Source organism: Afipia sp. MLSD5-FHT05B12 (assembly GCF_058793355.1).
The window spans coordinates 1-115,343 of the sequence record NZ_JBXAFS010000005.1 but is presented as its reverse complement, the minus strand read 5'-3'; the positions used below and the strand labels follow the sequence as shown (position 1 = coordinate 115,343).

At 59.9% G+C, this 115,343-nt stretch carries 101 protein-coding genes, 1 tRNA gene and 3 pseudogenes (1 of these 105 running past the window's edge); 68 read left to right on the top strand and 37 right to left on the bottom strand.

Features of this window, described 5'->3' with window-relative positions:
* The 3 genes in view from AC1Q6J_RS09500 to AC1Q6J_RS09490 are tightly spaced (at most 59 nt apart) and all read left to right on the top strand, a layout consistent with a single transcriptional unit that may run on beyond the window.
* Nucleotides 1–626, top strand: the final stretch of a protein-coding gene (locus AC1Q6J_RS09500; protein WP_492279070.1) for an MFS transporter. 748 nt of this gene lie to the left of the window's left edge; only the last 626 of its 1,374 coding nucleotides appear in the window; its start codon lies beyond the left edge, outside the window; it ends in the stop codon at nt 624–626.
* A 59-nt stretch (nt 627–685) separates the two neighbouring features.
* Nucleotides 686–1,474, top strand: a complete 789-nt coding sequence (locus tag AC1Q6J_RS09495) for an enoyl-CoA hydratase/isomerase family protein (RefSeq protein WP_492279069.1) — start codon at nt 686–688, stop codon at nt 1,472–1,474.
* A 16-nt stretch (nt 1,475–1,490) separates the two neighbouring features.
* Nucleotides 1,491–1,949 carry a carboxymuconolactone decarboxylase family protein gene (locus AC1Q6J_RS09490; protein WP_492279068.1) on the top strand — a complete coding sequence of 153 codons (459 nt, stop codon included), beginning with the start codon at nt 1,491–1,493 and terminating at the stop codon, nt 1,947–1,949.
* Between the two features lie 3 nt (nt 1,950–1,952).
* Here AC1Q6J_RS09490 and AC1Q6J_RS09485 read toward each other — a convergent pair whose 3' ends face one another.
* Nucleotides 1,953–3,077 (bottom strand): acyltransferase family protein, encoded by a 1,125-nt coding sequence (locus AC1Q6J_RS09485; protein ID WP_492279067.1) that lies wholly within the window; start codon nt 3,075–3,077, stop codon nt 1,953–1,955.
* Nucleotides 3,078–3,493: 416 nt separating this feature from the next.
* Between AC1Q6J_RS09485 and AC1Q6J_RS09480 the strand changes: the two genes are divergently transcribed.
* From AC1Q6J_RS09480 to AC1Q6J_RS09450, 7 genes are all read left to right on the top strand, one after another.
* On the top strand, nt 3,494–4,270 hold the full coding sequence (locus tag AC1Q6J_RS09480; protein WP_492279066.1) for a FadR/GntR family transcriptional regulator: 777 nt from the start codon (nt 3,494–3,496) through the stop codon (nt 4,268–4,270).
* A 130-nt stretch (nt 4,271–4,400) separates the two neighbouring features.
* Nucleotides 4,401–5,240 carry an ABC transporter ATP-binding protein gene (locus AC1Q6J_RS09475; protein ID WP_492279065.1) on the top strand — a complete coding sequence of 280 codons (840 nt, stop codon included), beginning with the start codon at nt 4,401–4,403 and terminating at the stop codon, nt 5,238–5,240.
* Nucleotides 5,240–6,118: a branched-chain amino acid ABC transporter permease gene (locus tag AC1Q6J_RS09470; RefSeq protein WP_492279214.1), complete on the top strand. Its 879-nt coding sequence runs from the start codon at nt 5,240–5,242 to the stop codon at nt 6,116–6,118. Before AC1Q6J_RS09475 ends, AC1Q6J_RS09470 begins: the two co-directional genes overlap by 1 nt.
* Nucleotides 6,118–7,158, top strand: a complete 1,041-nt coding sequence (locus AC1Q6J_RS09465; RefSeq protein WP_492279064.1) for a branched-chain amino acid ABC transporter permease — start codon at nt 6,118–6,120, stop codon at nt 7,156–7,158. Before AC1Q6J_RS09470 ends, AC1Q6J_RS09465 begins: the two co-directional genes overlap by 1 nt.
* Before the next feature lie 19 nt (nt 7,159–7,177).
* Entirely contained in the window at nt 7,178–8,356 is a 1,179-nt protein-coding gene (locus tag AC1Q6J_RS09460; RefSeq protein ID WP_492279063.1) for an ABC transporter substrate-binding protein, read from the top strand.
* A gap of 5 nt (nt 8,357–8,361) precedes the next feature.
* Nucleotides 8,362–9,174 (top strand): ABC transporter ATP-binding protein, encoded by an 813-nt coding sequence (locus AC1Q6J_RS09455; RefSeq protein ID WP_492279062.1) that lies wholly within the window; start codon nt 8,362–8,364, stop codon nt 9,172–9,174.
* A 21-nt stretch (nt 9,175–9,195) separates the two neighbouring features.
* Complete coding sequence (locus AC1Q6J_RS09450; protein ID WP_492279061.1) at nt 9,196–10,998, top strand: AMP-dependent synthetase/ligase; 1,803 nt, start codon at nt 9,196–9,198, stop codon at nt 10,996–10,998.
* Nucleotides 10,999–11,019: 21 nt separating this feature from the next.
* Here the strand turns inward: AC1Q6J_RS09450 and AC1Q6J_RS09445 are convergent, their stop codons facing one another.
* Nucleotides 11,020–11,802, bottom strand: a complete 783-nt coding sequence (locus AC1Q6J_RS09445; RefSeq protein ID WP_492279060.1) for a GntR family transcriptional regulator — start codon at nt 11,800–11,802, stop codon at nt 11,020–11,022.
* 393 nt (nt 11,803–12,195) lie between these two features.
* On the opposite strand from AC1Q6J_RS09445, the gene AC1Q6J_RS09440 reads away from it, so the two are divergent.
* From AC1Q6J_RS09440 to AC1Q6J_RS09410, 7 genes are all read left to right on the top strand, one after another.
* Entirely contained in the window at nt 12,196–13,239 is a 1,044-nt protein-coding gene (locus tag AC1Q6J_RS09440) for an ABC transporter ATP-binding protein (RefSeq protein WP_492279059.1), read from the top strand.
* Entirely contained in the window at nt 13,239–14,273 is a 1,035-nt protein-coding gene (locus AC1Q6J_RS09435) for an ABC transporter ATP-binding protein (protein ID WP_492279058.1), read from the top strand. The genes AC1Q6J_RS09440 and AC1Q6J_RS09435 overlap by 1 nt, the downstream gene beginning before the upstream one ends.
* Nucleotides 14,270–15,823, top strand: a complete 1,554-nt coding sequence (locus tag AC1Q6J_RS09430) for an ABC transporter substrate-binding protein (RefSeq protein ID WP_492279057.1) — start codon at nt 14,270–14,272, stop codon at nt 15,821–15,823. Before AC1Q6J_RS09435 ends, AC1Q6J_RS09430 begins: the two co-directional genes overlap by 4 nt.
* A gap of 66 nt (nt 15,824–15,889) precedes the next feature.
* The gene (locus tag AC1Q6J_RS09425) at nt 15,890–16,843 is read left to right on the top strand and encodes an ABC transporter permease (RefSeq protein ID WP_492279056.1); all 954 of its coding nucleotides are present in this window, start codon (nt 15,890–15,892) and stop codon (nt 16,841–16,843) included.
* Between the two features lies 1 nt (nt 16,844).
* Nucleotides 16,845–17,720: an ABC transporter permease gene (locus AC1Q6J_RS09420; RefSeq protein ID WP_492279055.1), complete on the top strand. Its 876-nt coding sequence runs from the start codon at nt 16,845–16,847 to the stop codon at nt 17,718–17,720.
* Between the two features lie 35 nt (nt 17,721–17,755).
* Nucleotides 17,756–19,477 carry an AMP-binding protein gene (locus tag AC1Q6J_RS09415; protein WP_492279054.1) on the top strand — a complete coding sequence of 574 codons (1,722 nt, stop codon included), beginning with the start codon at nt 17,756–17,758 and terminating at the stop codon, nt 19,475–19,477.
* Between the two features lie 79 nt (nt 19,478–19,556).
* A complete protein-coding gene (locus AC1Q6J_RS09410; protein WP_492279053.1) occupies nt 19,557–22,877 on the top strand; it encodes a carboxyl transferase domain-containing protein in 3,321 nt (1,106 codons plus the stop codon).
* Nucleotides 22,878–22,918: 41 nt separating this feature from the next.
* On the opposite strand, the gene AC1Q6J_RS09405 is transcribed toward AC1Q6J_RS09410, so the two are convergent.
* Nucleotides 22,919–24,289 (bottom strand): vWA domain-containing protein, encoded by a 1,371-nt coding sequence (locus AC1Q6J_RS09405; RefSeq protein WP_492279052.1) that lies wholly within the window; start codon nt 24,287–24,289, stop codon nt 22,919–22,921.
* Nucleotides 24,290–24,293: 4 nt separating this feature from the next.
* Nucleotides 24,294–25,241 carry an AAA family ATPase gene (locus AC1Q6J_RS09400; RefSeq protein WP_492279051.1) on the bottom strand — a complete coding sequence of 316 codons (948 nt, stop codon included), beginning with the start codon at nt 25,239–25,241 and terminating at the stop codon, nt 24,294–24,296.
* 271 nt (nt 25,242–25,512) lie between these two features.
* Here AC1Q6J_RS09400 and AC1Q6J_RS09395 point away from each other — a divergent pair, with 271 nt between their 5' ends.
* Nucleotides 25,513–27,135, top strand: coding sequence for an ABC-F family ATP-binding cassette domain-containing protein (locus tag AC1Q6J_RS09395; RefSeq protein WP_492279050.1), 1,623 nt, complete (start codon nt 25,513–25,515; stop codon nt 27,133–27,135).
* Nucleotides 27,136–27,156: 21 nt separating this feature from the next.
* On the opposite strand, the gene AC1Q6J_RS09390 is transcribed toward AC1Q6J_RS09395, so the two are convergent.
* Together AC1Q6J_RS09390 and AC1Q6J_RS09385 are read right to left on the bottom strand one after the other, a co-directional pair.
* A complete protein-coding gene (locus AC1Q6J_RS09390) occupies nt 27,157–28,452 on the bottom strand; it encodes a c-type cytochrome (protein WP_492279213.1) in 1,296 nt (431 codons plus the stop codon).
* Nucleotides 28,453–28,813: 361 nt separating this feature from the next.
* On the bottom strand, nt 28,814–29,707 hold the full coding sequence (locus AC1Q6J_RS09385; RefSeq protein WP_492279049.1) for a substrate-binding domain-containing protein: 894 nt from the start codon (nt 29,705–29,707) through the stop codon (nt 28,814–28,816).
* A gap of 87 nt (nt 29,708–29,794) precedes the next feature.
* Here AC1Q6J_RS09385 and AC1Q6J_RS09380 point away from each other — a divergent pair, with 87 nt between their 5' ends.
* The 5 genes from AC1Q6J_RS09380 to AC1Q6J_RS09360 all read left to right on the top strand — a co-directional run bounded on the left by AC1Q6J_RS09380 (nt 29,795) and on the right by AC1Q6J_RS09360 (nt 35,218).
* Nucleotides 29,795–30,487, top strand: coding sequence for an ABC transporter permease (locus tag AC1Q6J_RS09380; protein WP_492279048.1), 693 nt, complete (start codon nt 29,795–29,797; stop codon nt 30,485–30,487).
* Nucleotides 30,488–30,489: 2 nt separating this feature from the next.
* Entirely contained in the window at nt 30,490–31,212 is a 723-nt protein-coding gene (locus AC1Q6J_RS09375; protein WP_492279047.1) for an energy-coupling factor ABC transporter ATP-binding protein, read from the top strand.
* A gap of 19 nt (nt 31,213–31,231) precedes the next feature.
* Nucleotides 31,232–32,062: an ABC transporter substrate-binding protein gene (locus AC1Q6J_RS09370; RefSeq protein WP_492279046.1), complete on the top strand. Its 831-nt coding sequence runs from the start codon at nt 31,232–31,234 to the stop codon at nt 32,060–32,062.
* Between the two features lie 65 nt (nt 32,063–32,127).
* On the top strand, nt 32,128–33,258 hold the full coding sequence (locus AC1Q6J_RS09365) for a molybdopterin-binding protein (protein WP_492279045.1): 1,131 nt from the start codon (nt 32,128–32,130) through the stop codon (nt 33,256–33,258).
* A gap of 10 nt (nt 33,259–33,268) precedes the next feature.
* Entirely contained in the window at nt 33,269–35,218 is a 1,950-nt protein-coding gene (locus tag AC1Q6J_RS09360) for a molybdopterin biosynthesis protein (RefSeq protein WP_492279044.1), read from the top strand.
* 6 nt (nt 35,219–35,224) lie between these two features.
* On the opposite strand, the gene mobA is transcribed toward AC1Q6J_RS09360, so the two are convergent.
* The 4 genes and pseudogenes from mobA to AC1Q6J_RS09340 form a co-directional block, all read right to left on the bottom strand.
* On the bottom strand, nt 35,225–35,854 hold the full coding sequence (mobA, locus tag AC1Q6J_RS09355) for a molybdenum cofactor guanylyltransferase MobA (RefSeq protein ID WP_492279043.1): 630 nt from the start codon (nt 35,852–35,854) through the stop codon (nt 35,225–35,227).
* Nucleotides 35,847–36,761, bottom strand: a complete 915-nt coding sequence (locus AC1Q6J_RS09350) for a formate dehydrogenase accessory sulfurtransferase FdhD (RefSeq protein ID WP_492279042.1) — start codon at nt 36,759–36,761, stop codon at nt 35,847–35,849. Before AC1Q6J_RS09350 ends, mobA begins: the two co-directional genes overlap by 8 nt.
* Before the next feature lie 3 nt (nt 36,762–36,764).
* Nucleotides 36,765–37,595: pseudogene (locus AC1Q6J_RS09345) on the bottom strand (Mrp/NBP35 family ATP-binding protein); the annotation flags it as partial.
* 60 nt (nt 37,596–37,655) lie between these two features.
* Nucleotides 37,656–39,695: a 4Fe-4S binding protein gene (locus AC1Q6J_RS09340; protein WP_492279041.1), complete on the bottom strand. Its 2,040-nt coding sequence runs from the start codon at nt 39,693–39,695 to the stop codon at nt 37,656–37,658.
* 147 nt (nt 39,696–39,842) lie between these two features.
* Between AC1Q6J_RS09340 and AC1Q6J_RS09335 the strand changes: the two genes are divergently transcribed.
* The 12 genes from AC1Q6J_RS09335 to AC1Q6J_RS09280 all read left to right on the top strand — a co-directional run bounded on the left by AC1Q6J_RS09335 (nt 39,843) and on the right by AC1Q6J_RS09280 (nt 51,144).
* Complete coding sequence (locus tag AC1Q6J_RS09335; protein ID WP_492279040.1) at nt 39,843–40,595, top strand: biotin/lipoate--protein ligase family protein; 753 nt, start codon at nt 39,843–39,845, stop codon at nt 40,593–40,595.
* A 7-nt stretch (nt 40,596–40,602) separates the two neighbouring features.
* A complete protein-coding gene (locus tag AC1Q6J_RS09330) occupies nt 40,603–41,160 on the top strand; it encodes a DUF6505 family protein (protein WP_492279039.1) in 558 nt (185 codons plus the stop codon).
* Nucleotides 41,157–42,176, top strand: coding sequence for a DUF6352 family protein (locus AC1Q6J_RS09325; RefSeq protein WP_492279038.1), 1,020 nt, complete (start codon nt 41,157–41,159; stop codon nt 42,174–42,176). The genes AC1Q6J_RS09330 and AC1Q6J_RS09325 overlap by 4 nt, the downstream gene beginning before the upstream one ends.
* A 25-nt stretch (nt 42,177–42,201) precedes the next feature.
* Complete coding sequence (locus AC1Q6J_RS09320) at nt 42,202–42,711, top strand: DUF3305 domain-containing protein (protein WP_492279037.1); 510 nt, start codon at nt 42,202–42,204, stop codon at nt 42,709–42,711.
* Nucleotides 42,708–43,415: a DUF3306 domain-containing protein gene (locus tag AC1Q6J_RS09315; RefSeq protein ID WP_492279036.1), complete on the top strand. Its 708-nt coding sequence runs from the start codon at nt 42,708–42,710 to the stop codon at nt 43,413–43,415. Before AC1Q6J_RS09320 ends, AC1Q6J_RS09315 begins: the two co-directional genes overlap by 4 nt.
* 112 nt (nt 43,416–43,527) lie before the next feature.
* Nucleotides 43,528–44,316, top strand: coding sequence for a Cro/CI family transcriptional regulator (locus tag AC1Q6J_RS09310; RefSeq protein ID WP_492279035.1), 789 nt, complete (start codon nt 43,528–43,530; stop codon nt 44,314–44,316).
* Nucleotides 44,317–44,358: 42 nt separating this feature from the next.
* Nucleotides 44,359–44,589, top strand: coding sequence for a hypothetical protein (locus AC1Q6J_RS09305; protein WP_492279034.1), 231 nt, complete (start codon nt 44,359–44,361; stop codon nt 44,587–44,589).
* 13 nt (nt 44,590–44,602) lie between these two features.
* Nucleotides 44,603–47,569, top strand: a complete 2,967-nt coding sequence (locus AC1Q6J_RS09300; RefSeq protein ID WP_492279033.1) for a formate dehydrogenase subunit alpha — start codon at nt 44,603–44,605, stop codon at nt 47,567–47,569.
* A 14-nt stretch (nt 47,570–47,583) separates the two neighbouring features.
* Complete coding sequence (fdh3B, locus tag AC1Q6J_RS09295; protein ID WP_006019899.1) at nt 47,584–48,180, top strand: formate dehydrogenase FDH3 subunit beta; 597 nt, start codon at nt 47,584–47,586, stop codon at nt 48,178–48,180.
* A gap of 79 nt (nt 48,181–48,259) precedes the next feature.
* The gene (locus AC1Q6J_RS09290; protein ID WP_492279212.1) at nt 48,260–49,270 is read left to right on the top strand and encodes a formate dehydrogenase subunit gamma; all 1,011 of its coding nucleotides are present in this window, start codon (nt 48,260–48,262) and stop codon (nt 49,268–49,270) included.
* Nucleotides 49,271–49,353: 83 nt separating this feature from the next.
* Nucleotides 49,354–49,881, top strand: coding sequence for a molybdopterin-guanine dinucleotide biosynthesis protein B (gene mobB / locus AC1Q6J_RS09285; RefSeq protein ID WP_492279032.1), 528 nt, complete (start codon nt 49,354–49,356; stop codon nt 49,879–49,881).
* 6 nt (nt 49,882–49,887) lie between these two features.
* On the top strand, nt 49,888–51,144 hold the full coding sequence (locus tag AC1Q6J_RS09280; RefSeq protein WP_492279031.1) for a molybdopterin molybdotransferase MoeA: 1,257 nt from the start codon (nt 49,888–49,890) through the stop codon (nt 51,142–51,144).
* A gap of 4 nt (nt 51,145–51,148) precedes the next feature.
* Here the strand turns inward: AC1Q6J_RS09280 and AC1Q6J_RS09275 are convergent, their stop codons facing one another.
* Nucleotides 51,149–51,304, bottom strand: a complete 156-nt coding sequence (locus AC1Q6J_RS09275) for a hypothetical protein (protein ID WP_492236933.1) — start codon at nt 51,302–51,304, stop codon at nt 51,149–51,151.
* A gap of 198 nt (nt 51,305–51,502) precedes the next feature.
* Here AC1Q6J_RS09275 and AC1Q6J_RS09270 point away from each other — a divergent pair, with 198 nt between their 5' ends.
* The 5 genes from AC1Q6J_RS09270 (at nt 51,503) to dusA (ending at nt 57,944) form a co-directional block, all read left to right on the top strand.
* Nucleotides 51,503–51,742: a sulfurtransferase TusA family protein gene (locus tag AC1Q6J_RS09270; RefSeq protein WP_492279030.1), complete on the top strand. Its 240-nt coding sequence runs from the start codon at nt 51,503–51,505 to the stop codon at nt 51,740–51,742.
* The gene (locus AC1Q6J_RS09265) at nt 51,739–52,119 is read left to right on the top strand and encodes a gamma-butyrobetaine hydroxylase family protein (RefSeq protein ID WP_492279029.1); all 381 of its coding nucleotides are present in this window, start codon (nt 51,739–51,741) and stop codon (nt 52,117–52,119) included. The genes AC1Q6J_RS09270 and AC1Q6J_RS09265 overlap by 4 nt, the downstream gene beginning before the upstream one ends.
* Nucleotides 52,120–52,307: 188 nt before the next feature.
* On the top strand, nt 52,308–54,017 hold the full coding sequence (locus AC1Q6J_RS09260; protein ID WP_492279028.1) for an NADH-ubiquinone oxidoreductase-F iron-sulfur binding region domain-containing protein: 1,710 nt from the start codon (nt 52,308–52,310) through the stop codon (nt 54,015–54,017).
* Nucleotides 54,014–56,779, top strand: coding sequence for a formate dehydrogenase subunit alpha (gene fdhF / locus AC1Q6J_RS09255; protein WP_492279027.1), 2,766 nt, complete (start codon nt 54,014–54,016; stop codon nt 56,777–56,779). Before AC1Q6J_RS09260 ends, fdhF begins: the two co-directional genes overlap by 4 nt.
* A gap of 175 nt (nt 56,780–56,954) precedes the next feature.
* The gene (dusA, locus tag AC1Q6J_RS09250) at nt 56,955–57,944 is read left to right on the top strand and encodes a tRNA dihydrouridine(20/20a) synthase DusA (RefSeq protein ID WP_492279026.1); all 990 of its coding nucleotides are present in this window, start codon (nt 56,955–56,957) and stop codon (nt 57,942–57,944) included.
* Between the two features lie 7 nt (nt 57,945–57,951).
* Here the strand turns inward: dusA and AC1Q6J_RS09245 are convergent, their stop codons facing one another.
* The 4 genes from AC1Q6J_RS09245 to AC1Q6J_RS09230 form a co-directional block, all read right to left on the bottom strand.
* Complete coding sequence (locus tag AC1Q6J_RS09245; RefSeq protein ID WP_492279025.1) at nt 57,952–58,467, bottom strand: TIGR02281 family clan AA aspartic protease; 516 nt, start codon at nt 58,465–58,467, stop codon at nt 57,952–57,954.
* A 16-nt stretch (nt 58,468–58,483) separates the two neighbouring features.
* Nucleotides 58,484–58,696, bottom strand: coding sequence for a DUF1289 domain-containing protein (locus AC1Q6J_RS09240; RefSeq protein WP_492279024.1), 213 nt, complete (start codon nt 58,694–58,696; stop codon nt 58,484–58,486).
* Between the two features lie 42 nt (nt 58,697–58,738).
* Complete coding sequence (locus AC1Q6J_RS09235) at nt 58,739–60,334, bottom strand: sensor histidine kinase (RefSeq protein WP_492279023.1); 1,596 nt, start codon at nt 60,332–60,334, stop codon at nt 58,739–58,741.
* A 237-nt stretch (nt 60,335–60,571) separates the two neighbouring features.
* Nucleotides 60,572–61,489: an NAD(P)-dependent oxidoreductase gene (locus tag AC1Q6J_RS09230; protein WP_492279022.1), complete on the bottom strand. Its 918-nt coding sequence runs from the start codon at nt 61,487–61,489 to the stop codon at nt 60,572–60,574.
* A gap of 121 nt (nt 61,490–61,610) precedes the next feature.
* Here AC1Q6J_RS09230 and AC1Q6J_RS09225 point away from each other — a divergent pair, with 121 nt between their 5' ends.
* From AC1Q6J_RS09225 to AC1Q6J_RS09215, 3 genes are all read left to right on the top strand, one after another.
* Entirely contained in the window at nt 61,611–62,744 is a 1,134-nt protein-coding gene (locus tag AC1Q6J_RS09225) for an Mrp/NBP35 family ATP-binding protein (protein WP_492279021.1), read from the top strand.
* A gap of 165 nt (nt 62,745–62,909) precedes the next feature.
* Entirely contained in the window at nt 62,910–63,998 is a 1,089-nt protein-coding gene (locus tag AC1Q6J_RS09220; RefSeq protein ID WP_492279020.1) for a TRAP transporter substrate-binding protein, read from the top strand.
* 173 nt (nt 63,999–64,171) lie between these two features.
* Nucleotides 64,172–65,260 (top strand): TRAP transporter substrate-binding protein, encoded by a 1,089-nt coding sequence (locus tag AC1Q6J_RS09215; RefSeq protein ID WP_492279019.1) that lies wholly within the window; start codon nt 64,172–64,174, stop codon nt 65,258–65,260.
* A gap of 84 nt (nt 65,261–65,344) precedes the next feature.
* On the opposite strand, the gene AC1Q6J_RS09210 is transcribed toward AC1Q6J_RS09215, so the two are convergent.
* The 5 genes from AC1Q6J_RS09210 to AC1Q6J_RS09190 form a co-directional block, all read right to left on the bottom strand.
* The gene (locus tag AC1Q6J_RS09210) at nt 65,345–67,192 is read right to left on the bottom strand and encodes a TRAP transporter large permease (protein WP_492279018.1); all 1,848 of its coding nucleotides are present in this window, start codon (nt 67,190–67,192) and stop codon (nt 65,345–65,347) included.
* A 40-nt stretch (nt 67,193–67,232) separates the two neighbouring features.
* Nucleotides 67,233–67,829 (bottom strand): TRAP transporter small permease subunit, encoded by a 597-nt coding sequence (locus AC1Q6J_RS09205; RefSeq protein WP_492279017.1) that lies wholly within the window; start codon nt 67,827–67,829, stop codon nt 67,233–67,235.
* Nucleotides 67,830–68,058: 229 nt separating this feature from the next.
* Nucleotides 68,059–69,090, bottom strand: coding sequence for a GTP 3',8-cyclase MoaA (moaA, locus tag AC1Q6J_RS09200; RefSeq protein ID WP_492279016.1), 1,032 nt, complete (start codon nt 69,088–69,090; stop codon nt 68,059–68,061).
* A 147-nt stretch (nt 69,091–69,237) separates the two neighbouring features.
* Nucleotides 69,238–69,690, bottom strand: a complete 453-nt coding sequence (locus AC1Q6J_RS09195) for a peptidase associated/transthyretin-like domain-containing protein (RefSeq protein WP_492279015.1) — start codon at nt 69,688–69,690, stop codon at nt 69,238–69,240.
* A 153-nt stretch (nt 69,691–69,843) separates the two neighbouring features.
* Nucleotides 69,844–70,530, bottom strand: a complete 687-nt coding sequence (locus tag AC1Q6J_RS09190) for an HAD hydrolase-like protein (protein WP_492279014.1) — start codon at nt 70,528–70,530, stop codon at nt 69,844–69,846.
* A 162-nt stretch (nt 70,531–70,692) separates the two neighbouring features.
* On the opposite strand from AC1Q6J_RS09190, the gene rpiA reads away from it, so the two are divergent.
* The 6 genes from rpiA to AC1Q6J_RS09160 all read left to right on the top strand — a co-directional run bounded on the left by rpiA (nt 70,693) and on the right by AC1Q6J_RS09160 (nt 77,050).
* Nucleotides 70,693–71,391, top strand: coding sequence for a ribose-5-phosphate isomerase RpiA (rpiA, locus tag AC1Q6J_RS09185; protein WP_492279013.1), 699 nt, complete (start codon nt 70,693–70,695; stop codon nt 71,389–71,391).
* Between the two features lie 27 nt (nt 71,392–71,418).
* Nucleotides 71,419–71,922, top strand: coding sequence for a DUF2059 domain-containing protein (locus tag AC1Q6J_RS09180; RefSeq protein WP_492279012.1), 504 nt, complete (start codon nt 71,419–71,421; stop codon nt 71,920–71,922).
* Nucleotides 71,923–71,940: 18 nt separating this feature from the next.
* Complete coding sequence (gene gor, locus AC1Q6J_RS09175; RefSeq protein WP_492279011.1) at nt 71,941–73,326, top strand: glutathione-disulfide reductase; 1,386 nt, start codon at nt 71,941–71,943, stop codon at nt 73,324–73,326.
* A gap of 160 nt (nt 73,327–73,486) precedes the next feature.
* A complete protein-coding gene (locus AC1Q6J_RS09170) occupies nt 73,487–74,875 on the top strand; it encodes a class II 3-deoxy-7-phosphoheptulonate synthase (RefSeq protein ID WP_492279010.1) in 1,389 nt (462 codons plus the stop codon).
* A gap of 14 nt (nt 74,876–74,889) precedes the next feature.
* Nucleotides 74,890–75,243: a diacylglycerol kinase gene (locus tag AC1Q6J_RS09165; protein ID WP_492279211.1), complete on the top strand. Its 354-nt coding sequence runs from the start codon at nt 74,890–74,892 to the stop codon at nt 75,241–75,243.
* A 55-nt stretch (nt 75,244–75,298) separates the two neighbouring features.
* Nucleotides 75,299–77,050, top strand: coding sequence for an NAD+ synthase (locus tag AC1Q6J_RS09160; RefSeq protein WP_492279009.1), 1,752 nt, complete (start codon nt 75,299–75,301; stop codon nt 77,048–77,050).
* Nucleotides 77,051–77,057: 7 nt separating this feature from the next.
* Here the strand turns inward: AC1Q6J_RS09160 and AC1Q6J_RS09155 are convergent, their stop codons facing one another.
* Nucleotides 77,058–78,191 carry a DUF2865 domain-containing protein gene (locus tag AC1Q6J_RS09155; RefSeq protein WP_492279008.1) on the bottom strand — a complete coding sequence of 378 codons (1,134 nt, stop codon included), beginning with the start codon at nt 78,189–78,191 and terminating at the stop codon, nt 77,058–77,060.
* A 135-nt stretch (nt 78,192–78,326) separates the two neighbouring features.
* Nucleotides 78,327–78,626: a hypothetical protein gene (locus AC1Q6J_RS09150; RefSeq protein ID WP_492279007.1), complete on the bottom strand. Its 300-nt coding sequence runs from the start codon at nt 78,624–78,626 to the stop codon at nt 78,327–78,329.
* Between the two features lie 450 nt (nt 78,627–79,076).
* Between AC1Q6J_RS09150 and cysS the strand changes: the two genes are divergently transcribed.
* From cysS to AC1Q6J_RS09130, 4 genes are all read left to right on the top strand, one after another.
* Nucleotides 79,077–80,489: a cysteine--tRNA ligase gene (gene cysS, locus AC1Q6J_RS09145; RefSeq protein ID WP_492279006.1), complete on the top strand. Its 1,413-nt coding sequence runs from the start codon at nt 79,077–79,079 to the stop codon at nt 80,487–80,489.
* Nucleotides 80,490–80,603: 114 nt separating this feature from the next.
* Complete coding sequence (locus AC1Q6J_RS09140; protein WP_492279005.1) at nt 80,604–81,128, top strand: GNAT family N-acetyltransferase; 525 nt, start codon at nt 80,604–80,606, stop codon at nt 81,126–81,128.
* Nucleotides 81,125–82,723 carry a citramalate synthase gene (gene cimA, locus AC1Q6J_RS09135; protein ID WP_492279004.1) on the top strand — a complete coding sequence of 533 codons (1,599 nt, stop codon included), beginning with the start codon at nt 81,125–81,127 and terminating at the stop codon, nt 82,721–82,723. The genes AC1Q6J_RS09140 and cimA overlap by 4 nt, the downstream gene beginning before the upstream one ends.
* A 29-nt stretch (nt 82,724–82,752) precedes the next feature.
* Nucleotides 82,753–83,145, top strand: a complete 393-nt coding sequence (locus AC1Q6J_RS09130; RefSeq protein WP_492279003.1) for a VOC family protein — start codon at nt 82,753–82,755, stop codon at nt 83,143–83,145.
* A gap of 6 nt (nt 83,146–83,151) precedes the next feature.
* Here AC1Q6J_RS09130 and AC1Q6J_RS09125 read toward each other — a convergent pair whose 3' ends face one another.
* Nucleotides 83,152–83,757 (bottom strand): LOG family protein, encoded by a 606-nt coding sequence (locus AC1Q6J_RS09125; RefSeq protein WP_492279210.1) that lies wholly within the window; start codon nt 83,755–83,757, stop codon nt 83,152–83,154.
* A 220-nt stretch (nt 83,758–83,977) separates the two neighbouring features.
* Here AC1Q6J_RS09125 and AC1Q6J_RS09120 point away from each other — a divergent pair, with 220 nt between their 5' ends.
* The 10 genes from AC1Q6J_RS09120 to AC1Q6J_RS09075 all read left to right on the top strand — a co-directional run bounded on the left by AC1Q6J_RS09120 (nt 83,978) and on the right by AC1Q6J_RS09075 (nt 96,508).
* Entirely contained in the window at nt 83,978–85,945 is a 1,968-nt protein-coding gene (locus AC1Q6J_RS09120; RefSeq protein WP_492279002.1) for an ABCB family ABC transporter ATP-binding protein/permease, read from the top strand.
* Complete coding sequence (locus tag AC1Q6J_RS09115; RefSeq protein ID WP_492279001.1) at nt 85,923–86,678, top strand: phosphatidylserine decarboxylase; 756 nt, start codon at nt 85,923–85,925, stop codon at nt 86,676–86,678. Before AC1Q6J_RS09120 ends, AC1Q6J_RS09115 begins: the two co-directional genes overlap by 23 nt.
* 231 nt (nt 86,679–86,909) lie before the next feature.
* Nucleotides 86,910–87,791, top strand: a complete 882-nt coding sequence (pssA, locus tag AC1Q6J_RS09110; RefSeq protein ID WP_492279000.1) for a CDP-diacylglycerol--serine O-phosphatidyltransferase — start codon at nt 86,910–86,912, stop codon at nt 87,789–87,791.
* Between the two features lie 228 nt (nt 87,792–88,019).
* Nucleotides 88,020–88,793, top strand: coding sequence for a motility protein A (locus tag AC1Q6J_RS09105; protein ID WP_492278999.1), 774 nt, complete (start codon nt 88,020–88,022; stop codon nt 88,791–88,793).
* A 32-nt stretch (nt 88,794–88,825) separates the two neighbouring features.
* Nucleotides 88,826–89,656, top strand: coding sequence for an OmpA/MotB family protein (locus tag AC1Q6J_RS09100; RefSeq protein WP_492278998.1), 831 nt, complete (start codon nt 88,826–88,828; stop codon nt 89,654–89,656).
* A gap of 154 nt (nt 89,657–89,810) precedes the next feature.
* Nucleotides 89,811–91,712 carry a potassium transporter Kup gene (locus tag AC1Q6J_RS09095; RefSeq protein ID WP_492278997.1) on the top strand — a complete coding sequence of 634 codons (1,902 nt, stop codon included), beginning with the start codon at nt 89,811–89,813 and terminating at the stop codon, nt 91,710–91,712.
* Nucleotides 91,713–91,861: 149 nt separating this feature from the next.
* Nucleotides 91,862–93,784, top strand: a complete 1,923-nt coding sequence (locus AC1Q6J_RS09090) for a potassium transporter Kup (RefSeq protein WP_492278996.1) — start codon at nt 91,862–91,864, stop codon at nt 93,782–93,784.
* A gap of 111 nt (nt 93,785–93,895) precedes the next feature.
* Nucleotides 93,896–94,228, top strand: a complete 333-nt coding sequence (locus tag AC1Q6J_RS09085) for a rhodanese-like domain-containing protein (protein ID WP_492278995.1) — start codon at nt 93,896–93,898, stop codon at nt 94,226–94,228.
* Nucleotides 94,189–95,385 (top strand): aminotransferase, encoded by a 1,197-nt coding sequence (locus AC1Q6J_RS09080; RefSeq protein ID WP_492278994.1) that lies wholly within the window; start codon nt 94,189–94,191, stop codon nt 95,383–95,385. The genes AC1Q6J_RS09085 and AC1Q6J_RS09080 overlap by 40 nt, the downstream gene beginning before the upstream one ends.
* Before the next feature lie 37 nt (nt 95,386–95,422).
* On the top strand, nt 95,423–96,508 hold the full coding sequence (locus AC1Q6J_RS09075) for a polyamine ABC transporter substrate-binding protein (protein ID WP_492279209.1): 1,086 nt from the start codon (nt 95,423–95,425) through the stop codon (nt 96,506–96,508).
* Here the strand turns inward: AC1Q6J_RS09075 and AC1Q6J_RS09070 are convergent, their stop codons facing one another.
* From AC1Q6J_RS09070 to AC1Q6J_RS09040, 7 genes are all read right to left on the bottom strand, one after another.
* Entirely contained in the window at nt 96,509–97,441 is a 933-nt protein-coding gene (locus tag AC1Q6J_RS09070) for a lipid A biosynthesis lauroyl acyltransferase (RefSeq protein ID WP_492278993.1), read from the bottom strand. It abuts the gene before it with no gap.
* Nucleotides 97,441–98,463, bottom strand: a complete 1,023-nt coding sequence (locus AC1Q6J_RS09065; protein ID WP_492278992.1) for a zinc-binding dehydrogenase — start codon at nt 98,461–98,463, stop codon at nt 97,441–97,443. The genes AC1Q6J_RS09070 and AC1Q6J_RS09065 overlap by 1 nt, the downstream gene beginning before the upstream one ends.
* A 99-nt stretch (nt 98,464–98,562) precedes the next feature.
* Nucleotides 98,563–99,843, bottom strand: coding sequence for a beta-ketoacyl-ACP synthase (locus AC1Q6J_RS09060; protein ID WP_492278991.1), 1,281 nt, complete (start codon nt 99,841–99,843; stop codon nt 98,563–98,565).
* Between the two features lie 17 nt (nt 99,844–99,860).
* Nucleotides 99,861–101,060: a beta-ketoacyl-ACP synthase gene (locus tag AC1Q6J_RS09055; RefSeq protein WP_492278990.1), complete on the bottom strand. Its 1,200-nt coding sequence runs from the start codon at nt 101,058–101,060 to the stop codon at nt 99,861–99,863.
* Nucleotides 101,053–101,526, bottom strand: coding sequence for a 3-hydroxyacyl-ACP dehydratase FabZ family protein (locus tag AC1Q6J_RS09050; RefSeq protein WP_492278989.1), 474 nt, complete (start codon nt 101,524–101,526; stop codon nt 101,053–101,055). Before AC1Q6J_RS09050 ends, AC1Q6J_RS09055 begins: the two co-directional genes overlap by 8 nt.
* 11 nt (nt 101,527–101,537) lie before the next feature.
* Nucleotides 101,538–101,819 (bottom strand): acyl carrier protein, encoded by a 282-nt coding sequence (locus tag AC1Q6J_RS09045; protein WP_002711294.1) that lies wholly within the window; start codon nt 101,817–101,819, stop codon nt 101,538–101,540.
* Between the two features lie 161 nt (nt 101,820–101,980).
* Nucleotides 101,981–102,295: a hypothetical protein gene (locus AC1Q6J_RS09040; protein WP_492278988.1), complete on the bottom strand. Its 315-nt coding sequence runs from the start codon at nt 102,293–102,295 to the stop codon at nt 101,981–101,983.
* Nucleotides 102,296–102,461: 166 nt separating this feature from the next.
* Here AC1Q6J_RS09040 and AC1Q6J_RS09035 point away from each other — a divergent pair.
* Nucleotides 102,462–102,632: pseudogene (locus tag AC1Q6J_RS09035) on the top strand (ParB-like protein); the annotation flags it as partial.
* Nucleotides 102,633–102,664: 32 nt separating this feature from the next.
* Here AC1Q6J_RS09035 and AC1Q6J_RS09030 read toward each other — a convergent pair.
* From AC1Q6J_RS09030 to AC1Q6J_RS09020, 3 genes and pseudogenes are all read right to left on the bottom strand, one after another.
* On the bottom strand, nt 102,665–103,129 hold the full coding sequence (locus AC1Q6J_RS09030; protein WP_492278987.1) for an MgtC/SapB family protein: 465 nt from the start codon (nt 103,127–103,129) through the stop codon (nt 102,665–102,667).
* A gap of 26 nt (nt 103,130–103,155) precedes the next feature.
* Nucleotides 103,156–103,275, bottom strand: a pseudogene (locus AC1Q6J_RS09025) (peroxidase-related enzyme); the annotation flags it as partial.
* Nucleotides 103,276–103,386: 111 nt separating this feature from the next.
* Nucleotides 103,387–105,147, bottom strand: coding sequence for an ATP-binding protein (locus AC1Q6J_RS09020; protein ID WP_492278986.1), 1,761 nt, complete (start codon nt 105,145–105,147; stop codon nt 103,387–103,389).
* 434 nt (nt 105,148–105,581) lie between these two features.
* Here AC1Q6J_RS09020 and AC1Q6J_RS09015 point away from each other — a divergent pair.
* Nucleotides 105,582–105,655: transfer RNA gene (locus tag AC1Q6J_RS09015), tRNA-Gln, on the top strand.
* Nucleotides 105,656–106,237: 582 nt separating this feature from the next.
* Here AC1Q6J_RS09015 and AC1Q6J_RS09010 read toward each other — a convergent pair.
* Genes AC1Q6J_RS09010 through AC1Q6J_RS08995 form a run of 4 tightly spaced genes read right to left on the bottom strand, consistent with a single transcriptional unit; the run spans nt 106,238 to nt 109,282 of the window.
* Nucleotides 106,238–107,158, bottom strand: a complete 921-nt coding sequence (locus AC1Q6J_RS09010) for an aldo/keto reductase (protein WP_492278985.1) — start codon at nt 107,156–107,158, stop codon at nt 106,238–106,240.
* Nucleotides 107,155–107,745 (bottom strand): AAA family ATPase, encoded by a 591-nt coding sequence (locus AC1Q6J_RS09005; protein ID WP_492278984.1) that lies wholly within the window; start codon nt 107,743–107,745, stop codon nt 107,155–107,157. The genes AC1Q6J_RS09010 and AC1Q6J_RS09005 overlap by 4 nt, the downstream gene beginning before the upstream one ends.
* Nucleotides 107,742–108,296 (bottom strand): 3'-5' exonuclease, encoded by a 555-nt coding sequence (locus tag AC1Q6J_RS09000; protein ID WP_492278983.1) that lies wholly within the window; start codon nt 108,294–108,296, stop codon nt 107,742–107,744. The genes AC1Q6J_RS09005 and AC1Q6J_RS09000 overlap by 4 nt, the downstream gene beginning before the upstream one ends.
* A 26-nt stretch (nt 108,297–108,322) precedes the next feature.
* Nucleotides 108,323–109,282 (bottom strand): radical SAM protein, encoded by a 960-nt coding sequence (locus AC1Q6J_RS08995; protein ID WP_492278982.1) that lies wholly within the window; start codon nt 109,280–109,282, stop codon nt 108,323–108,325.
* A 276-nt stretch (nt 109,283–109,558) separates the two neighbouring features.
* Between AC1Q6J_RS08995 and AC1Q6J_RS08990 the strand changes: the two genes are divergently transcribed.
* The 3 genes from AC1Q6J_RS08990 to AC1Q6J_RS08980 all read left to right on the top strand — a co-directional run bounded on the left by AC1Q6J_RS08990 (nt 109,559) and on the right by AC1Q6J_RS08980 (nt 115,057).
* The gene (locus AC1Q6J_RS08990; protein ID WP_492278981.1) at nt 109,559–110,563 is read left to right on the top strand and encodes a YiiX/YebB-like N1pC/P60 family cysteine hydrolase; all 1,005 of its coding nucleotides are present in this window, start codon (nt 109,559–109,561) and stop codon (nt 110,561–110,563) included.
* 625 nt (nt 110,564–111,188) lie between these two features.
* A complete protein-coding gene (locus AC1Q6J_RS08985) occupies nt 111,189–114,278 on the top strand; it encodes an HsdM family class I SAM-dependent methyltransferase (protein WP_492278980.1) in 3,090 nt (1,029 codons plus the stop codon).
* Nucleotides 114,275–115,057, top strand: a complete 783-nt coding sequence (locus tag AC1Q6J_RS08980; RefSeq protein ID WP_492278979.1) for a hypothetical protein — start codon at nt 114,275–114,277, stop codon at nt 115,055–115,057. Before AC1Q6J_RS08985 ends, AC1Q6J_RS08980 begins: the two co-directional genes overlap by 4 nt.
* Nucleotides 115,058–115,343 lie beyond the last annotated feature (286 nt).

Here is a 115,343-nt window from a genome sequence, read left to right as displayed (position 1 = left end):
CGTGGCTGCTGCGCAGGCAGGCGGATCATCCGGCTCCAATGCTGCCGATCGATCTGTTTCGCAGGCCGATGTTCTCATTGTCGGTTGCGACCGCGGTGTGTTCGTTCGCCGTGCAGGGGCTCGCCTTCGTATCGCTGCCGTTCTACTTCGAGGACGTGCTTCATCGCACCCAGGTCGAGACCGGCTTCTTCATGACGCCGTGGTCCGTCGTGGTTGGCATCATGGCGCCCATCGCAGGGCGTCTGTCGGATCGGCATCCCGCTGGCCTGCTGGGCGGATTGGGGCTCCTCATACTCGGGATCGGAATGGCGCTGTTGGCGATGCTGCCGGCGTCACCGAGCGTCGCCGATATTGTCTGGCGCATGGCGATCTGTGGCTGCGGGTTCGGCTTCTTCCAGTCCCCGAATATGAAGGCCATCATGAGCAGCGCACCGGCCGGGCGCAGCGGCGGGGCAAGCGGTATCGTCGCGACCGCGCGCCTGATCGGGCAGACTCTGGGGGCGGCATTGGCTGCGCTGTGTTTCGCACTTGCCGGCCATCAGGGCGCGACTTTCGCGCTGGCGCTGGGCGCCGGTTTCGGCGCGCTCGGCTGCATCATGAGTTTCCTGCGCCTCACTGTGCGTTGACGCTCCGAAATTTCCGGCTTACCGATTGTTCAAAGAAACAATCGTTAAGGGAGATGTCAGTGTCGGATCAGCCGGTGCTTCTGAAAGTCGACGGACCAATCGCGCGTATCGTTTTCAATCGTCCCAAGGTCTTGAACGCGCTGAGCGTCGAGGCCGCGGATGCCTTTCTCGCGGCCTGCAAGAGTGTCGCCGCGGACAAGGGAAATCGCGTTGTCATTATTGCGGGCGAGGGCCGCGCCTTCATGGCTGGCGGCGACATCTCCGCGTTTCAGGGGCCGGCAGATGAAGTACGCAGACATGTCCCGACCATCATGGAGCCGCTGCACGAAGGTCTCGAAATTCTGGCGGGGCTGCCGCAGCCGGTGATCGCCAGTCTGCACGGCCCTGTCGCGGGCGCCGGCATGAGCATTGCGCTTTCGACGGATCTCGCGATTGCCGCGGACACCGCGATTTTCACACTGGCCTATTCCAAGCTCGGTACGAGCCCCGACGGGTCGTCGTCATGGTCACTGCCGCGGCTTGTCGGACTGCGCAAGGCGATGGAAATCGCGCTGCTGTCGGACGTTTACGATGCCGCTGAAGCGCTGCGGCTCGGTCTCGTCAACCGCGTGGTGCCTGCGGCTGATCTGGCCAGCGAGACCGACAAGCTGGCGCGCCGTCTCGCCGAGGGGCCGACATTCGCTTATGGGCAAGCCAAGGCGCTGCTGCGCGGCTCGCTCGACAATTCTCTGCACGATCAAATGGAGGCCGAGGCGAAGGCGTTTGGTGCGTGCATCGGCACGAAGGATTTTGCTGAAGGCGTTAGCGCGTTTCTCGCCAAGCGGCAGCCGACGTTCACCGGCAAGTGAGTTTGGGAGGGAATTGATGAAACAGAGACTGGCACCCTACAAAATCGCACCCGACCTCATGAAGGCGATGGGAGCGCTTGAAGCCGCCGTGAAGGCGAGCGGGCTCGAGCACTCGCTGATCGAACTGGTCAAGACCCGTGCGTCGCAGATCAACGGCTGTGCGTTCTGCATTCATATGCACACCAAGGATGCGCGCGCGGCGGGGGAAACCGAGGAACGGCTCTATCTGCTGAACGCCTGGCGTGAATCGCCGCTGTATACCGATCGCGAACGAGCAGCGCTTGCCTGGACTGAATCCGTGACGCTGATCTCACAGACCAATGTTCCTGACGATGTCTATGAACAGGTTCGCGGAAGTTTTTCGGACGAGGAGATCGTCAAGCTGACCATGCTGGTGGCGACCATCAACGCGTGGAACCGGATCGCTGTCAGCTTCAGATTTATTCACCCGGTGAAGTCGGCGGCTGTCGCCTAACCGCTACGCCGCTGGCGATGCCGCCGCCGCAGGCTTCTGCGGCGGACCGATCAGCAGCTTCGTCAGCCAGCGCCGGCTCGGATTCTCAACCATTGCGTAGGATACGCGGCCCACGGCAAGCACCAGCAGCGAAATCGCCGCCACCAGCAAAAGCTGCGGCACAAGGCCGATGGTCTTGGAGACCTGTGAGATGAGGATCATCCCCACGGCGTAGTGGTAGAGATAGATCGAGTAGCTGCACTCGCCGATCCAGACCAGTGGGCGGATTTCAAAAATTCGCATCGACGTCGGCTTTGTCGCCAGGAACCAGAACAGTGTCAGAAAAAACAGCGCGGCGGTGCTGGCGATGACCGGATCTCGGCCGATGACGGCGTAGTTGGTGCTGATCCGCGCGATCAGCACATACACGACGGCGAGCATCACAAGCGCCGTGCCTTTCGCAAGCCGCTCCTTATAAAGCTCATAGAACACCGCGCCGGCCGCGAACCACGGCATGTAGTCGGGAATGAACAGCGCATCGTAGACGCCGTTGTATCCTGGCATTGCACGCCGCAGCAGCGCGCGGGCGATGTAGATGATGAGCGTGAAGGCGACGAGATTACGCGCCAGTTTCTCCCGCGAGAACAGCCAGAACAGAATCACAGCGATCATGTAGAACCGGATCTCGACCACCAGCGACCAGTAGACGCCGGTGACGAAGTCCGCCTTCGGAAACCATCCGGACCACAGCGAGGTCGGTGTCAGCGTCAATGATGGCAGGAAGTTCGGCCAGAACTGACGGCGGGTGAGGGCGAACGGTGCGTCGGACCAGTTCAGCAGAAAGAATGTGAGAATCGCAGAGACAATCAGCGCGGGCCAGATGCGGACGAATCTGCGGATCACGAAATCGAGTGCCGATCGCGATGATTCCAGCGTCATTGCGATGACAAAGCCCGAGATGATGAAGAACAACTCGACGCCCATGTAGCCGTATTTGAAGATCGGGACGTTGCTGAATGTCTCGCCGTAGGGATACAGCGTCGATTTATAGTAGAATGACTCAAGGTGATAAAAATAATGAAAGCCCATCACCAGCAGGATCGCCACGCCGCGCAAGCCGTCCAGGGCTCGGAGTCGTTGGCTGACCATGGGTTATCTGCTCTGCTGATCGGCGACGACGCAATGCGCCGGCAGTTTCCATCTTTGCCGCGCGTTCTGTCCTTGATTGTGTTGACGTTGCCAGCTTTGTCAATTTGCGCAGGTGCAAAGGTGCCAACCGGGCTCTGACTTGCCGCTTCAATTTCCGCGGAGGCAGATCGCAGCGCGCTTGCTCGTTTTGCAGCGGGCGCTGTGAAGCCCGGACGCCACATTCAGCAGCAACTGCAATGGGATTGAGTAATCCGATCCATGCATTCCAGCGCGCATTTCATTTGTCGGACAAGGTGACAAACGAAGCGCGTCACGAAATAATTTGCGCAATGCAGCATGAATTATGCTGTTTAAAGGCCATTGACGGCCTCGCATAGTCGCCCTAGCAATTGTCCGACAAACAACATTGAGCGTTCATGTCGTCGACGTCACCCAATTTCAAGCGCATCGAGGTCGCGCCCGCCTATCAAAAGGTGGCGGACGCAATCGAGCGTGAAATCGTCAACGGCCGGATCAAGCCCGATGACCCGATCGGCACTGAGTCCGAACTCGTTCAGCAATTCGGCGTCAATCGCTCGACGGTTCGTGAAGGGATCAGGGTTCTCGAGGAGAGCGGATTGATCCGGCGGGATTCAAGCCGTCGTCTGTATGCGTGCTTGCCGCGTTACAACAAGCTGGCAAGCCGGTTGAGCCGCGCGCTGGTGCTGCACGAAGTCACGTTCCGGGAATTGTTCGAGACCGCGATGATCCTCGAGGTTGCCGCCATCGAATACGCGGTGGACCACGCAACCGACGAGGACATTACAGAGGTTGCTCTCAATATCGCGAAAACCGAGCAGGCCGTCGCCAATCCGGCGGCGTTTGCCGAGCTGGACGCCGAATTTCATATTCTGATTGCAAAAGCATCGCACAACCGGGTGCTGCAACTCGCGCGCGAGCCGGCCGGTCTTTTGTTCTTTCCGACCACCGAAATGGTTGTGCGCAATGTCGCCGAAGGTATGCCGCGCCTCATCGCCGCGCATCATCATCTGCTCGACGCGATCCGAAAGCGCGACAAGCAAGAGGGTATGATCTGGATGCGGCGGCATGTCGAAGACTGGCGGCGCGGCTTTGAGCGGGCCGGCAACTCGCTCGATCGGCCGGTTGAGCGGATGTACATGGAACACGCGCTGCTGGCGCAACAGAAACGATGAGAGAATGACATAAGAAGAGGTCGCCAAAAGAGCGCAAAAGCGCCGGGCAAATCAAAGGGGAGGTCATGGTGACAGAGTTGGGGAATCCGGTGCGTCCGGATATCGATGGACTGATCGCGCGGAGCGCGGCATGACGGCGCGGAACAGCGATCTACTGTCGTCCGCCGAGTTGAACGTCAGCAATCTGTCGCTAGCTTTCGGCGGCCTGAAGGCGCTGACGAATGTGTCATTTTCAGTCGCGCCGGGATCGATCACGGCGGTGATCGGGCCAAACGGCGCGGGCAAAACTTCCCTGTTCAACTGCATCTCGGGCTTCTACCGGCCGTCCACCGGCATCATTGCGTTCGGCGGCGAGGATATCAGCAAATTGCATCCGCCGGCGCGGGCCAGGCTCGGCCTGGCGCGCACGTTCCAGAACATCGCGCTGTTCCGTGGCATGACCGTGCTCGACAACATCAAGCTCGGCCGCCACGCCCACATGGAGACGAACGTGTTCGACGCGCTCTGGTATTTCGGCCGGGCGAAGCGCGAAGAACTTGAACTGCGTTCCGAGATCGAGCGGCGGGTTCTCGACTTCCTTGAGATGGAGCATATCCGCGATCAGCCGGTGGCGTCGTTGTCCTACGGTCTGCGCAAGCGCGTCGAACTGGCGCGTGCGCTCGCCATGCGCCCTCGCATCCTGATGCTCGACGAGCCGGTCGCGGGCATGAACCGCGAAGAGACCGAGGATATGGCTCGCTTCATCCTTGACGTGAAAGAGGAGTGGGGCGTCACCATCCTGATGGTTGAACACGATATGGGCCTGGTGATGGACATTTCGGACCACGTCGTCGTGCTGAATTTCGGACAGGTGATCGCAGCCGGCAAGCCGGCGGAGATTCAGAATAATCCCGATGTTATCTCTGCCTATCTGGGCTCGGGCGATGTAGGTGAACTGTCGCGGCGCATCGCGGGCGAGAAGGCAGCGTGATGGATTGGCTCTTTCTCATCGAGATCGTGCTTTCGGGTCTCGGATCGGGTGCGTTGCTGGCGCTGACTGGCATCGCCTTCGTGCTGATCTACAAGGCCACCAAGGTGTTGAACCTTGCTGTCGGTGAAATGCTGATGCTGTGCGGATATTTCTTCTTCGGAATGACAGCAGCACTGGCGCTTCCGGTCTGGCTCGCGGTCATTCTGACATTGATTGGCGGAGGCATTCTCGGCGGCGTCATCGAGCGTATTCTGATCCGGCCGATGCTGGGCGAGAGCCCGATCTCGGTGTTCATGGTGACGGTCGGCCTGAGCTCTGTTCTGATCGGGTTCGTTGAATTCGTCTGGGGAAGCGATCCTGCGACGCTGCCAAACTTCTTGCCATCGAAGCCGGTGTTCATCGGCAGTGCGTATGTCTCGCCGAAAATCGCCGTGAGTTTTGCCGTGGCGACGGTCCTGATTGCGGCGTTTCTCGTGGTCTTTCGGACGTGGCGGGGCGGCGTCGCACTGCGCGCCACGGCTACCGATCAGGGGGCGGCATTCTCTTGCGGCATCAACGTCCCGGCCGTTTTCTCAGTCTCGTGGATCGTCGCGGGCATAGCGGCCGCAGGCTCAGGCATTCTGATCGGGTCGATCGGCGGCATCTCGCCGACCATGGGTGTGTTCGGCCTGTCGGTGCTGGTCGCTGTCATCGTCGGTGGCCTCGATTCCATCGCCGGAGCGCTCGTCGCGGGTCTGGCAATCGGCGTTGTCGAGGCGCTGGTCGGCACTTATCTGGGCGGCGAGTTCAAGCTGCTCGTTACTTTCATCATTCTCGTGGTCGCTTTGATGATCCGTCCTTATGGATTATTCGGCACCGTTGAAATTGAGCGACTCTGATGCGTATCGGCGCCGTCCATCAAACCTACGCTCAGGCAGAAGCGCTGTTCGACACCAGCGTGCAGAGGTTCATGCTGCTCGTGCTGTTCGCGGGGCTGGTCCTGTTTCCGTTCTTCGCCGATCAGTACTGGATGTATCTCGCTTGTCTCGTCCTGATCCACATCGTCAGCACGACCGGGCTCAACATTCTCACCGGCTATACCGGCCTTGTCAGTCTGGGACAGGCGGCCTTCATGTCGGTCGGCGCCTATACGGTGGCTATTCTGGAAATACGGGTCGGCACGCCGTTCATCATCAATCTCGTCGTTGCGGGATTTGTAGCGGCCGGCGTCGGCATGGTTGTCGGCATTCCAAGTCTGCGGGTGAAGGGACTTTACCTCGCGATCGCCACCATCGCCGCGTCTTTCATCCTGCACTTCCTGTTTGCCAACGGGCCCGCCATTCTCGGCGGAACGCAGGGGCTCAGCATGCCGCCAGCGCGGCTGTTCGGGTACGATCTCGCACGTCCGTTCCAGTTGTACTGGCTGTTCATGCCGCTCACGGCGCTGTCGGTGCTTGCGGCGGCCAATCTGTTCCGGACCCGCATCGGCCGCGCTTTTATCGCGATCCGCGATCGCGATATTTCGGCGGAAGTGCTGGGCATTCCGCTGCTGAAGTACAAGCTGCTCTCGTTTGCATTGTCGTCGTTCTATGCGGGCGTCGCCGGCGGGATGTGGGCTTACTTCTTCCGCGTGGTCACCCCGGAAAGCTTCCCGCTGATCTATTCGGTGTTTTTCCTCGCTGCTGTCATTGTCGGCGGGATGGGCACCATTCTCGGCGCGATTCTCGGCGCGATCTTCATGACCATGGTGCCGGAATTCCTGAAGATCGCGGTTTCCTACATGACTTTCATTCCGAATGCGGTGGCGCAACTGTCACCGATCCGGACCATCGTTTTCGGCTTGCTCATCATCGGGTTCCTGCTGTTCGAGCCGCAGGGCCTTGCCGAAATCTGGCGCCGCGTGCGGCGCTTCTTTCATCTGTGGCCGTTCAAAAAATAATATGCAGGGAGAAACAACAATGAGTATCTTTCCAACGCGGCGGAAGCTGCTGTCATACGCAGCCGCCGGCTGTCTCGCTTTAGGCCTTAACGCTCCAGCACGCGCCGCCGACGACATCGTGATCGGTGCCTCGATGCCGATGACGGGTGTGTTCGCCTTCGCCGGGATCGCGCTGAACAACGCTTTCCAGGATTATGTGAAGATCGTGAACGATGCCGGCGGCATCAATGGCCGCAAGATCAAGTATGTGTCCGAGGACACCGGCTACAAGGTCGACACATCGGTGGCGGTGTTCAATCGCATCACCAGTCAGGAGAAGGTGAATCTCTATTACGGAGACTCGACGGCTTTCTCGAAAACGATCAATGCCGAACTTAACCGTCGCGGTGATATCGTTCTTGCCGGTGCATCCTTCGCAACTGAACTGAACGATCCGAAGAACTTCCAGTACCAGTTCATCGCCGGTCCCGACTATTCGGAGATGATCGGCATCCTGCTGGAATACATCGCCAAGACGAAGCCGGGTGCGAAAATCGCTCTGGTCAACTCTGATACGGAGTTTGGACGCGATCCGATTGCTCCGACGGAGAAGCGGGCGGCGGCACTCGGCCTGAAGATCGTGGAGAAGATCGCGACCCCGCCGACCAGCGTTGATGTCTCGACCGAGGTGCTCAAGCTGCGCCGCGCCGATCCGGACTACACCATCTTCCACGGTTACATCCTGGCACCGTTGCCGGAATTCATGACCCAGGCGAAGCAACTCGGCCTCAAGACCAAGTTCATGGGCACGTTCTGGTCGATGGACAATGCGATCTGGGCGAAATCGGCAGATGTTGCCGATGGCTTCATGGGCGTGATGCCGTATCGCTATTATTTCGACACGGAAGGCAAGTCGCCGATGCTGGAAAAGATCCGGCAGATTCGCCCGGAATATCAGTCGACCGGCTACATGCAGGGCTTTTTGACCGCGATGCTGATGACCGAAGCCGCCAAGCGCACGCTTGACGCGAAGAAAGACCTCACCGCGGCCAACATGAAAGCCTCGCTGAATTCGATCAAGGACTTCGATACCGGCGGCATCATCGGCGTGCCGATCTCGATTCCCGGCAACACCGTTCCTGTCGGCCGCGTCTATCAGTACGACGGCGCAAACAAGACCATGAAGCCGGTCTCCGACTGGATCAAGATCGCAAAGTAACGACAATGGCCGCGGAAGCGCTTCTCTCAGTGAACAATATCGAGGTCGTCTATAACAAGACGGTCCAGGTACTCCGCGGCTTGTCGTTGAAAGTCGACAAGGGAGCGGTGGTCGCGTTGCTTGGCTCCAACGGCGCCGGCAAGTCGACCACGCTCAAGGCCGTCTCCAATCTTCTTGAACTGGAAGACGGCAAGGTTACGACCGGCGAAATCCTGTTCAAGGGCGACGTCATCTCGCGCTTTGCTCCGCATCAACTGGCGCGGAGCGGCCTTTTCCATGTGATGGAAGGACGCAGGATTTTCGAAGACCTGACGGTCGAGGAAAATCTCACCGCTGCGACCTACGCCATGACGGGGCGGGCAGGCGGAAAGACGCCGTTCGATCTGGTCTACACTTATTTCCCACGCCTGTTCGAGCGGCGCACCGGGCGCGCCGGATATCTGTCAGGAGGCGAGCAGCAGATGCTGGCCATCGGGCGCGCGCTCATCGCCCAACCCGAACTGATGCTGCTCGACGAGCCATCGCTGGGCCTGTCGCCGAAACTGGTGGAAGAGATTTTCACCATCATCGCCCGCATCAATCGCGAGCAAGGTGTCTCGATGTTGCTGGTCGAGCAGAATGCGGCGGTCGCCTTTGCTGTTTCGACCTACGGCTACATCATGGAGTCGGGGAAGATCGTGACCGACGGGCCGACAGAACAATTGATCCGCGATCAGGACGTTCGTGAATTCTATCTGGGCGTCGGCGCGGCCAACGCCGAGACCAAGGGTTTTCGCGGCATCAAGCACTACAAGCGCCGCAAGCGCTGGCTGTCCTGATCCAGGCGATGTGAGGCGGACATGACCGACAGATTTCCCCAGATGACGTTACCGCAGGCGCTACGTGAGAACGCGCGCCGCCATCCCGATCGCATCGCGATCAGGCAGAAGGAATACGGAATCTGGAATCCGTGTACGTGGAAGGACTATTACGCCCGTGCTTGCCATGTCGGGCTCGGCTTCCGTGCGCTGGGCCTGAGCGCAGGCGGGCACGTTGCCATTCTGTCCGAGAACCGGATCGAATGGGTGCTTGCACAACTCGGTGCGAATATCGTCGACGGAGTTGCCGTCGGCGTTTATCCGACCAGTCCGGCCAACGAAGTCGCCTATGTGCTGGCGCATTCCGAATCCGAGATCATTGTGTGCGAGGATCAGGAGCAGGTCGACAAGGTTCTGGAGCGGCGCGACGAATTGCCGAGGCTGCGGAGTATCATCGTCCTCGAAACCAAGGGCATCAGGGACTATCCGCCGGATCAGGTCATGTCGTTCGACGCACTCGAAGCGTTGGGCGTCGACTTCGAGGCAAGTCACGCCGGACCAACAGACAGCACCGTGGACGGGCAGCAGCTCTCGCAAATCGGATTGGTGATCTACACCTCCGGCTCGACCGGGAAGCCGAAAGGCGCGATGCTCAGCTACAAGAACATCCGGGCGCAGGCGATCGCCTCAGTGGACCGGCTGAATCTCGATGCGTCGGAGAGTCTTCTGTCCTATCTGCCGCTGTGTCACGTGGCGGAGCAGATGACGACGGTGATGGTGCCGGTTTATCTCGGCTCACTGGTCAATTTCGGAGAATCGATCCGAACCGTGCAGGAGGATCTGCGGGAGGTCGCGCCGAGCATGTTTCTCGGCGTGCCGCGCATCTGGGAGAAGCTTCACTCGTCGATCCACATCAAGCTGCTTGAAGCAGGGCGCATTCGGCGCGCGATGTTCGACTGGGCTTATGCCGCATGTGAGCCGTTTGCCGAAAAGAATTCAACGGACAGAACTCTTGCGGAGAGGATCAAGTTTGCGTTCTCGTACTGGCTGATCTTCCGCGCCTTGCAGAATTTCATCGGCCTGCGGAAAACACGCGTTGCGATGACCGGCGCTGCGCCGATCTCCGGCTCGATCGTCCATTTCTTTCGCACGCTCGGGGTGCCGCTCATTGAAGTGTATGGACTTACGGAAAGCTCGGGGATTGCGCTGGCTCAGGTGCTTGCCGACAAGCGCGTGGGGACGGTCGGAAGCGGCATCGACCGGATGGAGGCGAGGCTCGGCGACTCCAACGAGCTTCTCATCCGCGGCGACACGGTGTTTGCGGGGTATTACCGCAATGAGGAAGCAACCAGGGTCGCGATCCGCGATGGCTGGCTGCACACCGGCGATGTTGCGGAGTTTACGGATGGTCACTTCCGCATCGTTGACCGCCTCAAGGACATCATGATCACAGCTGGCGGCAAGAACCTCAGCCCGTCCGAGATCGAAAACACCGTCAAGTCAAGTCCGTTCATCAAGGAGTGCATCGTTATCGGCGAAGCCCGCAAATTCGTCTCGGCCTTAGTTCAGATCGACTACGATCTCGCGGGGAAATGGGCCGAGGAAAAAGCCATTGCTTATACGAACTTCAAGAATTTGACCGAGAACGCGAGCTTGCGAGAGCTGATTCAGTCAGAGATCGACAGCGCCAACGCGAAACTCGCGCAGGTCTCGCAGATCCGTCGCTTCTATCTGCTTACCAAGGAACTGGACCACGACGACGACGAAGTCACGGCGACCATGAAGGTTCGCCGGGCAAACGTACAAAAAAAATACGAGACCGAAATCGAGAGTCTTTATCGATAGAGTGGCTTCGCCGCCCGATCTTCAATCTGCCTGTGCGAGCTCGCCGCTGGCCGGTCGTCCAGACTGTGAGAGCGCGCTCAGATCGAGCGACTCTCCGCGCAACTGAGACAGGGATTCCAGCGCCCGGTCGCGATCTTCCTCAAGCAGCTTTCCATGGCTCGCTGCCGCTGCGTCGGGGTCTCGGCGTTTGATGGACTCGAGGGTCGACGTCATCAGGTCGGTAGCCAAACGCCGCAAGTTGCGCGTCTGATAGTCGAGCGGGGCTTTCCAGATCGTTGCCCACACGGTCTGATTGGCGAGGTCGGTCAGAAGTTCGACCAGAAGCTCGTTGCCGGAGCCGCGCGCGACGGTCTTGACCGCGCGCGTGGTGACACGCGCGAACGCCACCGGATCGCCGGTCTCGACCAATTCTTCCAGTTCTGCGCAGCGCCGTGCGAGCGTCTCGACATAGCTCTCGATTGGCGCAGTCGCCATCGCGCGCACCGCCAGCATCGACAGAGCCATGCGGACGTTGAACAGATCGGCGATTGACTTCAGCGATAACGGCCTCACGTAGGCGCCGCGGCGTGGCAGCAGCTCGACGAGACGGCGGCGTTCGAGAATGCGAATAGCCTCGCGGATCGGGCCGCGGCTGACACCGAAATCTCGCGCGAGATCGAGTTCGACCAGGCGTTCCCCAGCCTTGCGGCGGCCGGCAACTATCTCGACACCGAGTTCTTCGGCGACCTGGTCTGGAATTGTTCGCGGCGCGAACTTTCTCTCGAAATCGCTGTCGCCCGTTGCCTTCTGAAGAGACGCGGCCATGGCTTTTGCTCCTGGTCAGGCGTTTTGCAGATCGAACGCCTCCCGTCCAATTTACCGCTAAAGTCAATTGTTGACAATTGACAACCGATGACTTTGTATGGTGCCACGTCACTCCGGAAGGCGGGCAACAGCTCGTTTGACGGGAAATCGCCTTGCTTGAGTACGAATTCGACCAGCTCGGGCAAAACAAGAGCGGACGATCGCCGTCTCCGGCAGCAAGACCGGGCAAGGCAGCTAGGGAGCAGAGTGATGAAGGCGCCGCGTGCGACGTTAATTCTTCAAGGCCTGGCTACAGGACAGTTCCGTCACGTTGGCCGGGACGCTCCAGCCGGTGCCGTGCCGCTGCTCTTGAAGTCTCGCTCAATCCTGCCGCTCGTTTGACGTGGCCGCCTGATGGTCACCGTGACGGACTTGTCCGCTCCCACGACAATGCGTTTGCAGTCTGCGCTCGCGCCCCGGTTGCTCGACGTGCGCGGTCTTTCGCTATCCTTCATGACGGGGGATGGCGAGTTGCCGATCACCAAGAATGTGAATTTCTCGATCGCGCCGGGCGAGCGCGTCGGCATTGTCGGCGAGAGTGGCTGTGGCAAGACGGTGACGGGGCTCTCGCTGCTGCGGTTGCTGCCGCCGCAATCCGCGCGTGTGAAGGGTGAAATCCTGTTTGAAGGCGTCGATCTGGCGGGGCTCTCGCCGCGGCGGATGCGGGCCGTGCGCGGTCGCGACATTGCGATGATCTTTCAGGAACCGATGAGCGCGCTCGACCCGGTCTTCACCGTGGGCGATCAGATCAGCGAGGCCTATCGCGCGCATTTTCCTGTCAGCCGTGCGGAAGGACGCGAACGTGCCATTGCCGCTCTCGCGGAAGTTGGCATTCCCGCGCCGGAGCGGCGTTGCGACGAGTATCCGCACCAGCTGTCCGGCGGCATGCGCCAGCGCGTGATGATCGCGATGGCGCTGATCTGCAAGCCGAAGCTATTGATCGCGGACGAGCCGACCACCGCGCTCGACGTCACGGTGCAGGCCCAGATCACCGATCTCTTGCGCTCCTTGAGCGAGCGGACCGGGACCGCGCTCATTTTCATCACCCACGATCTCGGTGTGGTCGCCGAAATCTGCACCCGCATGATCACCATGTATGCAGGAGAGGTTGTGGAAGACGCGCCGGTCGACGATGCGCTGATGCGGCCGCGCCATCCCTACACGTCAGGACTTCTGCGCTCATTGCCTGGTCTCAGTCAGCGCCGTGGCGTGCTGCCGTCGATTCCGGGCCGCGTTCCATCGCCAAACGGCATGCCCGCAGGTTGCCGTTTTCGTCCGCGCTGTACCCATGCCGCGGCTGGCTGCGAGCGCGAGCAGCCGATGGTCGATGTCGAGCCCGGGCGCCGCGCGCGCTGCTGGCGGTCGCCCGATCTGATCTTGCCGGGAGCGGTGAATTGATGACCGCGGCAAAAAGCATTCTGGCGGTGCGCGGTCTGCGCATCCTGTTTCCGACCCGCGATGGCCGTGACACGGTGAAGGCGATCGACGGAATGGATTTTGAGGTCCGCGCCGGCGAGACCTTCGGGGTGATCGGTGAATCAGGGTCGGGCAAGACGACGCTGGGCCGCGCGCTGGTGTCGCTGATTGCGCCGACTCACGGACATATCCTGCATGACGGAACCGATCCGGCGTCACTCAGTACCAGCCAGTTCAGGAAACACCGGCGTGACTATCAGATCATCTTTCAGGACCCGAACGCGGCGCTCAATCCGCGCATGACCATCATCGACAGCGTGATCGAACCGCTGGAGGTGATGCGTGAAGGCAACGATGCGTCGCGCCGCAAGCGCGGGGTTGAGGCGCTCGAGCGGGTAGGGCTCTCGCCCGATACCGCCCGCCGGTATCCGCACCAGCTCTCCGGCGGCCAGAAGCAGCGTGTCAACATTGCCCGCGTTCTGACGCTGCGCCCCAAGGTCATCGTGTGCGACGAAGTCGTGGCTGCGCTCGACGTATCGATCCGTGGTGACGTGCTGAATCTCTTCACCGACTTGCAGCGCGAATTCGGGCTGACCTACGTTTTTATCACCCACGACATTTCCGTCGTCTCTCATGTTTCCGATCGCGTCGCCGTGACCTATCTCGGCAAGCTGATGGAGCTTGGCCCGACCGAAGATGTCATTGAGCAGCCGCTTCATCCTTATACGCGGGCGCTGTTGTCGGCGGAGCCGATCCCGCTCCCGTCCACAATGCGGGTCGACAAGCGGATCATTCTTGAGGGGGAAATCCCAAGTCCTGTCGCGCCGCCCTCGGGCTGCCGGTTTCGCACCCGCTGTCCATCGGTGCAGCTGCGCTGCTCAGCCGAAGTCCCGGGGTGGCGTGAATTAAACCCGGGGCACGCGGTTGCCTGCCATTTCGCCACGCCTGACGGGCCACCACCGAGCAATCAAGAAAGCGCCAACAGCGCCATAACAAGCGGAAGGAAACGAGAATGAGGAAGTTCGATCGCAAGATAGGCGCATTGCACCGGCGCGAGATGCTGGCGTTGATGGGTGGTGCCGCTGCTGCAGGCGCATTCGGATTGCCGGCTTCCGCGCAGGGGCAAAAGAAGGGCGGCATCCTGAAGGTTGCGGCTCCGGCAAATCCGTCCTCGCTCGATCCGGCCACGGGCGGCGCGGGATCGGACCACAGCATTCTCTGGACCATGTACGACACGCTGGTTGAATGGGATTACGAGACGCTCAAGCCGAAGCCAGGTCTTGCCAAATGGACATACCCGGATCCCAAGACCCTCGTGTTCGATATCCAGAGCGGCATCAAATTCCACGACGGCACGCCGCTCGATGCGGAAGCCGTCAAGTTCAACATCGACCGCGCCCGCGGGGACCAGCGCTCGAATGTGAAGGCAGATCTCACCAGTGTTGCTTCGGTTGAAGTGACCGGCCCCTTGCAGGTGACGCTGAAGCTCAAGAATCCGGATAGCGCATTGCCGGCGATCTTTTCCGATCGCGCTGGCATGATGGTTTCGCCGACCAACATCAAGGCGCTCGGGAACGACACCGACCGCAAGCCGGTGGGCGCTGGTCCGTGGAAATTCGTTCGGTGGGCCGACAACGAAATTATTGTTGTGACGCGCAACGAGAATTACTGGCGTCCCGGACGGCCATATCTCGACGGCATTGAGTTCAACATCATTCCGGAGCTCGCGACCGGGCTCCGCTCGGTGGTTGCGGGCCAGAACGATATGTCGTTCGCGCTGCCAGCACGCCTCAAGCCGGTCATCGATCGCGCCAAGAATCTGACGACTGTGACGTCGCCGACGCTGTACTGCGTGCAGCTCTACATCAATCATGGCCGCGCGCCGCTCGACAACGTCAAGGTGCGGCAGGCGATCAATTTCGCACTGGACCGCGATGCCTTCGTCAAGGCGACGATGAATGGCCTTGGCGAACCGGCCAGAATGACACTACCAACCACGCACTGGGCCTACGACAAATCCCTTGCCAATCTCTATCCGCACGATCCTGACAAGGCACGCAAGCTGCTGGCGGAAGCAGGCTTCAAGGATGGCCTCGAATTGACTATTGGCGGCTATGTGGATCAAGACTCGGTTCGTCGCGGCGAAGTGATTCAGGATCAGCTTGGCAAGGCCGGCATTCGGCTTAAGTTCACGCGCGGCACCATCGCCGAAATCAGCGCGCAGTTTTTCGCGACGGAGAAGAAGTTCGACCTGCTGGTGTCGGCATGGACGGGGCGGCCTGACCCGAGCATGACCTATGCGCTCGGTTTCGACAAGGGCGCTTACTACAACGCCAGCCGTCTCGCGACACCCGAACTGTCCGCGTTGATTCAGGAAAGCCGCGAAAGCGAAGACCTGACCAAGCGGGCCGCCGTGTTCGCGAAGATTCAGCGCCTCACAATGGAGAATGCGTTGTCCGCTCCGCTCGCATTCCAGTTTGAACTCGACGCGCTGTCCGAGAAGGTCAAAGGCTTCAAGCCGAACCTGCTTGGCAAGCCGAAGTTCGAAAACATCTCGCTTGGATAACGCCAAACCCGGTGCCGCGCGATGAGCGCGGCGCCGGGCCATCGACTGATAGGGCCTGCTTTGTTCATGATCACCGCCGCAAAATTCAGCATTATTGGCCGCCGTCTGCTTCAGACGGTGCCGGTCATTGTGCTGTCGACATTTATTGTGTTCGGCCTGCTCAAGCTGGTGCCGGGCGATGTCGCGGTGACGCTGGCAGGGGACAATGCGTCGGAGCAACGGATCACCGAAATTCGCGAAATCTACGGTCTCGACCGGCCGTTCTTCGTCCAATACGGCACGTGGCTCTGGAAGGCCGCCCATGGTGATCTTTCCAACTCGCTGGTTTCGAGCGAGGCGGTGCTTACCTCGATCAAGCGTTGCCTTCCGCACACGCTCCTGATCGTGGCTCTGGCGCTACTGCTGGCACTGATCGTCGGAATCCCGCTCGGCATCGCGGCAGCCAGCAGACCGGGCTCGTGGATCGACAGTTTCGTCATGGCCATCGCATCGCTTGGCGTGGCTGTGCCGAACTTCTGGCTGGGCATGTTGCTGGTGGCCTTCTTCGCGCTGGAAATGAATTGGTTTCCGGCCACCGGGGCGGTGGCGTTCTCGCAGGACCCATGGGGTGCGTTACGTCACGCCATACTGCCAGCAGTCGCACTCGCCTCGGGCGGCATGGCCGAGGTCGCACGGCAGTTGCGGTCATCGCTGGTCGAAATCCTGTCCTCGCAGCAGGTGCGCACGCTGCACGCCAAGGGCCTTCCGCCGTCGTCGATCCTGTGGCGGCACGGACTGAAGAATGTCAGCGTCAATCTTCTGACCGTGGTCAGTTTGCTCGCCAATCGCATGCTCGCGGCGACGGTCGTTGTGGAGGCTGTGTTTGCCATTCCCGGAATGGGCAGCCTCATCGTTAACGCTGCGATGAACCGGGATTTTCCGGTGGTGCAGGGCGTGGTGTTCGCGATGGTGTTGATCGTGGTCACGCTCAACTTGCTGACCGACATTCTCTACAGCGTTCTCGATCCAAGGATTTCCTGAGATGGCGGACACAGTTGTCATCGCGGAACGCAGGCCAAACCGGTTCGCCGGTTTCGGCCGCTGGTTCCGTTCCGATTTGCGGGGGGCCTTAAGTCTTTCGTTTCTGGTGATCCTCATCCTGATTTCGATCCTGGGGCCGTGGATATCTCCTTACTCGCCGACACAGCAGGATCTCGATGCCGCGCTGTCGCCGATGACGGCGAAGCATTGGCTCGGCGCCGATGATCTCGGCCGCGATACGCTGAGCCGGCTGATCTACGGCGGCATGGCGTCGCTCTATGCAAGTTTTCTGGCGGTCGCCATCGCTGTTGCGATCGGCGTTCCGGTCGGCGTGCTGGCTGGCTACCTCGGCGGATGGGTCGATGAGGGGATTAGCCGCGTCGTCGATAGCTTTCTGTCGTTTCCCGCCATCGTGCTTGCGATCGCGGTGACCGGCGCACTCGGCATCGGCCTGACCAATGGCATGATTTCCGTCGGCATTGTGTTTGCGCCTCAATTGGCGCGGCTGGTGCGTGCGCGGACCCTGGTGGTGCGCAACGAACTCTATGTCGACGCGGCGCGTTGTTTCGGCGTGACCACCGGCCGCATTCTGTGGCGTCACGTTCTGCCGAACGCGATCCAGCCGGTGATCGTGCAGGTCACGCTGCTGCTGGCAGCCGCGCTGCTCGCCGAAGCGAGTCTCAGCTTTCTCGGCCTCGGCATTCAGCCGCCGGACCCGAGCTGGGGCGCGATGCTGGCGCGCGCCTACCAGAATATGGAGATCGCGCCCGAGCAGATGTATCCGCCGGGACTCGCGATTTTGTTCACGGCACTCGCGTTCAACGCACTGGGCGAATCGATGCGCGTTGCGCTCGATCCGACCATGAAGCGCCGCTGATGGTTGGTTTCTGAAAAATAAGAAGGAAGACGGGAATGGCCGCGCGCCTCAGTGAAAAAGAATACATGGAGCAGTTGCACGCCCTGTGGAAAAAGACGTGGCCCAAAGGGATCGCGCGAACGCCGCAGTATCCGCACGGCGAGGTCGCACTCACCGAGTATCTGCGCGCTTGGGCGAAGCAGCGGCCACAGCGGCCCGCAGTCATCTTCTACGGTCATGTGACGACCTATGCCGATCTCGACCAGCAAAGCGATCGTTTCGCGGCATTGTTGCAGGCGAAGGGCGTGCGCAAGGGCGATCGCGTTGCTGTGTTCCTTCCGAATTGTCCACAGTTTCACATCGTATTTTTCGGCATCCTTAAGCTTGGCGCCATCCACGTGCCGGTCAGTCCGCTGTCGCGGGCTTTCGAGCTTGCCTATGAACTGAACGACACCGATGCCGAGGTCATTGTCGCGCTGGACCAGCTCGCGGCGACGGTCGATCAGGTGAGGGGGGAGACCAAGCTGCGCGAGGTCATCGTGACGAGCTTCGCCGACGTTGTTCCCGCCAAGCCGAGCATTCCGGCGCCGGATTCGACTACAATTCCGCGTCTCGAAATCAAGGGCGCTACCGATCTGCTGCCCGCTCTTGCAGCGATGCCTGCGCCTGTCCCGCTGCCGCCTGCCAATCTCAATGACATCGCGGCGCTCAATTACACCGGTGGCACCACCGGCATGCCGAAAGGTTGCGTCCACACACAGGGCGACATGGTTTATACGGCCGCGGCCAATCATGGCATTTCGGTCGCTGCCGACGAGAACAGTATCTTTCTGTCGTTCTTCCCGGAATTCTGGATCGCGGGCGAGAACTTCGGATTGATTTTCCCGCTGTTTACCGGCGCGACGCTGGTGTTGCTGGCGCGGTGGGATGCGGTGAGTACGCTCGCGGCCATCGACAAGTATAAGGTGAACGTCACAGCCATGCCGGTCGATGGCGCGGTCGAGTTGATGGATCATCCGCGATTCAAGGAATTCGATCTGTCGTCGCTCACCCAGGTGCGCGTGGTCTCGTTCGTCAAGAAGCTTAATCCTGACTACCGCAAGCGCTGGAAGGATCTCACGGGGACAATCCTGACAGAGGCGGCGTATGGAATGACCGAGACCCATACGTCGAACACCTTTACCGCAGGATTTCAGGATGGCGACTTCGATCTGATCTCGCAGCCGATCTTCGTCGGGCTTCCGGTGCCGGGTGCCGAGTTCAAGATCACAGATTTCGAGACCGGCGAACTTGTTCCGTTCGGAAGCGAAGGAGAAATTCGCGTTCGCACGCCGTCGCTGCTCAAGGGCTATTGGAACAAGCCCGAAGCAACGGCAGAATCGCTGGTCGATGGCTGGCTGCGCACCGGCGATATCGGAAGCATCGACAAGGACGGATTCCTGCATTTCCTCGGCCGCCGCAAGGAGATGCTGAAGGTCAAGGGGATGAGCGTGTTTCCGCCGGAGATCGAAGCGCTGCTCGGACAGCATCCGGCTGTGCTGGGATCGGGTGTCGTGGGACGTGACGATCCCGACAAGGGGCAGGTGCCGGTGGCATTCATTCAACTCAAGCTCGAAGCCATCGGAGCAACCAAGCCGGAAGACATTCGTGCGTGGTGCGCGGAGCGGATGGCCGTCTACAAGGTGCCGGAGGTGCGGATCATCGAGGCGTTGCCGATGACCGCGACCGGCAAGGTCAAGAAGCAGGAACTTGACGTGAAGGCGTCCGCCGCTTCGTGAGTTAATCGCTGAATTTTATCCGGTGTGGTGTCACGAATGCCCCGCGCCGGGATGACGTTGTTTCGTGACGGAGAGAGTTATGTCATTTCGCAAGCTGCTGATCGCCAACCGTGGCGAGATCGCCATTCGTATCGCGCGCGCCGCCGCAGACGCCGGGCTCGCAACGGTTGCGATCTATCCAGCTGACGACGCGTTGTCGCTTCATGTCCGTGCGGTGGACAAGGCCTGCGAAATTCCCGGACGCGGCGCGCGCGCCTATCTCGATATTGAAGGCGTGATCTCGGCGGCAAAGTCCACCGGCTGCGACGCGTTGCATCCTGGTTACGGGTTTCTCAGCGAGAACGCCGTGCTGGCGAGGCGGTGTGCCGAAGAAGGAATTGTGTTCGTTGGGCCGTCGCCCGAGGCGCTCGATTTGTTCGGCGACAAGGTTGCGGCAAAGGCATTGGCGAAGCGCTGTAACGTGCCGGTGATCGAGGGCACCGTCGGGCCGACCACGCTGGAGGAGGCGAAAGCCTTCTTCGCATCGCTCGGCAAGGGCGGCGCGGTCATGGTCAAGGCGATGGCTGGTGGTGGTGGCCGAGGCATGCGCGCCGTCGAGAAGGCGTCCGATCTTGAGGAGGCCTACGCGCGTTGCCAGTCCGAGGCGAAAGCGGCATTCGGCAGCGACGGTGTTTATGTCGAGCGGCTCATTCGGAAAGCACGCCATATCGAAGTGCAGATTATCGGTGATCGGCATGGCGCGATCAGCCATCTGTGGGAGCGCGAATGCACCATTCAGCGCCGTAATCAGAAGCTGATCGAGGTCGCGCCAAGTCCTTCTCTCAGCGATAGTCTTCGCGCGCGTATCGTTGAGGCGGCAAAACAACTGGCCTCAGCGGCGAACTACGACAGTCTCGGCACCTTCGAGTTTCTGGTGGATGGGGAAGCCGGCGAGGGCGATGGGGCCTTTGCGTTCATCGAGGCCAATCCGCGGCTTCAGGTCGAGCATACAGTCACGGAAGAAGTACTCGGCGTCGATCTCGTGAAATCGCAGCTGGCAGTCGCGGACGGCGCGACGCTGGATTCGCTCAGGCTCGCACAGTCCGCTATCCCGGCGCCGCGCGGCTTTGCGATCCAATCGCGCATCAACATGGAAGTCATGGACGAGAGCGGAGCGACAAAGCCGACCGGCGGCGTACTCGCGGTGTTCGAACCGCCATCTGGTCCGGGTGTGCGCGTGGATACTTTCGGTTATGCGGGCTACAAGACGAGCGCTGCCTTTGACTCGCTACTGGCCAAGGTGATCGTTCATACGCCGTCGGCGCGCTGGCCGGATGCGGTTGCGAAGGCTGCGCGCGCTCTGCGCGAGTTCCGTATCGACGGTGTTGCGACCAATATCCCGTTTATTCAGGCGTTGTTGGCAAATCCCGATTTCGTCGCTAACCGGATCAGCACGAACTTTGTCGACACCAATGTCGCCGCGCTTGTTGGCGCTGCTAAGGAAGCCGCACCGCCACTGTTCTTTGCAAGCACTGGAGAAGCTAAGGCAGGTGCAACAGAAAAGCGCAGCGAAGGTGCGGCGAGCGGACCGGCGGGATCCGTCGCGATAGGCGCGCCGCTGCAAGGCACCGTGGTTGCTATCCCGGTGGCCGAGGGCGATGTGGTTCATCCCGGTCAGCAACTCGCAATCATCGAATCCATGAAAATGGAGCATCTGGTGACTGCCCAGCAAGGCGGGAAGATCACCAGGGTTATCGCCGCCGACGGCGTCACGCTGATGCAGGGCGAAGTCATTCTTTATATCGAACCGCAGGAAATGGCTGGGCATGAGGTGGTGGAGGAGGCCGAGATTGATCTCGACTTCATTCGGTCCGATCTCGCCGAAATGATCGCTCGCCAGGGCAATACGCTGGATGAAAACCGGCCGCAGTCGGTCGAGCGCCGCCGTAAGACGAATCAGAGGACAGCGCGGGAGAATATCGCCCAGCTTGTCGACGAGGGATCGTTCATCGAGTACGGCTCGCTCGCAATCGCGGGCCAGCGCCGCCGGCGCGCGCTCGATGATCTGATCAAGAATACGCCGGCCGACGGCCTCGTTACCGGCGTTGCGACAGTTAATGCGACGAAGCTCGGCGAGCAGGATGCACGCTGCATGGTGATCTCCTACGATTACACCGTGCTGGCCGGCACCCAGGGCCACATGAATCACAAGAAGACCGATCGCATGCTGAGCCTTGCCGAGCAATGGCGCATGCCGCTGGTGTTTTATGCCGAGGGTGGCGGCGGCCGGCCCGGCGATACCGATCGGCTCGGCATGACCGGCCTCGACGGGCCGTCCTTTGTGCAGTTCGCGCGTCTGTCCGGGCTCGTGCCGGTGGTCGGCGTGGTTTCGGGTTACTGCTTTGCGGGCAACGCTGCGATGCTTGGCTGTTGTGATGTCATCATCGCCACGGAGAATGCGTCGATCGGCATGGGCGGACCGGCGATGATCGAAGGCGGCGGCCTCGGCGTCTATCATCCGGCGGAAGTGGGACCGGTCTCGTTCCAGTCGCCGAACGGTGTCGTCGACATCCTGGTTGCGGACGAAGAGGCCGCGACGACTGCCGCGCAGAAGTACCTGTCGTATTTTCAGGGCACGCTTGCCGACTGGAAAGCATCGGACCAGCGTCTGCTGCGCCGCGCGATTCCCGAAAACCGTCTGCGGGTCTATGATATCCGATCTGTCATCGATTTGATTGCAGACGAAGACTCGGTGCTTGAGATCCGGCGTGATTTCGGCGTCGGCATGATCACGGCGTTCATCCGCATTGAGGGCAAGCCTTTCGGCCTGATTGCGAACAATCCCAAGCATCTCGGCGGCGCTATCGATGCCGACGCGGGTGACAAGGCAGCGCGCTTCCTGCAACTTTGCGATGCGTTTGACATTCCAATCGTGTCACTTTGCGACACGCCAGGATTCATGGTCGGGCCGGAGGCGGAGAAAACCGCAATCGTTCGTCACGTGGCGCGCATGTTTGTGACCGGCGCGAGTCTCACGGTTCCGCTGTTCGGCATCGTGCTGCGCAAGGGTTATGGTCTTGGGGCGCAGTCGATGATCGGCGGCGGTTTCCACGCGTCGTTCTTCACAGCGGCGTGGCCGACCGGCGAATTCGGCGGCATGGGGCTGGAAGGTTATGTCCGGCTCGGATTCCGCAAGGAGATGGAAGCGATTCCCGATCCGGTCGAGCGGGAGAAATACTACAAGGCCAAAGTTGCCGAACTGTACGCCAACGGTAAGGCTGTCTCGATCGCTTCTGTGTTTGAGATCGACAACGTGATCGATCCGGCGGAAACGCGTAGCTGGATCATGGCAGGGCTGCGCTCAGTGCCGAAGCCGACCAAGCGCGAGCATCGCAAGCGGCCGTGTGTCGATACCTGGTAAGGCGAGAGCCCTGTCCTAGGGCAGGGCTGTCAATTCATGTCCTACTGATAAGACGCAACGATATCGGAGATGGCGCGTTCGAGTTGCCGTGCCGTCGCGCACTGGCGAACGACGCTGCAATACGTTGCGTATCGCGGCATCTCGGAATCGCCCATGCCCCAGATCATGCGGCCTTCCGGATTGAGCCATACAAGCCGCTTCGATCTCTCCGAGATGCGGCGAAGGATATCCGCACGCGGATTGAGATTGTTCGTTCGCGCATCGCCGAGTACGATGACCGTTGTCTGAGGTGTTACGTGACGCATCCATTTGGATTCAAAGTCCGATAGTGATTTTTCGTAATCGGACGATCCAAAGCCGACCAGCGACATGATGTCCGACATGGCGGCCTCAGGCGTTTTCGAATCCAGAATCTCGCTGACCTCAACCAGATGACCTGAGAACGCGAACGACCGCACGTCGGAGACGACTTCGTGCAGGCTGTAAATTAGCAGCAGGAAGAAATCGGACACCCTGGCGACGGATCCGCTCACGTCACAAATAGCAACGATCTTCGGCCTGTCGCGATGGCGGCGCTTCCATGTCGTCAGGAACGGGACGCCACCCCATGCAGCATTGCGCCGGATGGTCCGGCGCACGTCGAGGTGCCCGCGCCGCTGGCGCTTGCGGGGCCTGCTGTAGCGTTCGCGAAGCCGCCGCGCCATGACGCGGATGAGCGCACGCATCTGTTCGGCCTGCCGCCGGTCGAGCTGGGAGAGGGATGCATTCTTCAGGATTTCGTTGCGCAGATTTTCGGTTTCTTCGCGTCCGTAAAGCAGCAGCGCCTGCGAGACCCGGTCGCGAACATTTTCACGCAGCGCCTCGGTCGCGACAGCCAGCCGCTCGGCTTCTGAAGGATTGGTCTGGGCCAATTGCTCCAGATCGTCGCGCAGTTGCTGAATGCCGAGCAGATCGAGAATCCTGCTGGAAAAGATGCCGCGCTGGGTGAAAAAACGGATGTCGGACAGGGAAGCGGCGCTGGCAGCATTGGAAATAGCTGCTTCCATCTCGGCGCGATCTTGCGAAAGAAGTGTTTGTGCCAGTTGGCCGAGACCTGCAGACGGTGCGCCGCTTGCGGATTCGGCCTGTCCAGACTCTGAACCATCTTGCTGTTCACTTGAAGCGCTCGGATCGCTGTCGGCTAGGGGTTGATTCAGCTCGGGATGATCGAAGAACAAATCGAAGCAGTCGCTGAGCAGCCGCTTTTCCTCCTGGCTCTTGGCAAGCGTGACGAGGAAGGTATCGCGTAGAACGGACCGGTCGTAAAAGCCGATATCGGCCACAGCCCTCATCGCATCCATACTCTCGGACGGCGAGATGCGAACACCGGCGCCGCGAGCTGCACGGAAGAAGCGATGAAGGTTTTCCCTCATTTATTTATCCGAAGACATTTTGACGGCCAGCTTTGGCCACGAAAGCGCTGACTTGCGGCAGCGTGGTCTCGATGTCTGCCTCATATTTCAAGAGAACATTCAGCGTCTCCTTGACGGTTTCGCTGTCGAGTTCCGACGATTCCAGGAGGACGAGGACACGTGCCCAGTCGATGGTCTCGCTGACTGAAGGCAGCTTTTTCAGGTCGAGCGTGCGGACTTCGTTGATAAACCCAACGATCTGCTTGCGTAGCGATTGCGAGATGCCCGGGACGTGGCTTTCGATGATGCGCTCTTCAAGCTTTTGATCCGGGAACCCGATGTGAAGATGAAGGCAGCGTCGCTTGAGTGCGTCGCCAAGATCACGTTCACCGTTGGATGTCAGAATGACGGTCGGCGGCACGATTGCGGAGATTGTCCCGAGTTCCGGAATGCTGATCTGGAAATCAGACAAAATCTCCAGAAGAAGAGCCTCGAACTCAGCGTCGGCCTTGTCGATTTCGTCGATGAGCAGTACGCAGCCATTGGTCTGTTGCAGCGCCTGTAACAGAGGGCGTGGCTCCACGAACTCACGGGAGAAGAAGACATCGCCAAAATCGTGCAGGCGGCTCAGGGCGGCGGGAAGCGTTTCTGCCCCGCCGAGAACTTCGCCGACCTTGTCTTTCAGGATCTGCGTATAGAGAAGCTGCTTGGCGTATTTCCACTCGTAAAGCGCCTTTGCTTCGTCGAGGCCCTCGTAGCACTGCAAACGGATCATCGAGAGATTGCGCGAGGCAGCGATCGCCTTGGCGAGCTCGGTTTTGCCGACGCCGGCGGGACCCTCGACGAGGATGGGCTTTTCAATCCGCTGCGCGAGATAGACCGCAGTCGCAATCTGGCGGCTGGCGATATAGCCGGCCGAAGCGAGGCTTTTTTCGACTGCTTCGATTGAAGCTGTCGGCAGATGGTCAGTCACGGTCGTTAACTCCGGCTATTGTTGGATCACCCTAAACCGGAGGCAGCCAGCCAGCGAGGGCGTTTGAGTGCATTGCTACGATGCCGCGCGGCCGGCGTCCATATTGCCGGAGAAACTCTGAATAAGACATTGATGTAGAAGAGTTATTTGCTAGATGCGAAACTGCGTATTTTTGAGGTCGCATTCGCGTGGTCTGGCGGTGATACGCACCCTTCCGTGGCCGCGCCACATGGCATAAGACGGCGCAACTCTCTCCCTGACTCGTGTGCAAATGATCCGTCTCGACAATATCAGCAAGCAGAATGGCCATCAGATTCTCTTCATCGAAGCCTCCGCAGCGCTTCAGAGGGGCGAGAAGGTGGGGCTCGTCGGTCCCAACGGATCAGGCAAGACGACACTGTTCCGGATGATCACTGGTCAGGAACTTCCCGACGAGGGCCAGGTCGCCGTCGATCGCGGTGTGACCATCGGCTACTTCAGTCAGGACGTCGGAGAGATGTCGGGCCGCAGTGCCGTGTCCGAGGTCATGGACGGCGCGGGGCCAGTAAGCTCCGTGGCCGCCGAATTGAAGGAACTCGAGGCCGCCATGGCGGATCCGGACCGGGCGGACGAGATGGACGCCATTATCGAGCGCTATGGAGAGGTGCAGCACCGCTTCGAGGAACTGGATGGCTATGCCCTGGAGGGACGCGCGCGTGAAGTCCTCGCCGGCCTGAGCTTCAGTCAGGAAATGATGGACGGCGACGTCGGCGCGCTTTCCGGCGGCTGGAAAATGCGCGTGGCGCTCGCCCGCATCCTGCTCATGCGCCCCGATGCCATGCTGCTCGACGAACCGAGCAACCATCTGGATCTCGAGAGCCTCATCTGGCTGGAAGAATTCCTCAAGGGCTATGAGGGTATGCTGCTGATGACCTCGCACGACCGCGAGTTCATGAACCGCATCGTCGGCAAGGTGGTGGAAATCGATGCCGGTTCGCTGACGTCGTATTCGGGCAACTACGAATTCTACGAGCAGCAGCGTGCGCTCAGCGAGAAGCAGCAGCAGGCGCAGTTCGAGCGGCAGCAGGCGATGCTGGCCAAGGAAATCAAGTTCATCGAGCGATTCAAGGCGCGTGCCTCGCACGCCGCGCAGGTACAGAGCCGCGTGAAGAAGCTGGACAAGATCGAACGGGTGGAGCCGCCCAAGCGTCGCCAGACCGTGGCGTTCGAGTTTCTGCCGGCGCCGCGCTCTGGCGAAGATGTCGTGAGCTTGAAGAATGTACACAAGGGTTACGGCAGCCGCAGCATTTATGAAGGGCTGGATTTCTCCGTGCGGCGCAGGGAGCGCTGGTGCGTCATGGGCATCAATGGCGCGGGCAAGTCCACGCTGTTGAAACTGGTGGCAGGCTCCACGGAGCCGGATAATGGAATGGTGAACCTGGGTGGCAGCGTGAAGATGGGTTACTTCGCGCAGCACGCCATGGATCTGCTCGATGGCGAACGCACCGTGTTCGAGGAACTGGAGTATTCGTTTCCTCAGGCCGGGCAGGGTTCGCTGCGTGCGCTGGCCGGGTGCTTCGGTTTCTCGGGCGATGACGTCGAGAAGAAATGCCGGGTGCTGTCAGGCGGAGAAAAAGCGCGGCTGGTGATGGCAAAGATGCTGTTCGATCCGCCGAACTTTCTGGTGCTGGACGAGCCGACGAACCACCTCGACATGGCGACCAAGGAAATGCTCATCGAAGCACTGTCGCAGTATGAAGGCACCATGCTGTTCGTGTCGCACGACAGGCATTTCCTGGCGGCATTATCCAATCGGGTGCTCGAGCTGACGCCGGAGGGTATACATCAGTATGGTGGCGGCTACACGGAATACGTGGCGCGAACCGGCCATGAGGCGCCCGGCCTGCGAAGCTGAACCAAGGCAAAACTGTCCGGCCTACTTCTTCGTTGCACGCGCCAGGAACTGCACTAGCGCATTGCGGTCTTCTGGCGATCCGATCAGTTGCTCCGGCATTTTCGTGCCCGGCGTATAGGCCGCCGGGCCGACCTCGAAAAGTTTCGAGACTGTTTCCGGCGTCCAGACGATATCGAGTTTCTTCAGCGGTTCGGAGAAATTGTAGCCCGGTAGCGTTGCGATCTTGCGTCCGAAAATTCCCGAGAGCGTCGGACCGGCCTTGTTGGCCTGATCCGGCGTGAGCGTGTGACACGCCACGCAGGCCCGAAAAATTTCAGCGCCACGGTCACCTGCGAAGGCGGTAAGTGGATCATTCGGGTTTTCCTGAATCGTCGCTCCGATCGGTTCCCCGGTGTGCGCGTTCCAGCGCCGGATTACACTGTCGGTGCCGCCGGTCAGAAGTGTGCTGTTGTCCGGCGTGAACGCCACCGACCACACTGGAAGTCCCGGTCCGACAAGCCTGCGGGCAAGCGCGCGCGCCTTGCGATCGACCATCGCAACCGAGCCCCGGACATCCGCGGCCGCGAGCAATGCACCGTCCTTCGATGCGGCCATTGCAATCACCGGGATCGGTCCCGCGGCAGCTTCGCCATCCGGCTTTCCCGCGCCGGTGAGGAAATAGATTTTCCCGTCTGCGCCTGCGGTGGCGATCTCGCCGTCACCGGACACGATCACCGCATTCAGCGGCGTGGGCAGGGCAACAATAGATGGCGAAGCGGTGTTGTCGAGCGGCCAGATACGAACCGTCAGGTCGTAGCTGACACTGACGAGAGACTTCCCATCGGGACTGAACGCGACTCCGTTGACGTTCTGCGTATGACCTTCGAGCACGCGCGCTGTACCACTAGCGAGCGGCCAGAGCCGCACGGTATGATCCCAGGCAGCTGAAGCGAGGGTTGCGCCGTCGGGTGACAGTGCAAGTGCTGCAATCGGTGCAGTGTGTCCCTCGAGTACGCTGTCAGGCTGCTGTTTGCCCGGAGTCCAGATCGCAATGCGGCCGTCGGCGCCTGCGGTTGCTGCGCGGCCATCCCTGAGGAAGGCGGTTGCATTGACGGCATCGGCGTGAAATCGCAGAACCTGTTCGGCTGCATCGCGGTCGAGCGACCAGCGAATTGCGCTGCCGTCGAAGCTTCCCGAGAGCAGCGTTTGTCCGTCGGATGAAATCGCAAGCGCCCGAACCGGGCCGCCGTGGCCGCGTAACTGCGCGATGGCAGGTGACGCGATTAATGCTGCGGTGAGTACACCGACCGCGAGCAATGGGCGAAACCGGTACCCTATGTTGCGATACTCAATGTCTCGCACGGCGGCTCCCTCTGAATACCTACATCTCCGAAGGGTAGCGAAGCATGAAAGCTATGCCCAATAAAGGCATCGCGGCAGTGCGCTGCGCCGGTCACGACGGAACAATAGCGGTACCGGGGCGTTTGCCTCGTTCGGATGCGATATTTTCTGCTCGCTGGAGCCTCGAGATGATTGATCGCTTCACCGCAACGATTCTTGTGAGCGTACTCACAACGGTGCCTGTCTTCGTACAAACGGCGGCGCCGTCAGCTGGCAAACTGTTCAGAGCGACGGCAAGCCGATGAAGGTAAGCCCGGATTGTCTGCCGGACACCAAAACGAAATAGCGATCCAAGCCGTCACGCAAAAAAGCGAACCACCCCGGCAGGAGCGACGTCGTAGCCGGTCAGGTCGGTTGCACGTTGTCGAATCCGCTTTTTTGCAATGAACCCCATTAACGCCTGCAACGCTGGCTTGAAGTAAGAGCGCTGCCTCATCATCAGATCAAAATTTTCCCAGAGCAGCGGCACGAAATCGAGTCCCGCTGCTTTGGCCGCGGCCCGCGTCGCAATGCCGCAATCGGCCTCGCCAGCGCGGATGGCAGCTGCGAGATCGGGACCGGTCAAACACGGTGGATCGAGGCGGCGGAGATTTTTCGGTTTCGCGCCTTGCTGCTTCAAGAGTACATCCAGCAGCATTTGAGCTCCCGCACCCGGCTGCCGAACGGCCATGATCGCCTCGCGCGCGAGTACGTCGGCGAGTCCCGTGAGGTTTTTCGGATTTCCCGGCTGGAGCAAGAGGCCCTGCTCGCGTCGTACAAAGCCGATCAGTACTGCATCGTGCAAGCCGGCCATGGCGCGCACCGCGGTAACATTGGCATCTTCGCCTGAGCCGTTCACTTCATTGTCGGTGTGAAAATGAATCGCGGCGGCGATGGCTTCACCGCGTAAAACGCGTCCGATGCCGCTTTCGGTCCCTTCAACGAGGCTCGCAAGGCCGGAGCCGGATTCGCGCAGGCACCATTCGAGCAATGCATCCTGGCTTCCGCCAACGATGAGGGGCGGGTCGGAGGTGATCATTCCGGCCGGTCGCGCCAAGCCTGACAGCATCCAGCGATCAAGCTCTTCACGCGGGAAAAGCCACTTGCCCGTAACCTTGGTGCAGGGGATCGCGCCCTCGGCGACCAGCTCATAGAGCTTCCGTTCGCCGAGTCGAAGGTAATCTGCTGCCTCATTGGTCGTCAGCATATCCATTCTGCATTTATATGCATAATCCTGCATATTTTCAATTCATTGACACTGTCGAAAAATATGCGGGACTCCGCATGGGGAGGAGATGCAATGCTGGACGGGCTCAGTGCCTGGCAACTGATCGTGAGCGGCGATTCAACGCTGATTGCCATCGTCAAACTATCGCTGGCTGTCAGCCTTTCGGCGGTCGTACTCGCGGCCAGCGTTGGCCTGCCGCTTGGAGCCTTCCTGGCGCTCGCGCGCTTTCCGGGACGTAGCGCCATTGTCGTCCTCCTCAATGCCTTTATGGGGTTGCCGCCGGTCGTCGTCGGTCTTGCCGTCTATCTTCTTCTCTCGCGTTCCGGGCCGCTTGGCGATCTCGGCATCCTGTTCACGCCGTCGGCCATGGTGATTGCGCAGGGAATATTGATCGTACCGATCATTGCGGCGCTGGCACGCCAGACCATCGAAGACCTTTGGGCCGAGTATCGCGATGAACTGTCGGCGATGGACGTCGGTTCGCTTGGCCGCATGACGACGCTGCTGTGGGATGCGCGTTTCAGTCTGCTGACCGCATTGCTCGCCGGTTTCGGCCGGGCGGCGGCAGAGGTCGGTGCCGTCATGATCGTCGGCGGCAACATTGAGGGTTTCACCCGGACCATGACCACGGCGATTGCACTTGAGACATCGAAGGGGAATCTGCCGCTCGCGTTGGGGCTTGGCTTGATTCTCGTCGCTCTTGTTTTTGCGATCAATGCCGCCGCATGGGGCGCGCGTATCTGGTCCGAACGGCAGGCGGGGTGAGCATGCGGGCGCCGGTTACCGATCTTCCCGTCGTTCTCGATCGTGTCTCCGTTCGCGCTGGCGCGACGACAATTATCGATTGTTTGAGTCTGACGCTCGCATCCGGTGCGCCAACAGTGGTGGTAGGGCCGAACGGAGCGGGCAAGAGTACGCTGCTGCGGCTCTGCATGGGGCTCTCGGTACAGACCGAAGGCGCGATCACCTGGGGCGGACGCCCAGACATCAAGCCAACACGGCGCGCGTTCGTATTCCAGCGTCCGGTGATGTTGCGCCGGACCGCCGCCGCCAACATCGCGTATGGACTGACCCACGCGAACTACCCGCGCGAGAAGGTCGCTGCGCGCACAGTGGAATTGCTCGAACGCGTCGGTCTCGCTGAACTCGCCATGCGTCCCGCCCGTCGTCTGTCCGGCGGGGAACAGCAGCGGCTCGCCCTGGCGCGGGCGCTGGCGCGAGACCCCGAATTGCTTCTGCTCGACGAGCCGACCGCCAATCTTGATCCGGCGGCAACACGCAGCGTCGAGGAAATTATCCGTGCTGCCGCGCAATCCGGGATCAAGATTGTCATGGCATCGCACGATCTGGGCCAGGTGCGACGGCTTGCCGGCGATGTTGTTTTCATGGTGCGCGGCGCCGTTCGCGAACAGACGCCTGCCGAAAACTTCCTCAAAAACCCGGCGACGCCGGAAGCGGTGGCTTTCGTGCGCGGCGATCTCGTCGTTTGAACACTCATAAGGACACGTCATGACACATCGATATGCCTACGCTCTGGTCGCCTTGCTGCTTACGGCAGTATTGGCGACGCCAATCTCTGCCCAGGACAAATCCATCGTCGTAGCCTCGACGACATCGACCCAGGATTCCGGCCTGTTCGGGTACATCTTGCCCCTGTTCAAAGCCAAGACCGGCATCGAGGTGAAGGTGATTGCGCAGGGCACCGGGCAGGCGCTCGATACCGCGCGTCGCGGCGACGCCGATGTCGTTTTCGTGCATGCCAAATCGCAGGAAGAAAAGTTCGTCAGCGAGGGGCAGGGCGTGAAGCGTTTCGATGTCATGTATAACGACTTTGTCCTGATTGGCCCTAAAACTGATCCCGCGGGTGTCAAAGGCAAGGAAGTCGTCGTTGCGCTGAAAACCATTCAGGAAAAGGCCGCGCCGTTCGTTTCGCGCGGCGACAAGTCCGGCACGCACTCGGCTGAGCTTGCCTTGTGGAAGCAGGCCGGGATCAATCTCGAAACCGCCAAGGGTCCATGGTACCGCGAGATAGGTCAGGGCATGGGCGCCGCGCTCAACACTGCGGGCGCGATGAATGCCTATGTCATTTCCGATCGCGGCACCTGGCTGTCGTTCAAGAATCCCGGCGATCTCGCAATCGTGGTCGAAGGCGACAGGCGGCTTTTCAACCAGTATGGTGTCATCCTCGTGAACCCTGAAAAACATCCCGCGGTGAAAAAGGACCTTGGCCAGAGCTTCATTGATTGGCTGATTTCAGCCGAGGGTCAATCAGCCATCGCCGCCTACCAGGTCAACGGCAAGCAGCTGTTCTTCCCCAATGCCGAAAAGAAGGCGTCCTGACGAGCCCGTGCGAACCGGTCCATCCGGCGGTTGCTAAGCCGCCGCCAGATGGTCCACCATCAGGCATGATTCAGACACAGCGTTTGACGGCGGCGCTCACGCCGCTCGATGTTGCACTTGGGTTGCTGTGCAGCGACCTGAAACCTGTCGATGCCATTGAAGTGTCGCTGGCAGAGGCAATCGGCCGTGTCGCAGCCGAGACTCCTCCGCTGAAAGCGGCGTTGCCCGCCTTCAACGTGGCAGCGACAGACGGATGGGCGCTGCGCGCGCACGACATCGTGGGCGCATCGTCCTATTCGCCGCTTCAGCTTGCGAAATCGCCGCGCTGGGTCGAGGCCGGCGAGCGTCTGCCGGACGATTGCGATTGCGTGCTGGATGCCGACCTTGTCGAGCAGGCCGGGCCGTTGTTTCAGGTTCAGGCAGAAGCCGTTCCCGGTCAGGGAATCCGCCGTGCCGGGGATGACATCGCCGCGGGGCGTTCGATTGTCGAAGTGGGTCGGCCTGTCGGCGCGTTCGATGTGCTCGCTGCTCGTGCGGCGAGACTTGAGCGCGTGACGGTTCGATCTCCGCAAGTTCGCGTGATCGATGTGCGTGCCGCCGACGGCAGCACGGCGTCGTCGCAGTTTATTTCCGATTTCGCGAGGGCCGTTGGCGCTCGGGTGACGATGTTGCAAACAAGTGGACGCGATGCCGCGTCGATAGCTGCCGCTATGAGGGCGGGGGCGTGCGATTTGCTGGTGACCGTCGGCGGCACGGGGGGAGGCCGCACGGATGCGACAATTCACGCCATCAAGGAATGCGGTGCGCTGTTGGCACATGGACTTACGTTACAGCCAGGACGCACAGCGGCTGTCGGAAAGATCGGCGCGACGCCCGTGGTGACGGTGCCCGGTCTACCCGATCAGGCGTTGGGCGCTTGTCTCGCGCTGGTTCAGCCGGTGCTGGACGTGCTGACAGTACGAATGCCGCGGCAGGAAATCATTCGCCCCCTTGCGCGGAAGATTTCTTCAGCTATCGGTGTGGCAGAAATCGCGTTGCTGAAAATGTCGGATGAGGCATGGATGCCGCTTGCGACAGGACAGCTTTCGCTCGATGTCATCGCTCGCGCCGACGCCTGGCTTGCCGTGCCGGGAAACAGCGAGGGCTATGCCGCCGGAACGTCGGTAGGTGCGCTTGTCCTTCGCAAAATGTCATGAGTTTAGTGAAATGAACAAGTCGGACCCAACTTCGAGTCGCGATCGCGCGGGTCAGGATCAGTTTCTTACGATCCTCTCGCGTGAGGAGGCGTTTGCGCGATTTGAAGCTGCGCTTTTTCCTCGCGACCTGGCGGTTGAGGAGCGCGCGCTTTCTGATGCGCTCGGTCTGGCTTTGGCGAGGGATGTCGTGGCGGCAATGGATGTGCCGCCGTTTGATCGTTCCAACGTTGATGGATTTGCCATTCGTTCCGCCGATCTGGCGGCTGCGGGCGAGGCATCGCCCGTCCAGCTTCAGTTGAACAACGAGACAATTGCCTGCGGCACAGCGCCGGCATTGCCGGTGGTGCAGGGTTCGGCAACGCCGATTGCCACGGGCGGCCCAATTCCACGCGGCGCGGATGCCGTGGTGATGATCGAGCATACACAGCCGTTGCGCGATGACGCGATCGAAATACGGCGTGCTGTTTCTCCGGGACAATTCGTTTCCTATGCAGGCTCGGATATCGCGCGGGGTGAGATTTTGCTGCGCGCGGGCACGCTGGTCGGCTCGCGTGAAATCGGCATGCTCGCCGCATCGGGTATCGCGCGCGTTCCGATGACGAAGAAGCCGCGCGTTGCGATCATTTCAACCGGCGACGAACTCGTTCAACCCGGTCTGCCGCTGCGTCCGGCTGCGATCTACGACACCAACGGTGCGATTGTCGCGGCTGCGGTGTCCGAAAATGGCGGCGAGGCTGTGTTTCTCGGCGCGTTCCCGGACGAGGAGGATAAGCTCGAAGCTGCGATGCGCGAGGCGCTGGCAACCAGCGACATGCTTCTTCTGTCCGGCGGCACATCGAAAGGCGAGGGTGACATTTCCCATCGCATCGTCGCGCGACTCGGCAAACCAGGCATCGTCGCGCATGGCGTTGCGCTGAAGCCGGGAAAGCCGCTGTGCCTCGCGGTGTGCGATGGCAAGCCTGTCGTTATCCTGCCGGGGTTTCCCACGTCGGCAATGTTCACGTTTCATGACATGATCGTGCCGGTGTTGCGCCGCCTCGCGGGATTGCCGCCGCGCAACGATGCGCGCGTGATGGCGAAAGTGCCGGTACGCGTTGCATCGGAGCTTGGCCGCACCGAATTCGTCATGGTGTCGCTGGTGGAAGGCGACGATGGATTGATCGCCTATCCGTCGGGCAAGGGCTCCGGCGCGATCACGTCGTTCGCGCAGGCCGACGGATTTCTGAAGATCGATGCACTCGCGGACCAGATGCCGGCAGGAACCGACACCGAGGTGACGCTGCTCACGCCACATGTCGGTGTGCCTGATCTGGTGATCGTCGGCAGCCATTGCACAGGGCTCGATGTTGTCACCGCGCCGCTGGCGCGCGCCGGACTGTCCGTTCGGTCGATCTCGGTGGGAAGCCTCGGTGGACTTGCCGCAGCCCGCCGCGGCGAATGTGATCTCGCGCCGATGCATCTCTTTGACGAGAAGACCGATACTTACAACACGCCGTTCCTTATCCCGGGTCTTGAACTCGTGCCGGGTTATCGGCGTATGCAAGGAATCGTGTTCCGTGCAGGCGACAAGCGTTTCGAGGGTCTGAATGCCGAGGATGCTGTACGTGCGGCGCTGAAAGATTCCTCATGTCTGATGGTCAACCGCAATCGGGGCGCGGGGACGCGCATTCTGATCGACCGTTTGCTCGGAGATGCGAGGCCCGACGGCTACTGGAATCAGCCGCGCTCGCACAATGCGGTCGCGGCTGCCGTGGCGCAGAACCGCGCCGACTGGGGCATGACCATCGCACCGGTCGCGCGTGCGGCTGGACTGGGCTTCATTCCGTTCGCCGAAGAGCACTACGACTTCGCGCTTGTGACTGCGCGAAGACAGCGCCCTGCTGTGCAGGCTTTTCTGGATTCGCTGACGTCATCGGAAACGCGGGCGGCGCTGGAGCATGCTGGCTTCCGTCCGGCATAATCCGGATCAGGCGTCATCGAACGCTGCAAGTTGCTCGGCCTCTGCGACGTCTTCGACGGTGTTGGCGTTGAAGAACGGATCGATCGGCTTGTCCGGCCACGTCACTGTCGCCAGTTTGTAGCGGGCGGTCCAGCGATCGATCTTGCGCATGTCTTCCATCACCAGCGCGTGCCTCAGTTCACCACGCAGCGTGACGCTCCAGAGTCCGATTACCGGATGGGTTTGCTCGCCGGAGGCTGCGACCGCGAGCTGCGCACCTTCCTCGATGCGGGCACGTTGCAATCGTACAACCAGATCGCGCGGCAAAAATGGGCAGTCCGTTGCCGCGCTGAGTACCCATTCAACATCCGGCCTGTGTGCCGCCGCCCAGTCGAGCGCTGTCAGGATGCCGGCGAGTGGGCCCGCAAATCCTTCGACAGTGTCTGCAACGACAGGAAGCCCGAATGCAGCGAACCGCGCAGGATCGCCGTTCGCATTGAGAATGAGTCCGTCGCATTGCGGCGCGAGCCGCGCGATCACACGTTCGAGGATGGTACGGCCGCCGATGGTTTTCATCGGCTTGTCGCCGCCGCCCATGCGACGCGCCAGTCCGCCTGCAAGGAGAACACCGAGTGTCGATGGCCGGTCCTCAGTCATCGTCGCTGCCCTTGCGCCGATGCCGCGCGGATTCCTCGGCGACGAATTCCAGGCTTTGGTCGAAGACGATCCGTTCCTGTCCCGAAAGCGCGATGAATCGCTTGCCCTTGGTCCGGCCGATCAGTGTCAAACCCACTTGCCGTGCAAGTTCGACACCCCACGCCGTGAACCCGGAGCGTGACACCAGAATGGGAATGCCCATTCGCACTGTCTTGATCACCATTTCGGAGGTGAGGCGCCCGGTGGTGTACATGATCTTGTCGGCGACATGGACCTTGTGCCGCCAGGCCCAGCCGGCAATCTTGTCGACTGCATTATGCCGCCCAACGTCTTCCATGTAACAGATCGGTTCGCCTTCCTTGCAGAGCACGCAGCCATGGATGGCGCCGGCTTCAAGATAGAGCGAGGGCGCGGTGTTGATGGCGTGGGTCATTTGATAGAGCCACGACGTCCGTAGCTCTGCCTCGGGCAGGACTGCGCCTTCTATGGCCTCCATCAGATCGCCGAATGCTGTGCCCTGTGCGCAGCCGGAGGTGAGCGTTTTTTTCCTCAGCTTCTCTTCAAAATTGGTGCCGCGCTCGGTGTAGACAACGACGACCTGGAGATCGTCGTCGTAGACCACTTCGGTCACGACATCGTCGAGCTTCAGCATGTTCTGGTTGAGGAGATAGCCGAGTGCGAGATATTCGGGATAGTCGTTTATCGTCATCATGGTGACGATCTCCTGCGAGTTCAGGTAGAGGGTCAGCGGCCGCTCGACGGGTACGCTGATCTCGATGGGAGCGCCAGTCTGGTCGATCCCCATGACGCGCTCGGTGAGGCGCGAATTCTTCGGATCCGGCATCACGCGCGGTGCAGACTCATCTTCTCTTGCAAGGTTCGGTATGGCCTGAATTGTTTCCGTCATGGCTCACTCGATCACGATACGCGGCGCGGGTCTGGCCGCGGTGCCGGTGGTGATGGATGTCCAGAGCTGGCGCGCGATGCCGATATAATGCTTCGCATGAACGCCGTCAGGATCGGTGGCGACGATCGGACGGCCGTCATCGGATGTTTGACGTATAGCCATATCCAGCGGAATTTCGCCGAGAAAGGGGATGCCGCGTTTTTCCGCGTCAAGCCGCGCTCCGCCATGGCCGAAGATCGGCGTGACATGGTTACAGGCCGGGCAGCAGAAGCTCGCCATGTTCTCGATCAGACCCAAGATCGGGATGTTGACCTTCCTGAACATCTCAATACCGCGACGTGCGTCGATCAAAGCGATATCTTGTGGCGTCGAGACGATAACCGCGCCCGCCAGCGGCGTCTGCTGCGCCATCGTAAGTTGTGCGTCGCCGGTGCCTGGCGGCAGATCGACGACGAGAATATCGAGATCATTCCATGCGACCTCGCGAAGCATCTGCGTGACGGCCGAAATCACCATCGGCCCGCGCCAGACCATGGCGTTGTCTTCCTCGACCAGAAATCCGATCGACATTACCTTGACGCCGAAACGCTCCAGCGGTTCAAGCATGCGCGGGCCAAGCATGCGCGGTTTGCCCCGCAGGCCGAACAGCTTCTGCTGTGACGGGCCGTAGATGTCCGCATCGAGAATGCCGACTTTCAGTCCTAGCGCCGCGAACCCGAGTGCGAGATTGCACGAGGTCGTCGATTTGCCGACGCCGCCCTTGCCGGAGGCCACGGCAATGACGTGCTTCACGCCTGGAATGCCCGCGGCCTTCGATGTCGCGGCTGGGTTCGGGGTGGTATGGCTAACTGACAAATTCGATCTCCCGACCGGTTGCGTTCACGGCGCGCCGGTTCATTGCGATCCGAAGGGATCGTTCTTTTTGGTTTCCCGTGCGTGCAGATAATCCTCGGTGGACATCACGGGCGGTCGTTGGGGTGCGGCGTGCGGATCGAAGCTCTCGTTGACGACGGCCTCCACCCGGCAATCCGCGCACATCTTGATGACATCGAGCCGCCGCGCGTTGGCGCCCTCGAACATCCAGTGCTTCTCCTGCAACTTCGATAGCACGCGCTCGATCGAGCTCCTGGTGCCGAACGGCGCGCCGCAAGCGATGCAATGGAAGGGTTCTTCTTCCTTCAGCACGCGCAGCGGTGCATTCCACGCCTGGAAATCGAATCGCGGTTCCAGCGTGATCACATTCTCAGGACAGGTAGCTTCGCAAAGTCCGCACTGAACGCAAAGGCTTTCGGTGAAACGCAGCATAGCCCGGTCGGGATTGTCGGAGAGCGCGTTTGTCGGGCAGGCGGTGACGCAGGCGTGGCAGAGCGTGCAGCCCTCGACATTCAACTGAACGGTGCCGAATGGTGCGCCGGCCGCGAGCGGAACGACATCAACTGGAGAAGGTGCGGCGAGATGCAGTTCCCGGAACATGGTTTCCAGCACGCCGCGTTTGGCGCCGCGCGGAACAAAACTCGCCGGATTCGATGAAGAAACTCCGGGCGGCATGGCCTCGAGCATTGCGCGCAACTGATCGGGATCGTCGGTTTCCAGAACGCGGACGAGGCCTTCGCCGAAGCCAAGCGCAGCGGCGATCATCCCTGACATATCGGCGGTGCGGCGCAGTCCGGCCGTTTCGTGCCGGGGCTGCGCGCGCAACAGGAGGGCGACGCCTGTGCCGCCATAGGCGAAGACCGCTGCGAGGGATTCCGGTCCGAGCTGCGTGACTTCGTTGACGCGAACCGGAAGCACGTTGGCCGGCAGGCCGTCACCGAACCGCGCCAGCGCATCGATCAACGGCTCGCCATGGTCGCCGTCGTGAAAGAGCACCACCGCCTGTTCGCCGCCCGCCTTGCGATAGGTTTGCAGCAACGCGCGCAGGCGGCGCATCAATGCATCGGCGCTCGGCAGCGCATAGGATGCGGCGCCAGTCGGGCAGACCGAAGCGCAAGAGCCGCAGCCGGCGCATACGTTGGGATCGATCGCGACGGCATTTCCATTCGGCGTGATCGCGCCAGTTGGGCACAGATCGAGGCAGCGGGTGCAGCCGGTAATGTTCGAACGCGAATGCGCGCAGAGCGATTCCTCGAAATGAATGAAACGCGGTTTGTCAAAGGTACCGACGAGGTTGCCGGCGTCCGCAATCGCCCTCTCGACAGCGGCGCGGTCGCGCGGGTCGGCACGCAGATAACCGGGCCGCAATTCATGCGCCGGAAACAGCGGCAGGCCGCCGCTGAGATCGAGAATCAGGTCACAGGTCGACATTGCGCCATCGCGCGAAGCGCCGAACACGAGCTTGCTCCGCGAGGAGGGCGCCGGCAAAGCGTAGTCGTCGATGGCGAGCTCAAAATTTCCGAGATATCCGCGCGCATTGCGGACCGTACCTTTCAGCACGGGAAATTCGTTGACCGCACGCGGCGTGATATCGCCGGGTTTAGTGAGAATGACGGTAATGTCGAGGCGCTCGGTGAGGCGCCTGGCCGCGTCGATGGCAACGTCGTCATGGCCATAGATCAGCGCGACGCCGCCGCTTTCCAGCGTGACCATCGAAATCGGAGGCATTTCTTCCGAGGCTGCGGCAATCAGCGCCGCGGCTTTCGGGCCAGCCGCCGCTGCATCCTTCGACCATCCGCCGGTTTCGCGAATGTTGACGAAGGTGAGGGGGACGTCGGGAAATTCCTCGGCGACCTCCTTGAAGAGCGGTGCTTCCTGCGTACACGCTACCGTGATCGCTTCGCCTTCCGCGAGCGCCACCTTGAACTGGGCGAGGTCCAGACCGCAGAGCTGGTTGGCCTGTGTCATGTGCGCCGCACACCCGCGCCCGATTGCCTGCGCATCGAGTGGCATGGTCTTTTCGCAACTGCAAACCAGAAGGCGGGGCTTTGCGCTGTTCATGATCTGCAACCTTGACCCTTGGCGTCTGCTCAGAGTGGCTATTTCAACCATATGGTGCCGCGGTAACGGCTCGCGCAAGCACCCCGCCGCCTTGACCGGGATAGCATAGACTGCCCAAATACAAAGAGCTTAGGGAAATTTTCTACGATGATGGTTTCGCGCGCGCCGCAAGCGGAACAACCGCTCGATCTGCCTCCGGGCTATACGCTCGTATCGCTTCGCGAGTATGGCGATGCGTTTGCGCACGGTTGCAACATCGCCGCCGAAGCTGGCGCAGGAACACTGGTCTGGGTCCGGCGCTACGATCTGGTTGAGTTCGCCGTCGTGCTTGAGCCGGACGAGTCGCTGGCGTCGGCGCGCCGGGCGTTCTTTGCCGGGATGAATGCGATAGGGGACGCTATTGCGGTGCATTGCCCGCCGGAGCGGGAGGTGCAGTTCACCTGGCCGGATACGATTCTGTTCGACGGCGGCGTGCTGGGTGGCGGGCGGCTTGGCTGGCCAAAGACCTGTCGCGAGGATGAAGTTCCGGACTGGCTGGTGTTTGGCGTCATCCTGCGCGCCGCAGACATGGCACATGTCGAGGAAACCGTTGCGGCGGGCGGCGTTGCCCTGCTCAACGAAGGGTTCGAGATGGTCGAGACCGAGGCGATCATCGGAAGTTTCGCCCGCCATCTCATGGCGGCGTTCGATCGGTGGAACGAGCGAGGTTTCGAGCCGATTGCGCGCGATTATCTGGAGCGGCTTACAAAGCAGGCGGCCGGCCAGCGGCGCGGGATTGACGTCAACGGCGATCTGCTCGTCAGTGCGGCGAAGGGGCCACCGGAGCGCCACAACCTGCTCGACGGGCTGGCCAGGGTCGCATGGTATGATCCAGAATACCGCGCCCCGAAACTTGGGTGAGGCGGACATGCTGAAACTGCCGCGCACCATCAGGCTCGATCCCTCGGACACATTTGTGTTCGATCATGCAGCTGAGCCCGGCGAATGGGCGGTATCCGGCGCGTTCGTGTTCTGCGACAGCGATCCGGTGACCCTCGGCCAGAAACAGCGGGTCGCTCTGAGATCTGGTTTTCTCGGAATCGAGAGTCTCGGCTGGTCTACGCTTGCGGTCGTGACCGAGGCATCCGAGGGCGAGCGGCTCGCTATGATCGAACGGCTGGCAACGCAACTATTGGCGAAGTTTGGCGCGCCGAATATTGAGGCCGCGCGCGCTGCTGCTGAGGAGGAAGTCGCATTCGCAGCTTCGCTGTGTGATCACCCGCCACAAACATTGCTGGCGGTCGCCAGAAGCGTCGAGAACGGAGAAATTCGCGAACGTTTCCGGACGTTGAAGCCGCGCGCGGCCGAACCGGGCGGGGATCGATTGCACACCCATGCGCGCGCCTTTACCTTTCATGAGGTCGAAGGCGACGAACCGGCCGAGGAAGTCGATCTTCTTGGGCTTACAAAGACGGATCGGACATGAGAGAATTCTGGGTTGCTTCAGGCCATCATCTGACGCGCCGAGCCGATCATGGCGGGCTGATCGCGACGCCGGAACTGATCATGGCGTACCTGGCGCGGCCGGAACTGATGCCGCCCGACGATGCCTGCGACGCCGAGCGGGATCTGCATGCGAGCCTGCTGGCGGACCCGCTTCGTCCGGTATCCCAGACCGACATTGCCGCGCTCGCCGACGCTGACGCGCGCGAGAACTGGACGTTCATGACGGCGTTTCGCGATCGGCTGATGGCGGCGCCTTCGCTTGAGGCCGTGTATGTGGCGCTGGCACGCAAAGGCGCCGGCGATTTGCCGCCGATCTTTCTCTCGCAACTGTGTCATCTGATCCTGCGCAACGCGCTTGAAGGTTGCGACGATCCGTATGTGTTGCGCGCGGCCGAATTGTTCTATCGGAGCCAGAAAGCCACGATTCACGATGGCGCGCTGTTGCTTGCCGACGCCGAAATCGTTGAGGCCCAGCATCATGCACAGCATGATCTTCATACCTCTCCGCTGACCGCCATGCTCCAACCGCAGGCCTTTGGCGAGATGGATGTTATGGATGATGAGAATGCCTGGACCTATTGGTCTCGATCCGACGCGCACGCGATGGTTATGAATTTTGGCGGCAATCCGAAAGCGCGCGATGCGCTCTGCCGGGTGATAGAACGATGGATATCCCATCTTCTGGGTATTGCTGTGAAAGTGGAATCTGTCGGGTCTATCGAGGACCGCGACTGGCGGTGGTTCGTCGGGCTCGACAGCGAAGGAACCCGGATCGGAAATGCGCTCTGGAATGGAGATACGCCCGGCGCAGATGCCGCCGAACGGATCGTTGCGCTGATGCGCATGACGTTCGAAGATGCGCGTTTCGTGGATGAACGCGTCGGCAACAAGCCCGTCTATCTCATTCTGGCGATGGGCGCGGACAAGGTGGTGCGCCTGAAGCCGCAGAATCTTATCGCGGGCTTGCCGCTTACGTCAGCGGCGAATGTTGCCTGACTAACCAGTAACGGGAGGTCCAGATATGACCGAAGCGTCCCGTGAAGTCGGCGTAGTGCTCCGCCGTCGCACCATCGACAATCCTTGGATCGACCACATGTGGTCGCCCGTCTCGATTCTCGAGACGGTGCCTGCCACCGCGCCCTGGACGGTCTTGTCGCAAGAAGCCGATACGACACTGTATTATGCTGGCGCCGCATTCATCGATCTGTTCAGTGCTGACACGGCCAGCTACCGCGACAATCTTGTCGAGGGGGCGCCGCAAATATGGGTCGCGCTGCGGCACCAGGACGGTGGACCTGAACTCGAACTGACCAAGGTCACCGCCGATCCGACCGAGGGTGAGGCGATGTTCGAAAGCGGCACCGATGTTATCGGTACTGTACCGATGCCACCGGAGATTGCGACATGGATCGCGGCCTTTGTCGATGAATTCCACGTTGAGCAGGTGTTCCACAAGCGCAAACGCGATCAGGCAAATGTCGACCGCAGGCGCGGCAGCGATCCATCCGGCGGGCGGAAGGACAGCGCATGAGTCAAGACGAGAAAGATAACGAGAAGAGTTTTCTCTCACGATGGTCGCGGCGCAAGCAGGATGCGAAGCAGTCAGAGGTCGGCGGTACGGCTGAAGGATCGGCCGAAGACGCCGAAGTTTCTCCCGCGCCAGTTGTTGAAGGTGATGCCGACGAACAGTTCGATCTCTCAAGCCTGCCGAAACTGGAAGAGATCACGGAAACCACCGACATAACCGGATTCCTGCGCAAGGGTGTGCCCGAAAGTTTGCGGAATGCCGCCTTGCGGAAGTCCTGGGCACTGGACCCTGCGGTTCGCAACTACGTCAACCCGGCGCTGGACTATGCATATGACTGGAACACGCCGGGCGGTGTGCCGGGAAACAGCGAGATCGCGGCCGGCACTGATATCGCGAAAATGGTTTTGCAGATTATAGGCGGCGAATCGTCCAGTACTCCGCGAGCGTCGGATGCCCTGCCGCATAGTGACGCAGCCGCCGCCGCGAGCGACGATTCCGGTATTGATGCGCCGCAAAATTCGGAAGCAGATCTGCCGCTCCAGCAGGTCAGATTGTCCGACGTGTCCACGATCACAACGTCCGTTGCCACTGATTTCAAGCAAACAGAGCAGGCTCGGATCGAAAGCGGACAAGCCGTCGACGAAAACAAATCTAGTGCGTCGCAACATCAGGTGCGGCGACATGGTTCTGCAAAACCAAGGATTTAGACAAAAGTTTTTGAGGCATAGGACGAACCTATGGTACTAATTGGAACTAGAATAATTCTAGCTAATCAGATGCCTGATTTGAAGGCACGGGTGGGGGAACTCGGTTCGTACCATGCGGGACTCAGGATTAGAGCAGGCAATCAAGGCAGCAGGCGGCGTCGCCTCCCTGGCGAGAGCCATTGGAATTGCACAGCCTTCGGTTTCGGCATGGTCGCGTATTCCGGCTGAGAGAGTTCTCGCCGTTGAGTCTTTGACACAGGTCCCCCGTTTCGTTCTCCGCCCCGACCTCTATGGATCAGCCGGGGATCATATGGCAGCGAAATCAGACATCGACGAAATCGACCAGCTTCGCGCTGTGGAGTATGGCTTGCTGTCGTTGCTGCTGGGCAAGGCGCCGACCGCGGACACGTTGTCCAAGGTCGCGATGCTCAAAGGCGACGCGTCCGATCTCGGCATGGCGCATATCGAACTCGCAGCAGCGGCGACGGAGTTTGACGAGCGCGAGATCGCCAAGGAATTTTTCGATCTGTTCATCGGACTGGGGCGAGGGGAGCTGCTGCCCTATGCCTCGTATTATCTCACAGGCTTCCTGCACGAGCGGCCGCTCGCACGCGTCCGTGAAGATTTCGATGTCCTGGGAATCGAGCGCGCTGGATCGGCGCGTGAGCCGGAAGATCACATCGCAATTCTGCTTGAGGTCATGGCCGGTCTTGCGCGCGGCGATTTCGGCACTGACTTCGCGGAGCAGGCACGGTTCTTCGATCGGCATCTGAAGCCATGGGCTGCGCGGATGTTTGCCGATCTCGAAATTTCGCAATCCGTTAAGTTCTATCGCGCAGTCGGGCGCGTCGGCCGCATCTTCATGGAATTGGAAGCAGAGGCTTTCACGTTGTCTGAGTGACGTGAAAACCGAATTGAAAAAATTGACTGGAAGGAGACCGCGATGAGCAAGCCGTCCAACAGCAAGGCATCTCCAGACAAGCCGCAGGATGCGAAGGGCTTGGATCGTCGCCGGTTCTTCATGGTGGGCGGATCGGCTGTCGCTGCCGCCGCTACTGCTGTTCCGCTGGCAACCGAGGCGGAAGCTGACGAGTCGCAGGCCGAGCGCGTCAAGGCTCGCTACAAAGCGGATTCGCCGGACGTCAGAAACTACTATCGCGTCAACCGTTATTGATGGAAGCACGCACATGTTGATCAAGAGAAAAGAAGGAACCGCCGGCCGCGCGCGCTTGCAGGGCGTTGCCGCGGGCCTCGCATCCGGCGTTCTCGATCGCCGAGCTTTCCTGCGCCGCTCAGGCCTCGTCGCGGGTGCTGGCGCGGCTATTGGATTGATGCCGCTCGGATCGGTGCGCAAGGCGCAGGCCGGGCCGAAGATCGTCGGTGCGCCGACGGAAATCAAAAAGAACGTCTGCACACATTGTTCGGTCGGATGCACGGTTATCGCCGAAGTGCAGAACGGCGTTTGGGTCGGTCAGGAGCCGGCTTGGGACAGTCCGATCAATCGTGGATCGCATTGCGCCAAGGGCGCGTCGGTGCGCGAGCTGGTCCACGGCGACCGCCGGCTGAAGTATCCGATGAAACTGGTCAACGGCGAATGGCAGAAGATCGAGTGGGATCAGGCCATCAACGAGATCGGCGACAAGATGCTCGAGATTCGCGCCAAATCCGGCGCTGACTCGGTTTATCTGCTCGGTTCGGCGAAGTTCTCCAATGAAGGCGGTTATCTGTACCGCAAGTTCGCGGCGTTCTGGGGTACCAATTCGATCGACCACCAGGCGCGCATTTGTCACTCGACCACGGTTGCGGGTGTTGCAAACACCTGGGGCTACGGCGCAATGACAAACTCTTACAACGATATTCGCAACTCGAAGACCATCGTCTTCATGGGATCGAATGCCGCTGAAGCGCATCCTGTTTCACTTCAGCACATTTTGACAGGAAAGGAGATCAACCGCGCCAACGTCTTCGTACTCGATCCGCGCTTCACGCGCACAGCCGCGCACGCGACCGAGTATGTGAGATTCCGCGGCGGTACCGACATCGCGGTGATCTGGGGCATGCTGCATCACATCTTCAATAACGGCTGGGAAGACAAGCAGTTCATCGCCCAGCGCGTTTACGGCATGGACCAGATCCGCGCGGAAGTTGCGAAATGGACGCCTGAGGAAGTCGAGCGTGTCACCGGCATTCCCGGCGAGCAGCTGAAGAAGGTCGCTGAAACATTTGCCAAACAGAAGCCATCCACGTTCATCTGGTGTATGGGCGGCACGCAGCACACGGTCGGCACCGCCAATGTTCGCGCCTATTGCAATCTTTTGCTCGCGACCGGCAATGTCGGAGTATTTGGAGGAGGAGCCAACATCTTCCGTGGCCACTGCAACGTGCAGGGCGCGACGGATATCGGCCTCGATATCACTTCGCTGCCGCTTTACTACGGCCTGGTCGAGGGCGCGTGGAAGCACTGGAGCCGTGTCTGGGAGGTCGATTACAACTACCTCCAATCGCGCTTTGACGAAGTGCCGGCGAAAGCCGGGCGTCCCGCCCGCACCCGCAAGCAGAATATGGAGCTGCCGGGCATTCCGTGGACTCGCTGGTTCGATGCCACTCTTGCCAATCCCGACGACGTCGATCAGCGCGACAGCGTGAAGGGCGTGGTCATCATGGGTCACGGCGGGAATACCATCCCGCGTATGACGGAAATGGTGAAGGGGCTTGAGAAGCTCGAACTGCTGGTGGTCGCCGATCCGCATCCCACGACTTTTGCCGCGATTTCCAACCGCAAGAACGGTACCTATTTGCTGCCGGCTTGTACCCAGTTCGAGACATCTGGTTCGCGCACGGCGTCCAACCGTTCCCTTCAGTGGGGCGAGCAGATCGTCAAGCCGATCTTCGAGTCGAAGGATGATTACGAGATTATCTATCGGCTTTCGAAGAAGCTTGGCTTCGCCGATCTGATGTTCAAAAACATCAAGGTGGAGAACAATCGTCCGGTCCCTGAGGACCTTCTGCGCGAAATCAATCGCGGCGGTTTCTCGACCGGCTATTCCGGCCAGTCGCCCGAGCGGCTGAAGGCGCACATGAGGAATCAGGGCAAGTTCGACCTGGTAACATTGCGCGCCAAGGCGGATGAGCCTGAAGTCGGAGGGGATTACTACGGTTTGCCGTGGCCGTGCTGGGGCACGCCGCAGATCAAGCATCCTGGCACTCATACGCTTTACAACACCAACCTTCATGCCAAGGATGGCGGCGGCACGTTCCGTGCGCGCTTTGGTGTGGTGTACGAAGAGAAACAGGCCGACGGTTCGGTGAAGAGCGTCAACCTTCTCGCAGAAGGTTCCTACAGCAAGGGCTCGGAGCTGACTGATGGTTACCCGGAGTTTACCTACGGCGTATTGAAGAAGCTCGGCTGGGACAAGGATCTCACCGAGGCTGAACTCGCCACCATCAACAAGATCGGCGGCAACAATCCGGACGGTGTGGGCTGGGCGGTCGATCTGTCCGGCGGCATCATTCGCGTCACGCTGGAGCATGGCGTGATGGCTTACGGCAACGGCAAGGCTCGCGCAGTGGCGTGGAATTTGCCGGACCCGGTGCCGGTCCATCGCGAACCCATCTACACGGCGCGGCCTGAGCTGGTCGCGAAGTATCCGACGCGGCCTGACGGACGTCAGTTCCGTATGGCCAACCTCGGCTTCTCGATTCAGAAAGCGGCGGTGGACAAGGGACTTGCCAAGCAATTCCCGATCATCCTCACCTCCGGACGTCTCGTGGAATACGAAGGTGGCGGCGAGGAAACGAGATCCAACCGCTGGCTTGCTGAATTGCAGCAGGACATGTTCGTCGAAGTCAACACATCCGATGCCGCCGAGCGCGGCATCAAGGACGGCGGATGGGTCTGGGTGTTCGGTCCGGAAAACGGCTCGAAGGCGCGCGTCAAGGCGCTCGTCACCGATCGTGTCGGCAAGGGCGTCGCGTTTATGCCCTTCCACTTCTCCGGCTGGTTCCAGGGCGTGGATCAGCGCGACAAGTATCCCAAGGGAGCTGATCCGATTGTACTCGGCGAAAGCGCAAACACGATCACGTCCTACGGCTACGACCCGGTCACTGGTATGCACGAGGGCAAAGTGACCCTGTGCCAGATCCAAACGGCGTGAGAGGAGAATAGAAGATGGCTCGCGTCAAATTCCTTTGTGATGCCGACCGTTGCATCGAGTGCAACGCCTGCGTGACCGCCTGCAAGAACGAGCATGAAGTGCCTTGGGGCATCAACCGTCGCCGTGTCGTCACCATCAACGACGGCAAGCCCGGCGAGCGCTCCGTGTCCATGGCTTGCATGCATTGCACCGACGCGCCTTGCGCGGCGGTCTGCCCGGTGTCGTGCTTCTACACGACGGCAGACGGTGTGGTGCTTCACTCGAAGGACCTCTGCATCGGTTGCGGGTATTGCTTCTACGCGTGTCCGTTCGGCGCGCCTCAGTATCCGAAGGTCGGGAACTTCGGCTCGCGCGGTAAAATGGACAAATGCACTTACTGTGCGGGCGGTCCGGAAGCTGACAACTCGCCGGCCGAGTATGCCAAATACGGCGCCAACCGGCTTGCCCAAGGCAAGCTGCCGATCTGCGCTGAGATGTGCTCGACCAAATCGCTGCTCGCCGGCGATGGCGCCATCATTGCCGAGATCTACAAGGAGCGCGTGATGAAGCGCGGCTACGGATCGGGCATGTGGGGCTGGAAGACAGCCTACAGCGATTCTCCGACAGGCTAGGCGGCGTTGCTGAAGGCCTTTCAGCGGCCCTCAGCAGCGTTCGAAGTTGCTCTTGATTGAAAACTGGAAGGTCGTGCCGATGTCGATCTCGCTCTCAACCCTCAAGGCCATATGTACCGCCGTCGCGCTGCTGTTTGTGCTGGCGCAGCCAGCCGCCGCACAACTGTCCTTCAAGCCCACCGCCGATGCTGTGCATGAAGACCAGCTTCTCAAGGCGCTGAAGGAAGGCGACAAGATCACGGGGCGGATCACCATTCCCGATCCCATGGCGTCGAGCTTGATTCAACCAGCCGGAAAGGACTGGCGCGATTTCCAGCGCCACAAGCTTCCGATCATTGGCGGCGTCGCCATCATTGGCATGCTTGCGTTGCTCATCGTCTTTCTCATGGTCCGCGGCCGCATTCGTGTGGAGCGCGGCTTTTCCGGTATCAAGATTCTTCGCTTTGCGAGCTTCGAGCGATTTACACATTGGCTAACGGCGAGTTGCTTTATCATTCTGGCGTTGTCGGGTCTGAATATTAGCTTCGGCCGCGTGCTGATCCTTCCTGTATTCGGTGCGGAAGCATTTTCCACGCTGACTGCGTGGGGCAAGGTCGCGCACAACTATCTCGCATTTCCGTTCATGTTTGGCCTCGTGATTATGTTCCTGATCTGGGTCAAGGATAACATTCCCGGAAAGCTTGATCTCATGTGGATCGGGAAGGGCGGGGGTCTCCTCAAGAGCGGCGAACACCCGCCGGCCAAGCGCTTCAATGCTGGCCAGAAGGGCATGTTCTGGATCGTGATTATCGGCGGCGCGCTGATGTCACTGTCGGGCTGGTTCCTGCTGTTCCCCTACATCCCGGCGAACGTCACTACGCTGCAGTTCTGGACCGTGATCCACGCTGTGATTGCGATGCTGTTTATCGCAGCGATGCTTGCGCATATCTACATCGGTACGGTCGGGATGGAAGGCGCGTTCGACGCCATGGGCACCGGCGAGGTGGACCTCAACTGGGCCAAAGAGCATCACTCGCTCTGGGTCGAAGAGGAGCAGACCAGGGGCCGGGCCCCCGACACTGGCGACCCGCGGGCCATGCCGGCCGAATAATTCCATCTATCGATAAAGCGCATACCTATATAAAGGACTGTCCGGCGCGGCTGGGCGGTCCTTTTTAAGTTTCGGAGCAGGGTATGAAGGTGATTGGTCTTTCGGGGTGGAGCGGCGCAGGTAAAACGACCCTGCTGACCCGCTTGATTCCACACCTTATCTCTGAGGGCTTGCGTGTCTCGACGGTGAAACATGCCCACAGCAATTTTGACGTCGATATTCCCGGTAAAGACTCTTGGCAGCACCGGCAGGCAGGAGCGACCGAAGTGCTGATTTCCTCGGGGCGGCGCTGGGCATTGATGCACGAGCTGCGGGGCGCGCCGGAACCGCCTTTGGCCGAGTTGCTGGCAAAGATGTCACGCGTGGATTTGCTGATCGTCGAAGGCTTCAAGGCTGACCGGCACCCCAAGATCGAAGTGCATCGCGCCGCGAATGGCAAGCCGCTGATGTTTCCCGAAGACCCGACCATCGTCGGCATCGCGGCCGATATCGCGGTGAATACGGTTCTGCCGTCCGCGCTTCTCGATGACATTCCGGCTATCTCACGCATCATACGGGCGGCCGCTGTGCGGATCGAGGACGTGCTTGCCCACGAGGCCGCGGGAGCCTGATCGTCGATGGCACAACTCTCGGACGATTGCTTCGCGTTTGGCGGCCCGATGATGTCGGTCGATGAGGCTGTCTCGATGATCGCAAGCCGCGTCAAGGCTGTAACGGATGTGGAATGGGTCGATCTGACTGAAGCAGACGACCGAATTCTCAGCGCCGACATCAGAGCGCCGCTGGCGCTGCCGCCGTTCACCAATTCCGCCGTTGATGGATATGCCGTGCGCAGCGCCGATTTGCCGCGCGACAAGGAGAAATCGTTTCCGGTGTCCGGCCGCATCCAGGCGGGATCATTAGCTCCAGGCGCAATCGCAGCGGGCGAAGCAATCCGCATTTTCACCGGCGCGCCGATGCCTGCGGGCGCTGATACTGTGTTCATGCAAGAAGATGTGCGCTTGGACGGGGCGGGCAAAGTGATACTGCCGCCGGGTCTCAAGGCCGGGGCAAACGTGCGCCCGGTGGGCGAGGATATTGCCGAAGGTCATGCGGCGTTGCCGGCCGGTCGCCGGTTGCGGCCGCAAGATATTGCCCTCATCGCCGCATTTGGATTGACGCGCATCGAGGTCCGGCGGCGGCTGCGGATCGCCGTGTTCTCGACCGGCAACGAAGTGGTCTCGCCCGGAGCGCCGCGCGCGGCCGCGCAACTGTTCGATTCCAACCGCTTCATGCTGACGGTGTTGCTGAAGCGGCTCGGTTGCGAGGTCAGTGATCTCGGCATTTTGCGCGACGATCGCGTCTCCCTTGCGGCGGCGTTGAAAGACGCCTCAACGCGTCACGACCTGATCCTCACATCGGGGGGCGTGTCCACCGGGGAGGAAGATCACGTCAAGGCCGCCGTCGAGAGCGGCGGTACGCTGGTGCTGTGGCGGATGGCGATCAAACCGGGGCGTCCGGTGGCGATGGGAGTCATCGGCGGCACACCGTTTATCGGATTGCCGGGGAATCCGGTGGCGAGCTTTGTGACTTTTATCTACATCGTTCGTCCGACGGTTCTTGCACTTGCTGGTACTGCACAGAAGAATCCTGTGCCGATACCCGTGCGCTCCGCTTTTGCCTACGCCAAGAAAATCGGACGCCGCGAGTATGTCCGGGTCAACCTGCGTAAAGCTGCTGACGGTGTTCTGGAGGCGGTGAAATTTCCGCGTGAAGGCGCGGGCCTTCTGTCCTCGCTGGTAGATACTAATGGTCTCGTTCAGCTCGGCGAAGAGGTCACGTCAATAAAGCCCGGCCAGATGGTCGGCTTTCTGGATTACGCGAGTCTGTATTAAGCGATCAGCTTGGCCCAATCAGATTGTGGCCGGGATCACCGACGCGGGCTCCGCTGGTCGTGAACGCGACATAGCCGGGCTCCTGAAACTTGTTGAGGAGCATCGATACCGCGGCGGCGGAGAGTCCTGCGAAAACCAATGCGACGATAAAGATTTTCATGACGTTTCCCCAGCAAATCATTTGTTCCAACTATATTTTGTGCTCCGGAACCGGGCAAAAGCAAGCTGCCTGTTGTCGCGCTTTCGCCGCACGTCGGGTTCAAGGAAATGTGCCATAGAAACTCGCCGAAAATGATGCACTGCAAGAGGCAACGGTCGTCATCGTTGACGTGCGATTGAGCCTCCGCCATTGAGAAGCATGACCATGACCAAGCTCGATCTGACAGGGCTCAAATGCCCGCTGCCGGTGTTAAAGACGCGGAAGGCGCTAAGGGCCCTGACCGCAGGCGACCGGCTGGAGGTGCATTGTACTGATCCGCTCTCTGTCATCGATATTCCCAACCTGATCCGGGAAACCGGCGATCGCGTTGAGATCATTGAACGCGCCGAAAAGCGCATCGTGTTCATGATCGAAAAGACGGATGGGGCAGTGGCTTGAGCGGCACCACTACCGCCTGGCCGGTGGAAATCCGGCTTGCCAAGGACAAGCGCTCGCTGAGCATTGCGTTCGACGATGGCAAAACCTTCAGCCTGCCTGCCGAACTGCTCCGTGTGACCAGTCCATCCGCGGAAGTGCAGGGCCATTCCGAGGCGGAGCGGAAAACTGTCGGCGGCAAGCGCAACGTTGCCATTCTTTCCGTCGATCCCGTCGGAAACTATGCGGTGCGAATCGGTTTTGACGACATGCACAACACCGGAATCTACTCCTGGGCCTTTCTGCACGATCTCGGGGCCAACGCTGACCAGCGCCTCCAAAGCTATCTCGACGATCTCGCCGCCAAAGGCCTGAATCGCGACAAACCCGGCGTCCGTTAGCCTCGGTAGCGTTCGCGAGGCTGGTCTCGGAGGGTACTCTTGGGCCGATCTTTCACTGGAACTCCGCTTCATATTGCAACGAGCCGCCGCAATCGGCTGTCTTGGTATAAGCGATTGGAATAATTCTTGGCATACTGAATGCCAGAAGCTATCGTTCGGGCTCGAAACACCAAAAATGAGATACTCGAATGAGCCATAGCGCCCAAAAAGTTCAGCCATTCGATCATCCTGGCGAGGGCAGGCGGCGGGCCAAGGCGACCCCGAAGGGCCGGCAGATCGATCCGGCGGCCGCGCATGAGATCGAGCTTCTGCTCGGCGACCGCCCGCGGCGGCGCGATTTGTTGATCGAACACCTCCATCTCATTCAGGACAAGTACCATCAGATTTCCGCAGCGCATCTTGCGGCTCTCGCGGATGAGATGAAGCTGGCCTTCGCCGAAGTGTTTGAGACCGCGACCTTCTACGCGCATTTCGACGTGGTCAAAGAAGGCCAGCCCGATCTTCCGCCGCTGACGATCCGGGTTTGCGATTCTCTCACATGCGCGATGATGGGCGCGGAGATGCTGCTGAGCGAGTTGAAGAACAGCGTCGGGCCCGGCGTGCGCGTCGTGCGTGCGCCGTGCGTCGGCCGCTGCGACACCGCGCCGGCCGCGGAAGTGGGACATCATTTCGTCGACCACGCGAGCGTCGAGAGCGTACTGGCCGCAGCGAAAAGCGGCGACACCCATGCGCATCTGCCGAAGTACGTCGATTACGACGCTTATGTCGCCAAGGGTGGCTACGCGCTGCTCACAAAGTTGCGCTCCGGCGCGATGACGAAAGAAGATTTGCTGAAGGCGCTGGATGACGCCTCGCTGCGCGGACTTGGCGGAGCGGGCTTTCCGACCGGGCGAAAATGGCGCGCGGTGCTGGGCGAGCCGGGGCCGCGCCTGATGGCGATCAACGGCGACGAAGGCGAACCGGGGACATTCAAGGATCGCTACTATCTCGAAACCGATCCGCATCGCTTTATCGAAGGCATGCTGATCGGCGCGCATGTCGTCGAAGCGCCTGATGTCTACATCTATCTGCGCGACGAGTATCCGGCGTCACGTGAGATCGTCGAACGCGAAATCGGGAAGTTGCCGCCGGGCGGCCCAAAGCTGCATCTGCGCCGCGGCGCCGGCGCGTACATCTGCGGCGAAGAATCCGCGCTGCTCGAGAGCATCGAAGGCAAGCGCGGGTTGCCGCGCCACAAACCTCCGTATCCATTCCAGGTCGGCCTGTTCGGCCTGCCCACCTTGATCAACAATATCGAGACGCTGTGGTGGGTGCGGGACGTCGTGGAGAAGGGTGCGGACTGGTGGAAGTCGCAGGGCCGTAACGAACGTCAGGGCCTGCGCAGCTATTCCGTCTCGGGCCGCGTGAAGAATCCCGGCATGAAGCTCGCGCCGGCGGGCGTGACGGTGCGTGAACTGATCGATGAGTTTTGCGGCGGCATGGCCGACGGCCATACATTCCATGCCTATCTGCCGGGCGGTGCGTCGGGCGGCATTCTGCCGGCGTCCATGGATAACATTCCGCTGGATTTCGGCACGTTGGAAAAATACGGCTGCTTCATCGGCTCCGCAGCGGTGGTCATCCTGTCCGACAAGGACGAGGTGAAGGACGCAGCGCTGAACCTGATGCGCTTTTTCGAGGATGAGAGTTGCGGGCAATGCACGCCGTGCCGCGTCGGCACACAAAAGGCCGCGGCGCTGATGGAACAGCGCGTCTGGAACCGTGACCTGCTCGATGAATTGAGCCAGGCGATGCGCGATGCATCGATTTGCGGTCTGGGGCAGGCGGCCTCTAATCCGCTGACCACGGTCATCAAGTATTTTCCCGAGGAATTCGCGCCCAAGGAAGCCGCAGAATGACCAAGATTCAATTCGAACTCGACGGGAAAATGGTCGAGGCGCAGCCGGGCGAGTCGATCTGGCAGGTGGCCAAACGCGAAGGCACCGAAATTCCGCATCTGTGTTATTCGCCGGAGCCGGACTACCGCGCCGACGGCAATTGCCGCGCCTGCATGGTGGAGATCGAGGGCGAACGCGTGCTGGCGGCCTCCTGCAAGCGCATGCCCAACGTCGGCATGAAGGTGAAGTCCGCGAGCGCGCGCGCTGTCTCCGCCCGCAAGATGGTGATGGAGCTTCTGGTCGCCGACCAGCCGGCGCGCGAAACATCGCACGATCCCGATTCCAAATTCTGGAATTGGGCCGACAAGGTCGAGGTCACAGAAAGCCGCTTCCCTGCCGCGGAACGCTGGTCGAGCGATACCAGCCATCCGGCGATGAGCGTCAATCTGGATGCCTGCATACAATGCGGACTTTGCGTGCGCGCCTGCCGCGAGGTTCAGGTCAACGACGTGATCGGCATGGCTTACCGCAATCATGATGCCAAGATTGTGTTCGACTTCGACGATCCAATGGGCGAGTCCACCTGCGTTGCATGCGGCGAATGCGTCCAAGCTTGCCCAACCGGGGCGCTGATGCCCTCGGCATATCTCGACGCCAGCCAGACCCGCACGGTTTATCCGGACAAGAGAGTCGATTCTCTTTGTCCGTTCTGCGGTGTCGGTTGTCAGGTCACGTATGAAGTCAAGGACGAGAGGATTGTCTATGCCGAGGGGCGAGATGGTCCGGCCAATCACAATCGCCTCTGCGTCAAGGGCCGCTTCGGCTTCGACTACATTCATCATCCGCATCGCATCACCAAGCCGCTGGTGCGGCTACCGAACGCCAGGAAGGATGCCGGTGATCAAGTCGATCCGGCCAATCCGTTCACGCATTTCCGTGAGGCGTCATGGGAAGAGGCGCTCGATATCGCAGCAAAAGGTCTGGTCAAGATTCGTGATACCAAGGGCGTCAAGGCGCTGGCCGGCTTTGGATCGGCTAAGGGCTCAAACGAGGAAGCCTATCTATTCCAGAAGCTGGTGCGCACTGGCTTCGGTTCGAACAACGTCGATCATTGTACGCGGCTGTGCCACGCCTCGTCGGTTGCAGCCCTGATGGAAGGTTTGAATTCGGGCGCGGTGTCGGCGCCGTTTGCGGCAGCGGCGGATGCCGAAGTCATCATCGTGATCGGCGCCAATCCGACGGTCAATCATCCAGTCGCAGCGACCTTCATCAAGAATGCGGTGAAGAAGGGCGCCAAGCTGATCGTGATGGATCCGCGCCGGCAAACGCTGTCGCGCCATGCCACGAAACATCTGCAGTTCAAGCCCGGCAGCGATGTCGCGATGCTTAACGCGATGCTGCACACCATCATCACCGAAGGGTTGACCGACGACCAGTATATCGCTGGTTACACCGAGGGATTCGACGATCTCAAGGAGAAGATCAAGGAATTCCCACCGGAGAAGATGGAGCCGATCTGCGGGATACCCGCCGAGACGCTGCGCGAGGTTGCGCGGATGTATGCGACGGCAAAATCGTCGCTCATCTTCTGGGGCATGGGCATCAGCCAGCACATTCATGGCACCGACAATGCGCGCTGCCTGATCGCGCTGGCGCTGACGACGGGACAGGTCGGACGTCCAGGTACTGGCCTGCATCCGCTCCGCGGGCAGAACAATGTGCAGGGCGCCTCGGACGCAGGTCTGATCCCGATGTTCCTGCCGGACTATCAGCCGGTCGGGCGCACTGATCTGCGCGACCCGTTCGAGCATCTGTGGCGGCACGAGATCGATCCGGTGCGTGGGCTGACCGTTGTCGAAATCATGGATGCGATCCACGCCGGTGACATTACCGGCATGTATATCGAGGGTGAGAATCCCGCGATGTCGGATCCGGATTTGCAGCATGCGCGTCAGGCGCTGGCCATGCTCGATCATCTGGTGGTCCAGGACCTGTTTGTCACCGAGACCGCGTTCCATGCCGACGTGATCTTGCCGGCGTCGGCGTTTGCCGAGAAGGTAGGCTCGTTCACCAATACGGATCGCCGCGTGCAGATCGCGCGACAGGTGGTCAAGCCGCCCGGTGACGCGCGTCAGGATTTGTGGATCATTCAGGAGATCGCAAAGCGCATGGGACTGGACTGGAATTACAGCGGTCCGGCCGATGTATTCACCGAGATGACGCAGTTGATGCCGTCGCTGAAGAATATCACCTGGGAGCGTCTGGAGCGCGAAGGTGCGGTGACCTATCCGGTCGACGATCCTTTCAAGCCGGGCAACGAGATCATCTTCACCACCGGCTTCCCAACCGAGAGCGGGCGCGGCAAGATCGTGCCCGCGCGCGTCACGTCTCCCGACGAGATACCGGACGAAGACTATCCGATGGTGCTCTCCACAGGCCGTGTGCTCGAACACTGGCACACCGGTTCGATGACGCGCCGATCCGGTGTACTCGACAGTATCGAACCAGAGGCTGTTGCCTTCATGTCGCCGAAGGATATGCGGCGGCTGAGCGTGTGGCCGGGGGATTTCATCAAGCTGGAAACGCGCCGCGGTGCCGTCGAGGTCAAGGTCCGTTCCGACCGCGACGTGCCGGAGAACATGGTGTTCATGCCGTTCTGTTACGCCGAAGCGGCTGCGAACCTTCTGACCAATCCGGCGCTTGATCCGTTCGGTAAAATTCCAGAGTTCAAGTTCTGCGCCGTGCGGGCAGAACGGATTGAGGTCCGCACCGCCGCCGAGTGAACCATCTCACTCACCGAACAACGATCGACGCACAGCCGGCCTAGGCGCGCGCCGGACGCAATGCTATTTGTTTGTCGCTAGCTTTGGTTGGTCCCCGATCGTGCGCTGGCGCAACGGGCTGCTGCCGGCGAAATCACCAGATGGCGATGTAGTCATAAAATATAAAGAAAACAATATGTTAGTGGCACGCTTCTCCGTGGCCCCGATGATGGATTGGACTGACCGGCACTGCCGCGTGTTCCATCGTCTGCTAACGCGGCGTGCCCGGCTCTACACCGAGATGCTGACCACGAGCGCCATTATTCATGGAGACCGCCAGCGCCTGCTGGGGTTCGACGCCAGCGAGCATCCCGTCGCGCTTCAGCTCGGCGGATCGAACCCGCGCGATCTCGCGGAAGCCGCGCGGATCGGTGAGGGCTTCGGTTATGACGAAATCAACATGAACGTCGGTTGTCCGTCTGATCGCGTGAAGGGCGGAAATTTCGGTGCATGCCTGATGGCGGAGCCGCAACTCGTCGCGGAATGCGTTGCCGCCATGAAGCAGGCCGTGAGAATTCCGGTCACGGTGAAGTGCCGCATCGGCATTGACGATCAGGATCCTGAAGTTGCTTTGGATACGCTGAGCCGTGCCGTGATCGCGGCAGGCGCGGATGCGCTGGTCGTTCACGCGCGAAAGGCGTGGCTCGATGGATTGTCGCCGAAGGAGAACCGCGACATCCCACCGCTTGACTATGACCGGGTCTATCGCCTGAAGACGGCGCTGCCAAACGTGCCGGTCATCATCAATGGCGGCATCGCTACGATCGCAGCCGCGAAGCAGCATCTCGATCATGTCGATGGCGCGATGCTTGGACGTGCGGCTTATCAAGAACCTTGGCGGCTGCTGAGTGTCGATCCCGAGCTATTCGGGGACGCCGCGCCGCACGCAACGATGCATGATGCCATTGAAGCGCTGATGCCTTATATCGAGAGCGAACTTGCTGCCGGGATGCGGTTGCATTCGGTCACGCGACATCTGGTTGGCGCATTTCATGGTGTGCCAGGCGCGCGGGCATTTCGTCGTTATCTTGCGGAGGTCTGCACCAAGCCGGGAGCAGGAACGGCGTCGCTGCGCGAGGCGCTCAAGATTGTCGAGCCGCGTTCCGCAGCACTGATCGCGGCCTGAGATTGAACTACGGGTAACCGCGCAGCATCAGCTTGTCTGGCCGGACTTCCCAGCTTTCCAGCCGGTTGAGAAAGCTCATGCCGAGCAGGTTGGCTTTCATCTGGCCGCGCGGCACCACCAGCGCCGGCACCGAGCGTTCCACCAGTTTGCCGACCGATAGACGATCGAGGGTCAGGCGCGCCGCGCGCACGCGCCCGCCGGCGGTCTCGACGTCCACACTGTAGTCCAGCAGCTCCAGCGGCAGACCGGCGGCCTTCGCGGTTTCATAGGTCAACACCACCGAAGTCGCGCCGGTATCGATCACCATCGGTGTGCTGAATCCATTAATCTTTGCACGCAGGGAAAATTCGCCGCTGTCGCTGCGGGCAATTTCCACAGCGCGTGCCGGCTTGGCATTCAAGGTTTGATCCGTGGCACGGATCAAGGCACCCTTCATGCTCGCGAATGCAACGGGATGCGACATCGACAGCAGAAAGCCGACAGACGAGACCACCACAGCGAGGATTGTAAGGGCGCGTATCATACGGCACCTGCCGTGTTCAGGGATTGGCCTGACGCTCGGGTCGCGGTGCCGGAATCTCCAGCCCGGCCTCCAGCATGCGTTGATGCAGCGTTGCCATGATGTTGAGCCGCTCGCTGTTGCCCATTTTGTGCCAGCGCGCGATCTCGGGCAGGGTACGCCCGCAGCCAAGGCAGAGCTTGCTCTTCGGATCGATGAAGCAGACGGCGATGCAAGGCGTTTCTTGTTTCATGAATTATACTGATGGACATTTTCATCGCTCGCGCAAGATGTTCTACAAACCGGTTCCTGCATTCATGATCGGCTTGTAACGCGGACGGCTTCTGTCCCCAGTCATTCCTTCTGGCGACCTGTCGGGCTGGAGCGGCGGGGAATCCTCACGCATCGGCGCTAGCGCCGTCATCACCCGCTCCGGCGGATAGGTGACGATCACTTCGGTGCCCACCCGCAGGGTCGATTTGAGCGTGAACGTGCCGCCATGCATGTCGATCAGGCTCTTGGCGATCGGAAGGCCCAATCCCGCGCCTTGCTCGGCGGATTTGATCGAGTTCGATCCCTGGCCGAATGAGGCTAGAACGACCGGAATCTCGTCCTCGGCTATGCCGGAGCCGGTATCCTTGACGCTCAGATACTGACCGCCGGACGCGGTCCAGCCGACCTTGAGCCAGATTTCGCCGCCAGGCGGCGTAAATTTGATCGAGTTCGACAACAGGTTGAGCACGACCTGACGCGTGGCGCGTTCGTCGCCCCACAGCTTCGGCATGTCCTGCTCGAAAACTTCATGAATTGTGATACCGCGGCTCGATGCACGCAGCTTCAGCAGGTGATGACAATCCGCGACAACATGCACCAGCGAGACAGGCTCTTCATTGAGTTCGTAGCGCCCGGCCTCGATGCGCGACAGATCGAGAATTTCGTTGATGAGATTCAGCAGGTGGACGCCGGAGTTGTGAATGTCGGACGAGTAGTCCTTGTAAACCTCGACGGCATGCGGCCCGAAAATCTCGCTCTTCATGACTTCGGAAAATCCGAGAATGGCGTTGAGCGGAGTGCGCAATTCGTGGCTCATCTGGGCCAGAAAGCGCGACTTCGAAACGTTGGCGGATTCTGCCCGGTAGCGAGCCTCGTCAGAGATGGCTTTGGCCTGTTCGAGTTCGCCGATCAGCGCATCTTTCTCGGCGCGGGCCTCCAGCGTTGCAAGCGTCGTCGAGTGCAGACGATGGGCGAGCAGGGCGAAATAGCCTTCTGCCGTAACCGCGAGTGCTGCAAGGATGTAATCGTCGAAGGTCCCGCGAAGGATGAAATTCACCGCGATCGCAGCCGATACCGGGACTGTTGCCGCGAAAGCGGCGATCGGCAGGCTTGCTGCCAACATGCTCGACACAGCAATGACCAGCAGCATCACGAACAGCATCAGCGTGTTGGACACGACATCGATGCCTGATGGATGGATCAGGACAAGGGTCCAGGCCAATCCGTAAATCAGATCCAGTCCCACAAAGCGCATGCGCCACTTGCGCGTGATCGCGGGCGACGAGGACGTAACGGCAAGAAACTTTGAGCAGAAGCGAATGACGATGCCGTGGATCGCGAGGATTCCCGCGGTCCAGATCACGGCGGCTACGGCTGGAATCCAGAAACTCGCCAGGATGCCCGTGGACACCACGAGGAGGATGACGACCAGCGAGGCCGAGATGCGCGTCTGCGCATATTGTCGCAACAATTCATGATCGAAGGCCGGTCGCGTTCCGCTGGTCGACGTCAGACGGTCACGGGCCTCGCGCACGCGCTGCGAGGCCGCCCGGCGGCTGCGCGCCGGTGTTTCCGCCGATGTCGCGGAGAGTTCTTTTTTGTCGGCGGACTCACTCATTTTTACGCGACAAACCCTGAGCAATTACGAGTGCTGCGCCGGCCCATGCGCGCGCACTGCTGCCCGCTATTTCTGGCGCTAAATCATTAAGAGGTGGCTTAAAGGTCCATTTAATCGGGTTAAGAAAGTATGAATTTCGATATTGCGGGTGGTCTGTCCATACCTGTCGAAATTGAAAAGAAGAAAGGCGGCACGGGATACCGCGCCGCCTTGTTTATCGCGTCAGGTGGACGATTGTTACCGCTGCAGCCGCGCCAGCAGGCTCGACGTATCCCAGCGCTTGCCGCCCATTTTCTCGACCTCAGCATAGAAATTATCGACCAGCGCGGTCACCGGCAGGCTTGCGCCGTTGCGGCGGGCTTCCGCCAGACAGATCGAGAGATCTTTACGCATCCATTCAACAGCGAAGCCGAAATCGAATTTGCCTTCGTTCATGGTCTTGTAGCGGTTTTCCATCTGCCAGGATTGTGCGGCGCCCTTCGAGATCGTGTCGATCACCGCCTCAACGTCCAACCCGGCTTTCTTTGCGAAATGAATTCCTTCCGATAACCCCTCGACCAGACCTGCTATGCAAATCTGGTTGACCATCTTGGTGAGCTGGCCGGAGCCGGCGGGGCCGAGCAATTTGCACATTCGGGCGTATGACGCGATCACAGGCTCGGCCTGTTTGTAGGAGGCTTCAGCGCCGCCACACATGACCGTCAGCACGCCGTTTTCCGCGCCGGCCTGGCCACCTGAAACTGGCGCGTCGATGAACTGGAAGCCGCCCTTGGTGGCCTCGGCATCAAGTTGCCGGGCGACCTCGGCCGACGCCGTGGTGTGATCGACAAAAACGGCACCGGACTTCATGCCCGAGAACGCTCCGTCGGCACCGATGGTCACTGCGCGCAGGTCGTCATCATTGCCGACACAGGCCATCACGAAATCCTGACCTTCGGCGGCCGCCTTCGGTGTCGCGGCGGCGCGGCCACCGAATTTGTCGGCCCAAGCCTTCGATTTGGCGGCGGTGCGATTGTACACGGTCACCTCATGGCCGCCCTTGGCGGCGAGATGTCCAGCCATAGGGAATCCCATGACGCCGAGGCCGAGAAATGCGACTTTTGCCATATCTTGCTCTTTGGATTGCTGGTGTCTTTTGGCCGGATTTCCCGGCATGGGGGATGGCGACAGCTATGCGAATGATGGACGGCCTTGCAAGGCCGTTGACGGCACAGGTGACGCGCGTATGAAGGCCACAAGCGGCGGCCCCCCGGGGGGTGAAGCCGGGAGATGTGTTGTGGCAGTCGACAAAGCCCAGGTTCTTGCAGTGCTTCGCGCCGTGGCATCGCCGCGTGGCATGCCGCTCGCCGATGCCAAGGTGCTCTCCGAAATTATGGCCTCGGACGGCAAGGTTTTCTTTTCGATCAATGTCGACGCCAGTGAGGCGCGGGCATGGGAAGACGTTCGCGCCAAGGCTGAGGCTGCGGTGCGGGCGATTCCGGGTGTCACGACCGCAATGGTCGCTTTGACCGCCGAACGGAAACCCGGCGCTGCCGCAGCTTCAGCGCCACACCAGCATTCGCATGGCGTAAAATCCGTTGCACAACATCGGCCTCAAGGTGCGCCGACGGATTCTCCGATGGGTAAGCAGGCGGCGATTCCCGGCATTGGCTCCATTATTGCGGTGGCGTCCGGCAAGGGCGGTGTCGGTAAATCGACCACGGCGCTGAATCTTGCCCTGGCACTGCGCGATCTCGGTCTACGGGTGGGGTTGCTCGATGCCGATATCTACGGCCCGTCGGTTCCGCGACTGACCGGCGTTCGCGAAAAGCCCACGTTGAACGATGCCAAGAAAATGATCCCGATCGTCCGCTTTGGGCTGCCGCTGATGTCGATCGGTTTTCTGGTCGAGGAAGACACAGCGATGGTCTGGCGCGGGCCTATGGTCATGTCCGCGATCCGGCAGATGCTGTGGGACGTCGCTTGGGGTGAACTTGACGTTCTGGTGGTGGACATGCCGCCGGGGACGGGAGACGCGCAATTGACTCTGGCCCAGCAGGTGCCGCTGCGGGGCGTCGTGATTGTTTCGACACCTCAGGACCTCGCCTTGATCGATGCCCGGAGGGGCATAGCCATGTTCAACAAGGTCAACGTCCCGACACTCGGCATCGTTGAGAACATGAGCTACTTCCAGTGCCCGGAATGCGGCACGCGTTCCGATATTTTTGGACATGGCGGCGCACGCCACGAGGCTGAACGGCTCAAAGTGCCGTTTTTGGGCGAAATCCCACTGCATCTGACGATCCGCACCTCCTCGGATGCGGGCACGCCAGTGGTGAACAGCGAGCCGGACGGCGTCCACGCGGCGATCTATCGCGCTATCGGCACGGAGATAAAAAAGCAGCTCGCCGGCGCAGCGGTGTCCGCCTGACGTCCTCAGAAAGCCTCAGTTTACTCGATTCGAGACCGCATTCGACTTTCGTTTAATCCACGTCGGATGGGGTGTTCCTGCGTTTTCCGCAAATCGACTTCCGTGCTAGAGACCGCCCCCAGAGGGATTTCAAAAAGAAACGCCCCGCCAAAAAGGAGATGCCTAATGAAGCGTCGTGATTTCTTGAAAGTAACTGCTGCTGGAGCTGCTGCCACTGCGGTTGCTTCGCCGGCCATCGCCCAGTCGTCGCCCGAAGTTAAGTGGCGTCTGACATCCAGCTTCCCGAAATCGCTGGATACCATTTACGGCGGCGCCGAGCAGCTCTCGAAGTACGTCGCAGAAATGACCGACAACAAGTTCCAGATTCAAGTGTTCGCGGCAGGCGAGGTTGTTCCAGGCTTGCAGGCTCTTGACGCGACCTCCAACGGCACGGTCGAAATGTGCCACACAGTATCCTACTACTATGTCGGCAAAGACCCGACCTTCGCGATTTTCGCATCGGTGCCGTTCGGCCTCAATACACGCATGCAGAATTCGTGGCTCGATCAGGGTGGCGGCAACGAGCTCGCGAACGAATTCTACAAGAAGTATGGTGTTATCGGCATGCCTTGCGGCAACACCGGCACGCAGATGGGCGGCTGGTTCCGCAAGGAGATCAAGACCGTCGCCGATCTTCAGGGCTTGAAGATGCGCATCGGCGGCATCGCCGGTCAGGTGCTGGCCAAGGTCGGTGTCGTTCCGCAGCAGCTCGCGGGCGGCGATATCTATCCGTCGCTGGAAAAGGGCACCATCGACGCTGCCGAATGGGTCGGTCCGTATGACGACGAAAAGCTCGGTTTCAACAAGGTTGCGAAGTTCTACTACTATCCGGGATTCTGGGAAGGCGGACCGACGGTCCACGCTTTCACCAACCTCGAGAAGTTCAACGCGCTGCCGAAGAGCTATCAGGCCATTCTGACCAACGCAGCATCCCACACCAACGCCTGGATGCCCGCACGGTACGACATGCAGAATCCGGGAGCACTTAAGCGCCTGGTGGCCAGCGGTACGCAGCTTCGTCCGTTCACCAACGAAGTGCTGGATGCCTGTCTGAAGGCGACCAACGAGCTCTGGGCTGAAATCTCCGCCAAGAACGCCGACTTCAAGAAGGCGATCGATGCGATGCAGGCCTACCGGTCGGACCAGTATCTGTGGTGGCAGGTTGCCGAATACACCAACGACAGCTTCATGATCCGGTCGCGCACCCGCGGCTGATTTCGTTCGGTCGAAGCAGTCTGAATCAGCCCGGCCTCCGCAAGGAGGCCGGGTTTTTATTTTGCGGTGCGGTCGAAATCGGCATGGATATTAGGAACAAGTTGCTCCATGCTCTGTCTCCAAGCCCCGGAAAGAAGGGCAAAAATCGCATAAATCACATTCAGGGAGTCATCATGAAACGTCGCGAGTTTATCAAAGTCGCAGGTATCGGCGCAGCCGGCGCTGCGATCGCTTCACCCGCCATCGCCCAGTCGTCGCCTGAAATCAAATGGCGTCTGACGTCCAGCTTTCCGAAATCGCTCGATACGATTTACGGCGCCTCCGAGGTGTTTTCGAAGGCCGTCGCGGAAGCTACCGACAACAAATTCCAGATTCAGGTCTTCGCTGCGGGCGAAATCGTCCCGGGCCTGCAAGCGCTCGATGCCGCGTCCAACGGCACCGTGGAGATGGCGCATACGGCGACCTATTACTACATCGGAAAGGATCCAACATTCGCATTCGGGACCGCGGTGCCGTTCGGGTTGAACAGCCGCATGCAAACGGCCTGGTTGCAGGTCGGCGGCGGCTCCGAACTCTTCAACGAGTTTCTGAAGCCGTACAACGTTGTCGCGCTTTTGGCTGGAAACACAGGCTGTCAGATGGGCGGCTGGTTCCGGAAGGAGCTCAAGGGTCCGGCGGATCTCAGCGGCCTGAAGATGCGGATCGGCGGTTTCGCCGGAAAGGTCCTGACCAAGCTCGGCGTGGTGCCGCAGCAGGTCGCGGGCGGCGACATCTATCCGTCGCTGGAGAAGGGCACCATTGACGCTGCCGAGTGGGTCGGTCCTTACGACGACGAGAAGCTCGGCTTCCAGAAAGTCGCGAAATACTACTACTATCCGGGTTGGTGGGAAGGCGGGCCTTCGCTGCACAACCTCGTCAATCTTGCGAAGTGGGAATCGCTACCGGCGGGCTACAAGTCGATTCTCAAGACGGCATCGACGCTGGCCAACGAGACGATGCAGGCGCGTTACGACGCCTACAATCCGCCCGCACTGAAGCGGCTGGTGGCAAGTGGAACGCAATTGCGTCCGTTCGCAGCGTCGATCATGGACGCCTCGCTCAAGGCCGCGAACGAAGTCTATGCGGAAACGTCAGCAACCAATCCAAACTTCAAGAAGCTTTACGAGGCGATGGCCGCTTTCCGCAACGACCAGTACACGTGGTGGCAGGTCGCGGAATACGGCTTCGACAGCTTCCAGATCCGGTCGCGCACGCGAACCTGATCCTCTCGGCCATCCATCAAGAGAAAATCCCAGCCTTCGCAAGAAGGCTGGGATTTTTGTTGAAAGCATGCAGGCCTTGCAGACTTACTTGCTACCGGCCGGTGGACCGAAGTCGAGCGCCGGCATTTCCTGCTGCTGAATCTGGATATCGATCTTGTTAGGGTCGATGGTGGACAGGGTGCCTTTGTAGTGCATCACCATCGCCGGGAAGGCGATCACGAGGCCCACCATGATGACCTGGATGATCACGAACGGCACCGATCCCCAGTAGATTTGCGCGGTTGTCACAGGCTCCATTCGCTTGCCGTTGACGCGATCCGTGTAGGCCTCCTTCGGGGCCACGGAGCGGAGATAGAACAGCGCGAAGCCGAACGGCGGATGCATGAACGAGGTTTGCATATTGACGCCGAGGATGACGCCGAACCAGATCAGGTCGATGCCGAGCTTTTCTGCTGCGGGGCCGAGCAGGGGGATGACGATGAACGCCAACTCGAAGAAGTCGAGGAAGAATGCCAGCACGAACACAAAGGCATTGACGAAGATCAGGAAGCCTGTCTGGCCGCCGGGCAACGAGACCAGCAATTCTTCCACCCAGCGGTGTCCGTCGACACCGTAGAAGGTGAGGGAGAATACACGCGCGCCGACAAGAATAAAGATAACAAAGGCAGAGAGCTTTGCGGTGGATTCTGCAGCCTGTCGTGTCAGGTCGAAATTCAGACGCCGTTTCATCATCGCGAGGATCATCGCGCCGGCGGCGCCCATCGCGCCACCTTCGGTCGGGGTCGCGACGCCGATAAAGATTGTACCAAGCACAAGGAAGATCAGGCCGAGCGGCGGCACCATCACGAACACAACCTGTTCGGCGAGTTTCGAAAGCAGCTTGAGGCCGGAGATGCGGTTGATCACGGCCAGCACGAAAGACATCGCCACCACGATCGACATCGTGAGAACGACATAGTCTGCACCAGCTTTCACTTCGGTGAAGCGCATGATTTCGAGTGCGATCGCTGTGGCGCCGATCAGCACCAAGAACAGCGACAGAGTCATTGTGCGGATGATGCCAATGAATGGTTTGAAGAACAGCCCGGTCAGAATGATGAACCAGAAGCCGTGAAGTATCAGCGGATTTTCCAAAATCTTGTTGAAGACCGGCGCGGTCCAGTCGAACAATCCGAGTTTCACCACAAAGAAATAAGCGGTTGCGGCGGCAGAGATAGCCGCCAGCGGCAGGATGATCGGATGCTTTGCAGTTTCAGGCTCGCGCAGGGTCTGCGCCTCCAGCGGCAGGCCAGGCGTGGCTTGCGGGAAGAACGTCGCAACCAGAAAAACGTACGTGGCGTAAAGGATCGACAGGACGATACCTGGAATGAATGCGCCTTCGTACATGTCGCCGACCGAACGTCCGAGCTGGTCGGCCATCACGATCAGCACCAGCGAGGGCGGAATGATTTGCGCCAGCGTGCCTGAAGCTGCAATTACGCCGGTAGCGACGCGACGGTCATAACCGTAACGCAGCATGATCGGCAGCGAGATCAGGCCCATCGAGATCACGGAAGCGGCCACGACGCCGGTGGTGGCGGCCAGCAACGCACCGACGAAAATCACCGCATAGGCGATGCCGCCGCGGATGCTGCCGAACAATTGCCCTATGGTTTCGAGCAAGTCCTCGGCCATGCCGGATCGTTCGAGGATCAGCCCCATGAATGTGAAGAAGGGAATCGCCAGCAGCGTCTCGTTGTTCATGACGCCATAGACGCGTTCCGGGAGCGCCTGCAGGAAGTCGGGGCGGAATAGCCCGAGTTCGATGCCAATGAATGCGAACAACAGCCCGTTGGCTGCGAGAGAGAACGCGACCGGATACCCCAGAAGCAGGAACATCACCAGTGACGCGAACATGATCGGCGCCATGTAGTGGATGAACATAGCCGCCATCAGAACTCTCTCTCGTTGTGTGCTGTGACGGCGACGCCGGTCATGGTTTTTCGGGGGTAATGGCCTGAGCCAGTTTCAGGGCTTCAAGCTCGGCAATCTCGTGCGCGCTAAGTGCGTGCGCGTTAGGATCAGGCAGTAGCCCCTTCATCACGGCGGCGCGCTTGATAATTTCCGAAACAGCCTGAACGAGCAGCAGTGCAAGGCCGATCATGATCAGGGACTTCGCGGGCCATTGCGGGAGGCCGCCGGCGCTGAACGATTGTTCGTTCTGGTTGAAGGAAACGAGGAAGAACGGCACCGAGGTCCAGATCAGGATGATGCAGAACGGCACGAGGAAGAAGACGTGGCCGATCATGTCGATCCAGCTTCGGACCTTGAGGGGCAGGCCGTGATTTATGATGTCAATCTTGATGTGCTCACCATTGAGCAATGTCCACGGCGCGCAAAGCAGGAACACGGCGCTGAACAGCACCCACTGCAATTCGAGATAGGCGTTCGACGACACGTCGAACACCTTTCGGACGACGGCGTTGGTTGCCGAAATGATCACAGCGATCACGACCAGCCACGACACCCAGCGGCCGACAAACGTCGTGAACGCGTCGATCGCGCGACTCAACTTGAGAAGCGATTGCAAACCCCATCCTCCCGAATATGCCCCTGCGTTACTTGGCTCTGCCGGGACCGAGGAGGTGACGGCATGCCGGCTTTTCCAGCCGAGGCGCATAGAACTGCACGACCAAATCAGCGTGTCATGCCGCCGTCAATTGGAAGTTTGTTAATTCCAAGGCGGAATCTGGAGACGTCGTGGGGTAAGGGAAATTTGTGCCAAACAAATTCACGAGCCGGGAAATATTCGGAGCCGGTTAGCCGCCGGTCACACTCATGTGCCGGCTGACGCTTGGCCGATTGTGGCGGCGGTCGATGATAAAATCGTGGCCCTTCGGCTTGAGCCCGATGGCGCGGTCGATCGTGGCCGCGAGGAGGGCGTCGTCGCTGGATGCCCGGAGCGGTTTGCGTAAATCGGAGGCGTCTTCGTGGCCGAGGCAGGTGTGGAGGGTGCCGGTGCAGGTGATACGGACCCGGTTGCAGGATTCGCAGAAATTATGGGTCATCGGGGTAATGAAGCCGAGCCTCCCGCCGGTCTCGGAGACGCGAACGTAACGTGCTGGACCGCCGGTGTCGTCGGGAAGGTCGGTCAGCGTATATTGGGCGGCCAAGCGGGCACGGAGCAGCGACAGCGGCAGGTACTGGTCGATCCTGCCTTCGCCGATGTCGCCCATCGGCATGACCTCGATCAGGGTGAGGTCCATGTCCTTGCCGTGCGCCCACTCCATCAGCGTGGGGATCTCGTCCTCGTTCATGCCTTTGAGCGCCACGGCGTTGATCTTGACCTTAAGGCCGACAGACCTAGCTGCCTCGATGCCGCGCAGCACCTTGTCGAGGTCGCCCCAGCGCGTGATGGCGCGGAATTTCGCGGCGTCGAGCGTGTCCAGCGAGACGTTGATGCGCCGCACGCCGTTGTCCTTGAGGTCGGCGGCGAATTTCTCGAGCAGAGAACCGTTTGTCGTCAGCGTCAGTTCATTGAGTGCGCCGCTGTCGAGATGGCGCGAGAGGGATCGAACGAGCGACATCACATTGCGCCGAACCAGCGGTTCGCCGCCCGTCAGACGGAGCTTGCGAACGCCCTTGGCGATAAATGCTGAACACAGCCGGTCCAATTCCTCCAGCGTGAGCAGGTCGGATTTCGGCAGGAACGTCATGTCTTCGGACATGCAGTAGAAGCAACGCAGGTCACAACGGTCGGTCACCGAAACGCGCAAATAGCTGATCGATCGCCCGAAGGGATCGGTCATTGCGGAGGAGGTGGCCAAGGAACTTGGAAAGGGTCCGCTCATTCAGCGCGCCATGCATATCGCTTTACCCAGCCGGTCGCACCGGCCGTGGTATCCCACCCAATCTAGGCATGATGAGGCGCGCTTACAAATGAATCTAGCTGGGTCAGGCAGTAATCTAGCTGGCCAGACAGCGCTGGAGGAACAACGTCAGCGGGCTGGCGGCGGCGGAAAAGGCGAGTCCTCTGCCGGCGCGGCTGCTGCCGGGGCGGGACGCGGCTTTTTGGCTTTTGGGGCTGCTTTGGGTGCCACGCGGGCGCCCTTCTTGGTGGGAAGCGCGGGCTGGAGTTCCGCGTAAACCGGATTGGGATCGACGGCGACGCTACCCGGGCTGCTTGGATCCCTGATGATCTGCACCGGGACCGTTTCCGGCTGGTACTTGGGCAACGAGAAGGTCACAGAGAGATTCTCGGCGGCAACGACCGAAAGCGAGCAGGGGGTCTTGCAGGTTTCACCGCTGGAAGCGCGCGCTTCAGCGCCGACAGGCAGCGATTCAAGCTGAATCGTTGCGCTCGGCGGCGTCGATTTGAACATGTCGGGCATGGAGAATGATGAACAGCCCGCCAGGCCAAGACCCGCCGCGACGACAACAATGATACGCATGGTGCATCCGTCATGTGATGCGGTGCTAGCCGCATAGTCCCCGCGCGGACCTTAGAAGTGTCGATCCGCACGTGCAACGGGTCGCATCGCAATCGTTAAGAGAAGGTTAACGCCGTTACAGAATCTGCCAAAACTGGAAAATACGTATATTTATCAGCGCATTGCCGATGGAGTTAGCAGGTTTTCGACGGCTCGCGGGAGTTCCCGCATATGACCGATGACGATGTCGGGGTTCAGTTCCGCGATGGGAATCTCGGTATAGCCAAATTCGACCCCAATCACCGGAATCCCGGCCCGGCGCGCGACCCCGACATCTGGGCCGGAATCGCCGACCATGATTGATCTGGAAACGTCCCCGCCGGCCTGCGCGATGGTCTGGCGCAGGATGGTGGGATCCGGCTTTGCCACACCGAATGTATCGGCTCCGCAAATCGCGGCAAACCGCGCCGTCATATCCAACTCGGCAAGCAATAGCCGTGAGAGCCCCTCCAGTTTGTTGGTGCAGACCGCGAACCTGAAACCGCGCCCCTCCAGTTCGTCGAGGGCTGCATAAAGGCCTTCAAACGGCTTGGAAGCATCGGCGATGTGGTCCTTGTAGTAGGCGATGAAGTCGGCGGTCAGCCGGTCGATATCGGCAACGCTCATGGCGCGGCCATCGAGTTCGAGCCCCCGCTCAATCAGCTTTCGCGCACCGGCGCCGATCATGGTACGCGCGGATGCAACCGGCACGAGCGGCAGTCCTTCGCGCTGAAGTACGAAATTCAGCGCGCCGACGAGATCAGGGGCGGTATCGACGAGAGTGCCGTCGAGATCGAAGACAATGAGGGGAGTGGCGGTCATGACGGATCGCTAGCGGGCGGGGCCGGATCATGCAAGGCCTGCGGTGGGATTGGTATTATGCCTGCCTTTTTTGGCAGTTTTTCCGCCCAAAGGCCGTATCCACCGCTGCGCAAACCGCGCTATATGCCTCGCGTTCCACGGGAACGGAACGTCGAGGGTGCGATGTCGATGGACGATCTGAAGAGGCAGGCAGCAGCGCGCGCGGTCGAGCAGGTGCGGGACGGCATGAAGCTTGGACTCGGCACGGGCTCTACGGCCAAGCATTTCGTGGAGCTTCTTGGCGAGCGCGTAAAGGCGGGTCTGAAGATCGTCGGCGTCCCAACATCGGAAGCGACGCGTGCTGACGCTGAGCGCTGCGGTGTGCCGCTGACAACGCTGGAAGAGGTTGACCGGCTCGATCTGACCGTGGACGGCGCAGACGAAATCGACCCCAATCTCGAGCTTATCAAAGGGGGTGGCGGAGCCTTGCTGCGCGAAAAGATCGTTGCGGCGGCTTCCGACCGGATGATTGTGATCGCAGACGAGTCCAAATGGGTCCCGACGCTGGGGCGTTTCCCGCTTCCGATCGAAGTCATCCCGTTCGGCCTCGGCGCAACCCGCCGGGCTATCGAAACCGTCTTTGCGGAAAATGGGGTTTCCGGGCAACTGGATGTCCGCAAGGCCAAGGATGGCCATGCTTTCGTCACCGATGGCGGCCACTGGATTATCGATGCCCATCTTGGGCGGATACCGGATTCCCCCAGATTGGCGGCAGCATTGAATTCGATTCCTGGCGTGGTGGAGCATGGCTTGTTCATCGGTCTTGCGCGGACAGCTGTGCTCGCAGGCCCTCAGGGTATTCGCGTTGTTGAACGGCGCTAGTGTGGTGCGCAATTGAGGAGAATTGATATGAGGAAGTTTTCGAACGTTCTGCTCGCGGCAGGCGCAGTGCTGGGCCTGATGCTCGGCAGCGCGGTGGCGCAGGCTCCAAAGCCGTCCCCCGCCGCCATCGGTTATGCCAAGGAAATCCTGACGTCGAAGAATGTCAGCGCGATCTATCAAGGCGCCGTTCCCGGTCTCGTGCAGCGGACCAAGGACGTGCTGTTGCAGTCGAATCTGAACTACCAGAAGGACCTCAACGAGGTTGCCGTTCAGGTCGCGAAGGATCTCGCCGGCCGCGAAAAGGAAATCGGTGAGGAAATGGCGCGGATTTACGCCGGTGCGTTCACCGAGCAGGAGCTGAAGGAGCTCGCCGCGTTCTACAAATCGCCGCTTGGCGTCAAGGTGATCGCGCAGGAGCCCGTGGCATTCAACGCCGCGCGTCAATATATGGATCAGTGGGCGCAGAAGTTCGGCGAAGAAATCAATGGCAAGTTTCGTGCTGAAATGAAGAAGCGCGGCAAGGATATCTAGGTACGATCGGAAATTCAGATGGCGGACATGGATGCTGATCTGTTCGTGATTGGCGGTGGCTCCGGCGGCGTACGCGCCGCCCGGATCGCTGCGGGTTACGGTGCAAGCGTCCTGGTCGCCGAGGAATACCGGATGGGCGGCACCTGCGTGATCCGCGGCTGCGTACCCAAGAAGCTGATGGTTTACGCGTCCCACGTCAGCCATGAACTTGAAGATGCCGCGGGTTTCGGCTGGATTATTCCGCCCGCGACCTTCGACTGGCCGACCTTGATTGCCAACAAGGACAAGGAAATTGCCAGGCTAGAGGCGGCCTACACGTTCAACGTCGAGAAGGCTGGCGCCAAAATCCTAAAGGCGCGTGCGACGTTCGAGGATGCGCATACGCTGCGCCTGTCGACCGGCGAAACTGTTGGAGCGAAATATGTTCTGATCGCCACCGGCGGCGCGCCAAATCACGGCGAAGCCATCCCGGGCATCGAGCATGTGATTTCGTCCAACGAGGTGTTCCACCTTCCGAAATTTCCGAAGCGGATTGTGATTCAGGGCGGCGGCTATATTGCGCTGGAATTCGCCTGCATCTTCGCCGGGCTTGGCGCGGACGTCACCGTCATCTATCGCGGCGAAAATATCTTGCGCGGCTTCGATGATGATGTGCGAAAGCACGTTCGCAGCGAAATGGAAAAATCCGGCATCACGGTGCTGACGGGCTGCATCGTCACCAAGGTCGACAAGCACGGTGAAGCTTTTACGGCGCATCTATCGAACGGATCGAGCATCGCATCCGATCAGGTGATGTTCGCGGTCGGGCGGCACCCGAATGTCAAAGGTCTCGGGCTTGAGAAGGCTGGTGTTGAGCTGAACCCTATCAACGGCGGTGTTGCCGTTGATGGTTTTTCGCAGACTAACGTACCGCACATCTATGCGGTCGGTGATGTCACGCATCGTATCAACCTGACGCCGGTTGCCATCCGCGAGGGGCATGCCTTCGCAGACACGGTGTTCGGCAAGCGGCCGACACGCGTCGATCATGCCGATATTCCAACGGCGGTCTTCACGCAGCCTGAGGTCGGCACGGTGGGACTGAACGAGGCAGAGGCGCGGGCGCAGTATACACATGTCGACATTTACAAGACCGACTTCCGGTCGCTGAAATCGACAATGTCGGGAAGTGAATCGCGGATCATGATGAAGCTGATCGTCGACGCCTCGACCGATCGGATTCTGGGCTGCCATATCGTAGGGCCGGAGGCAGGGGAACTGATCCAGGTCGTTGGCATCGCCGTCAAGATGAAGGCGACCAAGGCCGATTTCGACGCGACAATGGCGGTCCATCCGACGGCAGCCGAAGAGCTCGTGACCCTGCGCATACCCAGCGCCCGGCACGTCCGTCAGGCGGCGGAATAGTTATCTCCGCCCGGCCGTAGCACTACGCTGAGCCGAAAAGAGTCGCTCAGCGGGGGCAAGCCCTTGAGACATCATGCTGATTTGCATCTGGCAAGATCGGGACCATCTGTGTATAACCCGGCACTATCATAAGATTGCCGTTTCCTGAGGAGTTTCAGTCATGTCCGAGCGGTGGACGCCCGACAGCTGGCGCAAGAAGCCAGTCATGCAAGTGCCAGACTATCCCGATGCGAAGGCATTGGCTGACGTCGAGGCGCAGCTTGCAACGTTTCCACCGCTGGTTTTTGCAGGTGAAGCGCGCAACCTGAAGAAGGCGTTGGCCCGTGTCGCGGCCGGAGAAGCCTTCCTGTTGCAGGGCGGGGACTGCGCCGAGAGCTTTGCCGAACATGGCGCGAACAACATCCGCGATTTCTTCCGCGTGCTGCTGCAGATGGCGGTGGTGCTGACCTATGCCGGCGCGCTGCCGGTGGTGAAGGTTGGCCGCATCGCCGGACAGTTCGCCAAGCCGCGCTCGTCGCCCATGGAGAAAGTGAACGGCGTTGAATTGCCGAGCTATCGCGGCGATATCGTCAACGACATTGCCTTCACCCCGGAAGCGCGCACACCTGATCCGCAGCGCCAGTTGATGGCGTACCGGCAGTCGGCGGCGACGCTCAATCTGTTGCGCGCATTTGCAACGGGCGGCTTCGCAAACCTGGGCAGCGTGCATCAGTGGATGCTCGGCTTCCTGAAGGATTCGCCGCAGTCGCGCCGTTACAAGGAACTGGCTGATCGGATTTCCGAGGCGCTGAATTTCATGCGCGCGTGCGGTCTGGATCTCGAGAGCCATCCGGAACTGCGAGCCACTGATTTCTACACCAGTCACGAAGCGCTGCTGCTCGGCTACGAGCAGGCCTTTACGCGCGTCGATTCCACGACGGGCGACTGGTACGCCACCACGGGTCACATGATCTGGATCGGCGATCGCACCCGTCAGCTCGATCATGGCCACATCGAATACTTCCGCGGCATCAAGAATCCGATCGGCCTGAAGTGTGGTCCGTCGTTGAAGCCGGATGAGTTGATCAAGTTGATTGACGTTCTGAATCCGGACAATGAGCCAGGCCGGCTGACGCTGATCAATCGCTTCGGTTCGGACAAGGTCGATGCGCATTTGCCACAACTGATCCGCGCCGTGCAGCGGGAGGGGCGTTCTGTGGTTTGGTCGTGCGATCCGATGCACGGCAACACCATCACATCGACGTCCGGGTACAAGACCCGGCCCTTCGACCGCGTGCTGTCGGAGGTGAAGTCGTTCTTCACCATCCATGCAGCCGAAGGCACGCACGCCGGCGGTGTCCATCTGGAAATGACCGGACAGGACGTCACAGAATGCATCGGCGGCGCTCGCGCGATCACCGACGAGGATCTCAACGACCGTTATCACACGGTCTGCGATCCGCGCCTGAACGCCGAGCAGTCGATCGATATGGCCTTTCTGATTGCCGAACTGCTCAAGCAGGATCGCTCTGGCAAAGCGAAGCCGATGCCGGCCGTTGCGGGTTTCTGATGCTCCGTAAGGTGCTGTCGCGGATGTGGAGCGCCACGATCAACAGCCGGAACGGACTGGCGTTTGCCTTCCGTTCCGAGCAGGCCTTCCGTGAAGAGGTCGTCGCACTTGTCATCGCTGTGCCGCTGGCTTTCCTGGTCGGTGTTTCGCCGGAACGTAAGATCCAGCTGATCTGCATCGTGTTGCTGCTGATGGTGGTCGAATTGTTGAATACGGCCATCGAGAAACTGGCCGATCGCCTGACGACGGACCACGACAAGCAAATCGGCCGCGTCAAGGACATGGGGTCGGCGGCTGTCGGTGTCACATTGCTGATAGCGGGAGCGACATGGCTGTTCGCCATCGCCGAGCGCATAGGTCTCATCTGATTTATGCTCATATTGAGCAATTGCAGATATCGCGCCGGCCGGGCTAAAAGCGGTTATGACCAAATCCCAGCTCACGATCACGCTCGCTCAGCTCAACCCCGTCGTCGGTGACGTCGCCGGCAACGCTGCCAAGGCTCGCGCGGCCCGTCTGCGCGCCATAGCCGACGGTGCCGATTTGCTGGTGCTGTCCGAGCTGTTTATCGCGGGCTACCCGCCTGAAGACCTCGTCCTGAAGCCGGCCTTTCAGGCCGCATGCCGTGCCGAAATCGAAGCGCTGGCGCGGGAAACGTCCGATGGCGGTCCCGCGGTCTTGATCGGAACGCCCTGGGTCGAGGACGGCAAGCTCTACAACGCCTGCGCGCTGCTCGACGAGGGGCGTATCGCGGCGCTGCGCTTTAAGGCTAACTTGCCGAACTACGGCGTGTTCGACGAGAAGCGCGTCTTCGCGCGCGGACCAGCCGCAGGGCCGGTGACGATCCGCGGCGTGCGGGTCGGCGTTCCCATCTGTGAAGATACATGGATGGAAGAGTCAGGAGACTACGAGAACGTCGTCGAATGCCTCGTGGAAACCGGCGCGGAAATCCTGATCGTGCCGAACGGCTCGCCCTATACACGCGAGAAAAACGACATGCGCCTGTCGGTGTCCGTCGCGCGCGTGGCCGAAAGCGGGCTGCCGCTTATCTATCTCAATCAGGTCGGCGGCCAGGACGAACTGGTGTTCGATGGTTCATCCTTTGCATTGAACGCTGATCGCTCGCTGGCGTTCCAGTTGCCGGGCTTCGTTGAAAACATCACCACAGTGCGCTGGACGAAGGGCGAGGGCGGCTGGAGTTGCAAGGGGCCAGTGACGCCGGTGTTCGATGGCGACAAGGGGGACTATGCCGCCTGCGTGCTGGGCTTGCGTGATTACGTTGGCAAGACTGGTTTCCCGGGTGTGCTTCTCGGCGTATCGGGCGGCATCGATTCCGCGCTTTGCGCAGCCATCGCGGTGGATGCGCTCGGCGCGGACAAGGTGCGTGGCGTTATGCTTCCGTTCCGATTTACGGCACAGGAATCCCTCGACGATGCCGCGAAACTCGCCAAAGCGCTCGGCATCAAATACGAAGTGCTGCCGATCGCGCCTGCCGTGCATGGCTTCGAGGAAATTCTGAAGCCGACATTCGCCGGTCGTGAACGCGACGTTACCGAGGAAAATCTTCAGGCGCGCACGCGCGGCGTGCTGCTGATGGCGATTTCCAACAAGTTCGGCGCCATGCTGGTGACCACCGGCAACAAGTCGGAAATGTCGGTGGGGTATGCCACGCTCTATGGTGACATGAATGGCGGCTACAATCCGATCAAGGATATCTACAAGACCGAGGTGTTCCGGCTTTCGACATTGCGCAATTCATGGAAGCCCGAGGGCGCGCTCGGCCCGTCCGGCGAAGTCATCCCGCCGAACATCATCACGCGCCCGCCGACGGCGGAATTGCGCGAGAACCAGACCGACCAGGACTCGCTCCCGCCTTACGACGTGCTGGACGGAATTCTGGAGCGGCTGGTCGAGCGTGAGGAACCATTGGCGTCGATCGTTGCCGAGGGCTTCGACCGCGACACCGTTTCGCGTATCGATCGGCTGCTGAATATTGCCGAATACAAGCGCCGCCAGGCCGCGCCGGGTGTGAAGGTGACGCGCAAGAATTTCGGCCGTGATCGCCGCTACCCGATCGTCAACAAGTTTCGCGATAACGGAAAAGCGCCAGCCGCTCCTGATCATTCGCTGGTGACGCGATCGAGCCGCGGTTCGGCGGAAGCGTTCGAGGGCTAACCGAACCTTAGCGCGCCGGAATAAAGGTCGGGCCTACCGACCGGATCGGCTTGTCGCCAGAAGCAGAAGGTGTTTCGGGTGCCGTTCCAGTTGGCAGCGGTTGAGTGTTCGTCGGCGTTGCGACGGTGCCTGCCTTCTTTTGCGCCGAAGCTGGAGCGCCTTTTTGCGGCTGCGACATACGCTTGGAGCTTTCATCAGTCACGATGATGTCGCCCTGCTGGGCAGCGGCCGCCTTGTCGTCGATATTCTTCAGGGCGTCGGACCACGTTTGGCCCACGGCCTTGCAACTGCACGATTTGTCGAACGCCTGACGATATTTGAACGCGTTCGGCGATTGCGAGTAAGGCTGGCCGTTGATCGACACCGCCTGATTCATGTCTTCGCCGGGATTGCGATAGGTGAACAACGTCGCGTCCGAGGCGGGGCACAGGGCCTTGCAGGTGCGCTCGTCGTCCGCGAAACGGCTGGGCACCGTGGCGAACGAGATCGGGAAATAGAACCCGTCGCAGCTTCGCGCGCAAACCGTGCGATAGGTGCCCGACGCAGCGCCATTGTCCATCGGCACACCAGCGTTGTTGTTATTGTTGCCGCCGAACAGATTGTCGAGGAAACCGCCGCCGCCGCTGTTGCGCAGTTGAGCTGCGTATTGCGGGCCGCAATTGTTCTGGGCGAGCGCCATCAGCACGGAGCGGCGCTGGTTCTCACGTTCCGAGCCGCCAAACCCGCCGCCGCGCAGCCGTTCAAGATTGCCGGTGATCTGGTCGAGATTCGACCGCATCTGCTGAATGCGCGTGTTGATCGGCCCGCACTGCGCGGAGGGACCCGTGAACAGCGAGAAAAATCCCGAACTGTCACAGCCCTGGCGCTTGGCCTGATCCTGTACGCGCTCCAGTTCGGCCTGCTGCCGGCTCTGGGCTTCCACATAACGCTGAATCTGGTCTGCTTTGGCGTTGTCGCCGCCGCCGCCATCGATGGCCGATAATTGCCCCACCAGCCGCTGGCAGACGGGGTTCGCGGCGCCAGGCTGGCCAGCAGGAGGGGGCGGCAACCCTTGTTGCGCCATCGCGCCATGGGTTAACAGCGCCGCGCTCACAAGCGCAGAGGCAGCAAAGGTCCATCGCAAGAACGCAGAATTCGGCAAGCTGTCACGATCCGGCTAACTGACCGCGGCGCGGCCGACGGGCTCACATACAAGCTTCCGGCGGCAAGGTCACGTCGATTCAGGGGCACAGATAAGGCAGAGAATCGTGACGAAAAGAAGCCTCGGAACCGTGCTTTAACGCTGGCAGGTGATGGCGACGAACTCGCCGTTGCCGGTGGCCCCGCCCGTGGAGGCTGGAATGGCGCCGGTCACCTCATCGGGATCGACGCGGCGGTAACCGGTGGCCTGCGCAAAGTCCCGTGACTGGCAATAGGCCCGCGCGGCCGGAGCCCCGCATTTTTCGCCCTTGGCGAGGCATTCGTCGACGCCGTAGCCGTCCGATTGATTGGCGACGATGAAAATACGGCTATCGGCGCGCGTCTCGGTCGCGGCAATCAGACATACGCAGGCAGTCAGCGTGAGCAGGAATCGCATGGTGGCACCGGTTCGGGAGAAGCACAGGCACCTCCATCAATAAGCCCGAACGGTTAAGAATGATTAAGGGCGGCGATTCCGTGGCAATTGGGGCCGTGGACGCCGAAATCCATGAGGTGTGACCTTGACGCGATCCCCCCGGCTGGACCATTGTGCGGCACATGAACGGCTCTCTCTCCATTTTCGGCATCTGCCGCGAGATTATTAGCTAGCGATTCGCTGGCTGGAGCCGTCTTTTCTCAACCGAGATCATGGGACGACCCGGCCACTGGTGTGGTGGTTCGCAAGTCCGCATCTTTTTGCAGCTTACTCGTTTGCGGACTTGCGAACCAAAACCACACCAGAATCATGACTCTGGTGTCTTTTGAATTCGCTCGTTCGCTACGGACGGTGCTGTGAAACGAGGCGAACGAGCGAATTCAGGACCTCAGGCAAGGGATAGTGTTTTCCATGGAGCTGAAGCTCTACGACACGCTGACGAAGGAGAAGCGCGTTTTCACGCCGCTCGATCCTGACAACGTGCGCATGTACGTGTGCGGACCGACGGTCTATGACTTCGCGCATATCGGCAACGCGCGTCCGGTGATCGTGTTCGACGTGCTGTTTCGGCTGCTGCGGCGCATCTACGGCGAAAAGCATGTCACCTACGTCCGCAACATCACCGATGTCGATGACAAAATCAACGATCGCGCCGCGCGGGATTTTCCCGGCCTGCCGCTGAACGAGGCGATCCGCAAGGTCACCGAGGAGACGGAGAAGCAGTTTCACGCCGACGTCGATGCGCTCGGTTGCCTGCGGCCAACCGTCGAGCCACGCGCGACCGAACATATCGCCGAGATGCGCGAGATCATCGAAAAGCTGATCGCGGGTGGCAATGCCTATGCCGAACAGGATCACGTCCTGTTCAAGGTGGCGTCCGATCCGAATTATGGCAAGCTCGCGCGGCGCTCTTTGGACGAAATGCTCGCCGGTGCGCGCGTCGACGTCGCTCCCTATAAGCACGATGCGATGGACTTCGTGCTGTGGAAGCCCTCCAAGCCTGGCGAACCGTCGTGGCCATCGCCGGGTGGCATCACAGCGCAGGGGCGCCCGGGCTGGCATATCGAATGCTCGGCGATGTCATGGAAGCATCTCGGCGAGCAGTTCGACATTCACGGCGGCGGCATCGATCTCGTGTTTCCGCATCACGAGAACGAACTGGCGCAATCGTGCTGCGCATTTCACAAAGAGCGCATGGCCAATGTCTGGATGCACAACGGCTTCCTTCAGGTCGAAGGCGAGAAGATGTCGAAAAGCCTCGGCAACTTCGTCACGATCAGGGAGTTGCTGACAGGCTGGCGCGGCCGTTCATGGCCCGGCGACGCATTGCGGTTTGCGATGATGCAGACGCAATATCGCTCACCGATCGATTGGTCATTGGCTGCGTGTGACAATGCATTCAATACGCTGAAGGATTTTTTCAGCGTAGCAGCACCTCCGGCCTCAAGAGAACCTCCCGCTTCAGTTATCGAAGCCCTGGCTGACGATCTGAACATACCCAGGGCGATCGCGGAATTGCATGCCTTGCGCAAGCAGGTTCGCGATCCGGGAGATGAAGCTGCAACCGCACTGGGTAACGCGCTTGCGTTTCTCGGCCTCGATGCTGCGCGGTTCGTGGCATGGGTTGCCAAAGCCGATGCCAGCGCTGTTTCCAAAGCGGGCAATGTCGATGATCTGATTGCGGATCGTGCAGCTGCGCGTGCGCGAAGGGATTTCAAGGAATCCGACCGCATCCGCGACGAACTCGCCGCCCGAGGCATTGTGTTGAAGGACGGCAAGGATGCCGATGGCAAGCCTGTGACCACATGGGAGATTGCACGATGACAAAGCCGGACACGCCTTTTCCAAAGCACTGGCGCTATTACATCGTGTTGAAATGGGTAGTGATCGTGGCAGCCGTCGTGATCGCGCTCAAGCTGTTTGGAGCTTTTTGATCCAATGGGAAAGGCGCTTCCCAAGGTCGGCCTGCGGCCGTTTCTTTCCGAGGACACTCCGGTGCTCGCGGCGATCTTCGTCGCCAGCATCGATGAACTGGCCGAGGAAGATTATTCGGACGCGCAGCGTGAGGCCTGGGCCAGCGCCGCCGAGGACGAAAGCAAATTCGGCAAGCGTATTGCGGGCCAGTTGACGCTGGTGGCAACCATCGAAAGTTCGCCGGTGGGCTTTGCCTCGCTGAAGGGCAAGGACCATCTCGATTTGCTCTACGTGCATCCGGGCTTTGCGCGGCAGGGCGTCGCCACGGCGCTTTGCGATGCGCTGGAGAAACTTGCCGGCGCACGCGGCGCGACTGCGTTGACGGTTGAAGCCAGCGATACCGCGGAGCCTTTTTTTGCCAGCCGCGGCTATACGAGCCAGCAGCGCAGCACGGTAACCGTCGGCGGCGAATGGCTGGCAAATACCACAATGAAGAAATCACTGAGCGGCGACGCGCCGCGAGGCGAGATGCCGGGAAGACCATTATGAGCCGTGAACGCCTCTATCTGTTCGACACAACGCTGCGCGATGGCGCGCAGACCAACGGCGTTGATTTCACGCTGCACGACAAGCAGATCATCGCAAATATGCTCGACGATCTCGGCATCGATTATATCGAGGGCGGTTATCCGGGTGCGAACCCGTCGGATACGGAGTTCTTTTCCGCCAAGCCGAACTTCGATCATGCAAAGTTCACCGCCTTCGGCATGACGCGCCGTCCGGGCCGTTCGGTGTCGAACGACCCCGGCATCGCGGGATTGCTTGAAGCGAAAGCCGACGCGATCTGCTTTGTTGCAAAATCGTCCGAATATCAGGTGCGGGTGGCGCTTGAGACCACCAACGAGGAAAATCTTGCCTCGATCCGCGACAGCGTGAGCGCGGCGAAGGCGGCCGGTCGGGAGGTCATGCTCGACTGCGAACACTTCTTTGACGGCTACAAGGAGAACCCGCAGTTCGCGCTGGCCTGCGCCAAGGCGGCATATGATTCAGGCGCGCGCTGGGTGGTGCTGTGTGACACAAACGGCGGCACGATGCCAAACGAGATTGAGGCCATCGTCGGCGACGTTGTGAAGCACATTCCCGGCGATCATGTCGGCATCCATACCCATAATGACACCGAGCAGGCAGTCGCGAATACGCTCGCCGCGGTGCGCGCGGGCGCGCGGCAGATTCAAGGCACGCTCAACGGGCTGGGGGAGCGCTGCGGCAATGCCAATCTCTGCTCGCTGATCCCGACGTTGAAGCTGAAGAAGGAATTTGCCGACAAGTTCGAAATCGGCGTTTCGCAAGAGAAACTCACGACGCTGGTGCATGCTTCTCGCGCCCTTGACGATATTCTCAACCGCGCGCCGGATCGTCACGCGCCATATGTCGGGGAAAGCGCATTCGTCACCAAGACGGGCATCCACGCGTCGGCGGTTCTCAAAGACCCGCAGACCTACGAGCACATCGCGCCGGAGGCTGTCGGTAACCACCGCAAGGTTCTGGTCTCCGATCAGGCCGGCCGTTCCAACGTCATCGCGGAGCTGGAGAGGGCCGGTATTCCGTTCGATAAAAACGATCCCAAGCTGACTCGTCTGGTTGAGGAGATGAAGGAGAAGGAAGCGGCGGGCTATGCCTATGAGTCCGCGGATGCTTCTTTCGATCTGCTGGCGCGCCGAACGCTCGGCAAGGTGCCGGATTATTTCAAGGTTGTGCAGTTCGATGTGAACGTCGAGCAGCGCTACAATGCGTTGGGTCAGCACGTCACTGTGGCGATGGCGGTGGTGAAGGTCGATGTCGCCGGAGAAATGCTGATCTCGGCGGCGGAAGGTAATGGCCCGGTCAATGCGCTCGACGTCGCGCTGCGCAAGGACCTTGGCAAGTATCAAAAATATATCGAAGGCCTGAAGCTGGTCGATTATCGCGTGCGTATCCTCAATGGCGGCACGGGGGCGATCACCCGCGTGCTGATCGAGAGCGAGGACGAGGCGGGCGAACGCTGGACCACGGTGGGCGTATCGCCCAATATCATCGATGCTTCGTTTCAGGCGCTGATGGATTCGGTGATTTACAAGCTGGTGAAGTCCGGCGCACCTGCGTAAACGCGTTCCGGCGGAAGGAGAAAGCGCCGATGCTCGATCATGTTTCGGTAGGCGTTTCCGATCTTGAACGGGCTGCGCGCTTCTATGGAGCTGCGCTCGGGCCGCTCGGCCTGACAAAACTGGTCGTGCGTTCTGCGACGATCGGGTTCGGAAAAAGCTATCCCGAATTCTGGATCAATCTGCGTCCGAACATGACGCGTGTATCGCCGGACAGTGGTACGCACATTTGTCTCCGCGCAAGGACAACAAACGAGGTTGAGGCGTTTTATGCCGCGGCTCTGGGGGCAGGCGGCACAGACGATGGACCGCCCGGCGTGCGTCCGCATGATCGCGTCAAATACTTCGCCGCGTTTGTTGCCGATCCGGACGGAAACCGTATTGAGGCGGTAACATTCCTGAAAGACGATCAGCCGTCGGCTTGAAGGAGGCTATAGCCGGCTCGCGACCTGGTCGTCCATCAGCTTGGCCGCTTCGGAAACCTGCGCGGCGGCTTTATGAAGCGTGGGGAGAATGTCCTCGACGTGATCGGCGGTCAAAATATCGACCCACAGGTTGGCGCGGATGAATTCCGTCTGCTTCATGTGATCAATCAGTACGAGCAGGGGATTCCAGAACCCCTCGATGTTCGCGAGCAGGATCGGCTTGCTGTGGCGGCCGAGCTGCGACCACGTCATCTGCTCGACCAGTTCTTCCAGTGTACCGACGCCGCCGGGGAGCGCGACGAACGCATCGGAGTGCTCAAACATCAGTTGTTTGCGCTCGTGCATATCTTTGGTGACGATGAGCTCCTGCGCGTCTTTCAGGACATGCTCCCGTTTCGTCAGGAAGGTTGGGATGATGCCGGTGACCTTGCCACCGTGGTCGAGTGCGCCGGCCGCAACAGCGCCCATCAGGCCGATAGAGCCGCCGCCATAGACCAAGCCGACGCGGTTTTCGGCAAGGGTCTTGCCGAAGGCTGTGGCCGCTTTGACGAATTCGGGATTGGTACCGGGGCCGGAACCGCAATAAACGCAGACATTCTTGATAGTATTCATATTATGCGATGTGGCATCGCATTGCGACATCGTCAAGACGCGCATCTTGCGGCGCACAGCCGATTGTTTCTCGAATCGCGATTTTAAAGGAAAAGAACCGCTTGGCGGGGTGCGAAAGGCGCCGGAACGCTCTATATGTTGCGTATGACTCCACCATGTGACATTGCGGCATGCGCCGCTTCCGGCCGCGTCCGGCAGCCCCAGGGCGGCCGACACTAAAATGGCCGACCTCTATCCCGCCGGCCCTGCAGAGGCGCTGAACAACGCCCAGCCACCCGCCGATATGAATGCCGAGAAAGCCACGCTGTTCGGAACGCTGGCGCATCTGTGGCCGTATATCTGGCCGGGCGACCGCGCCGATCTGAAGATGCGCGTCGTCTGGTCGATGGTGTTGTTGCTCATCGCCAAAGCCGCGACGCTGTTTGTCCCCTTCACCTTCAAGTGGGCTGTCGATGCACTGACCGGCGCCGATACTGCACCCGTACAGTCGTCGAACTGGGCGCTATGGCTGATCGCTTCGCCGCTCATCATGACACTTAGCTATGGCGCCATCCGCATTGTCATGATGGTGCTGACGCAGTGGCGTGACGGCCTCTTTGCCAAGGTGGCGATGCATGCGGTACGCAAACTGGCGTTTCTCACCTTCGTGCATATGCACGAACTGTCGCTGCGCTTTCATCTGGAACGCAAGACCGGTGGCTTGACCCGAGTGCTGGAGCGCGGCCGCACCGGCATCGAGACCATGGTGCGCATGGTCATCCTTCAACTTGCGCCGACCATTGTCGAACTGGCTTTGATGATGGGCGTGCTGTTGTGGCAGTTCGACTGGCGCTACGTGCTTGTGACGTTCGTCACCGTCGTCGTGTACATGCTCTACACTTACTACGCGACCGAATGGCGAATCGAGATTCGTCGCCGGATGAACGATTCCGATACCGAAGCCAACACCAAAGCGATCGATTCGCTGCTGAACTACGAGACGGTGAAATACTTCAGCGCCGAGGAGCGTGAAGCGCGGCGCTACGACAAATCCATGGAGCGCTATGAGCGCGCCAGCGTTCACACCTACACGTCGCTTGCGGTGCTGAATACGGGCCAGGCGGTGATCTTCACGTTCGGTCTCACAGCGACCATGCTGATGTGCGCTGTCGGGATTCGCAACGGCACCAATACTGTCGGCGATTTCGTCATGATCAATGCCATGATGATCCAGCTTTATCAGCCGCTGAATTTCATGGGCATGGTGTATCGCGAAATCAAACAAGCGATCATCGACATCGAAAAGATGTTCGGCGTGCTGTCTCGCAATCCGGAAGTGAAGGATGTGCCGGGTGCAACGCCGCTGCAGATTTCAGCTGGTACCGTTCGCTTCGAAGACGTTCGGTTCTCGTATGATCAGGAACGACCGATCCTGAAAGGGCTCTCGTTCGAGGTGCCCGCTGGCAAGACCGTTGCCATTGTTGGTCCGTCGGGTGCGGGAAAATCGACGATCTCCCGGTTATTATTCCGGTTGTACGATGTCAGCGGCGGCAAGATCACAATCGATGGTCAGAACATTCGCGACATCACGCAGTCGTCGCTGCGCGCGTCGATCGGCATGGTGCCGCAGGACACCGTGCTATTCAACGACACTATCCGCTACAACATCCGCTATGGCCGGTGGGATGCGAGCGATGCCGAGGTAGAAGCAGCCGCGATGATGGCGCAGATCGACGGTTTCATCCGCCTGTCGCCGGACGGCTATGAGACCGAGGTCGGCGAGCGTGGGCTGAAACTCTCCGGCGGCGAGAAGCAGCGGGTTGCGATTGCGCGCACGATCCTGAAGGGGCCGCCGATTCTTGTGCTCGACGAGGCGACATCGGCTCTCGACAGCCATACCGAGCGTGAAATCCAGGATCAGCTGGAGAAGGTCGCGCGCGGCCGAACGTCGCTGGTGATCGCGCACCGGTTGTCGACCATCGTCGGCGCGGACGAAATTATCGTGCTGGATCAGGGCCGGATTTCCGAGCGCGGGACCCACGCGCAGCTTCTGGCGGCAAATGGCCTTTACGCCAGCATGTGGAACAGGCAACGTGAGGCCCAGGAAGCGCGGGAAAAGCTGGCCATGATGGCCGACGAGAACATCGCGCCCAATCGCGCGCCGCCACCGGTCGACGATCCGCTGGTTGCGCCGGAAGCCGCAGAATAGTTTTAGGTCTCATTCAACGCAGGTTCTTGAACGCATGTCCGTCGTTAAGTCCATTCGCGACCAGATTCCGCCGATCCATCCGGAAGGCTATCCATTCATCGGGGCTTTTGCCTTCGCCAGCCTGATCCTGTTCTGGATCTGGACGCCGCTGGGCTGGATCGGATCCGCTTTGACGGTCTGGTGTGCGCTGTTCTTTCGCGACCCGGTACGGGTGACGCCGGTGCGCGAAGGCATCGTGGTGTCGCCGGCTGATGGCCGCGTCTCGATGGTGGTGCAAGCCGTGCCGCCAGCTGAACTTGGTCTCGGCGACAAGCCTTTGCCACGCATCTCGATCTTCATGAGCGTGTTCAACTGCCACGTAAATCGCAGCCCGGTGGCCGGACGGATTGATCGCATCGCTTACCGCCCCGGAAAATTCCTCAACGCCGATCTCGACAAGGCGAGCGAGGACAACGAGCGCAACTCGCTGGTGATTTCGACGCCGGCTGGCCGTATCGGGGTCATCCAGATTGCCGGGCTGGTGGCCCGGCGCATCGTGTCGTTCGTGAAGGAAGGCCAGGTACTCGGGGCGGGCGAGCGCTTCGGGCTCATCCGGTTCGGTTCGCGGCTCGACGTGTTCCTGCCCGAAGGCGCCAAGGCGCTGGTATCGGAAGGCCAGACGGCCATTGCGGGTGAAACCGTGCTGGCCGATTTCAAGCTCGGCGACGGCGGACGCAGCTACCGGGTGGATTAACCAAGCCCGCGATCACCAGTGGGGTGGTTCGCAAGTCCGCAATATCTTCTCAACACGTCCTTTTGCGGATTTGCGGACCAAAACCACACTAGAATCATGATTCCAGTGTCCTTTTGAATCCGAAGTTCGCTCCGGAGCGTGCCGCAAAATGAGGTGAACTTCGGATTCAGGACACTAGCAGGCTTTTCGCCACAATGGCGAAGCTGGTAGGGGATTGCTATATAAGGGCTTATGGACATGCCTCCTGACCCTAGAACGCCTGATCTGCGCCGCCGCCGGTTTCGCCAGATTCCGATCCGGATGCTTGTGCCCAACGTCATTACGTTGCTGGCGATCTGTGCGGGGCTGACCGCGATCCGGCTGTCGATCGAAGGCCGCAACGAACTGGCGCTCGCAGCGATCGTGTTCGCAGCGGTACTCGACGGCATCGATGGCCGCGTGGCGCGCATGATCAAGGGCCAGTCCCGTTTCGGTGCGGAACTGGACAGCCTCGCGGACTTCGTCAATTTCGGCGTTGCGCCGGCGCTCATCCTGTATTTCTGGCAGTTGCATGATTTGAAGAACGTCGGCTGGATCGCGGCGATGATCTTTGCGATCAGCGGAGGCCTGCGGCTGGCCCGTTTCAATGCCACCATGGACGATCCGAACAAGCCGGCCTTTGCCGGAAACTACTTCACTGGCGTTCCGGCGCCGCTGGGCGCGCTTTGCGTCTTGTTACCGATGTACCTCGTGTTCATCGGCGCGCCGCAACTACCGGCTCCGATCACGGCGCTGTTCACGCTGTCAATCGCATTCCTGATGGTGTCGCGGCTGCCGGTATTCTCGGGCAAGATGATCGGCGGCAGGATCGCTCCAGACATGGTTCTGCCGGTTGTCGTGCTCGTGGTGTTGTTCATCGCCGTTCTGATCAGCTATCCGTGGCATCTCCTGACAGGCGGCTCGCTGATTTATCTGTTCAGTCTTCCGCTTGGGTGGGCATCCTACCGCGCCCACGAGCGCCGCGCGCGCGCGGCCGCAACAGTGAGCGAGCCGAGCTATTCAAGCCCTGCAACAGCGGATTTCAATGCCGTCATCGATCCTGTTAAGGATGACCGGCCGCCACGGCTGAACTGACCGCCAACCGCCTTGGCGCGCCCTTATGGTTAATTATCTCCTGCGATTTTTAGCCATGGCTTCCGTACCGATGCCCGCTGTTTGAGACGGTTTCTGCCGCATTCACTGCAATCTTGCCGCGCTCCGGCATCAATTCGATAACCTTTACCCGACCTTAATTGCCCCGACGCTAGTGTCCCAATGCGCGCTCAGAACGGGCCGCGCTGTATTGTTGCGTCGGAGTTTGAAATGGATATCGCCACCGGGGCCGGGTTGCTCGCTGGTATTGCCGTTCTCGTCACCTTGATCTTGATGGGCGGCGATTTCCGAATTTTCTACGACATTCACGCCATCATCATCATCGGAGGCGGTTCGTTTGCCGCCACGCTGATCCGTTTCCCCTTCGTCGCGATAGTCCACGGCATGCCGATGGGCCTGAAATATGCGTTCACGATGCGGCAAACGACGTCGCGCGAACTGGTCGACGAACTTGCGCAGATCGCAGAGGTGGCTCGCAAGCAGGGACCCGTGGGACTTGAGAAAGTCGAAACCGATGACCCGTTTCTTGCCAAAGGCATCCGGTATGTCGCCGACGGCTATGATATGGATTTCATCCGCGACAACCTCGAGCGCGACCGCGACAACTTTCTGATGCATCTCGATGAGGGGCAGAAGATCTATCGTGCCATCGGTGATTGCGCCCCGGCCTTCGGCATGATCGGCACCCTGATCGGCATGGTACAGATGTTTTCCAATATGTCCGATCCGTCGAAGCTGGGTCCCTTCATGGCGGTGGCGCTGCTGGCGACGTTGTACGGTGCGCTGGTGGCAAACCTGTTTTGTCTCCCGATCGCCGACAAGCTGCACGTCAAACTGACCGACGAGGATACCAATCGCACCCTGATCATCGATGGCATCCTGATGATCCGCGATGCCAAGTCACCGACACTGGTCCGCGAAATGCTGCTGGCTTACCTGCCCGAAAAGCATCGCCATGAAGAGGGCGAGCCGGTTCCGGCTTGACCTTTCGCGCTTGATGTAAGGCAGCTCAGTCCATGGCCAAGAAAAAGAAGGGTGCAGCACACGCAGGAGGGCACGGCTGGTTCGTGACCTTCGCCGATCTCATGGCGCTGCTCATGAGTTTCTTCGTGATGCTCGTGGCTTTCTCCACACAGGATCAGCAGAAGCTGAAAATCGTCGCCGGTTCGATGCGGGATGCGTTCGGCGTTCAGAACGCATCGCGTTTCTCGGGTCTCATCGAGTCCGATGGCTTGCCGACGCGCCCCAAGATGCGGAACGTTGCACATATCCCGCCGGAAGAGGCGTCCAACAATCCAACGCCAGATCAGGAAGACAAGAACAAGACAGCCGGCGCGCGCATGAAGACCGACCGCGAATTTGCGCTCGCCTCCGCGTCACTTCGCCAGGCGCTACAGGACCTGCCGGAGATTTCCGAACTATCCAAGCATATCATGTTCGAGGAAACCAAGCAGGGGCTCAACCTCGAGATCGTCGATCAGGATGGCCGATCAATGTTCGCTGACGGTTCCAAGCAACCGCTGGAGCGGACGCGGCGTCTGCTTCAAAAGCTGGCCGCGCCGCTCAAGGCGACGCCGCTGCGCGTCGCCATTGTCGGTCACACCTCGGCAGGCTTCCTGCCGTCGCGTTCTGGCTATGACGGCTTTGACCTGTCTGCGGATCGTGCGAACGTCGTGCGCCAGATCCTCGAGCAGGAGGGCTTGCCGGCCTCCCACGTGTTCTCCGTTTCGGGCAAGGCCGACACCCAGCCGCTGTTTCCGGACGATCCCTCGCTGGCCGCAAACCGGCGTGTGACGATTACGTTGATGCGAGAAGATCCACCACTCCCGCCTAATCTGAAGCCCTGACTTGGGTGTATTATTATACCTCTAGCTCCTGTTTCCAGGTTCCCTGTCGATGCGTCGCAGTAGACATCGGATGGCAGTGCTATAAGAAGCGCCACTCAAAAGTGATCACCGGCTTGCCGGGATCAAAAGACACCGTCAGGGCGTTTCTTCGATCATGGCTGCCAGCGATACATCCGCCGATACGCCCCAAGAGGTACCGGTAAGAACCGGGTTTTGGGCCCTCACTCTCGGCAGCATCGGGGTGGTGTTCGGCGATATCGGTACATCGCCTTTGTATGCCTTCCGCGAGGCCGTCCACAACGCGACCAACGGCGGTCCCGTCTCGCGTGAGATCGTTCTCGGCGTCCTGTCGCTGATTCTCTGGTCGCTCATCGTTGTCGTCACCGTCAAATATGTGCTGCTGCTGCTGCGCGCCGACAACAATGGCGAAGGCGGAACACTGTCGCTGATGGCGCTCGGCCAGCGAGCGCTGGGGCGGCGCAGTTGGCTCCTCCTCGCGCTCGGCGTGATCGGGGGATCGATGTTCCTCGGCGATGCGATGATCACGCCGGCTATTTCCGTCCTTTCCGCAGTCGAAGGTTTGAAGATCGCCGCACCGGCGCTTGAGCACTATGTCGTTCCGCTGGCGATCTTAATTCTCGTTTGTTTGTTCGCTGTACAAAGTCGCGGAACCGCGCTGGTTGCCAGCGCTTTCGGCCCCGTCATGATTCTCTGGTTTCTGACGCTTGGTGTGATGGGATTGATGCATATCAGCGACGATCCGGGCATCGTCCATGCCATCAATCCGATTTTTGCCGTGCAGTTCTTGCTGACACACGGTGTGATCGGTCTGGTGATTCTCGGCGCGGTGTTTCTCGCCGTTACGGGCGGTGAGGCGCTGTATGCCGACCTGGGTCACTTCGGCCGCAAACCGATCCAGACGGCGTGGTTCTATTTCGTGTTGCCGTGCCTGTTGCTGAATTACTTCGGGCAGGGCGCTTTGGTTCTGTCGCATCCCGCTGCAATCGAAAACCCGTTCTATCGCATGGTGCCGGAAAAATTCCTGGTGCCACTGATCTGCCTTGCGACGGCGGCGACCGTCATCGCCAGTCAGGCAGTAATTACCGGTGCATTCTCGCTGGTACGTCAGGCCATTCAGCTCGGTCTGCTTCCACGGTTTGAGGTTCGCTATACCTCTGAAGCACACGCCGGGCAGATCTATCTGCCGCGGGTCAATGTGATGCTGTTGATCGGTGTGTTGCTCCTTGTCGGACTGTTCCGCACCTCAAGCGGTCTGGCATCGGCGTACGGCATCGCAGTGTCCACCACGATGGTTTGCGACGGCCTCATGTGTTTCGTCGTGATCTGGAAGCTTTGGAATTGGCGCGCCGCGACTGCGGCCGCGCTGATCGTCCCTCTGGTGGTCGTCGATCTGACGTTCCTGACTGCGAACCTTCTGAAGCTGCTTCAGGGCGCGTGGGTGCCGGTGCTGTTCGGAATTCTGATGGCGGGTCTGATCTGGACATGGCGCCGTGGCACCGTGATCCTCATCAACAAGACCCGTCGCACGGAAGTGCCGCTGGCCGATCTCATCAAGAGTCTCGAAAAGCGGCCGCCCCACATCGTGAAGGGCACCGCCGTTTTTCTCACCAGCGATCCTGCATACGTTCCGACTGCGTTGCTGCACAACCTCAAGCACAACAAAGTTCTCCACGAACACAATGTCATACTGACCATCCACACCGCCGAGATGCCGCGCGTCGACGTGGCTGATCGCGTGCGAATGGAAAACATCAGCGAAAAGTTCTCGACGGTCCGGCTCACCTTCGGCTTCATGGAATCGCCGAACGTGCCAAAGGCCCTTGCGATTGCCCGCAAGCTCGGCTGGCAGTTCGATATCATGTCGACGTCGTTTTTCGTTTCCCGGCGTTCGCTGAAACCCTCCGCGCAATCCGGCATGCCGCTTTGGCAGGACCACCTGTTCATCGCCATGAGCCGATCCGCAAACGACGCCACCGACTATTTCCAGATCCCGACCGGACGCGTGGTGGAGGTTGGTACTCAGGTAACCATCTGATCGATTTGGCAGATTCGGGGCTATTTGCTACTAATCCATGTGATTATCGCATGTCAGAGGCGCGAAAACAGGCTAACGTATGCGTTCGGCGCGGGCGTATAGGCCTGCTGCGTTGCATTGTGCAGTGAACAATTGAGGCGCTTTCTTCGATGGCCGATACGATAACAACCGCGGTGGAAACACCGGCGGCAAATGGGCATGGTGAGACGCATTCCACCGCGTCCTTCAAGGGGTTGATGCTTGGAAGTATCGGCGTTGTCTACGGCGATATCGGCACTAGCCCGCTGTACGCGTTTCGCGAAGCCGTGACCGCTGCTGGTGCAACGACGACAAGCGCGAATCCCGAGGCGGTCCTGGGCGTCCTGTCCTTGATCCTCTGGGCGCTGATCGTTGTGGTCACACTCAAATATGTTCTCATTTTGCTGCGCGCCGACAACAACGGCGAGGGCGGTACACTCGCGCTAATGGCGCTCGCTCAGCGAGCATTGAAAACGAGTGGCGGCATTGTCGTGCTGCTTGGAATTATCAGCGGGGCTTTGTTTTACGGCGACGCGGTCATCACCCCGGCGCTGTCGGTGCTTTCGGCGATCGAAGGCATCAAGCTCGTGACGGTGGCGTTCGATCAATACGTCGTGCCGCTAACAGTACTTATTCTGATCGCGCTATTCGCAGTCCAGTCGCGTGGGACTGCACGCGTTGCGTCGTTCTTTGGCCCGATCATGTGCGCCTGGTTTGTTATTCTTGCGGTTGCTGCCATCCCGCAAATCGCACGGCATCCGCAGGTGCTGCAGGCTCTCAACCCGGCATATGCCCTGTCTTTCCTGATACATCATGGCCTCATTGGCCTCGTGACGTTAGGTGCCGTTTTCCTCGCGGTAACCGGCGCTGAAGCGCTCTATGCTGACCTTGGCCATTTCGGAAAGCGGCCGATCCGGGCCGCTTGGCTCGCGATCGTGCTGCCTTCGCTGGCCCTCAACTATCTCGGGCAGGGGGCGCTCGTGATCGTCGATCCGAAAGCCATTGAAAATCCATTCTTCTTGATGTTTCCGGGCTGGGCGCTGGTTCCGATGGTGTTATTGGCGACTGTCGCCACTGTCATAGCCAGTCAGGCCGTCATTACTGGGGCCTACTCTTTGACACGCCAGGCCATTCAGCTCGGCTTGATGCCGCGTTTCGAGATAACCCACACGTCCGAGGCGCATTCCGGTCAGATCTATATCCCACGCGTTAATGCGCTGCTGCTCATCAGCGTCCTGTTGCTGGTTATGTTGTTTCGCTCATCCAGTTCGCTGGCCTCGGCCTACGGCATCTCTGTGACCGGCACGATGGTGGTCACGGCGATGATGGGTTTCGTCGTTATCTGGAAGGTATGGAAGTGGTCGCCGCTCGCTGCGGCTGCTTTGATCTTGCCGTTTCTCGCAATCGATCTGACGTTCCTGGTGGCAAACCTGCTCAAGGTTTTTGAAGGCGGCTGGGTGCCGCTGGCGCTTGGCGGCATCGTGATGCTGTTGATGTACACGTGGCGGCGCGGCAGCAGACTGCTCTATGAGAAGTCGCACAGGCAGGAAATTCCTCTCACCGATCTGATCGCTATGCTGGAGAAGAAGCCGCCACAGCGGGTGCCCGGCACAGCTGTGTTTCTGACCAGCAATCCGGATTTTGCTCCAACGGCACTGATGCACAGCTTGAAGCACTACAAGGTGCTGCATCAGAAGAATGTCATTCTCACCATCGAGATCGCGCCGACACCGCGGGTGGATATCGGAGAGCGTGTGCGGCTTGAAGATGTCAGCGAGATGTTCTCCAAGGTCACGCTCAAGTTCGGATTCATGGAATCGCCGAATGTTCCGAAAGCGCTTGCCATTGCCCGCAAGCTTGGCTGGCAGTTCGACATCATGTCGACATCGTTCTTTCTGTCCCGCCGTGCCTTGAAACCAGCCGCACGGTCAGGAATGCCACGCTGGCAGGATCATCTTTTCATCGGCATGAGCCGTTCGGCGAACGACGCCACGGACTACTTCCAGATCCCGACTGGCCGCGTGGTGGAAGTCGGCACGCAGGTTACGATTTAGGGGCGCCCGGCAGCCGGCTACGCTTGATTTTCCTGCCACAAAAAGAGAGGTTGTGCGCCGTTCGCACTTAATCTTGGGGGCGTGATTTATTCACCCTTCGCGGAGGTCTATGTGTCACAGGCTGGAAAAGTTCACGATTTGACGGCGGAAGAGGTGGCCGCTGGAATTGCACAGGGGCACTATCTCCTGATCGATGTGCGGGAGCCGAATGAGGTCGCGGCCGAAGCCTATCCGAACGCGGTAGTCTTGCCGCTCTCGACGTTCGATCCGGCGGAAATTCCCGACCCTCAGGGCAAGACGGTGGTTTTTGCCTGCCGCTCCGGCAAGCGTTCGGTAACTGCATCGCTGGCCGCGCAAGCCGCCGGCAAGCCGTATGACTCGCATCTTGCCGGTGGCATGCTGGGATGGAAGGCGGCCGGGCTGCCGTCCAAAACAGGCGGCTGATCCTCGTGAACAGGATTTTCGCGGACCTGCCAAACACCATTTTTGATGTCATGTCGCAGGCAGCGCGCGACCTCAACGCGATCAATCTGGGGCAAGGGTTTCCAGAGGATTCCGGTCCGCTCGATGTCAGGGAAAGAGCCGCTGACGCCGTCCTGAATGGCTACAACCAGTATCCCTCAATGATGGGGATACCGGAGCTGCGTCAGGCCATCGCCACCCATTACGCCCACTGGCATGGCTTGCAGCTCGATCCCATGAGCGAGGTGATGGTGACCTCGGGGGCGACGGAGGCGCTGACGGGATCGATCCTCGGGCTGGTTCAGCCGGGCGACGAGGTCCTTGTCTTCCAGCCGATGTACGATTCCTATGTTCCAATCATCCGGCTGGCCGGCGGCATTCCCAAATTCTTGCGTCTGGAGCCACCACACTGGCGGCTGCCGGAAGAGGCGATCCGCGCTGCGATTACGCCGAAGACGCGTTATGTCATTCTCAACAATCCGCTCAATCCGGCCGCCGTGGTCTATCCGCGAGAGGACCTCGAGATGCTCGGGCGAATTTGCCAAGAGCACAACCTGATCGCTATTTGCGATGAGGTCTGGGAGCATGTGGTGTTCGACGGCCGCGAGCACATTCCGCTGATCACAATTCCAGGCATGCGCGATCGCACGGTGAAGATCGGATCGGCCGGGAAGATTTTTGGCCTGACCGGCTGGAAGATCGGTTTCGTCTGCGCCCCGCCGCAGATCCTGCGCGTGCTCGCCAAGGCGCATCAGTTCATCACCTTCACGACTGCACCCAGCCTTCAGGTTGCAGTCGCTTACGGCCTTGGTAAACCGGACGACTATTTCCTGCAAATGCGGACCGATCTGGCGCGCAGCCGCGATCGTTTGAGCAAGGGCCTGTCCAGCCTTGGTTTCCCGGTGCTGCAATCGCAGGGGACTTATTTTCTCAATGTCGATCTCGCGCCGCTTGGATTGAATGAAAGCGACGTGGCTTTCTGCAAGCGCATCGTGCATGAACACAAGGTCGCCGCCATTCCCGTGTCGGCCTTCTACGAGGAGAATCATGTCACGTCCGTCGTGAGATTCTGTTTCTCGAAGAAAGATGCAACGCTCGACACCGCACTTGAGCGGCTGACGCACGTTCTTCACGGTTGAGGAGGATACGGTGGCCGCTGGCGGGAAGAGGGGACTGATCTTCACTGCAATCGTTGCAGGTGGTCTTCTGGCTTCGACGCCATTCACGCAGGCGCAACAGCGCAGCGTGAACTTTTACAACTGGTCGAACTACATGGCGCCCGGCGTCCTCGAGCGGTTCACCAGGGAAACCGGCATCAAGGTCACCTACGACACATTCGACGCCAACGAGACGCTCGAGACCAGGTTGCTGGCCGGAAAGTCCGGCTATGACGTCGTGGTGCCGACAGCGTATTTCTTACAACGTCAGATCGCTGCGAATATTTTCCAGAAACTCGACAAGACGAAGTTGCCCAACCTTGCCAACGCGTGGCCGGAGGTGACCAAACGCCTCGCGGTTTACGATCCCGGCAATGCCTTTGCAGCCAACTACATGTGGGGCACCACGGGTATCGGGTACAATGTCAAGAAGTCGCAGGAAATCCTTGGCGCGGACGCCAAGATCGATTCCTGGTCGATGGTGTTCAAGCCCGAGAACCTTGCGAAATTCAAGGATTGCGGAATTCACATGCTGGATTCCGCGGATGATATCCTGCCGGCAGCGCTGAGTTATCTCGGCCTCAACCCGAATTCGACCAAGCAGGCCGATCTGGACAAGGCCGCGGATCTGATTGGCAAGGTGCGGCCCTATGTGCGCAAGTTTCATTCGTCGGAATATCTGAATGCGCTGGCGACCGGCGAAATCTGCTTCGTGGTCGGCTGGTCGGGCGACATCAAGCAGGCCCAGAGCCGTGCCGCGGAAGCCAAGAACGGCGTCGAGATCGGATATGCGATTCCGAAAGAGGGCGCACAGATGTTCTTCGACAACTTTGCCATCCCGGCAGATGCGCAGAACGTCGCCGAAGCCTATGAACTTATCAACTATCTCTATCGGCCAGACGTCGCTGCCAAGAATTCGGATTTCCTGTCCTATGCGAACGGTAATCTCGCCAGCCAGAAGCTGATCGACCCGAAGGTATTCAACGACAAGACGGTCTATCCGGATGACGCGACGCTCAACCGTCTATTCGTCATCACCGCGCGCGATCCCGCGACCCAGCGCATCATCAATCGTCTGTGGACGCGGGTGAAGACGGGCCGCTAATCAGCGCCAGCGGCGATGCAGCCAGAGCCACTGATCGGGATGTTCACGGACCCACCCTTCGATGACGGCATTGACCGCCTGCGTGGTGGCCTGCACATCGATCTTGCCTTCTGTATCACGGATCGGCTTGACCTCGTCCGATAGCTCCGCCCGGAAGCGATTGTTAGGCAACCGGACGATGCGGACGCCGTGGATAGGACACTCGACCTGCCGTGCGAGGCGAGCGAGCAGGGGATTGGCCTTGGCGGTGCGGCCGAAGAACGTGACGTCAACGCCGCGGCCGAAATGCTGATCCACCAGCATGCCGACATGCACGCCCTTTTGCAGTGCCTGTGCGAGCCGCAGGGGCGCGTCATGAGTGGTCGCGACCATCGTCCCCATATTGACGGACCGGATATTCTGGATCGCGCGATCGACCGCGGCGATGTTGGGGCGGCGAAACAACACTGCGGATTCCAGCCCGTAGGCAGGGCCCGCCAGCGCAGGCAGCTCCCAGTTAGCGAGATGGCTTGCGAAAATCAACGCGCCTTTGCCGTCGTCACGCAGCGCCTCGAACTTCTCGATAGTGCCGGGGGCAGGCTCAACGCGGCTGCTATCCCAATGTTCGGGATCGAGCTTCCAGATGTGATCCAGATGCGCGAACTCCGCACCAACGCGACCAAGATTGTCCCATACGCCCATGAGAATGGTGTCGATCTCGGTTGGCGACTTCTCCGGGAATGCCGCAGTCAGGTTGGCACGGCCGATCTTGTGTTCCGGCAACCAGGGACCGACAGCGCGCGTCACCGCTGCGAAGAAATTGGCGGTATGGTCGGGATCAAAATAGCGGGTGACCCGCAATAGGCCCACCGCGATCGCCCCGAGGATCGCTCCCGTCATAGGCTTTAGCGCGTCGCGCAGGATAGCTTTGGTGCGGAGGAGCAGGCGGCGCATCAGAATGTGACGACGATCTTGCCGAACACTTGCCGGCGTTCCATGCGCTTGAGCGCTGCGTCCACATCGTTGATCGGCACTTCAGTGTCGATCACGGGCTTCATACCGGCGGCCATCTTGTCGAGGCTGTCGGCAATGTTGCGGATAGTCGCTCCGAATGATCCGAAGATGCGGTACTGTTGCTGGAAAAGCTGCATCAGGTTGATCGTGGTTGTCGGGCCCGAGGTCGAGCCGCAGGTTACCAGCCGTCCGCCGCGCTTCAAGACCAGCAGGGAGCCGTTGAAAGTGTCAGCACCGACATGTTCGAAGACCACATCGACACCCCTCTTCTTGGTGATCTTGCGCGTCTCGCCTTCGAAGCGGTCCTTTCGGTAATTAATGACGTGGTCCGCGCCGAGTGCTTTTACGCCTTCGATCTTGGAGTCGTCGCCTACTGTGGTGATGACGGTGCAGCCGATGGCCTTTGCCATCATGATTGCGACGGTGCCGATGCCGGAGCCGCCGGCATGTACCAGCACGGTTTCACCTGGAAGCAATCTGGCGTTGTCGAACAGCATGTGCTGAACGGTTGAATACGCGATCGGCGCGCAGGCGGCGTCACGGTCGGAGACGCCGTCTGGTACCGGGATCACCAGCCGCTCATTGAGGTTCATCAGTTCGCGGGCGAAGCCGTCAACATGAAAGCCCATGATGCCGGCGACATTTTCGCAGAGGTTGTCGCGGCCAGCCTGACATGCGGGGCAAGTACCGCAGGTCAGCGCGCCGTACATCACGACTTTCTGCCCCGGCTGGAAGCGGGTTACGCCGTCGCCGATGGCAGCAATCTCGCCGGAGGCTTCCGCGCCAACCACGAGCGGAAGCTTGCGCTTGGCGAAAGCCATGCCGCGATAGCCCCAGACGTCGATATGGTTGAGCGCAACGGCCTTGACGCGGATCTGCACCTCGCCTGCGCCGGGTGGCGGGGGCGGCGGTGTATCCGCGACCACCAGCTGGCGGTCGGCAACGAGGGTGAGCGCGCGCATCAAGGCGTCCTGAAAGGCTGAATTTTCTTGCAGATTTGGACGTGGGTATCGCCGGTTCGGCGGAGGCCGTCAACCGCCGAACCCCGCCACCGCGGGCCTTTACATTGGTTCGCGGGTGAGGATCAGGGAGGCGTTCTGGCCGCCGAATCCGAACGAGTTCGACATCACGGCACTCACGCGGGCGTCGCGGGCCTTGTTGGGCACAACGTCGAACGGGATTGCCGGATCTGGCACATCGTAGTTGATGGTCGGCGGGATGCGCTGATGTTCCAAGGTCAGCAGGGAGAAGACGGCTTCCACCGCGCCCGCGGCCGAGAGCGTATGTCCGACCATCGATTTGTTCGATGATACCGGAATCTCTTTCGCGCGTTCGCCGAACACCGTCGAGATGCCGAGATACTCCATCTTGTCGTTCTCGGGCGTGCCGGTACCGTGCGCGTTAATGTAATCGATATGTTCGGTGCCGACGCCAGCGTCAGCAAGTGCGTTGTGGACGCAGCCGACGATCGGTTTGCCGTCCGGGCTTGAACGGGTGCGGTGGAAGGAGTCGGCAAGTTCACCGCAGCCGGCGATGACGCCAAGGATCTTCGCGCCGCGCGCAGTGGCGGCTTCCAAGCTTTCGAGTACCAGAGAGCCGGCACCTTCGGCCATGACGAAGCCGTCGCGGTTTTTGGAGAAGGGACGCACCGCAGCCTGCGGAGGATCGTTGTGAGTCGAGAGGGCGGACAGCAGCGAGAACCGGATCAGTGCTTCGGCATTGACCGAGCCATCTGTCGCCACGCACAACGCTGCGTCGGTTTCCCCGCGACGGATCGCCTCGACGCCGAGCTGAATCGCCGTCGCGCCCGATGCGCACGCGGTCGACAATGAAATTGGTGAGCCTTTGGTGCCGAAGGTATCGGCCAAATGATCGGCCACGGAGCCGAACAGGAAGCGGCGATGCAGATCAGTAAACCGCCCACTGCCGCTGGCATTGAGAAGAGCGTCGTAATCGATGCCGGACGTCATGCCGGTGGCGCGGGCGACGTCGTGCCGCGGTTGCCACTCGAGTTCGATGGGGGCGACCGCCAGAAACAGCGGGCCGGGGAAATCGCCCTTGGAGCCGATACCCGATTGCGCGACGGCTTCTTCGGTTGCGACGTCAGCAAGGCGCTCCGACAGCGTGGTGGATGAAAATGGTTCGACCGGAATGAAATCGATGGTACCGGCCATTGTGGTTTTGAGGCCGTTGGTCGGGAAACGCGTGATGGTCCGGATACCGGACTCGCCCGCGGTCAACTTGGCCCAGTTGTCAGACTTGCCTGCACCGAGGGATGTAACAACGCCCATGCCGGTGACGACAACGATGGGCCGTCCGAACTTGTCGCGCGTCGATGTCATCGTGCCCCCGTATCTCGCTAAACTGCCTCAACCAGCGCCATGCCTTCGCCACGCCAGTGACCGGCTCCGATTACTATAATCTGGGATGGCGGCTTCGCCATTTCAATCTCGACGCCGGTATTATCGTTTGGTGGAAACAGCGCGCCGCGCGAGATCGACAGCGCTGCGAGCGCCAGACCGAGCGGGAACTGAGCCTCCACGACATGGCCGAAAGGGGTGGCGGTGCCGCGGGTTGGAATATCGCGATGCTTATCGAGAAATGCACGCTCTTCTGAGGTTACGGGCGCAGCTCCGGTCGCGCCGGTAATGATTGCGCTGTTTCCTCCCACAGCTCCGATCTTTGACCATAGTCTGTCGAGCGCTGCGGTTACGTCGCCGGCGGTTTTGCGTCGTGCATGGTCCGAAACGACTTTGGTGAGCTTTGCGTATGGCTTTGCGCCGCGCGCCTGTGCGTGTTCCCTGGACTCGATAACGAGAAACACGCCGCCCGCACCGAGTGCAAAACCGTTGTCGCGCTCCCAGACCGGCGCAAATTTGTTCTTTAGATTGAAATCGCCGAACTCGTAAAGCATCAGCATTTCCTTGCGTTCGCTGTTCTGCGCAGCGCCGACAAGGGCAATGTCGCTTTGTCCGCCGAGGATGCGCGCCAAGGCGATGCGCGCAGCGTCTACGCCGGCGGCTTCCTCGCCCATGAAGGTCCTGGACGATCCCGTGACCCCGTGAACGATCGAGATGTTGCCGGCAAGCAAGTTCGAGAGCTGCGCCAAAAACAGCGTGGGGCGCAGGTCATTCATCAGCCGCTCGTTGAGCAGCGCCGGGTCGGCGTTGCCCTGGATGTTGGCGTTGACGATCGAGGAATCCACCGCAAGGTCGCGTTCGCCACCACCTGCGGCAACAATCATGTCCATCCGCGAGAGGATATCGGCATTGCCCTTGATGCCAGCGGAGTCGAGCGCGAGACCAGCCGCATATGTACCGATGCGCTGCCACGCCTCCATCTGGCGCTGATCGCCTTTCTTGGGGATCTGCGCATCGAAGCTCAGCTTGGTCATCGGATGAACGATGTAGGGCGCGAATGTCGTCTCATCGACGTTGATCGTTTTGGCGTTCAGTGCATCCCAATGCGCATCCAGCCCCTCGCCGAGAGATGTGGCGAGACCGATGCCCGTGATCCAGGCTTCGCGGGTTCCGCCTTTTGGTGAAGAGGTCTTAGTCATGAGCTATTGCCTGTTCAGGAAAGCCGATCTGCTTTGCCATCGATTCCATGTGCGCACGCAAATCAGGGTGCGGAAATGGTGTATGGCGGAAGGTCAGGGTCGCATTGCACTTCACCTTCCCGCCAACACTGACCTTGGCGTCGGTGATGGCGAAGCCCGAGCCGTCGTGGACCAGACTTGCATCGACCGTCAGCAACTCGCCGGGCTTCACGAAGTCGCGCATCTTTGCTTCCTTGACACTGGCGAGGAACGGCATGCGTTCGAACTTCAGGAGTGCGATCAGGAGCCAGCCGGACGTCTGCGCCATCGTTTCCGTCAGTAGCACGCCCGGCATCAGCGGATAGCCGGGGAAGTGTCCCTCGAAGACGGTACTGGTCGCAGGAACCCTCGACTCGACCGTAATCGTCCGCTTACCGACGTTGAGGTCGGTGATGCGGTCAACCATCTGGAAGTATTCGAGCTGCATGGCGGGGCGCGTCAGGCGCCCTTGGCGGCGACCAATTCGTCGATGCGCGCGCTGAGGTTCTTCAGGACAAAGTACTGCTCGGTCGTGGCCTTTCCGTCGTTGACCTCCTGCGTCCACTTCTCCAGCGGCAGTTTGATGCCAAATGCCTTGTCGATGGCGAAAGCGATGTCGAGGAAGTCGAGGCTGTCGATGCCCAGATCGTCGATCGCATGGCTTTCCGGGGTGATCGTGTCGCGAGGAATGTCGCACGTTTCCGCAATGATCGTGGCGACCTGATCGAATGTAGACGACATGCTAAGCCTTTGAGATTTTTGAGGTAAATGCCATTTCTGGCATGGAGCGCTGGGCTCGAAACCGTGCCACAAGCCCCTTTGGACGGGTTGAACCCCGTATATCGGAGCCATGATCCGAGTTCAATGGCGCAGCGTGGCAGCGAAATGACCGGTTTCGGACCCTAGTTGTGTCGAATCGGATCGGTTTTCTGTGCTGAAATATGTGCGCAATCCAGCCGGCCCATGAGGACGCAATCCTGCGTAGTTCGTAAATCGGCAAGGGTCATGGCGAGCCAGATGCCGACGCTCGTGAGTACTGCCGTAAAGGCGATGGCGGCCGCATTCGCGATCATGCGGTGACGATAGTCGTCGGGGCTTTCGCTGGTTCGTTCGTAGCCGGACACGTCGGCCGCGAGTCTTCCGGCCGGGGTGGCCGTTGGCCGCCGCGCTTGCGTACGCGGCCGGAATTTCAGCACGCGATGTTCGCCATCGGTCATGAGAGACAGGTCCAAATCAGCAAAGACATCCTAAGTCCACCGCAGAACATGTCTTCGGCAAAGAGGTTATTCCTGTGATGCCAAAAAGAATAGCTCGGAATCGAGCCTGTCGCGTATTGCGTTCGAAGCGCGGTTGAGGGTCATTGGAATAATGCCTTGAAAGTGAAAGGACAGCACACCGTTCAGCGAATTCCTGTGGGCGGACTTCCTGTGCCGTAGGGTGAGGCGCAAGACGGTCGATAGTGATTTCGCGAAGGCAATCGAGCAGGCGCTGTCGCTCGGCAAAAGCAAAGATACGATCGATCTGCCCGGCTGGCGTGGTCCCACGGACGATGACGAGGCATCCCGGGAACCCGATGAAATTGCGCGCTATGAATTTGGCGGCTCGTCGGACTCACTGCGGAAAGCGCGATGGAGCGCGCGCTCGAAGGGACCGCCAAATGCGAGAACCACAAGCGCGATCGCAAGAGCAACAATCACCAGCCGCCATAGTCCCAGCCCACAGACGATTCCGATGCAGGCTGTGAACCACACGCAGGCTGCACTCGTGAGGCCTTTCACCTTCGACTGATCGCTATGAACGATCACACCCGCGCCCAGAAAGCCGATGCCAGTGAGCAGCCCCTGGATGACGCGACTGGTTGCATCGGACAGCCGGCCGGCTTCCAGGGCTTCTGGATTGGCAAGCAGGACGACCGTTGCGGTGGCAAGACCCACCAGACCCAGCGTGCGAAGGCCAATGGGCTTTCCATGCAGGTCGCGGTTAAGACCGATGACTCCGGAGGCGACCGTTGCAACCCCGAGCCGCAGAATGATGTCCCACCAGTCAAGCAATGCAGTCGCCTTTCTGAACAGGCTGGTTACACCTTCGGCACGTGGCCCATCATATAGAATTCGTCGTTAGGCCGCATCCCTGTAACGCTCGCCATCCGATTTGACAGGGCAAAGAACGCCGCGATCGCGGCGATGTCCCAGATATTTGGTCATGGCAGGCGTCGGTGCGGAAGGTGGGAGCGCTTCGTGCATAGTCGAGGATAACTCCCGCGCAAAGCTAGCTGGGTTGCGCACGGCTGTCCCGCAGATGGCTGCGATCAGCGCAGGGGCTTTTTCAGCAACGAGAAGCGATCGGGATCGAGACCGAGCGAAGGCTGCAGCATCGGTGCGTCCAGCACGCGGGGAGCAGGACGCTCCGCAACGCTCCGGTCGAATGTCGGATCGTTCGGCGCTTCGCGATGGGATGTCGCGCCGCGCCAGCGCTCCAGCACAGAACCGACAAAGGTGATGTCGTGGCCGCTGAGAGCCGAGGGCGTCGTCGCAATGGTCGCTTCGCTGCGTGGCAACTGATGCGCCGGAACTTCCTTGAAGCGGAGCCGGGTCGGGAGAGCGACACCTTCGCCGAACGCCAGCACCTCGCGCGTTCCGAGCGACGGCACGAACGACAGCAGGTTCGCTGCGGCGTCGGAAACTGCGGAGCGCAGCAAGCCCTGGTCGCGCTCGTTCGCAAGCCGCATCGCAAACAGCGTATTGCACTGTGAGATGATTGTTGCATCGAGCTCGGCTGGACGCTGTGTAACCAGCGCAAGATAAACGCCGTATTTACGGCCTTCTTTAGCGATACGTGACACGGCCTTGCGCGTTGGCCCGAAACCTACACCGCGGTCCGCAGACGCATAGCGATGCGCTTCCTCGCATACGAACAGCATCGGTGACGCACCGTCGCTCCACAATCCGAAATCGAACGCCATGCGGCACAGCACGGACACGACGGAGTCCACGACTTCCGCGGGGAAACCTGCGAGTTGCATGACCGTCATTGGCCGGCCGCTCGCCGGCATTCGGAAAAGGAGGCTGATGACCTCGGCCATCGTGTCGCCGCCGACGTTGGCATTCTCGAACATGAAGGCGTAACGCGGATCGTTCTTGACGGTCTCGATGCGTGTAATCAGCTTGTGATAGACGATGCGGGAGGAACGATTCTCCAGCTTGCCCATGCGCTCGTCGATCAGCGAAATCAGATCGACCAAACGATATGGTACCGGCGTATCGGCGGTGTAGCCGATGGTTTTGGCGTCGACGCGTTTCAGGCCGACGCGATCGGTGTTTTGATATGTCGTATAGGTGGCCTTCGCCACCGGGATAAGTTCAATGAGAACTTCGAGTTCTTCAGGAACGCCGGGGCGACCGCCGAAGATGACGTCGACGAATTCCTCGAAATTGAACAACCAGAACGGCAGCTTGAGATTCCGGGGATTGAGAACGAGTGCCTTGTCGCCGAAGCATCGTCCGTATTCGTTATGCACGTCGAGCAGAAATACCCGTAGATTCGGCCGTACGCGTAGAATCTCGTTCAGCAGTAGCGAGACGCCGCTGGATTTGCCGACTCCGGTGGAGCCGAGTACCGCAAAATGCTTGCTCAGCATGTCCTCGACATCGACATAAGCGATGACGGACGGGTCCTGTTGCAGCGTACCGATGTTGATCTGCTCGGCTTTTGAAGGCGCGTATACAGTCCGCAGTTGCTGGTTGGTCAGGACGTCCACCAGATCACCGATTGTCGGGTAGCTGGTGACGCCGCGCTGGAAGCGGCCGGAAGGACCGGTTGCGATTTCCCCGAGCAGGTCGACCGAAGCGATCGCGATGTAGTTGTCGGTCGCCGGCAGGTTTTCGCGACTGACCTCGGTGATCATCGCGACGATGATAGTTGTCGCCGTGCGAATCCCGAAAAACTGGCCAACGGTGGCGCGTACGTTGGCGTCATTGATCTGGCTGGTCGCTATAAGGCCGACGCGCGCCTGCGAGCCGCGTACCGAAATGACGCGCCCGAGTGAGGCTGGCTGCGGTGAGGTCAACATAGAGAGGTGTAGCCTGTCTGTGAGGGTGTTGAATTTCTCTCGACTGTACAAAGGCTTGTTGCAGGAAATGTTAAACGATCCAGGAGCTGTGCCGGCTCCTTAAAGTGGTCCTTGGCACGGCATTACAACCGCTGAAATCCGCTGGCGCGCTAAGGTCCCGTAGTTCAAGGGGTATTTTCATCCTGACAGATATGGCCTGACAGGCGCCGCTCTACTGGCGTTAAGTCTTTGTTTACCTTGGATTAATGGATAGTCGTCTGGGACGCCCGCAGCGGCTGACGACGGCCATTCGCGACGCGATCAGGGGATAGGGCAAGGCAGGGGTAGACCGCGGCGCGGCACCGCTTTATATCCAGCGCGCGAATATCGATTTGCTGATTTGGACAACGATCCGCCGGTGCCACACCGTGCGTCAGATCAGGTCCGCAATCGATTGGGGAATGGTGTAACGGTAGCACAACAGACTCTGACTCTGTTTGTCTAGGTTCGAATCCTAGTTCCCCAGCCAACCAGTCCGGCTTTCAGAGAACATCCTTATCAGGCACCAGAAAAGCCTGCAAAATGCGGGCTTCTTTAATGTCGATAAGTCTCCGGGATACCGGTTGTCGAACTTTTGCGGCGGGACTTCCCGGAAGTCTCCGGCTATCTGTTGGAAAATTCCCGTTTTCTAGAGACACGCTCTCGAGACTAGAGAATAAACGCACTGCACGGTCGAGCGACCAGTCCAGTTCGCACATCTAAGCTGCCAAATCTCGATCGATCGTCTTCAGAGACCGAGTTCGATCCCGACCGAATGAGTTCGAATCCTCGTTCTCCCGCCAACCAGCTTGGCCGTCAGAGGGGCCTTTTCAGGTACAAGAAAGCTGTCGCCAAGCTGAGAGCCGAACGGAACATCCTAAAAAAGCCGCCCCCGCTTTGCGAAGAATCGACACGAAGTTCGCCTTCATCGCGAAGCACCAGAGGGAGCTGGCCGGCGATGTGGTTGACCGCCTCGGCAGTGATCCGCTGGGAAAGCTGCCCGAGGCCGAGACCAGTGCTCTCCGCCAGAGACTTAAGCCGGATAGGACGCTGATAGCACTGCGGACGCTAGCTAGGCGCCCGCTTCGCAAAAATCGAGCGCGGCCATTTCCTCGGCAGTTAACGTGAGGTCGGTGCTGCCGACGCTTGCCTCAAGCTGTTCCAGGGTTCTCGCTCCGGGTATGACGCGGATCGCGGGCCCCTTGCAGAGCAACCAAGCGAGCGCGATCGTTGCGGGCGGAGTCGATCGGGAGGCCGCGATGCGCCAGAGCGGCGCAAGGACCGTCGCCCATTTGGCGTGTTGTTCTGGTTGAAAGCGGGCGTCTTTGCTGCGGTAGTCAGTCGGCGAGCGCGCGGGCACTGCTCCGGGTCCACTAGTGAGTATTCCGCGGCCCAACGGGGAATAGCAGACTAATTTAGTTGGGCTTCCCAGAAGGCTCGGCAACAGAGCTTTCTCGGAAGCGCGCGCGATGAGCGAAAATTCATTCTGAACGAAGGCTATCGGATGCTCCGAGTAAGCTCGCCGGAGCGCATCTGTATCCGTAGCAGACAGGCCCAAGGAGAGCACTTTTCCTTCGCGCACCAGTTCCGACATCGTGCCGACGACATCCTCGATCGGAACTTTGGGATCTGGGCGGTGCTGGTAGAGAATATCGACGTGGTCACGGCGCAATCGACGCAGCGACCCCTCCAACGACGAACGGATCGTACTCGGGCGACTATCCAGCCCGACGATCTTGCCGTTTTGGATGCTGTATCCGAACTTGGTGGCGATTTCGACACCAATCTGTTCGCGACCGAGAGCCTCGGACAGGAGTTCCTCGTTCAGGTACGGACCGTAGAGTTCGGCGGTGTCGAAGTGAACGACTCCCAAATCGAGGGCGCGGCGTATGATCCTGGTCGCACTATCCCGCGATATCGGCCCGTAAATGCCAGTCAGGGCCATGCATCCAAGTCCGACGCGGCGCGGTGGCAAGACCGGGAGGTGATTCATCGGTTGGCGGGGGACGACCGCCGCGATGCGACGAAGTCGACGATGTACTGCACGATCTCGTGCTGATTGGACGACGTGAGCACCAGCGCCTCCGGCGCGATTTCGGAAACCAAGGTTTCGATGGAGGAGGCCACGGCGTCGCGGAATGCGGCGTCCTGGTCTCGGCCCGCGCCGAGAACGACGGCCTTGTCCAAAGACGTCCTGACGAGCAGATCGTAATCTGGGGTATGAGCCTTGACGATGGTCTTGAGCTCGAACGATCGTCTGTCTCCGATAGTCCGATCGGTCGAACGCAGCGCTGCATGCAGATATCCCAGTGCATCGATGACTGGGCGATCGATAAGAATGACGTCGTGGACAAGCGAGGCTTCGGCTTCGAGGCGCATGCACTCGGAGACGATCCAAAGGGTGCTTTCGTAATTGTGGTCTTTTAGGATGGGAAACCCGAGATCCTTCGCCCTAACGGCGAAATCGCCAATGCGGTGGACTTTGAGGTTCGAATCCAGTTTTTGCTGAACTGCGTCGAGAAGGGATGACTTTCCGGTCGAGTGCGTGCCGGTGACGCCTATCTTTATTGGAGAGATCACAGAAGGGACCCTTGTTTCGGGTTGAGAATGTCGGCATCCGCGAGCGCCTTCCGGCGCTGCTCGATCGTCAACGGTAACAGCAGGTGAATAAATAGTAGGGCCGTCAGTGTGGCGTCGTAGAGGGCCGAGTGATGTCGAGCGCCGGTGCGCTCGCCGGCTTGCTCGGCAAGGTCGAACTCCGTGCCCAAGTTGGCCAGGCTGTACGATTTCAAGCCCGGCCTTAGCGCCTTCGCCAGCCTCAAGGTGTCGATGGCGGACACTGGCGTCCAGTCGGGTAGGGACCGCGAGAGAATCTCGACCTCGATCTTTACATTATGACCAACGATCGGCGCACCTTCGAGCCACATGGCTACGTCGTCCGCTATGTCCACGATCGATGGTGATCCAACGACGTCGTCATCGGTCAACCCATGGATGCGGGTGGCCGCGGGCTGGATCCCGTGCTCCGGTTGCACGAACCAATGACGCTTCGTGCCGGTCAAAGAGAGACGTTCGACCCGTAGCATCGCCAGTTCGACGATCTCCGGCGGGGAACCACCACTGCCTTCCACGTCAACGACCCAAAGCCTATCGGTCTCTAATCCCATCCGAATTCCGCTCGTCCGTGGCGCTTGTATAGGTGGGGATGGATTCGATCATGGACCTGGTAGTTCAACGAATGCTGGATGAAGTAGCGTTGCTGTTCTGAACTGCCGCTCACCTCAATCCGCCGATCATCGATCGATACGTGATCGATGCCGAGCTTGGCGAGCTCGGCAAGTTCCCTCACGACGGATACTTCCGGCTTGCGATGCGCAGCGGCGCATCGGGCGAACTGGTTTCGGGGGCAGATGTCGCAGATTTCCCGTATTCCATAGTGGCCATTGTAGTCGGCGATGCGGTGAGCGTAGCCGACCCCGCATGATGTCTTGCGGAATAGCGGCCGTCCTGCGAATGCGTCGGTCACGCGCCTCTCGGTCTCGAGGGGCAGTATCTTTCTGCGCGCCACTTCGGGATAGATGTCCGGTACCCCCGCGTGCCGAAAGTATTCGCGGATTTCTTCGCGGTGGAAGAGACCCGTGAACACCGTGGCATCAGCCAACCCGGAAAGCTTCAAAGCACGGTCAAGGTGCCCATCGCTGTCGTTGAATCCAGCGATTAGCGGTCGCCAATACAGGATCGACTTGGTCCTCGACGCACCGTCGCGCAGCGTGCGTAGCGAATTTTCGGCGTGACTGCTGTCGACAGGCTCGATCTTATCATCGTCGATGCCCGACCAAGTGACCAATACTGTCAGTCGCAGATGCTTTAGGCGTTCCAATCTGATGACGTCTGTCTTTTCGATCTTCCACCTCGTTATCACCAGCACGGTATTCGTGAAGCCTCGATCATCCAATTGCTCGAGCGTCACGAAGAGATGGTCCTTGACGCCTGGCAGAAACGGATCGGTGGCGCGATTGAATATCTGGATAGGTGTCAAGTGGGGGCGGAACGCCCAATGCCCCACAAGGAGATCGACCGCTTCGCTATCGCCCAGCACCAGGTGGGGCTGCTTCATGTCGAAGTTCTGGAAGAGATGGCGCACGCAATAGCCGCAATCGAGCGGGCAACCAACGACGTGGTTGAGGCTGAGGCCCGACTTTCTATATTCCACCACGTTCCGGAGCGAAGCGGGCAGGTCGGCTGGGGCGGTTCGGAGGGATTGCACTGGCGATCAAGCTGAGTTTGATTTTCTACCAAAAAGTGAGTGAACGAATCACTCTATAATATTGGTTGTCGAGACCGCAATGCCGTGCAAAGCAGGCCGGGACATCCCTAAATCGGTCAAAAACGTTTGAAAAAGCTCGACGACAACAAGTTACGTCTCGGCGACATAATCCTTACTTCCGGATCTAACAAAGTCAGCAAAGCGGTCCGGCGCGTGACGAACAGCGCCATTTCACACGCTATGATTTACGTTCAGCACTCGTCGGTCATCGACGCGGCGGCAGAGGGAGTTCACTCCAGCAATATTCAGCGTATCTTCTTCGAAGACAACTCGGTGGTCGTTGTGCTGCGTTCCCGAATTGCGTTGGACGACGAGATCATCCGGAAGATTACGGATTTCGCCAGGGCAGCGACCGGGACGGAGTATTCGAAGCGCGAAGCGATTGCCGTCGTCGCTCGCAAGATGCGTGGCGTCCGGACCCGGAAGCAGTTTTGCTCGAGGCTTGCAGCGCAGGCCTATGCGTTCGCCGGAATCGACCTAGTACCGGATCCGGACTTTTGCAGCCCCGAGGACCTCCGGAGAAGCGAAGACCTTCTTGAAGTCGGGGATGTATTGTTGCCTGCTTCCGCCGAGGAGGTCGCATTCTGGGTTGCGAGGACCAACGTCCTCAAAGCTATGGCCGATGCCACCAACGCCGTCCTAAAGGCGGCTCGTCGACGATCGGACAGCATTCACAGTCTGAACGACATAAACGACTATCTGCTTTCACATCCGGCGGAAGACCGGCATTTCCGCAAGGCGTACGAAAAGTCAGGTTATTTGACCGTATGGCAGATTGAGTACGCAAAGAGCCGTTGGCAGTACGATCTCGAACTTATGCGGCATCTTGTTGATGCAGAACCGGATGGAAAGTCCTCTATGGAGGAATACTGTCGGCGGCTTCTGGGAGATGTCGAAGGCGCGCGCCGTTTTGAAACTAATCTCCGGGAGTATCGAAAGCTCGCGGCGGTGACGCAATTGACGACGTTCCAAATGCTTGCTGAACTTTACAGGCACCTCTATGCGCTGCACCGGCAGCGCGTTGAGACCGCGCGCCGATTTCTATCGGAACAGGAAACTGCAAAAAAATAGCCCCCAACAAACTCTACTGCGAGTTCTCGAACAATTCCGCGACCTATGGAGAATGTAGTACTCTTGGTACACGAGCCATAGTGCGCAAGCAGGCTCCGGTGTCGGTAATCTTCGTGGCGAGACTGCACGGCGTGGTCTGCGTCAGGTGCGGTAACTCCTCTTCGATCCATTCCATGTTCATCGCTTTCGAGCCGCGCCAAAGCGATCTTGGGAGAGCCTAGCGTGACCGGCGGGCGAGACGATGGCATCACACGGTGATCGCAATGAAGAGGCGGGCGTACTCGCGCTTGTCCCTTGAGCCGAGGTCTGCGCTGTGCGGCCGACGAGGGATCGATGACCACTGCTATCCGGTGTGGGGAATGGGTAATAGCCGCGCGAGAGGTTTCGCTTTCCACCTATGTAAGGGCTGATTGCCCATTTCGATTGTTCTCTGTTTGTTCTATATTGGGGCAGCCGCCTTCCGACTCGCCCAGTGAAGCCGAACACGTAACACCCTGAACAACCTGAGCAATTTGAGATACGCAAAAAATTGATGATTCGTAATGACTTATCAGCAACTTGCATCGCATGATGCTTGCGGCCGGTCCATGCCGTTCGTCCACGATCCGACCATCCGAGTATTGAAATGCCGACTGTGCCCTCTCAGCCCGCCACTGCCGACCTCGTGCGGCGCTTGGAAGCGGTCATCGCCATGCTGGGTTTTGAGGAAACCCACGGGCTCGTGCGGCATTGGTCCAAGTTCCAGTCGACGACCAATCGGCATGTGGTACGGCAGGCCTTCGATACTATTCGCGTCCATTCCGTGTTCGGGTTTTCGTCTGGTCGCCCCGATGCGACTAAGTTCGCGCCCATTCTCTATCTATCAATGGCGACCGACGACGCGGCCGCCGTCGCGGTACATCGCCTCGTCTGGAGCCAAGGCGTCGTCCCGATTCTGCTGGTTGCTACGCCGGCAGGTCTTCAAATTCGTCGTAGCCTTTCGCCGCCCACTGGGCGCCCAATCACTGTCCCATGGGATCGCTTGACGGATAAGGCGAGTCTCCCGCCTGAATTAACATCGCTCACCGCCCTCGCGCTATCGAGTTCCGTCGTGTGGCGCGATTATGTGACGGATCGATCCAACCGTGTCGATGCTGCGTTATTGAAGGCGATCGAGTCCTTAAATGAAGCTGTGCGCAGCGACCATCCCGCACTTCGCCAACAGCCGGCGCTCGTCAACGCGCTGATCGGTCGCTTTATCTACTTCTTTGTCCTTCTCGATCGGAAAATTATCAGCCGCGCATGGATAGCAGCGCTGAAGGATCAGACTGGCAAGGCCGTTTGCACGCAAATAGCAACCTCGATCGATGATCAGGGCAATGTCGACATCGCCGACCGGCCATGGCCCGCGCGCGAAGTATGGGCGCTGTTTGATAAGATCGACGACATTCTTAACGGAGCCATCTTTCCGATCTCGTCAAGTGATCGGCGTCTCATTCCCGCTAATGCGCTTCATTTGATACGTCGGGCTATCCGACATGGCGACACGCTCGGTGCCGGCGTGCGGCAGCTCGGTTTTCTCGACGTTTCGTTCTCAACGCTTCGTACAGAGACAATCTCCGCTATCTATGAGCTCTTCCTCCTAATCGAAGACCCGGAGGAGAAGGACGACGCTGGCGCATTCTATACACCGCCTTTCCTCGTTGACTACGTGCTCGACGAGATTGACCGCATCCGTGCATTTACCGCGAAAAGCCGCGTAGTCGATCCGGCGGCCGGTTCGGGAATCTTTCTCGTTGGTGCCTACCGCCGCATCCTTGAGCGCGAGATGCCGCGCCGAAGGTGGACACCGGTGCATTTTCAGAAGGCGCGTACCATTCTTGAGAATGCAATCTTTGGCATCGAGAAGAACCGCCAAGCTGCGAACGTCGCGCGCTTCAGCCTCTACCTGACGCTGCTCGATTATGTCGAAAGCGCTTCGATTAAAGAGCTCAAGCAGTTAGCTGGAAGTCGGAAGGTCTTTCCGGCGCTCAGTGACAACGTGCTCGACCGCGATCTTTTCTCGATTTCAGGTGATGAATTGAACCGCCTTGGGCGCTTTTCGCACGTCGTCGGCAACCCTCCTTGGGGTAGCTTCGGCGAGCAGACCGGCCGCAGTAACGAACAGCGCGATGCGGCCAGCATTGCGCAACGCGACGCGCGGCTCAAGCTTGCCCGCGATTATGTCGCCTCGCTCGATGCAACTTTGTATCCGGTAAGCAACAAGCGGCTCTCCGAGTTGTTCATCTGGAAAATACAGCGTGATCTTTTGCAAAAAGGCGGCGTGTTCGGCCTTCTGATCTCGACCCGCAGTTATGTCGCGCCATCCGCCGAAGCATTTCCCGTTGCGCTCGCGAAACACGTGAAGCTCGTCGGCCTCGCCAATCTTTCGCATTTCCGCTATCGCCTTTTCAAAGGCGCGCGCAGTCCTACTCTTGCAATCTTCGCCGAGAACCGCGAACCGGCCGACCTCGATACCGTCTGGGTCTATTCGCCTCTTTTGACGTCGCAGCCGATCGGCGAGGCCGGGCATCTCTGGTCTATCATTGTATCGGAGAGCGATGTCGAACCTTACAAGCTACGCGATTTATCGCGCTCGCCCGAAAGTTGGTTCTGGGCGTTGATGCTGCGTCCCATCGACCGTCGCTTCGCAAACCATCTTCGACTTTGGTCACGGCATTTCAAGCGTTCGTTCGGCGATTTTATTGCTGCATCACAGCTTGTTATGAGCCGCGGCGGCAGTACTTCTCAAACCGGAGTTCCGGCGAATCTACTTCTCACGAGCGACAGCTATCAAGCGAATCTCGGTCTGCAAGGACTAGGTATCAGTGATTATCCGCATGATCGTCTGCGCGCGGTGACGCCAAAAGGCACGTTCGCCAAGCTCTTCGCCGGCCGGATCATCTTTATCCCAAGACACATGAATGAGGTTCTCTATATCGAAGAACCGGTCGCTTTCGTTTCGACCTTCAACGCGCTCTATGCTGAAGATCCCGTCGCCTTGGACAATGGCGCCATCGCGGCGATGAAGGGCATTGCGCGTTACCTTACCTCGGACGTCGCGCGCTATCTTTACGCGCTGTTCGGCAAGACCCGCATCCTCGACAGTGCCCGCCTTGAGAAGAACGACCTCGAATCGATCCCGTTTCCATTCACAGATCTCGCTGACGCCGATTTACAGCGGCTCGAAACGATGGACGAAATCGCAATCACAACCTTCTTTGCCGAGAAGGTCGGGCTTGATAGGGCGTTCGTACAGGCTGTCGCCGAGTATAGGCTTTTTCGCCGCGGCTATGAGGACTCGCAAGTGCCTGCGGCTGCACTCGGGCCTCCGGACGGTGAAACCGTGGAGCACTATCAAACGATGCTATTCAATCGCTTGGCTGACCATTTCGGTGCTGCCGCACATTTTGAATGCAGAGTTCGACGACCATCCGATACCGAGCATTTTGCGGTCATCAGTATTCATATCGGGCGTCCGGACGCAACGCAGCTGGAGATGGCCACGGAACCTTTGTTCGACGTCATTAAAGCTAACATGGGCTTCAGCCCGCATGCGCGGATCGTATTCGATGCGGCTGCCTCTCGGATTGCGGTCGCCAAGCCGTGGACGCGCGTCGCCTGGACTGTCGAGCAGGCTTATGCGGACGCCCGTGGCATCTCTGAAGAAGTTTTGCGTTCTGGAGCTGGCTCGTGACGATCGCAGGGTTTTTCTCGGCACACGCTGGCGGCTCCGATCAGACGGCTCGCGTCCTTGTTTGGGAGCGGATGCTTCATCAGGCCTTGTGTCTTCTTGAAGAAGCACAGCGGCGTGTCTGCACTCCGGAGGCCCAGGAACAGCTTCGTAAACTCGATGGCTGGTGGCGTGAATCGAAATCGAAACTCAATGGAAAGCCATGCTTGGTGCCATCTGAAGAAGCGATTTCCGAAGCGCTTTGCACTGAGATGGAAAAGATCAGAGATGAGTTCGTCCTAAAGAGGCTTCCTGCCGATGCGACGATGGCAGGCGTCGATATGCTGGCGGTCGCGAGCGAGCAGCCACGAAAAATAAAAACCGGAATCGGAAAACGTTCCAAGCCAACCGATATTCGTATCTACCGGCTTAACTCGGAGAATCTTGATCTTCGTATCGAAGCAAAAGTTGTGCTGCGCGAGGACGATATCAAGAAAGCCTATCTTTCGGGTAATGGTCTGAAGCGATTTTCTGATCCTAAGGAACCTTACACCGATCGCGAAATAGGCGGTATGGTCGCATATGCCGTGACTGACAATAAGGCGGCGTGGCTCACGCGCATTGACGATGCGCTTCGGGCTTCAACGCCGCCGGTACACACTTTCAAATACCGTATTCAGACGTCACCCGACGAGACGCTTTTTAGCCGCGTGCCGTATGCCATCAGTTCGAGCGTCCGAAACGAAGTGTTGGTATTTCACGTCGTGCTTGAGTTTGCATGCGAGCCTGATGTACGCCCGTGAGGGATGCGCTTATTCATCTCCCGTAACACGAAAAGAGTGTTTGAAATGCACAATGCGCCGACGACGCATCGACGCCGACGTAGTGTCGACGGTTATACCCGCGTTATTTGTGAATCATGATCAATTGTCCTCGGGCCGGGCAGGCGCTGAGAGGGTAATCGATTGGTCGGCCCAGAGAATTCCATAACATTCGTCCTGCGAACACCATTTGTAGCAGCAAAGCTAAAATGTCAGCACTGAGCAAAGTTCAAATGTCAGTCTCTGGTCCCTTTGGGGACTTTGGAGG

Bases quoted from the DNA above. Each gene is read 5' to 3' on its own strand.
- AC1Q6J_RS09010 (WP_492278985.1), bottom strand. From the start codon at position 107,158: ATGAATCACCTCCCGGTCTTGCCACCGCGCCGCGTCGGACTTGGATGC.
- AC1Q6J_RS09090 (WP_492278996.1), top strand. From the start codon at position 91,862: ATGGCCGATACGATAACAACCGCGGTGGAAACACCGGCGGCAAATGGG.
- fdhF (WP_492279027.1), top strand. From the start codon at position 54,014: ATGACCAAGATTCAATTCGAACTCGACGGGAAAATGGTCGAGGCGCAG.
- AC1Q6J_RS09405 (WP_492279052.1), bottom strand. From the start codon at position 24,289: ATGAGGGAAAACCTTCATCGCTTCTTCCGTGCAGCTCGCGGCGCCGGT.
- AC1Q6J_RS09235 (WP_492279023.1), bottom strand. From the start codon at position 60,334: ATGAGTGAGTCCGCCGACAAAAAAGAACTCTCCGCGACATCGGCGGAA.
- AC1Q6J_RS09125 (WP_492279210.1), bottom strand. From the start codon at position 83,757: ATGAATACTATCAAGAATGTCTGCGTTTATTGCGGTTCCGGCCCCGGT.
- AC1Q6J_RS09275 (WP_492236933.1), bottom strand. From the start codon at position 51,304: ATGAAAATCTTTATCGTCGCATTGGTTTTCGCAGGACTCTCCGCCGCC.
- AC1Q6J_RS09245 (WP_492279025.1), bottom strand. From the start codon at position 58,467: ATGATACGCGCCCTTACAATCCTCGCTGTGGTGGTCTCGTCTGTCGGC.
- fdh3B (WP_006019899.1), top strand. From the start codon at position 47,584: ATGGCTCGCGTCAAATTCCTTTGTGATGCCGACCGTTGCATCGAGTGC.
- AC1Q6J_RS09300 (WP_492279033.1), top strand. From the start codon at position 44,603: ATGTTGATCAAGAGAAAAGAAGGAACCGCCGGCCGCGCGCGCTTGCAG.
- AC1Q6J_RS09080 (WP_492278994.1), top strand. From the start codon at position 94,189: ATGGAAGGCGGCCGGGCTGCCGTCCAAAACAGGCGGCTGATCCTCGTG.
- AC1Q6J_RS09315 (WP_492279036.1), top strand. From the start codon at position 42,708: ATGAGTCAAGACGAGAAAGATAACGAGAAGAGTTTTCTCTCACGATGG.
- AC1Q6J_RS09020 (WP_492278986.1), bottom strand. From the start codon at position 105,147: ATGTTGACCTCACCGCAGCCAGCCTCACTCGGGCGCGTCATTTCGGTA.
- AC1Q6J_RS09280 (WP_492279031.1), top strand. From the start codon at position 49,888: ATGGCACAACTCTCGGACGATTGCTTCGCGTTTGGCGGCCCGATGATG.
- AC1Q6J_RS09320 (WP_492279037.1), top strand. From the start codon at position 42,202: ATGACCGAAGCGTCCCGTGAAGTCGGCGTAGTGCTCCGCCGTCGCACC.
- AC1Q6J_RS09060 (WP_492278991.1), bottom strand. From the start codon at position 99,843: ATGACATCGACGCGCGACAAGTTCGGACGGCCCATCGTTGTCGTCACC.
- gor (WP_492279011.1), top strand. From the start codon at position 71,941: ATGGCGGACATGGATGCTGATCTGTTCGTGATTGGCGGTGGCTCCGGC.
- AC1Q6J_RS09100 (WP_492278998.1), top strand. From the start codon at position 88,826: ATGGCCAAGAAAAAGAAGGGTGCAGCACACGCAGGAGGGCACGGCTGG.
- AC1Q6J_RS09340 (WP_492279041.1), bottom strand. From the start codon at position 39,695: ATGAACAGCGCAAAGCCCCGCCTTCTGGTTTGCAGTTGCGAAAAGACC.
- AC1Q6J_RS09450 (WP_492279061.1), top strand. From the start codon at position 9,196: ATGACCGACAGATTTCCCCAGATGACGTTACCGCAGGCGCTACGTGAG.
- AC1Q6J_RS09410 (WP_492279053.1), top strand. From the start codon at position 19,557: ATGTCATTTCGCAAGCTGCTGATCGCCAACCGTGGCGAGATCGCCATT.
- dusA (WP_492279026.1), top strand. From the start codon at position 56,955: ATGTTAGTGGCACGCTTCTCCGTGGCCCCGATGATGGATTGGACTGAC.
- AC1Q6J_RS09070 (WP_492278993.1), bottom strand. From the start codon at position 97,441: ATGCGCCGCCTGCTCCTCCGCACCAAAGCTATCCTGCGCGACGCGCTA.
- AC1Q6J_RS09415 (WP_492279054.1), top strand. From the start codon at position 17,756: ATGGCCGCGCGCCTCAGTGAAAAAGAATACATGGAGCAGTTGCACGCC.
- AC1Q6J_RS09140 (WP_492279005.1), top strand. From the start codon at position 80,604: ATGGGAAAGGCGCTTCCCAAGGTCGGCCTGCGGCCGTTTCTTTCCGAG.
- AC1Q6J_RS09485 (WP_492279067.1), bottom strand. From the start codon at position 3,077: ATGGTCAGCCAACGACTCCGAGCCCTGGACGGCTTGCGCGGCGTGGCG.
- AC1Q6J_RS09160 (WP_492279009.1), top strand. From the start codon at position 75,299: ATGACCAAATCCCAGCTCACGATCACGCTCGCTCAGCTCAACCCCGTC.
- AC1Q6J_RS09260 (WP_492279028.1), top strand. From the start codon at position 52,308: ATGAGCCATAGCGCCCAAAAAGTTCAGCCATTCGATCATCCTGGCGAG.
- AC1Q6J_RS09470 (WP_492279214.1), top strand. From the start codon at position 5,240: ATGGATTGGCTCTTTCTCATCGAGATCGTGCTTTCGGGTCTCGGATCG.
- AC1Q6J_RS09370 (WP_492279046.1), top strand. From the start codon at position 31,232: ATGACACATCGATATGCCTACGCTCTGGTCGCCTTGCTGCTTACGGCA.
- cimA (WP_492279004.1), top strand. From the start codon at position 81,125: ATGAGCCGTGAACGCCTCTATCTGTTCGACACAACGCTGCGCGATGGC.
- AC1Q6J_RS09305 (WP_492279034.1), top strand. From the start codon at position 44,359: ATGAGCAAGCCGTCCAACAGCAAGGCATCTCCAGACAAGCCGCAGGAT.
- AC1Q6J_RS08985 (WP_492278980.1), top strand. From the start codon at position 111,189: ATGCCGACTGTGCCCTCTCAGCCCGCCACTGCCGACCTCGTGCGGCGC.
- AC1Q6J_RS09445 (WP_492279060.1), bottom strand. From the start codon at position 11,802: ATGGCCGCGTCTCTTCAGAAGGCAACGGGCGACAGCGATTTCGAGAGA.
- mobA (WP_492279043.1), bottom strand. From the start codon at position 35,854: ATGACTGAGGACCGGCCATCGACACTCGGTGTTCTCCTTGCAGGCGGA.
- AC1Q6J_RS09480 (WP_492279066.1), top strand. From the start codon at position 3,494: ATGTCGTCGACGTCACCCAATTTCAAGCGCATCGAGGTCGCGCCCGCC.
- AC1Q6J_RS09335 (WP_492279040.1), top strand. From the start codon at position 39,843: ATGATGGTTTCGCGCGCGCCGCAAGCGGAACAACCGCTCGATCTGCCT.
- AC1Q6J_RS09105 (WP_492278999.1), top strand. From the start codon at position 88,020: ATGGATATCGCCACCGGGGCCGGGTTGCTCGCTGGTATTGCCGTTCTC.
- AC1Q6J_RS09330 (WP_492279039.1), top strand. From the start codon at position 40,603: ATGCTGAAACTGCCGCGCACCATCAGGCTCGATCCCTCGGACACATTT.
- AC1Q6J_RS09350 (WP_492279042.1), bottom strand. From the start codon at position 36,761: ATGACGGAAACAATTCAGGCCATACCGAACCTTGCAAGAGAAGATGAG.
- AC1Q6J_RS09180 (WP_492279012.1), top strand. From the start codon at position 71,419: ATGAGGAAGTTTTCGAACGTTCTGCTCGCGGCAGGCGCAGTGCTGGGC.
- moaA (WP_492279016.1), bottom strand. From the start codon at position 69,090: ATGAGCGGACCCTTTCCAAGTTCCTTGGCCACCTCCTCCGCAATGACC.
- AC1Q6J_RS09130 (WP_492279003.1), top strand. From the start codon at position 82,753: ATGCTCGATCATGTTTCGGTAGGCGTTTCCGATCTTGAACGGGCTGCG.
- AC1Q6J_RS09230 (WP_492279022.1), bottom strand. From the start codon at position 61,489: ATGCCGGGAAATCCGGCCAAAAGACACCAGCAATCCAAAGAGCAAGAT.
- AC1Q6J_RS09050 (WP_492278989.1), bottom strand. From the start codon at position 101,526: ATGCAGCTCGAATACTTCCAGATGGTTGACCGCATCACCGACCTCAAC.
- AC1Q6J_RS09310 (WP_492279035.1), top strand. From the start codon at position 43,528: ATGCGGGACTCAGGATTAGAGCAGGCAATCAAGGCAGCAGGCGGCGTC.
- AC1Q6J_RS09440 (WP_492279059.1), top strand. From the start codon at position 12,196: ATGGTCACCGTGACGGACTTGTCCGCTCCCACGACAATGCGTTTGCAG.
- AC1Q6J_RS09380 (WP_492279048.1), top strand. From the start codon at position 29,795: ATGCTGGACGGGCTCAGTGCCTGGCAACTGATCGTGAGCGGCGATTCA.
- pssA (WP_492279000.1), top strand. From the start codon at position 86,910: ATGGACATGCCTCCTGACCCTAGAACGCCTGATCTGCGCCGCCGCCGG.
- AC1Q6J_RS09475 (WP_492279065.1), top strand. From the start codon at position 4,401: ATGACGGCGCGGAACAGCGATCTACTGTCGTCCGCCGAGTTGAACGTC.
- AC1Q6J_RS09325 (WP_492279038.1), top strand. From the start codon at position 41,157: ATGAGAGAATTCTGGGTTGCTTCAGGCCATCATCTGACGCGCCGAGCC.
- AC1Q6J_RS09170 (WP_492279010.1), top strand. From the start codon at position 73,487: ATGTCCGAGCGGTGGACGCCCGACAGCTGGCGCAAGAAGCCAGTCATG.
- AC1Q6J_RS09455 (WP_492279062.1), top strand. From the start codon at position 8,362: ATGGCCGCGGAAGCGCTTCTCTCAGTGAACAATATCGAGGTCGTCTAT.
- AC1Q6J_RS09290 (WP_492279212.1), top strand. From the start codon at position 48,260: ATGTCGATCTCGCTCTCAACCCTCAAGGCCATATGTACCGCCGTCGCG.
- AC1Q6J_RS09040 (WP_492278988.1), bottom strand. From the start codon at position 102,295: ATGACCGATGGCGAACATCGCGTGCTGAAATTCCGGCCGCGTACGCAA.
- AC1Q6J_RS09395 (WP_492279050.1), top strand. From the start codon at position 25,513: ATGATCCGTCTCGACAATATCAGCAAGCAGAATGGCCATCAGATTCTC.
- AC1Q6J_RS09375 (WP_492279047.1), top strand. From the start codon at position 30,490: ATGCGGGCGCCGGTTACCGATCTTCCCGTCGTTCTCGATCGTGTCTCC.
- AC1Q6J_RS09385 (WP_492279049.1), bottom strand. From the start codon at position 29,707: ATGGATATGCTGACGACCAATGAGGCAGCAGATTACCTTCGACTCGGC.
- AC1Q6J_RS09210 (WP_492279018.1), bottom strand. From the start codon at position 67,192: ATGGCGGCTATGTTCATCCACTACATGGCGCCGATCATGTTCGCGTCA.
- AC1Q6J_RS09065 (WP_492278992.1), bottom strand. From the start codon at position 98,463: ATGCGCGCGCTCACCCTCGTTGCCGACCGCCAGCTGGTGGTCGCGGAT.
- AC1Q6J_RS09435 (WP_492279058.1), top strand. From the start codon at position 13,239: ATGACCGCGGCAAAAAGCATTCTGGCGGTGCGCGGTCTGCGCATCCTG.
- AC1Q6J_RS09420 (WP_492279055.1), top strand. From the start codon at position 16,845: ATGGCGGACACAGTTGTCATCGCGGAACGCAGGCCAAACCGGTTCGCC.
- AC1Q6J_RS08995 (WP_492278982.1), bottom strand. From the start codon at position 109,282: ATGAAGCAGCCCCACCTGGTGCTGGGCGATAGCGAAGCGGTCGATCTC.
- AC1Q6J_RS09215 (WP_492279019.1), top strand. From the start codon at position 64,172: ATGAAACGTCGCGAGTTTATCAAAGTCGCAGGTATCGGCGCAGCCGGC.
- AC1Q6J_RS09055 (WP_492278990.1), bottom strand. From the start codon at position 101,060: ATGACTAAGACCTCTTCACCAAAAGGCGGAACCCGCGAAGCCTGGATC.
- AC1Q6J_RS09120 (WP_492279002.1), top strand. From the start codon at position 83,978: ATGGCCGACCTCTATCCCGCCGGCCCTGCAGAGGCGCTGAACAACGCC.
- AC1Q6J_RS09220 (WP_492279020.1), top strand. From the start codon at position 62,910: ATGAAGCGTCGTGATTTCTTGAAAGTAACTGCTGCTGGAGCTGCTGCC.
- AC1Q6J_RS09490 (WP_492279068.1), top strand. From the start codon at position 1,491: ATGAAACAGAGACTGGCACCCTACAAAATCGCACCCGACCTCATGAAG.
- AC1Q6J_RS09095 (WP_492278997.1), top strand. From the start codon at position 89,811: ATGGCTGCCAGCGATACATCCGCCGATACGCCCCAAGAGGTACCGGTA.
- rpiA (WP_492279013.1), top strand. From the start codon at position 70,693: ATGTCGATGGACGATCTGAAGAGGCAGGCAGCAGCGCGCGCGGTCGAG.
- AC1Q6J_RS09460 (WP_492279063.1), top strand. From the start codon at position 7,178: ATGAGTATCTTTCCAACGCGGCGGAAGCTGCTGTCATACGCAGCCGCC.
- AC1Q6J_RS09425 (WP_492279056.1), top strand. From the start codon at position 15,890: ATGATCACCGCCGCAAAATTCAGCATTATTGGCCGCCGTCTGCTTCAG.
- AC1Q6J_RS09465 (WP_492279064.1), top strand. From the start codon at position 6,118: ATGCGTATCGGCGCCGTCCATCAAACCTACGCTCAGGCAGAAGCGCTG.
- AC1Q6J_RS09045 (WP_002711294.1), bottom strand. From the start codon at position 101,819: ATGTCGTCTACATTCGATCAGGTCGCCACGATCATTGCGGAAACGTGC.
- AC1Q6J_RS09360 (WP_492279044.1), top strand. From the start codon at position 33,269: ATGAACAAGTCGGACCCAACTTCGAGTCGCGATCGCGCGGGTCAGGAT.
- AC1Q6J_RS09270 (WP_492279030.1), top strand. From the start codon at position 51,503: ATGACCATGACCAAGCTCGATCTGACAGGGCTCAAATGCCCGCTGCCG.
- AC1Q6J_RS09365 (WP_492279045.1), top strand. From the start codon at position 32,128: ATGATTCAGACACAGCGTTTGACGGCGGCGCTCACGCCGCTCGATGTT.
- AC1Q6J_RS09195 (WP_492279015.1), bottom strand. From the start codon at position 69,690: ATGCGTATCATTGTTGTCGTCGCGGCGGGTCTTGGCCTGGCGGGCTGT.
- cysS (WP_492279006.1), top strand. From the start codon at position 79,077: ATGGAGCTGAAGCTCTACGACACGCTGACGAAGGAGAAGCGCGTTTTC.
- AC1Q6J_RS09150 (WP_492279007.1), bottom strand. From the start codon at position 78,626: ATGCGATTCCTGCTCACGCTGACTGCCTGCGTATGTCTGATTGCCGCG.
- AC1Q6J_RS09190 (WP_492279014.1), bottom strand. From the start codon at position 70,530: ATGACCGCCACTCCCCTCATTGTCTTCGATCTCGACGGCACTCTCGTC.
- AC1Q6J_RS09430 (WP_492279057.1), top strand. From the start codon at position 14,270: ATGAGGAAGTTCGATCGCAAGATAGGCGCATTGCACCGGCGCGAGATG.
- mobB (WP_492279032.1), top strand. From the start codon at position 49,354: ATGAAGGTGATTGGTCTTTCGGGGTGGAGCGGCGCAGGTAAAACGACC.
- AC1Q6J_RS09240 (WP_492279024.1), bottom strand. From the start codon at position 58,696: ATGAAACAAGAAACGCCTTGCATCGCCGTCTGCTTCATCGATCCGAAG.